The 112,582-nt window shown below is 58.4% G+C and carries 111 protein-coding genes (2 of these 111 cut by a window edge); 47 read left to right on the top strand and 64 right to left on the bottom strand.

From position 1 onward, the window contains the following. Both AC2TEL_RS09950 and AC2TEL_RS09945 read right to left on the bottom strand, forming a co-directional pair. Positions 1 to 2,074, bottom strand: the 5' portion of a protein-coding gene (locus AC2TEL_RS09950; protein WP_480903512.1) for a [protein-PII] uridylyltransferase family protein. The gene continues 716 nt to the left of window position 1, outside the view; only the first 2,074 of its 2,790 coding nucleotides appear in the window; its start codon is at positions 2,072 to 2,074; its stop codon lies beyond the left edge, outside the window. Next, on the bottom strand, positions 2,071 to 2,499 hold the full coding sequence (locus tag AC2TEL_RS09945; RefSeq protein WP_480843090.1) for a DUF4440 domain-containing protein: 429 nt from the start codon (positions 2,497 to 2,499) through the stop codon (positions 2,071 to 2,073). Before AC2TEL_RS09945 ends, AC2TEL_RS09950 begins: the two co-directional genes overlap by 4 nt. Positions 2,500 to 2,612: 113 nt before the next feature. Here AC2TEL_RS09945 and AC2TEL_RS09940 point away from each other — a divergent pair, with 113 nt between their 5' ends. From AC2TEL_RS09940 to AC2TEL_RS09920, 5 genes are all read left to right on the top strand, one after another. Then, the gene (locus tag AC2TEL_RS09940) at positions 2,613 to 3,035 is read left to right on the top strand and encodes a DUF2852 domain-containing protein (RefSeq protein WP_480843091.1); all 423 of its coding nucleotides are present in this window, start codon (positions 2,613 to 2,615) and stop codon (positions 3,033 to 3,035) included. A gap of 66 nt (positions 3,036 to 3,101) precedes the next feature. Further along, entirely contained in the window at positions 3,102 to 3,533 is a 432-nt protein-coding gene (locus tag AC2TEL_RS09935; RefSeq protein ID WP_480843092.1) for an RDD family protein, read from the top strand. Positions 3,534 to 3,609: 76 nt separating this feature from the next. Further along, positions 3,610 to 4,434, top strand: a complete 825-nt coding sequence (locus AC2TEL_RS09930) for an arginyltransferase (protein ID WP_480843093.1) — start codon at positions 3,610 to 3,612, stop codon at positions 4,432 to 4,434. A 5-nt stretch (positions 4,435 to 4,439) separates the two neighbouring features. After that, positions 4,440 to 4,829, top strand: coding sequence for a VOC family protein (locus AC2TEL_RS09925; RefSeq protein WP_480843094.1), 390 nt, complete (start codon positions 4,440 to 4,442; stop codon positions 4,827 to 4,829). 259 nt (positions 4,830 to 5,088) lie between these two features. Beyond that, entirely contained in the window at positions 5,089 to 6,441 is a 1,353-nt protein-coding gene (locus tag AC2TEL_RS09920) for a dicarboxylate/amino acid:cation symporter (RefSeq protein ID WP_480903509.1), read from the top strand. A gap of 54 nt (positions 6,442 to 6,495) precedes the next feature. On the opposite strand, the gene AC2TEL_RS09915 is transcribed toward AC2TEL_RS09920, so the two are convergent. The 3 genes from AC2TEL_RS09915 to AC2TEL_RS09905 form a co-directional block, all read right to left on the bottom strand. Continuing rightward, complete coding sequence (locus AC2TEL_RS09915; protein ID WP_480903507.1) at positions 6,496 to 8,850, bottom strand: TRAP transporter large permease; 2,355 nt, start codon at positions 8,848 to 8,850, stop codon at positions 6,496 to 6,498. A gap of 17 nt (positions 8,851 to 8,867) precedes the next feature. Next, positions 8,868 to 9,794 (bottom strand): TRAP transporter small permease subunit, encoded by a 927-nt coding sequence (locus tag AC2TEL_RS09910; protein WP_480843097.1) that lies wholly within the window; start codon positions 9,792 to 9,794, stop codon positions 8,868 to 8,870. Positions 9,795 to 9,913: 119 nt separating this feature from the next. Beyond that, the gene (locus tag AC2TEL_RS09905) at positions 9,914 to 10,996 is read right to left on the bottom strand and encodes a TRAP transporter substrate-binding protein (RefSeq protein WP_480843098.1); all 1,083 of its coding nucleotides are present in this window, start codon (positions 10,994 to 10,996) and stop codon (positions 9,914 to 9,916) included. Between the two features lie 247 nt (positions 10,997 to 11,243). Between AC2TEL_RS09905 and AC2TEL_RS09900 the strand changes: the two genes are divergently transcribed. Both AC2TEL_RS09900 and AC2TEL_RS09895 read left to right on the top strand, forming a co-directional pair. Then, positions 11,244 to 12,677, top strand: coding sequence for a cache domain-containing protein (locus tag AC2TEL_RS09900; RefSeq protein WP_480843099.1), 1,434 nt, complete (start codon positions 11,244 to 11,246; stop codon positions 12,675 to 12,677). Beyond that, on the top strand, positions 12,677 to 13,321 hold the full coding sequence (locus AC2TEL_RS09895) for a response regulator transcription factor (protein WP_480843100.1): 645 nt from the start codon (positions 12,677 to 12,679) through the stop codon (positions 13,319 to 13,321). Before AC2TEL_RS09900 ends, AC2TEL_RS09895 begins: the two co-directional genes overlap by 1 nt. 73 nt (positions 13,322 to 13,394) lie before the next feature. Here AC2TEL_RS09895 and AC2TEL_RS09890 read toward each other — a convergent pair whose 3' ends face one another. Beyond that, on the bottom strand, positions 13,395 to 13,784 hold the full coding sequence (locus tag AC2TEL_RS09890) for a bleomycin resistance protein (RefSeq protein WP_480843101.1): 390 nt from the start codon (positions 13,782 to 13,784) through the stop codon (positions 13,395 to 13,397). A 50-nt stretch (positions 13,785 to 13,834) separates the two neighbouring features. Then, positions 13,835 to 14,680, bottom strand: coding sequence for a HalD/BesD family halogenase (locus AC2TEL_RS09885; RefSeq protein WP_480903504.1), 846 nt, complete (start codon positions 14,678 to 14,680; stop codon positions 13,835 to 13,837). A gap of 422 nt (positions 14,681 to 15,102) precedes the next feature. Here AC2TEL_RS09885 and AC2TEL_RS09880 point away from each other — a divergent pair, with 422 nt between their 5' ends. From AC2TEL_RS09880 to AC2TEL_RS09865, 4 genes are all read left to right on the top strand, one after another. After that, the gene (locus tag AC2TEL_RS09880) at positions 15,103 to 16,854 is read left to right on the top strand and encodes an acetolactate synthase 3 large subunit (protein WP_480843103.1); all 1,752 of its coding nucleotides are present in this window, start codon (positions 15,103 to 15,105) and stop codon (positions 16,852 to 16,854) included. A gap of 71 nt (positions 16,855 to 16,925) precedes the next feature. Then, positions 16,926 to 18,194 carry a glycosyltransferase family 87 protein gene (locus AC2TEL_RS09875; protein ID WP_480903501.1) on the top strand — a complete coding sequence of 423 codons (1,269 nt, stop codon included), beginning with the start codon at positions 16,926 to 16,928 and terminating at the stop codon, positions 18,192 to 18,194. Next, positions 18,191 to 18,751, top strand: a complete 561-nt coding sequence (gene ilvN, locus AC2TEL_RS09870; RefSeq protein ID WP_480843105.1) for an acetolactate synthase small subunit — start codon at positions 18,191 to 18,193, stop codon at positions 18,749 to 18,751. The genes AC2TEL_RS09875 and ilvN overlap by 4 nt, the downstream gene beginning before the upstream one ends. Positions 18,752 to 19,056: 305 nt before the next feature. Then, on the top strand, positions 19,057 to 19,770 hold the full coding sequence (locus AC2TEL_RS09865) for a helix-turn-helix domain-containing protein (protein ID WP_480903498.1): 714 nt from the start codon (positions 19,057 to 19,059) through the stop codon (positions 19,768 to 19,770). Positions 19,771 to 19,786: 16 nt separating this feature from the next. On the opposite strand, the gene AC2TEL_RS09860 is transcribed toward AC2TEL_RS09865, so the two are convergent. From AC2TEL_RS09860 to prfB, 3 genes are all read right to left on the bottom strand, one after another. Beyond that, the gene (locus AC2TEL_RS09860; protein ID WP_480843107.1) at positions 19,787 to 20,569 is read right to left on the bottom strand and encodes a DUF2189 domain-containing protein; all 783 of its coding nucleotides are present in this window, start codon (positions 20,567 to 20,569) and stop codon (positions 19,787 to 19,789) included. Positions 20,570 to 20,597: 28 nt separating this feature from the next. Further along, positions 20,598 to 21,995 carry an amidase gene (locus AC2TEL_RS09855; protein ID WP_480903494.1) on the bottom strand — a complete coding sequence of 466 codons (1,398 nt, stop codon included), beginning with the start codon at positions 21,993 to 21,995 and terminating at the stop codon, positions 20,598 to 20,600. A gap of 189 nt (positions 21,996 to 22,184) precedes the next feature. Then, positions 22,185 to 23,312: a peptide chain release factor 2 gene (prfB, locus tag AC2TEL_RS09850; RefSeq protein ID WP_480903491.1), complete on the bottom strand. Its 1,128-nt coding sequence runs from the start codon at positions 23,310 to 23,312 to the stop codon at positions 22,185 to 22,187. A gap of 77 nt (positions 23,313 to 23,389) precedes the next feature. Between prfB and AC2TEL_RS09845 the strand changes: the two genes are divergently transcribed. Continuing rightward, positions 23,390 to 24,223 (top strand): aminoglycoside phosphotransferase family protein, encoded by an 834-nt coding sequence (locus AC2TEL_RS09845; RefSeq protein ID WP_480903488.1) that lies wholly within the window; start codon positions 23,390 to 23,392, stop codon positions 24,221 to 24,223. Here AC2TEL_RS09845 and AC2TEL_RS09840 read toward each other — a convergent pair. From AC2TEL_RS09840 to AC2TEL_RS09830, 3 genes are all read right to left on the bottom strand, one after another. Next, entirely contained in the window at positions 24,217 to 26,706 is a 2,490-nt protein-coding gene (locus AC2TEL_RS09840) for a penicillin-binding protein 1A (protein WP_480903485.1), read from the bottom strand. The genes AC2TEL_RS09845 and AC2TEL_RS09840 overlap by 7 nt on opposite strands. Before the next feature lie 95 nt (positions 26,707 to 26,801). After that, positions 26,802 to 28,022 (bottom strand): N-acetylmuramoyl-L-alanine amidase, encoded by a 1,221-nt coding sequence (locus AC2TEL_RS09835; RefSeq protein ID WP_480903482.1) that lies wholly within the window; start codon positions 28,020 to 28,022, stop codon positions 26,802 to 26,804. Between the two features lie 66 nt (positions 28,023 to 28,088). Beyond that, positions 28,089 to 29,252 (bottom strand): pyridoxal phosphate-dependent aminotransferase, encoded by a 1,164-nt coding sequence (locus AC2TEL_RS09830; RefSeq protein ID WP_480903479.1) that lies wholly within the window; start codon positions 29,250 to 29,252, stop codon positions 28,089 to 28,091. Between AC2TEL_RS09830 and AC2TEL_RS09825 the strand changes: the two genes are divergently transcribed. Beyond that, entirely contained in the window at positions 29,251 to 30,630 is a 1,380-nt protein-coding gene (locus tag AC2TEL_RS09825) for a M48 family metalloprotease (RefSeq protein WP_480843113.1), read from the top strand. The two genes, AC2TEL_RS09830 and AC2TEL_RS09825, sit on opposite strands and share 2 nt — an antisense overlap. Beyond that, positions 30,627 to 31,385: a DsbA family protein gene (locus AC2TEL_RS09820; protein WP_480862053.1), complete on the top strand. Its 759-nt coding sequence runs from the start codon at positions 30,627 to 30,629 to the stop codon at positions 31,383 to 31,385. The genes AC2TEL_RS09825 and AC2TEL_RS09820 overlap by 4 nt, the downstream gene beginning before the upstream one ends. 146 nt (positions 31,386 to 31,531) lie before the next feature. Here the strand turns inward: AC2TEL_RS09820 and AC2TEL_RS09815 are convergent, their stop codons facing one another. The 4 genes from AC2TEL_RS09815 to hemA all read right to left on the bottom strand — a co-directional run bounded on the left by AC2TEL_RS09815 (position 31,532) and on the right by hemA (position 36,295). Beyond that, positions 31,532 to 32,350: a DUF2189 domain-containing protein gene (locus AC2TEL_RS09815; protein ID WP_480903476.1), complete on the bottom strand. Its 819-nt coding sequence runs from the start codon at positions 32,348 to 32,350 to the stop codon at positions 31,532 to 31,534. Between the two features lie 184 nt (positions 32,351 to 32,534). Further along, positions 32,535 to 33,656: a flavodoxin-dependent (E)-4-hydroxy-3-methylbut-2-enyl-diphosphate synthase gene (gene ispG / locus AC2TEL_RS09810; protein ID WP_480843116.1), complete on the bottom strand. Its 1,122-nt coding sequence runs from the start codon at positions 33,654 to 33,656 to the stop codon at positions 32,535 to 32,537. A gap of 71 nt (positions 33,657 to 33,727) precedes the next feature. After that, complete coding sequence (locus AC2TEL_RS09805; RefSeq protein WP_480903473.1) at positions 33,728 to 34,942, bottom strand: helix-turn-helix domain-containing protein; 1,215 nt, start codon at positions 34,940 to 34,942, stop codon at positions 33,728 to 33,730. Between the two features lie 129 nt (positions 34,943 to 35,071). Then, positions 35,072 to 36,295, bottom strand: coding sequence for a 5-aminolevulinate synthase (hemA, locus tag AC2TEL_RS09800; RefSeq protein WP_480903470.1), 1,224 nt, complete (start codon positions 36,293 to 36,295; stop codon positions 35,072 to 35,074). Between the two features lie 317 nt (positions 36,296 to 36,612). On the opposite strand from hemA, the gene AC2TEL_RS09795 reads away from it, so the two are divergent. Next, the gene (locus AC2TEL_RS09795) at positions 36,613 to 37,998 is read left to right on the top strand and encodes a M20/M25/M40 family metallo-hydrolase (protein ID WP_480903467.1); all 1,386 of its coding nucleotides are present in this window, start codon (positions 36,613 to 36,615) and stop codon (positions 37,996 to 37,998) included. 134 nt (positions 37,999 to 38,132) lie between these two features. On the opposite strand, the gene lpdA is transcribed toward AC2TEL_RS09795, so the two are convergent. Beyond that, positions 38,133 to 39,527, bottom strand: a complete 1,395-nt coding sequence (lpdA, locus tag AC2TEL_RS09790) for a dihydrolipoyl dehydrogenase (protein ID WP_480843120.1) — start codon at positions 39,525 to 39,527, stop codon at positions 38,133 to 38,135. A gap of 215 nt (positions 39,528 to 39,742) precedes the next feature. On the opposite strand from lpdA, the gene AC2TEL_RS09785 reads away from it, so the two are divergent. Beyond that, positions 39,743 to 40,177, top strand: coding sequence for a hypothetical protein (locus tag AC2TEL_RS09785; protein ID WP_480903464.1), 435 nt, complete (start codon positions 39,743 to 39,745; stop codon positions 40,175 to 40,177). Here the strand turns inward: AC2TEL_RS09785 and AC2TEL_RS09780 are convergent. The 4 genes from AC2TEL_RS09780 to AC2TEL_RS09765 form a co-directional block, all read right to left on the bottom strand. After that, the gene (locus AC2TEL_RS09780; RefSeq protein ID WP_480843122.1) at positions 40,174 to 40,752 is read right to left on the bottom strand and encodes a DUF924 family protein; all 579 of its coding nucleotides are present in this window, start codon (positions 40,750 to 40,752) and stop codon (positions 40,174 to 40,176) included. The two genes, AC2TEL_RS09785 and AC2TEL_RS09780, sit on opposite strands and share 4 nt — an antisense overlap. A gap of 107 nt (positions 40,753 to 40,859) precedes the next feature. Further along, complete coding sequence (locus AC2TEL_RS09775; protein ID WP_480843123.1) at positions 40,860 to 42,134, bottom strand: MFS transporter; 1,275 nt, start codon at positions 42,132 to 42,134, stop codon at positions 40,860 to 40,862. A 105-nt stretch (positions 42,135 to 42,239) separates the two neighbouring features. Beyond that, the gene (gene queA, locus AC2TEL_RS09770; protein WP_480903606.1) at positions 42,240 to 43,286 is read right to left on the bottom strand and encodes a tRNA preQ1(34) S-adenosylmethionine ribosyltransferase-isomerase QueA; all 1,047 of its coding nucleotides are present in this window, start codon (positions 43,284 to 43,286) and stop codon (positions 42,240 to 42,242) included. Between the two features lie 44 nt (positions 43,287 to 43,330). Then, a complete protein-coding gene (locus AC2TEL_RS09765) occupies positions 43,331 to 46,696 on the bottom strand; it encodes a YhdP family protein (RefSeq protein WP_480903461.1) in 3,366 nt (1,121 codons plus the stop codon). Positions 46,697 to 46,763: 67 nt separating this feature from the next. On the opposite strand from AC2TEL_RS09765, the gene AC2TEL_RS09760 reads away from it, so the two are divergent. The 6 genes from AC2TEL_RS09760 to aqpZ all read left to right on the top strand — a co-directional run bounded on the left by AC2TEL_RS09760 (position 46,764) and on the right by aqpZ (position 51,938). Continuing rightward, positions 46,764 to 47,225, top strand: coding sequence for a peroxiredoxin (locus tag AC2TEL_RS09760; RefSeq protein ID WP_480903457.1), 462 nt, complete (start codon positions 46,764 to 46,766; stop codon positions 47,223 to 47,225). Between the two features lie 88 nt (positions 47,226 to 47,313). After that, entirely contained in the window at positions 47,314 to 48,132 is an 819-nt protein-coding gene (locus tag AC2TEL_RS09755; protein WP_480843126.1) for a ferritin-like domain-containing protein, read from the top strand. Between the two features lie 177 nt (positions 48,133 to 48,309). Then, positions 48,310 to 49,635, top strand: a complete 1,326-nt coding sequence (locus AC2TEL_RS09750; RefSeq protein WP_480843127.1) for a DUF5930 domain-containing protein — start codon at positions 48,310 to 48,312, stop codon at positions 49,633 to 49,635. Then, positions 49,625 to 50,122: a bactofilin family protein gene (locus tag AC2TEL_RS09745; protein ID WP_480843128.1), complete on the top strand. Its 498-nt coding sequence runs from the start codon at positions 49,625 to 49,627 to the stop codon at positions 50,120 to 50,122. The genes AC2TEL_RS09750 and AC2TEL_RS09745 overlap by 11 nt, the downstream gene beginning before the upstream one ends. A 287-nt stretch (positions 50,123 to 50,409) precedes the next feature. Further along, positions 50,410 to 51,024 carry a dimethylsulfonioproprionate lyase family protein gene (locus AC2TEL_RS09740; RefSeq protein WP_480843129.1) on the top strand — a complete coding sequence of 205 codons (615 nt, stop codon included), beginning with the start codon at positions 50,410 to 50,412 and terminating at the stop codon, positions 51,022 to 51,024. Positions 51,025 to 51,248: 224 nt separating this feature from the next. Beyond that, on the top strand, positions 51,249 to 51,938 hold the full coding sequence (gene aqpZ, locus AC2TEL_RS09735) for an aquaporin Z (RefSeq protein WP_480903453.1): 690 nt from the start codon (positions 51,249 to 51,251) through the stop codon (positions 51,936 to 51,938). 20 nt (positions 51,939 to 51,958) lie between these two features. On the opposite strand, the gene AC2TEL_RS09730 is transcribed toward aqpZ, so the two are convergent. From AC2TEL_RS09730 to AC2TEL_RS09720, 3 genes are all read right to left on the bottom strand, one after another. Then, entirely contained in the window at positions 51,959 to 52,951 is a 993-nt protein-coding gene (locus AC2TEL_RS09730) for a DUF3179 domain-containing protein (RefSeq protein WP_480903451.1), read from the bottom strand. A 120-nt stretch (positions 52,952 to 53,071) separates the two neighbouring features. Continuing rightward, positions 53,072 to 53,620, bottom strand: a complete 549-nt coding sequence (locus AC2TEL_RS09725; RefSeq protein ID WP_480903448.1) for a peptidylprolyl isomerase — start codon at positions 53,618 to 53,620, stop codon at positions 53,072 to 53,074. Then, positions 53,613 to 54,119: a peptidylprolyl isomerase gene (locus tag AC2TEL_RS09720; protein WP_480903446.1), complete on the bottom strand. Its 507-nt coding sequence runs from the start codon at positions 54,117 to 54,119 to the stop codon at positions 53,613 to 53,615. The genes AC2TEL_RS09725 and AC2TEL_RS09720 overlap by 8 nt, the downstream gene beginning before the upstream one ends. A 133-nt stretch (positions 54,120 to 54,252) precedes the next feature. Between AC2TEL_RS09720 and AC2TEL_RS09715 the strand changes: the two genes are divergently transcribed. From AC2TEL_RS09715 to AC2TEL_RS09695, 5 genes are all read left to right on the top strand, one after another. Continuing rightward, a complete protein-coding gene (locus tag AC2TEL_RS09715) occupies positions 54,253 to 55,443 on the top strand; it encodes a phosphoglycerate kinase (protein ID WP_480903443.1) in 1,191 nt (396 codons plus the stop codon). A gap of 166 nt (positions 55,444 to 55,609) precedes the next feature. Continuing rightward, positions 55,610 to 55,909 (top strand): FtsB family cell division protein, encoded by a 300-nt coding sequence (locus tag AC2TEL_RS09710; RefSeq protein WP_480903440.1) that lies wholly within the window; start codon positions 55,610 to 55,612, stop codon positions 55,907 to 55,909. Positions 55,910 to 56,114: 205 nt separating this feature from the next. Beyond that, positions 56,115 to 57,104, top strand: coding sequence for a pyruvate dehydrogenase (acetyl-transferring) E1 component subunit alpha (pdhA, locus tag AC2TEL_RS09705; protein ID WP_480843136.1), 990 nt, complete (start codon positions 56,115 to 56,117; stop codon positions 57,102 to 57,104). A 15-nt stretch (positions 57,105 to 57,119) separates the two neighbouring features. Beyond that, positions 57,120 to 58,490 carry a pyruvate dehydrogenase complex E1 component subunit beta gene (locus tag AC2TEL_RS09700; RefSeq protein ID WP_480903438.1) on the top strand — a complete coding sequence of 457 codons (1,371 nt, stop codon included), beginning with the start codon at positions 57,120 to 57,122 and terminating at the stop codon, positions 58,488 to 58,490. A gap of 14 nt (positions 58,491 to 58,504) precedes the next feature. Further along, the gene (locus tag AC2TEL_RS09695; RefSeq protein WP_480903436.1) at positions 58,505 to 59,803 is read left to right on the top strand and encodes a pyruvate dehydrogenase complex dihydrolipoamide acetyltransferase; all 1,299 of its coding nucleotides are present in this window, start codon (positions 58,505 to 58,507) and stop codon (positions 59,801 to 59,803) included. Positions 59,804 to 60,216: 413 nt separating this feature from the next. On the opposite strand, the gene cysE is transcribed toward AC2TEL_RS09695, so the two are convergent. Then, positions 60,217 to 61,026, bottom strand: coding sequence for a serine O-acetyltransferase (gene cysE, locus AC2TEL_RS09690; RefSeq protein WP_480903433.1), 810 nt, complete (start codon positions 61,024 to 61,026; stop codon positions 60,217 to 60,219). 86 nt (positions 61,027 to 61,112) lie between these two features. Between cysE and AC2TEL_RS09685 the strand changes: the two genes are divergently transcribed. Further along, positions 61,113 to 61,451, top strand: coding sequence for a TraR/DksA family transcriptional regulator (locus AC2TEL_RS09685; RefSeq protein WP_480843141.1), 339 nt, complete (start codon positions 61,113 to 61,115; stop codon positions 61,449 to 61,451). Here AC2TEL_RS09685 and AC2TEL_RS09680 read toward each other — a convergent pair. The 18 genes from AC2TEL_RS09680 to AC2TEL_RS09595 all read right to left on the bottom strand — a co-directional run bounded on the left by AC2TEL_RS09680 (position 61,432) and on the right by AC2TEL_RS09595 (position 77,599). Continuing rightward, on the bottom strand, positions 61,432 to 61,728 hold the full coding sequence (locus AC2TEL_RS09680; protein ID WP_480843142.1) for a DUF7742 family protein: 297 nt from the start codon (positions 61,726 to 61,728) through the stop codon (positions 61,432 to 61,434). The genes AC2TEL_RS09685 and AC2TEL_RS09680 overlap by 20 nt on opposite strands. Before the next feature lie 8 nt (positions 61,729 to 61,736). Continuing rightward, positions 61,737 to 65,705 carry a baseplate multidomain protein megatron gene (locus AC2TEL_RS09675; RefSeq protein ID WP_480903430.1) on the bottom strand — a complete coding sequence of 1,323 codons (3,969 nt, stop codon included), beginning with the start codon at positions 65,703 to 65,705 and terminating at the stop codon, positions 61,737 to 61,739. Beyond that, positions 65,705 to 66,151: an NlpC/P60 family protein gene (locus AC2TEL_RS09670; RefSeq protein ID WP_480903428.1), complete on the bottom strand. Its 447-nt coding sequence runs from the start codon at positions 66,149 to 66,151 to the stop codon at positions 65,705 to 65,707. Before AC2TEL_RS09670 ends, AC2TEL_RS09675 begins: the two co-directional genes overlap by 1 nt. Next, entirely contained in the window at positions 66,148 to 67,035 is an 888-nt protein-coding gene (locus AC2TEL_RS09665) for a DUF2163 domain-containing protein (protein ID WP_480903427.1), read from the bottom strand. The genes AC2TEL_RS09670 and AC2TEL_RS09665 overlap by 4 nt, the downstream gene beginning before the upstream one ends. Then, on the bottom strand, positions 67,035 to 67,667 hold the full coding sequence (locus AC2TEL_RS09660) for a phage distal tail protein, Rcc01695 family (protein WP_480903426.1): 633 nt from the start codon (positions 67,665 to 67,667) through the stop codon (positions 67,035 to 67,037). Before AC2TEL_RS09660 ends, AC2TEL_RS09665 begins: the two co-directional genes overlap by 1 nt. A 12-nt stretch (positions 67,668 to 67,679) precedes the next feature. Further along, positions 67,680 to 68,342: a phage tail tape measure protein gene (locus AC2TEL_RS09655; protein ID WP_480903424.1), complete on the bottom strand. Its 663-nt coding sequence runs from the start codon at positions 68,340 to 68,342 to the stop codon at positions 67,680 to 67,682. Continuing rightward, complete coding sequence (locus AC2TEL_RS09650; RefSeq protein ID WP_480903422.1) at positions 68,329 to 68,538, bottom strand: rcc01693 family protein; 210 nt, start codon at positions 68,536 to 68,538, stop codon at positions 68,329 to 68,331. The genes AC2TEL_RS09655 and AC2TEL_RS09650 overlap by 14 nt, the downstream gene beginning before the upstream one ends. Further along, a complete protein-coding gene (locus AC2TEL_RS09645; RefSeq protein WP_480903420.1) occupies positions 68,535 to 68,855 on the bottom strand; it encodes a gene transfer agent family protein in 321 nt (106 codons plus the stop codon). The genes AC2TEL_RS09650 and AC2TEL_RS09645 overlap by 4 nt, the downstream gene beginning before the upstream one ends. A gap of 4 nt (positions 68,856 to 68,859) precedes the next feature. After that, entirely contained in the window at positions 68,860 to 69,273 is a 414-nt protein-coding gene (locus AC2TEL_RS09640; protein WP_480903419.1) for a phage major tail protein, TP901-1 family, read from the bottom strand. Positions 69,274 to 69,293: 20 nt separating this feature from the next. After that, positions 69,294 to 69,707, bottom strand: a complete 414-nt coding sequence (locus AC2TEL_RS09635) for a DUF3168 domain-containing protein (RefSeq protein WP_480903417.1) — start codon at positions 69,705 to 69,707, stop codon at positions 69,294 to 69,296. After that, on the bottom strand, positions 69,704 to 70,042 hold the full coding sequence (locus tag AC2TEL_RS09630; RefSeq protein ID WP_480903415.1) for a phage head closure protein: 339 nt from the start codon (positions 70,040 to 70,042) through the stop codon (positions 69,704 to 69,706). Before AC2TEL_RS09630 ends, AC2TEL_RS09635 begins: the two co-directional genes overlap by 4 nt. After that, positions 70,039 to 70,638 carry a head-tail connector protein gene (locus AC2TEL_RS09625; protein WP_480903413.1) on the bottom strand — a complete coding sequence of 200 codons (600 nt, stop codon included), beginning with the start codon at positions 70,636 to 70,638 and terminating at the stop codon, positions 70,039 to 70,041. The genes AC2TEL_RS09630 and AC2TEL_RS09625 overlap by 4 nt, the downstream gene beginning before the upstream one ends. Before the next feature lie 169 nt (positions 70,639 to 70,807). Then, the gene (locus tag AC2TEL_RS09620) at positions 70,808 to 71,986 is read right to left on the bottom strand and encodes a phage major capsid protein (protein ID WP_480903411.1); all 1,179 of its coding nucleotides are present in this window, start codon (positions 71,984 to 71,986) and stop codon (positions 70,808 to 70,810) included. Between the two features lie 34 nt (positions 71,987 to 72,020). Continuing rightward, entirely contained in the window at positions 72,021 to 72,566 is a 546-nt protein-coding gene (locus AC2TEL_RS09615) for an HK97 family phage prohead protease (RefSeq protein WP_480903410.1), read from the bottom strand. Positions 72,567 to 72,592: 26 nt separating this feature from the next. Further along, on the bottom strand, positions 72,593 to 72,811 hold the full coding sequence (locus AC2TEL_RS09610) for a GTA head formation protein, RCAP_rcc01685 family (RefSeq protein WP_480903408.1): 219 nt from the start codon (positions 72,809 to 72,811) through the stop codon (positions 72,593 to 72,595). Continuing rightward, positions 72,804 to 73,964, bottom strand: coding sequence for a phage portal protein (locus AC2TEL_RS09605; RefSeq protein ID WP_480903407.1), 1,161 nt, complete (start codon positions 73,962 to 73,964; stop codon positions 72,804 to 72,806). The genes AC2TEL_RS09610 and AC2TEL_RS09605 overlap by 8 nt, the downstream gene beginning before the upstream one ends. Positions 73,965 to 74,867: 903 nt before the next feature. Further along, the gene (locus AC2TEL_RS09600; RefSeq protein ID WP_480903406.1) at positions 74,868 to 76,238 is read right to left on the bottom strand and encodes a DNA-packaging protein; all 1,371 of its coding nucleotides are present in this window, start codon (positions 76,236 to 76,238) and stop codon (positions 74,868 to 74,870) included. Between the two features lie 473 nt (positions 76,239 to 76,711). After that, on the bottom strand, positions 76,712 to 77,599 hold the full coding sequence (locus AC2TEL_RS09595) for a DMT family transporter (protein ID WP_480903405.1): 888 nt from the start codon (positions 77,597 to 77,599) through the stop codon (positions 76,712 to 76,714). 332 nt (positions 77,600 to 77,931) lie between these two features. Here AC2TEL_RS09595 and AC2TEL_RS09590 point away from each other — a divergent pair, with 332 nt between their 5' ends. Next, positions 77,932 to 79,194, top strand: a complete 1,263-nt coding sequence (locus AC2TEL_RS09590) for a DEAD/DEAH box helicase (protein ID WP_480903404.1) — start codon at positions 77,932 to 77,934, stop codon at positions 79,192 to 79,194. 84 nt (positions 79,195 to 79,278) lie between these two features. Here AC2TEL_RS09590 and mltG read toward each other — a convergent pair whose 3' ends face one another. The 7 genes from mltG to fabD form a co-directional block, all read right to left on the bottom strand. Then, on the bottom strand, positions 79,279 to 80,436 hold the full coding sequence (gene mltG / locus AC2TEL_RS09585) for an endolytic transglycosylase MltG (RefSeq protein WP_480903403.1): 1,158 nt from the start codon (positions 80,434 to 80,436) through the stop codon (positions 79,279 to 79,281). After that, positions 80,437 to 81,702, bottom strand: coding sequence for a beta-ketoacyl-ACP synthase II (gene fabF, locus AC2TEL_RS09580; RefSeq protein ID WP_480903402.1), 1,266 nt, complete (start codon positions 81,700 to 81,702; stop codon positions 80,437 to 80,439). It abuts the gene before it with no gap. Positions 81,703 to 81,910: 208 nt separating this feature from the next. Beyond that, positions 81,911 to 82,654 carry a 1-(5-phosphoribosyl)-5-[(5-phosphoribosylamino)methylideneamino]imidazole-4-carboxamide isomerase gene (locus AC2TEL_RS09575; protein ID WP_480843147.1) on the bottom strand — a complete coding sequence of 248 codons (744 nt, stop codon included), beginning with the start codon at positions 82,652 to 82,654 and terminating at the stop codon, positions 81,911 to 81,913. Positions 82,655 to 82,777: 123 nt separating this feature from the next. After that, entirely contained in the window at positions 82,778 to 83,317 is a 540-nt protein-coding gene (locus tag AC2TEL_RS09570; RefSeq protein WP_480843148.1) for a GNAT family N-acetyltransferase, read from the bottom strand. Positions 83,318 to 83,454: 137 nt separating this feature from the next. Beyond that, entirely contained in the window at positions 83,455 to 83,688 is a 234-nt protein-coding gene (locus AC2TEL_RS09565) for an acyl carrier protein (protein WP_008756330.1), read from the bottom strand. A gap of 209 nt (positions 83,689 to 83,897) precedes the next feature. Then, positions 83,898 to 84,635 carry a 3-oxoacyl-[acyl-carrier-protein] reductase gene (gene fabG / locus AC2TEL_RS09560; RefSeq protein ID WP_480843149.1) on the bottom strand — a complete coding sequence of 246 codons (738 nt, stop codon included), beginning with the start codon at positions 84,633 to 84,635 and terminating at the stop codon, positions 83,898 to 83,900. Between the two features lie 43 nt (positions 84,636 to 84,678). Continuing rightward, complete coding sequence (fabD, locus tag AC2TEL_RS09555; RefSeq protein ID WP_480903401.1) at positions 84,679 to 85,617, bottom strand: ACP S-malonyltransferase; 939 nt, start codon at positions 85,615 to 85,617, stop codon at positions 84,679 to 84,681. Positions 85,618 to 85,792: 175 nt separating this feature from the next. On the opposite strand from fabD, the gene AC2TEL_RS09550 reads away from it, so the two are divergent. After that, on the top strand, positions 85,793 to 87,019 hold the full coding sequence (locus AC2TEL_RS09550; RefSeq protein WP_480903399.1) for a cytochrome b/b6 domain-containing protein: 1,227 nt from the start codon (positions 85,793 to 85,795) through the stop codon (positions 87,017 to 87,019). Positions 87,020 to 87,077: 58 nt separating this feature from the next. On the opposite strand, the gene AC2TEL_RS09545 is transcribed toward AC2TEL_RS09550, so the two are convergent. Together AC2TEL_RS09545 and AC2TEL_RS09540 are read right to left on the bottom strand one after the other, a co-directional pair. Next, positions 87,078 to 87,662 carry a YceI family protein gene (locus AC2TEL_RS09545; protein WP_480903397.1) on the bottom strand — a complete coding sequence of 195 codons (585 nt, stop codon included), beginning with the start codon at positions 87,660 to 87,662 and terminating at the stop codon, positions 87,078 to 87,080. Between the two features lie 126 nt (positions 87,663 to 87,788). After that, positions 87,789 to 88,307 (bottom strand): hypothetical protein, encoded by a 519-nt coding sequence (locus AC2TEL_RS09540; RefSeq protein WP_480843153.1) that lies wholly within the window; start codon positions 88,305 to 88,307, stop codon positions 87,789 to 87,791. A 269-nt stretch (positions 88,308 to 88,576) separates the two neighbouring features. Here AC2TEL_RS09540 and rpsF point away from each other — a divergent pair, with 269 nt between their 5' ends. The 6 genes from rpsF to AC2TEL_RS09510 all read left to right on the top strand — a co-directional run bounded on the left by rpsF (position 88,577) and on the right by AC2TEL_RS09510 (position 92,411). Further along, the gene (rpsF, locus tag AC2TEL_RS09535; protein WP_480843154.1) at positions 88,577 to 88,930 is read left to right on the top strand and encodes a 30S ribosomal protein S6; all 354 of its coding nucleotides are present in this window, start codon (positions 88,577 to 88,579) and stop codon (positions 88,928 to 88,930) included. Positions 88,931 to 88,957: 27 nt separating this feature from the next. Continuing rightward, complete coding sequence (gene rpsR, locus AC2TEL_RS09530; RefSeq protein WP_005608650.1) at positions 88,958 to 89,185, top strand: 30S ribosomal protein S18; 228 nt, start codon at positions 88,958 to 88,960, stop codon at positions 89,183 to 89,185. Between the two features lie 12 nt (positions 89,186 to 89,197). Then, a complete protein-coding gene (rplI, locus tag AC2TEL_RS09525) occupies positions 89,198 to 89,818 on the top strand; it encodes a 50S ribosomal protein L9 (RefSeq protein ID WP_480903395.1) in 621 nt (206 codons plus the stop codon). 153 nt (positions 89,819 to 89,971) lie between these two features. Then, positions 89,972 to 90,457 (top strand): transglycosylase SLT domain-containing protein, encoded by a 486-nt coding sequence (locus AC2TEL_RS09520; protein WP_480903393.1) that lies wholly within the window; start codon positions 89,972 to 89,974, stop codon positions 90,455 to 90,457. A gap of 278 nt (positions 90,458 to 90,735) precedes the next feature. Continuing rightward, positions 90,736 to 91,437: an autoinducer binding domain-containing protein gene (locus AC2TEL_RS09515; protein WP_480903391.1), complete on the top strand. Its 702-nt coding sequence runs from the start codon at positions 90,736 to 90,738 to the stop codon at positions 91,435 to 91,437. 119 nt (positions 91,438 to 91,556) lie between these two features. Next, positions 91,557 to 92,411 carry an acyl-homoserine-lactone synthase gene (locus AC2TEL_RS09510; protein WP_480903389.1) on the top strand — a complete coding sequence of 285 codons (855 nt, stop codon included), beginning with the start codon at positions 91,557 to 91,559 and terminating at the stop codon, positions 92,409 to 92,411. 100 nt (positions 92,412 to 92,511) lie between these two features. On the opposite strand, the gene tig is transcribed toward AC2TEL_RS09510, so the two are convergent. From tig to AC2TEL_RS09495, 3 genes are all read right to left on the bottom strand, one after another. Further along, a complete protein-coding gene (gene tig / locus AC2TEL_RS09505; RefSeq protein ID WP_480903603.1) occupies positions 92,512 to 93,843 on the bottom strand; it encodes a trigger factor in 1,332 nt (443 codons plus the stop codon). Positions 93,844 to 94,028: 185 nt separating this feature from the next. Next, positions 94,029 to 95,165 carry a porin gene (locus tag AC2TEL_RS09500; RefSeq protein ID WP_480903387.1) on the bottom strand — a complete coding sequence of 379 codons (1,137 nt, stop codon included), beginning with the start codon at positions 95,163 to 95,165 and terminating at the stop codon, positions 94,029 to 94,031. A 307-nt stretch (positions 95,166 to 95,472) separates the two neighbouring features. Then, a complete protein-coding gene (locus AC2TEL_RS09495) occupies positions 95,473 to 97,116 on the bottom strand; it encodes an NAD(P)H-hydrate dehydratase (protein ID WP_480903385.1) in 1,644 nt (547 codons plus the stop codon). A 169-nt stretch (positions 97,117 to 97,285) separates the two neighbouring features. On the opposite strand from AC2TEL_RS09495, the gene AC2TEL_RS09490 reads away from it, so the two are divergent. The 5 genes from AC2TEL_RS09490 (at position 97,286) to AC2TEL_RS09470 (ending at position 101,479) form a co-directional block, all read left to right on the top strand. Continuing rightward, positions 97,286 to 97,624 (top strand): P-II family nitrogen regulator, encoded by a 339-nt coding sequence (locus AC2TEL_RS09490; protein WP_480903383.1) that lies wholly within the window; start codon positions 97,286 to 97,288, stop codon positions 97,622 to 97,624. Between the two features lie 34 nt (positions 97,625 to 97,658). After that, entirely contained in the window at positions 97,659 to 99,065 is a 1,407-nt protein-coding gene (gene glnA, locus AC2TEL_RS09485; protein WP_480843162.1) for a type I glutamate--ammonia ligase, read from the top strand. 145 nt (positions 99,066 to 99,210) lie between these two features. Continuing rightward, a complete protein-coding gene (locus AC2TEL_RS09480) occupies positions 99,211 to 99,489 on the top strand; it encodes a hypothetical protein (protein WP_480843163.1) in 279 nt (92 codons plus the stop codon). Positions 99,490 to 99,579: 90 nt separating this feature from the next. Beyond that, positions 99,580 to 100,374, top strand: coding sequence for a lytic murein transglycosylase (locus AC2TEL_RS09475; protein WP_480843164.1), 795 nt, complete (start codon positions 99,580 to 99,582; stop codon positions 100,372 to 100,374). A 199-nt stretch (positions 100,375 to 100,573) separates the two neighbouring features. After that, the gene (locus AC2TEL_RS09470) at positions 100,574 to 101,479 is read left to right on the top strand and encodes a hypothetical protein (RefSeq protein ID WP_480843165.1); all 906 of its coding nucleotides are present in this window, start codon (positions 100,574 to 100,576) and stop codon (positions 101,477 to 101,479) included. A 35-nt stretch (positions 101,480 to 101,514) separates the two neighbouring features. On the opposite strand, the gene AC2TEL_RS09465 is transcribed toward AC2TEL_RS09470, so the two are convergent. Then, entirely contained in the window at positions 101,515 to 102,258 is a 744-nt protein-coding gene (locus AC2TEL_RS09465; RefSeq protein ID WP_480903381.1) for a heme-dependent oxidative N-demethylase family protein, read from the bottom strand. 124 nt (positions 102,259 to 102,382) lie between these two features. Between AC2TEL_RS09465 and dddP the strand changes: the two genes are divergently transcribed. Next, positions 102,383 to 103,726: a dimethylsulfonioproprionate lyase DddP gene (gene dddP, locus AC2TEL_RS09460; RefSeq protein WP_480843167.1), complete on the top strand. Its 1,344-nt coding sequence runs from the start codon at positions 102,383 to 102,385 to the stop codon at positions 103,724 to 103,726. A gap of 4 nt (positions 103,727 to 103,730) precedes the next feature. Here the strand turns inward: dddP and AC2TEL_RS09455 are convergent, their stop codons facing one another. Further along, a complete protein-coding gene (locus AC2TEL_RS09455; protein WP_480843168.1) occupies positions 103,731 to 103,925 on the bottom strand; it encodes a hypothetical protein in 195 nt (64 codons plus the stop codon). Between the two features lie 241 nt (positions 103,926 to 104,166). Between AC2TEL_RS09455 and AC2TEL_RS09450 the strand changes: the two genes are divergently transcribed. After that, positions 104,167 to 105,381, top strand: coding sequence for a bifunctional alpha/beta hydrolase/OsmC family protein (locus tag AC2TEL_RS09450; RefSeq protein ID WP_480843169.1), 1,215 nt, complete (start codon positions 104,167 to 104,169; stop codon positions 105,379 to 105,381). Between the two features lie 52 nt (positions 105,382 to 105,433). On the opposite strand, the gene AC2TEL_RS09445 is transcribed toward AC2TEL_RS09450, so the two are convergent. The 5 genes from AC2TEL_RS09445 to AC2TEL_RS09425 all read right to left on the bottom strand — a co-directional run bounded on the left by AC2TEL_RS09445 (position 105,434) and on the right by AC2TEL_RS09425 (position 107,884). Then, on the bottom strand, positions 105,434 to 105,757 hold the full coding sequence (locus tag AC2TEL_RS09445; RefSeq protein ID WP_480903379.1) for a hypothetical protein: 324 nt from the start codon (positions 105,755 to 105,757) through the stop codon (positions 105,434 to 105,436). Between the two features lie 10 nt (positions 105,758 to 105,767). Then, positions 105,768 to 106,328 (bottom strand): hypothetical protein, encoded by a 561-nt coding sequence (locus AC2TEL_RS09440; protein ID WP_480903377.1) that lies wholly within the window; start codon positions 106,326 to 106,328, stop codon positions 105,768 to 105,770. Between the two features lie 140 nt (positions 106,329 to 106,468). Next, positions 106,469 to 107,056 (bottom strand): biotin transporter BioY, encoded by a 588-nt coding sequence (locus tag AC2TEL_RS09435; RefSeq protein ID WP_480843172.1) that lies wholly within the window; start codon positions 107,054 to 107,056, stop codon positions 106,469 to 106,471. A 76-nt stretch (positions 107,057 to 107,132) separates the two neighbouring features. Then, positions 107,133 to 107,555 (bottom strand): DUF6314 family protein, encoded by a 423-nt coding sequence (locus AC2TEL_RS09430; protein ID WP_480903376.1) that lies wholly within the window; start codon positions 107,553 to 107,555, stop codon positions 107,133 to 107,135. Then, a complete protein-coding gene (locus AC2TEL_RS09425; RefSeq protein ID WP_480903374.1) occupies positions 107,552 to 107,884 on the bottom strand; it encodes a hypothetical protein in 333 nt (110 codons plus the stop codon). Before AC2TEL_RS09425 ends, AC2TEL_RS09430 begins: the two co-directional genes overlap by 4 nt. An 88-nt stretch (positions 107,885 to 107,972) precedes the next feature. Between AC2TEL_RS09425 and purB the strand changes: the two genes are divergently transcribed. The 4 genes from purB to AC2TEL_RS09405 all read left to right on the top strand — a co-directional run bounded on the left by purB (position 107,973) and on the right by AC2TEL_RS09405 (position 112,410). Beyond that, the gene (purB, locus tag AC2TEL_RS09420; RefSeq protein ID WP_480903373.1) at positions 107,973 to 109,277 is read left to right on the top strand and encodes an adenylosuccinate lyase; all 1,305 of its coding nucleotides are present in this window, start codon (positions 107,973 to 107,975) and stop codon (positions 109,275 to 109,277) included. A 376-nt stretch (positions 109,278 to 109,653) separates the two neighbouring features. After that, complete coding sequence (locus AC2TEL_RS09415) at positions 109,654 to 110,196, top strand: tetratricopeptide repeat protein (RefSeq protein ID WP_480903371.1); 543 nt, start codon at positions 109,654 to 109,656, stop codon at positions 110,194 to 110,196. Between the two features lie 68 nt (positions 110,197 to 110,264). Further along, entirely contained in the window at positions 110,265 to 111,353 is a 1,089-nt protein-coding gene (locus tag AC2TEL_RS09410) for a flagellar motor switch protein FliG (RefSeq protein WP_480903369.1), read from the top strand. Between the two features lie 133 nt (positions 111,354 to 111,486). Further along, on the top strand, positions 111,487 to 112,410 hold the full coding sequence (locus AC2TEL_RS09405; protein WP_480903367.1) for a lysophospholipid acyltransferase family protein: 924 nt from the start codon (positions 111,487 to 111,489) through the stop codon (positions 112,408 to 112,410). On the opposite strand, the gene AC2TEL_RS09400 is transcribed toward AC2TEL_RS09405, so the two are convergent. Further along, positions 112,411 to 112,582, bottom strand: the 3' end of a protein-coding gene (locus tag AC2TEL_RS09400) for a DUF1223 domain-containing protein (RefSeq protein WP_480903365.1). 527 nt of this gene lie beyond the right edge of the window; 172 of the gene's 699 nt are visible here — the last part of the coding sequence; its start codon lies off the right edge, out of view — the gene reads right to left on this strand; its stop codon occupies positions 112,411 to 112,413.

Genomic DNA, 112,582 nt, shown 5'->3' with positions numbered 1-112,582 from the left:
AATAGGTTCGCGTGGCCAAGGGGCGCGGGCCATCCGACATATCCTGGTCCATCGGGTCATAGATCACGATCATATCCAGATCGGATTGCGAATTGATCCGACCTGCCCCCAGCGAACCCATGCCCAGAACAGCAGCGCCACGCCCCGGCGCCGGGCCATGTTTGCCGGCAAACTGCTCGGTCACGCAGGGCAGAATCGCAGCGATCACTGCACTGGCGAGTTCGGCATATTGACGCCCCGCTTGCGCGCCGTCGATCAGGCCGCGCAAGTGGTGAACGCCGACGCGGAAATGCCATTCCTTGCACCAGCGCCGGGCCACATCCAATTGCGATTCATAGTCGGTTTCCGCGCTCAGAGCCTGACATAAATCGGCCTGCAATGAATCGCGCCCGGGCCAGTCGACAAAGAAACTGCCACCAATCACAGCGTCGAAAACCGAGGCGTTGCGCGACAGATGCGTGGCCAGAGCGTGCGATGTACCAACGATGTCTATCAGCAGATCAATCAGCTGCCGGTTGGCCTCGAACAGGGAAAACAGCTGTACTCCGGCGGGGAGACCAGCAAGAAACCCGTCAAGCGCCTGCAGCGCTTCATCCGGTTGCGCCGTTTTGGCAAGCCGCGACAAGATTTCGGGTTTGAGGCGTTCAAAGATCCTTGCCCCGCGCTGCGAACGGAGCGCCGGATATGTGGGCCAGCGTGCCAGCACATTCTGATCGAAAGAAACCTCCTGCTCCGGGGCAGGCGCGGCAGAGGGACCGGGCGCAAAAAAGCCTTCGGTCAGATCATGCACTTCGGTCAGACGGCGGGTCAGATTGCTGGTCAGGTCGGCATTGCTGATCCCCATCAGGCACGCCACCCGTTCGATCCCGTCCTCTGATTGCGGGATTTTGTGTGTCTGCGCATCGTGGACCATCTGAATGCGATGCTCGACTTCCCGGTGCGCCCGGTAGTGGTCTGTCAGCTTGTCCGCAACGTCTTGTGGGACCCAGTCTTTCGCGGCCAGCGCGGCCAGACCCGCCACGGTTCCGCGCACGCGCAGATCGGTGTCACGCCCCCCGGCGATCAATTGTCGGGTCTGGGTAAAGAACTCGATTTCACGGATACCGCCCTGCCCCAGTTTCATATCGTGGCCGGGAATTGACAAAGTACCGCCCGTACCTTTGTTCTCACGAATACGGAGTCGCATGTCATGAGCGTCCTGAATCGCGGCAAAATCCAGATGTCGCCGCCAGACAAAGGGGCGCAGAGCGTCCAAGAACCGTTGCCCTGCGGCAATGTCCCCTGCGCAGGGTCGCGCCTTGATATAGGCAGCCCTTTCCCACGTGCGACCAAGGCTTTCGTAGTAGCGCTCAGCCGCCTCTGCCGCCATGCAAACCGGGGTCACAGCGGGGTCAGGGCGCAAGCGCAGATCGGTCCGAAAGACATAGCCATCGGCCGTCTTGTCGCTGAGCGTCGCACAGAAATTCCGCGTAGCCCGGACCATGCCTTGCCTTGCGTCATAAAAGTCTTCCGGATCGAACCGCGTCTCGTCAAATAGAACGATCAGATCGATATCCGAGCTGTAATTCAGCTCATGCGCGCCCATCTTGCCCATTGCCAGAATGATCAACCCGGCGGCGGTCTCCACATCATCCTCGGTCATTCCCGGCAACTTGCCGCGCCGGATCAGCGCAGCGACTTCGGCTTTGGCCGCGACATCTGCCGCCAATGCACCGAAATCGGTCAGCGCCGCAGTTACCTTTTCCAACGGCCAAGCGCCCGCCAGATCCGCCAAAGCGGTCAACAAGGCCAGCCGCCGTTTGGCCTGCCGCAAGCCTGGCTTCAATTGATCCGGCGGCAAGGCCCTCGCGGCCTGCATCACATCCACCAAAGCCTGATCCGGTTGATGCAGCGCCTCGGGCAACCAATCCCGCTCGCGGTCAATCAAACCATTGAGATACGGGCTGGACCCGGCAGTTCCGACAATCAGCTCGGCGTGGTCTGGCGCGAGATCGGGGATCAACGTGCGCGTCTCTTCCCCAAGCGACGGATCAAAGGCACGCGGACAGCGGTGAATGGCTAGGGGTCCGCTCATTTCGACTCCAGCGGCGTGTCCTGACTGAAACTGTTGACCCAGACATCGTGACGCCGTTCCCAAAGGGACGAAATCAGCATCGCGTCCCACTCGGTCGCGCCGGGGCGGAGGTAATCCGCGCGATAAGACAGTAGAACGACATCGGACGTCAGAGCCCGCAACTTGACCTCGCTGAGATCGAATTTCGCCATAGTCGGCGCGTCCGCGAATTGGCCCACATGGTCATCGCGATTGGCAAATCCGGTTGGATAGACACCCAGAAAATCCGCGCTGAGCAGCGCCCGGTCCGCCTGGGCGTTGCCATCTACCAAGGCAGCCCAGACCTGCTTTTCCAGAACCAGGATTTCATCAAGTGTCGGAGACGTCGTGTTTTCGGTATTTTGCATAAGCGGAACCTGCGCGCGATCCCGCATGGCGTCAACCATTCAAGTGTGACAGCAGGAAATGTAAATCTTTTTCACATTACCCCTTGCAACGGCACTCCACTCGCCCCATCTTGTCAATGTGAAAACAATTTACATCAACCCGGAGACCCCAAATGACCGCATTGTCCGACACCGCCGTCCCTGCAAATCCGGGATGGCTGCATCGTGCCGAAGCCTGGCTTGACAGCAAAGGCAAAGGTGCCTGGATCGCCGCCATGGTCCTTGGCTTTATCTTCTTCTGGCCCATCGGCCTTGCCTTTCTGGCCTATATGATCTGGAGCAAGCGTATGTTCAGCAAATCCTGCAGCCGCCGCAAATCCTGGCAAAGCCATATGAGCGCCATGAAACCGTCGGGCAACACCGCCTTCGACGCCTACAAGGCCGATACTCTGGCACGGCTTGAACGCGAACAGCAAGAGTTCGAAGCCTTCCTGCACCGCTTGCGCGAGGCCAAGGACAAGGCCGAGTTCGACCAGTTCATGGAAGAACGCGCCCGCGAGAACCACGACGACGCCGAAGACGGCGAGCGCGCCTGATACCGGCTTGCCCTGTCCCGCATTTCGGGACAGGGTGACCCCAGTTATTTATCCGGAAAACCAGAAATGACTCACCTGCCCGACCCCGACAGTCAGCCAGAATTCTACCAATCCGTGCCGACAAAACGGTTTGTCGCGTGGCTTTTCGACATCGCTTTCATTTCGCTGCTGTGTACAGTGGCGATCCTGTTCACCGCATTTCTAGGCCTGTTCTTTCTGGCGCTGATCTACGCGGTCATCAGCTTTGTCTACCGTGTCGTTACCATCTCAAATGCGTCGGCAACGCTGGGCATGCGCTTCATGGGCATCGAGCTGCGCGACGCCTTTGGTGAGCGATTGGATACGGGCAAGGCCGTCGCCCACACCGCCGGCTACTTCGTCAGCATGGCGTTTCCGGTCATCCAGATCATTTCGGTCATCATGATGTTGACAAGCGCACGCTGTCAGGGATTGACTGACGCCTTCCTTGGAACGGTAATGCTGAACCAGCGCGCCTGATCATTCGGGTGCGTGAATCACTTGGCGGGTCCCGGAACCGTTGTTATCATCCTGTTGCAGGAAACACGGGACCTACATGCGACATACGCTGCCAATAGCGCCACAATTCTATGTGACGGCACCCCAGCCCTGCCCTTACCTCGAGGGCAGGATGGAGCGAAAGCTGTTCACGGCGCTTCAGGGTGACGGCGCTGATCAGCTTAATAATTCCCTTTCGCAACAAGGGTTTCGCCGATCCCAGAACGTGCTGTACCGGCCGTCGTGCAGCGAATGCTCCGCCTGCCTGTCCGCGCGTCTAGACGTTTCGAAATTCCGACCGAACAAAAGCCAGAAGCGGGCAGCAAAACGCAACTCCTATCTGGAACGGCGCGCGACCTCGCCCTGGGCCACGGACGAACAGTTCGACCTGTTCCGCCGCTACCTGGATGAGCGTCACGCCGATGGCGGCATGGCCGATATGGATGTGTTCGAATTTGCGGCCATGATCGAAGAAACGCCGATCCGCAGTCGGGTCGTCGAATATGCCGATCCGGACACCGGAAACCTGATCGCCGTCAGCCTCACCGACGTGCTGGATGACGGTCTCAGCATGGTCTATTCGTTCTACGATCCCGCGTTGCAACAAAACTCGCTGGGCACCTATATGATACTCGATCATATCGACATCGCGCGTGAGGCCGGCCTGCCCTATATCTATCTGGGCTATTGGGTGCCCGGAAGCCCCAAGATGGGCTACAAAGCCAAGTTCGCTGGCCTCGAAGTCTATATGAATAACGAGTGGCGTCCGGTCAGCAATCCTGACGAGTTGGCCGATATCACCCATCACCCGTTGTCCACCCAGCCCATTGCGGAACAGGTCGCCGGCATTCAGCTACCTGACAGACGACCGACCAAAGGATAAGCGACATGCGTCAAAGCCTGCACGCGGTCACCCTTGTGGTGCCCGATTATGACGCTGCGATTGCGTTCTATACTCAGACCCTCAGTTTTTCACTGACGCAGGACGTCGACCTTGGCGATGGCAAACGCTGGGTGCGCGTCACACCGCCGGGGTCGGACGGCGCGTCCCTGCTGCTGGCCAAAGCCGAAGGTGCAGGTCAGAAAGCCGCAATCGGCAACCAAGCCGGCGGGCGCGTCGGATTATTCTTACAGACCGACGACTTTCATCGAGACCACGCTGCGATGTTGGGCGCCGGGGTCGTTTTTGAAGAAGAACCCCGTTTCGAACCCTATGGAATCGTCGCGGTGTGGCAGGATCCCTTCGGAAATCGCTGGGATCTCATCCAGTTCAGGTAGTCATTTAAGCGTTTGAAAAAGTTTCACTTATCTGGTTTTGCGGATAATTCCAGTCACCCCTGATCGCTCATGCGACAATTTTAATCACTGCGATTAAAATTTCAGCAGTTGAATATTGAAGCAGCGTCACCAGATACCTCCGAACGCTTTAACGCGCGAAATTTCAAGAAACCACTGCCGCGCCCGGACAGGCAGGCTCTGACTTTTGTTTGCAGCAAAGACCTCCCGCTTTGCTGACTTGGTTCTGATGGAGGAGAAAATGGTTAACGCCACACGACGGCTATTATCGGCCAATTTGACGACTCAGATACTCATCGCTCTGGCCTTCGGCATGGTTGTAGGTCTGGGATTGAATGTGATCAACATGCCCGGACTGCAACAGACCCTTGCCAACGGGTTGTTCGCAATGATCGGGCAGATGTTTCTGAACGCATTGCAGATGCTTGTTGTACCCTTGGTTGTGTTTTCGCTGTTATGTGGCGTTGTCGGAATCGGTGATGTCCGTGTGCTGGGCCGCATTGGGGGTCTCACCTTTCTGATCTACGTCGCAACAACGGCACTGGCGGTCACGACCGCGCTGATCTTCGCGGGCCTCATCGGGCCTGGTAGCGGCCTGGGCAGTTTGCAGCTGATTGGGCAGTCCCCTGACGTCTCTGCCCAGCAGAATGTCTGGGACATTCTGGCCAATATCGTACCCAAGAACCCGATCAACGCGCTGGCCAATGGTGAGATGTTGCAGATCATCTTCTACACGATGATCGTTGGGGTTGCGGTTTTGATGATGGGGACCCGCGCCAAGAGTTTTGTCGAAGGTTGCGAGTTCATGAACGAGCTTGCGATGAAAATCGTAAGCATCGTCATGGCTTTCGCCCCAATCGGCGTCTTCAGCCTGATCGCGCGGACGTTTGCTCTTGAAGGGTTCAGCCTGTTCGCGCCGGTCATCGGATATTTGACCACGATCAGCCTGACACTGGTGTTCCACCTGTGCGTAACCCTGATGGCCTTGCTGTATTTCACCACGGGGTTAAGCCCGCGTGTGTTCCTGCGCAAAATCCGTTCGGCCCAGGTTTTTGCGTTTTCGACGTCCAGCTCGAACGCAACGATTCCGGCCAGCATGCAATGCGTTACGCAACGGATCGGCGTCGACAGCTCGGTCGCCTCGTTCGGTATCCCGTTGGGCGCTACGATCAATATGGACGGTACCGCGATCATGCATGGCGTGGCGACGGTGTTCCTGGCCAATGCCTATGGCATCGATCTGGGCCTGGGCGGCTATCTGACCGTCATTTCGATCTCGGTCCTGGCATCGATTGGCACGGCCGGAGTTCCGGGCGTCGGCATCGTGATGCTGGCGATGGTTCTGAATCAGTTGGGTATGCCGCTTGAGGGGATCGGGATCATTCTGGCCGTCGACCGGGTCGTCGACATGATGCGGACCGTCGTGAACGTGACCGGTGACGCTGTCGTGACCACCATCGTTGGACAAAAGGTTGGCAAGCTGAACCGGGCGACTTTTGACAATCCCCACGCTGGGACGATCGATGTCCACCCGCTGGAAATCGACCCGGAAGCCGAGCGTGAGTTTGCAAGGCTGACGCATCCGCAAAGCTGACACAGATACGGAGGCCCGATTGGGCCTCCGCTTCTGTCGAATAACCAGATCGGCCTAGTTCGGGATCAGGTCCGGAACAATGGTCACGATGGTCGGGAAGAACCACAGGATCGCGATGCCGACCACCTGAATGATCACGAACGGAATGATCCCCCGGTAGATATGGCCCGTCGTCACTTCTTTCGGGGCGACGCCTCTGAGATAGAACAGTGCGAATCCGAATGGTGGTGTCAGGAACGAAGTCTGTAGGTTCACCGCCACCATGATCGTGACCCATTTCGGGTCGAACGACCCGCCGTAAATCACCGGACCCACGATCGGGATCACAATGTAGATGATCTCGAGAAAATCCAGCACGAAGCCCAGGATGAACAACACCAGCATCACGATCAGGAAGACCGTGAATTCGTTGTCAAAGCTCTTGAGGAACTGCTGGATATAGTGCTCACCACCGAATGAGATCACCACAAGGTTCAGCAGCTGTGACCCGATCAGGATCGTGAACACCATCGAGGTCACCTTGGCCGTTTCTCGCACGACCGGGGTCAGAACCCCGCTGGAGAACAGGACCCAGCAACCGAATAACAGCCCGAACAACGCATAGAGATAGGCCGAATACGCGATGCCAAACGCGACCCAGGTCTCAAAGCTCACGCCACCCTGGTTGATGCGCAGGTCAAAGTTCACACCCATCAGCAATGCAATGATGACGGCGAAGGTCGCCCAGATGATCACCTTGCCGGATCGTTCCTGATCCTGCAGCTTTCGATAAGCCGCCAACATGATGGCGCCACCTGCCCCCAACGCCGCCGCCGGTGTCGGATTGGTTACCCCGCCAAGGATCGAGCCCAGCACCGCGATGATCAGCACCAGCGGCGGAAAGACGACGCGGATCAGATCATTCGTGGCACAGCGGGCCGCGGCCTCTTTGCAGCCGTAAATTGCCAATGCAAACGGCAAGGCCAGCAACACGAAGGTCAGCCCGGAGGACGTCGTCGGCGCGATCAGAAGCACGTCCACCAGCAGCATCAGCAACAGGCCGATTGCACCCAGGATCAACGGCTGCGTCGGGCGCGAAGGCGCGATGCCCCGACCCAGCGTCAATGTCAGACCCAGCAGCACGACGATGATGGCCACGCCAGTTCCAATTGGCGCCGCTGCCGCGATCTTTGCATCACGGGCCGCTGCCAGTTCCTCTTCACTCAGGCGTTGCGCCTGCGTTGTACCGCCTGCTGCATCGATGGCCTCCTGCTCGGCGACGGCCTGGTCCCATGCGGGTTGACCGTGCAATTCGATCATCGAGGCCTGACACTCGGCCGACACGTTGGTGCGCAGCGATGCACTCTGAGAAGCGTCGGAAAATGTCGAGACCGATATGTTCTGGCTGCCGACAACACCCACGTTGCCCAGCAGAACGACACCAACGATCAATGCGACGGGCACACCCAGCAACCAAGTCAGGCCTTCACCGCGCGTTACGGGTTCACCGCTGCCGCCGGACAGTTCGACCGCCGGGGCCTTTTCCGGGTTCAACAGGGCGTAGCCAAAGGCATAGAGCGCATAGAGCAAGGCCAGCATGATCCCCGGCAGCAAGGCCGCCTGGAACAACGTGCCAACCGAAACCACTGCGGGTTCACCCAGATAGGTCAACGCATCGGTACACCCCGCCTCAACTGCGCGGGTTTCCTGAGCGGTCGAATAGAGATCACCGGCCAGCGTCCCCAGCAGAACGATCACGATAGACGGTGGAATGATCTGCCCCAACGTCCCCGAGGCCGCGATTACGCCAGTCGCCAGCTCAGGCGAATAGTTGTTTCGCAGCATTGTCGGCAAAGCCAGCAGTCCCATCGTCACAACGGTTGCACCAACGATCCCGGTCGAGGCAGCAAGGAACGCGCCGACAACCACGATGGACACCGCCAGACCGCCCGGCAGCGGGCCAAAGACACGCGCCATGGTGGTCAGCAGATCGTTCGCGATTTTCGACCGTTCCAGCGTGATACCCATCAGAACGAACATCAGCACCGCCAGCAGGGTCTCGATGGACTGACCGGCCAGAACACGCTCGTTCATGCGGTTCACGATGAACGATACGTTGCGATCCAGCGCGGTTTCCCAGCCCGAGACAAAGACAGGCTCGCCTATCCTTGGCAGATCAGGGTATCGGAATACGGATATCACGTCGGGTTTGACCCCGGAATTCACCAAATCCCGATAGGCTTGCGATCCGGTGTCGATCGCCTGGTGGATCAACAGCCCGGCACTGTCCAACGCCGCGATGATCCCGAAAGAGATGATCCCGGCTCCGCCGATGGCGAAGGCCACCGGAAAACCGGACAGGATGCCTCCGAAAAGGCAGAAGAATACGATAATGAGGCCTATCTCGACGCCATCAAGTCCGAATAGCATTGTCTTGGTCTCCGTCCTTAATGTGCGCCTTCGTAGGCTTCTTCACCCTCGCCAAGGCTGTCCTTGTCGAGGTATTTTCCAGTGCTTTCCGGGCCTTCCACGTATTCCAGATACGAACGGTACAGGAACGCAATTGCATGCAGGAAGACCATCGCAGCAAAGGCGACGAGCAGAATCTTGAACAGGAAATAGCCGTTGAAGCCGTTGGGGCTGAACCCGATGGTCTCGACGTTCCAGCGCAGCGCGCGGGATTTCATGACCAAACGGTCCAGCGTATCACTGGCCGAGGGTTTGGGCACGATCAGATGCCGCCACATGAAATACCAGCCATACATCCAGGTCAGCACGGCCATGGGCATCATGAACAATACTGCGCCCAGCATGTCCACGACACGTTTGGCCCGGTGGCTGATGCCGGCATAGATTAGGTCAACACGCACGTGGCCGCCCTGCACGAACGTGTAGGTACAGCACAGGCAGACAACCATGGCGTTGTAGAGTTTCAGCTCCTCGGCATACCAGCTGATGTCCATTTGCAGGGGAATGCCGAAACCAAAGGACATGTCCGGTCGGGCAAACACGCGTTGCATGAAAACGATCACGATCTGCTGGATCACCATCAGCAATCCAGCCCAGGCAAAGAAGCGCCCGGTGGTGTTGGCGAACCCTTCGAGGCCACGCACCATGCCCCACATGAAGTTCCGGTAGTAAAGACCAATCGCGGTCAGAACCAGAAACAGTGTGAAAATCACAAAGAAGAACTCGACCGATCCGCCATAGTAGACAAAGCGCATGATAGCTTCTTTGTCCGACCAGTTCAGCCAGAGCTGCGGATGCGTGATAGCGTATCCGAAATTATAGAAAGCTTCGGCGATGTTCTGAACGAACCAAACCAGTCCGTTCCACAGGGCGCCGAAGAAGGAGATACCGTTATCGTCCTGCATGTTGTCCCCGGTTCTTCAGTTGCAATGCTGATTATAGCGGGTTTGTCCAAACCGCGCATTTGCAACAGGAAAGGTTCCCCCGCGCCTGCGGGGAAACCAAATGACTAAATACTTCGTTGTTAGCCGCGAACGCGGTCGCGCTGTGCAGTGTAGGCGCCCGACGACAAGTTTAGCCAGGCCGAGGATGCCGCCATCGACGACATGGCGCTGTCATGAATCTTCTTGAACAGCTCGTCGCCCATGTTCTCGTCCAGAACCTCCTGGCTGGCCTTACCGAACGCATCCCAAACACTGTCAGGGAACTCCAGAACTTTCACGCCACCGGCCTGAAGACGCTGCAGGGCTGCACCGTTGTTGGCCAGGAACTGCGCCAGGTTCCACTGGTGCGCTTCGGCTGCTGCAATCTCGATGATCTTCTGCTGCGCCGGGGTCAGTTCTTCGAACACGTCGCGGTTGGTCGCCAGCGACAGACCCGCGCCCGGCTCATGGAAGCCCGCGGTGTAGTAAGTCTTGGTGATCTCCTGGAAACCGGCCTTTTCATCGGCCCACGGCCCGATCCACTCGGTTCCGTCGATCGCGCCGGACGACAGCGCCTGATAGACTTCCGAACCCGGAATGTTCTGCACGGACGCACCCAGTTTACCCAGAGCTTTGCCACCCAGACCCGGCATACGGAATTTCAGGCCATTGAAGTCTTCGGGGCTGTTGATCTCTTTCGAGTACCAGCCGCCCGCCTGCGCGCCGGTGTTGCCTGCGATGAAGGACTTCAGACCAAAGATCTGACCAAGCTCGTCATGCAGTTCCATGCCGCCATCGTGGTAGTACCAGTTGACCAGCTCCTGCGCGGTCATGCCGAACGGAACAGCAGTAAAGAACGCATAGCCCGGATGCTGCCCGACAAAATAGTAGTCAGCCGCGTGATACATGTCGGCCTGACCCGAGGACACGGCATCAAACACTTCAAACGCGCCCACCAGTTCGCCAGCGGCCTTGATATCAACGGTCAGACTGCCATCCGACATGGCGTTGATGCTGTCGGCACAACGCTGCGCGCTGTCAAAAACGCCAGCCAGACCGCGGCCCCACGAGGTTACCATGGTCAGCGTACGATTGCCCTGCGCATACGCGGGTGCCGCCAATGTGGCAGCAGCGGCAGCCGAACCACCAATCGCAGAAGTTTTCAGAAATGAACGACGATCCATGTGAGTGTTCCTCCCCTCCATATTCAAAGCCCGGATCTGTCCGGGCCAGTCGTTACCAATGAGCGTCAGCGTAATGACACTCAAGTGAATGTGAATACCTAGTACTACGTAGTCGGGCCGGATTTTTTCGGAATTTGGACAAATGATATGACCGATTTGGCGCCTTGTTTCACGGATTCATCGTCTGCATCTGCATACGCGCCCAATCTTTTTGCAATTTCTCGCCGTCTTGCGTATCGATTCGACCATGGGAGGACTTCGAAACCTGGTCTCGCTGACCTATGCACAAAAACTGTCGTTGGTGGCGGCTATCCCGTTGCTCGCGGCAGTGGCCGCAATCGCCGTTGTTGTTGCTTATGAATCCCGCGCCACGGCGGAACGCGAAATTCAGGCCCTGGAACGGCGCCTGATCGAGGCCAAAAAGGATGAACTGCGAAACTATGTAACGCAGGCTCGCAATGGGTTTGCTTATATTTACGGTCGCGCATCGCCAGACGATGCCGAAGCCAAGAAGCTGGTTACGCAGATCCTGTCAGCGATGATCTACGGCAAAGACGGGTTCTTCTTCGTCTACGATTATGACGGCACCAATCTCGTCAGCCCACGCCAGACCGAATTCATCAATCGAAACTGGGTTGATCTGACCGACAGTGACGGCACGCCTATTGTTGATGAGTTCATAAGCCTCGCCCGACAGGGAGCGGGGTGGCACAGTTTCATGTGGCAAAAGCCCTCGACCGGGGAAGAGGCTCAGATGATCGCCTATGTGGTGGGGTTGCAGGATTGGCGCTGGGTCGTCGGGACAGGCGTGTTCATCGACGACATCGTTGCCACTGTCGCCAACGCGCGCGCCGAGGTCGAGGCACGCGTGCAGCGCACCTTTCTATATATCGGCGGTATTGTTCTGGCCGCCGTGCTGATCGTGTTCACCTCGGGCATGCTGCTCAACTTCCGCGAACGCAGGCTGGCTGATGCCAAACTGAAAGAGCTGACCCAACGGGTTTTTGACGCGCAGGAAGAGGAACGCGGTCGCGTGGCGCGCGAACTGCATGACGGCATCAGTCAGATCCTCGTCGGTGTTCGCTACGCGCTGGACAATGCCCGCCGTCGGTTGTCCCGTGGCGATGATACGGGGGCACAGGCGCCGCTGGAAAAAGGCATCGACAATCTGGGCACGGCCATCACCGAGGTTCGCCGCATCAGCCGCGACCTGCGTCCGGGTGTTCTTGACGACCTTGGGCTCGGCCCGGCGCTCAAGGCGCTCACCGACGATTTCCGTGAACGCACCGGTATCGAGACCGAGTTTTCCACCGTCGTGTTCCGCAACCGGCTGGATCAGGACAGCAAAATCGCCCTGTACCGCATTGCACAAGAAGCTTTGACAAACATTGAACGCCATTCCGGCGCCACTCACGTTACAATTGATCTGCGCGGTCACAAGAAAGGCGCGACCATGCGGATCACGGACAATGGCCGCGGCCTGCGCAGTGAACCGGGCCGGATCAGCACCGGTATCGGTCTGCGTAACATGCAGGAACGCATCGAACAGCTTGACGGATCGCTGCGCATCCTGTCATCACGCGGCGCGCGCAGCGGCACCGTGATCGAGGTCAGCCTGCCGCTCAGTCGGATGCTGTCGCCGCAAGATGATGCAATACCCAAGCGAAAGGCCGGTGCCTGATGCCCGATACGATCCGAGTCCTCATCGTCGATGACCATCCGATGGTCGCCGAAGGCATTCAGTCCCTGCTGGAAATCTATGATGAAATCGAAGTCGTCGGCACCTTGTCCAGCGGGCAGGAAGCCGTCGACCAGGCCGTGCGTCTGCAACCTGACGTAATCCTGATGGATCTGAACATGCCCGGCCTGGGTGGTCTCAGTGCCACCGAGATCATTCTGGAACGCCTGCCTGCGACCCGAATTCTGATCCTGTCGATGCATGACAGCCCGGAATACATCTCAACCGCGCTCAGCCATGGCGCCAAGGGCTATGTGCTCAAGGACGTGCCCACGGATGAAATCAAGCAGGCCATCGATGCCGTAATGCGCGGTGAGCAGTATCTGTGCACCGGCGCCAGCGGCTCGCTGGAACCCAAACAGGACGACACGCGCGAGGCACTCACGGGGCGCGAACAGACAATTCTGCTGGAACTGGCGCAGGGCAAATCCAACAAAGAGGTTGCCAGCGCTCTGGATATCTCGGTTCGTACGGTCGAAACCCACCGCAAGAATATCAAACGAAAACTGGGCATATCCTCGACCGCCGGCCTGACTCGCTATGCGTTAGAGCACGGCGTTCTGCAGGGCACCGGCCACAGTTTCTGACCGCAGCGCGCAGCGCTGCCTGGCCCAACCGGAGGAGATGCGCCGCAAGGCGCGTCGACACCGGGCGGGAGCCCTACCCTTCTGCGCGTGGCCTGATGTCTTCACCAAAAAAGACCAGTGTGCCGTCTTCGTCGATCACGTGGAACTCGCGTTGCAAATAGGGCTGATCAAATGGCGGTCGCACCCGCCCTGCTGGCAAGTCTCTCAAGCCTGGCTCCAGATCGGCATAAAGGGCATCAATTCCACCGACATCGATATAATAGGACTGATCGTCGCCCAACGGCCGTCCGTCATCGCGTGGCGGGCACTCCAACAACCGAATGGCAACAGTGCCCCACGACAAATACGCGTAGTTCTCCTGTTGAAATCCGCAGGTGAACCCCAATCGATTGCAGTAGAAATCAATCTGGTTCTGCAACGAGGAACACAACACAAAGGGCGTCAGTTGCAAGATACGAGACATAAGCGGCATCCTCCGGTCGGCTGCGGCCTTAGTCTACAGGTTCAACCGGATCAATCCAGCAATCGATCCTTCCGCCGCCCTTCCCGATCATAGTGATGTGGCAAAACCCGGCCGTACAGTTGTTTGGTCCGCTCGACCCCACCGCACATTCCCTCGGTTTCGACGAACGAAAATATTCCGACATAACGCTTGCGGTCGCCGGACACCGGCGCCACACGGTGCAGCGAATACCGCCCCTTGAATATCTGCAGGTCACCCGGCTGTAGTTCCAGCCGGCGTACGTTTGCCATCCCTCCGTCAAGGATCGCGGTGACCGCACTAAAGTTCTCGTCCTCGGCGCTGCGCAGGTTGGGCGCATATTCAAACTCTCCGCCCGCCTCTCCGTTCTGAATGGCCAGCGTTACAGTGTAGTTGTTTGTGTCGAAATGCCAGGGAAAACCCTGCCCTGCTTCAACCACATTGATGATCACGTCCGCCAACGGGTCGTCATAGCGAAAGAACCGGTCCTCGGGTTCGTTCAGCGCCGCGCGGATAAAGGGCAGGAAACCCGGATGCTCGTATATCCGCCGTAATGGCCCCGCCTTGTCAAAATTGTCCGCCGGTACAAACGCGTTGGAACGGTCGTAGAAACGCCGGATCGGGTGGCCAATTCCAAAGCGCGGATCGTCCTTGGTGAAATATGCGTTTGTCCGGTTGAACGAGCGATGTGCATTGGGGGCGACGGCATCAGCCTCGCGCAGCAATTGCTCAAGCCCTTGTTCGTGCACAAAACCGGGCAAGACCGCGCAACCATCCTGATCCAGCTCGCGCCGCAGATCCCGGATCAATTGCTCGTACACCCACGAGTCCGGGCGATCGATCGGGTACTTTCCCAGATCTACCAGATCCTGCAACATGGTCTGCCTCCCTGTTCTGCACCTACAGGTTCAGCCTGCCCGAGTCACAAGCGCCTCTCTGGCCCGTTTCGGACATCGTCTTGACGCATTCAGACCAGTCGGAAGCCAGCCTGAACCCGGTGAATTGGCCGCCAATTCGCGGATGTTTTCTTCGTGCGTCATTTTGCGCAATAAAATGTCGCAAAATTCGTCGTTCACATCATGAAATTGAGTCAATTGCCTGTTGACGCCCCTTCCCCCCGCTCATAATGTCGCCCCCAGCAAAAAGGAGCCTCTGGCGATGAGAACGCTAGTCGTAATCGTAGGAACCACGCGCATGGGCCGGTAACGGTAAGCCATAATCGAACCCATGCGCCTCCGAAAACCTCGGGGGCTTTTTTTATGCTAAATGCAAGACACATGTCGCGAACGGAGCAAAGCAGATGACACGTGAGATGACCGGCGCAAAGATGGTGGTTCAGGCCCTCAAGGATCAGGGCGTGGACACGGTATTCGGGTACCCCGGTGGCGCCGTCCTACCGATCTATGATGAGATCTTTCTGCAAAACGACATCCGTCACATTCTGGTGCGGCATGAACAGGGCGCGGTTCATGCGGCCGAAGGTTATGCCCGCTCGACCGGCAAACCCGGCGTGGCGCTGGTAACATCCGGCCCCGGCGCGACCAACGCGGTGACCGGCCTGACCGACGCATTGATGGACTCGATCCCGATTGTCGTTCTGACCGGTCAGGTCCCGACCTTCATGATCGGCTCGGATGCCTTTCAGGAGGCCGACACCGTTGGCATCACTCGCCCCTGCACCAAGCACAACTGGCTGGTGAAGGACACGGATTCACTTTCCGAGACGATGCATGAGGCTTTCCACGTTGCCACGTCAGGCCGCCCAGGCCCTGTACTGGTCGACGTTCCGAAGGACGTTCAGTTCGCTACTGGCGAATACAGCCCACCCAAGCCGTCGACCTCGCATTACCAGCCAGTGTTGAAAGGCGATCTGGAAGAGATCACCGAGCTGGTTGCGGCGATTGAAACGGCAAAGAAACCTGTATTCTACACCGGCGGCGGCGTGATCAACTCGGGCCCTGCCGCCAGTCAGTTGCTGCGCGAACTGGTGGACGCTACCGGCTTCCCGGTCACCTCAACCCTGATGGGGCTGGGCGCATATCCCGCCTCGGGCGACAACTGGCTGGGAATGCTGGGCATGCACGGTCTCTACGAGGCCAATATGGCGATGCATGACTGCGACCTGATGATCAATGTCGGCGCGCGGTTCGACGACCGGATCACCGGCCGCATCGACGCGTTCTCGCCGAACTCGAAAAAGGCGCATATCGACATCGACCCGTCCTCGATCAACAAGGTGATCCGCGTCGATATCCCGATTGTCGGCGATGTGGCGCATGTCCTGGAAGACGTTCTGAAAGTCTGGAAAGCGCGCGGGCGCAAGACGGATGCGGCGGCTGTCAAACAGTGGCAGGCCCAGATCGCGGACTGGCGCAAGGTGAACTGCCTTGCCTTCACGAACAGCGAAAAGTCGATCAAGCCGCAACACGCGCTGCAGCGGCTGGAAGAACTGACCAAGAAGCACGACCGCTACATCACAACCGAGGTCGGCCAGCACCAGATGTGGGCCGCGCAGTTCCTCGGCTTCGAGGACCCCAACCGCTGGATGACCTCCGGTGGATTGGGCACGATGGGCTATGGCTTCCCGGCCTCGATCGGCGTGCAGATGGCCCACCCCGACGCGCTGGTAATCAATGTAGCCGGCGAAGCCTCTTGGCTGATGAACATGCAGGAAATGGGCACCGCCGTTCAGTACCGCCTGCCTGTGAAACAGTTTATCCTGAACAATGAACGCCTGGGCATGGTACGCCAGTGGCAGGAGTTGCTGCATGGTGAGCGCTATTCGCATTCCTGGTCCGAGGCCCTGCCCGATTTCGTCAAACTCGCCGAGGCGTTCGGAGCCAAAGGCATCATGATCAGCGATCCTGCTGATCTGGATGATGCGATCATGGAGATGATCAACTACGACGGTCCCGTGATCTTCGACTGTCTGGTGGAAAAGCACGAAAACTGCTTCCCTATGATCCCGTCCGGCAAAGCCCACAACGAGATGCTGCTGGGTGAGGCTGAAACCCAAGGCGTTATTCAAGCCGGGGGCGCAGTTCTGGTCTGACACCGCAAACCTCGCCGGACGTCAAAAACACGGTTGACGGGCCAAACTCGTTGCGCAGAAAGGATGGCTTGATGCCACTCGATTCATCGCCCCAGACAGACGCGAAGACCGTCGCAGACACACGTCTGCGCATCTTCGATACAAAGCGCGGTTGGCAGTTGGGGACGCTGGTTCCGGCCCTGGTGCTGGCAATTTGCGCTGTTTGGGTTGCGCAGAGTTGGCAGAACATCGCCACCAATGGCATCCAGGCAATTGCGATCGATTTCACTGTGTTCTGGTCAGCCGCCAAGCTGGCCTATGCCGGTCACCCGCTGGCGGCTTTTGATCCCGAACAACTGATCCTGGTTCATGGGGTTCGCGGCGACACTTGGATGCCGTGGTTGTATCCACCCGGTTTTCTCGTCGCCATCCTGCCGCTGGGCGCGTTCTCATTTCCCGTGGCATGGCTGATCTTCCTTGGACTGTCCGTTCTGGCGATGCTTGCTGCGGTCCGTCCCTTTGCAGGCGGCGTCACACCGGTTTGGATCGGGTTCACATTTGCGCCGGCGATGTTGCCGGCGCTTGTAATCGGTCAGAACAGTATCCTGTGGATTGCCGGATTGCTGGCGGCGCTGGCATCGTTGCGCAGCGGTCGGCCGATAATGGCAGGTGTTCTGATCGGCTTTCTGACGCTCAAGCCGCAACTCGGGTTATTGATACCCGTCGCCCTGTTAGCCTGTTTTGTATGGCGCACAATTGCCGCTGCAATCGTGACCACCGTGTTGCTGGCTGCGGTTTCGACCTTCATCATGGGGGTTGAATACTGGACTGCAATGAATGAACTGACGCAGCATCACTTTGGGCTTGTGCGTGAGGCCGCCGCCGCAAATCACCTTATGATCAGCCTGTATTCCGTACTCGCAGGGTTGGGCGTTCCCGAACCCACGGCACTTGCCATACAATGGATCACGACCGGTCTGGCCGCGATCACTGTGGCGGTAGCGTGGTACAGCCCCAAGATCGATTTCGATCTTCGCGCGGCGACGCTGCTTTTGGCGATCATGGTAGCCAGCCCGTACTTCTGGCACTACGAAAGCGCCATTCTGGCCCCGGCTGCCCTCTTCCTGCTCCGGGCCGGCATTCTGACCGCCAACCGCTTTGGTTACGTGCTTGGCGTGCTGATGTGGTTGGGGGCCGCTCCGGCGATACTGGTCATCCTCATGACCGATATCACCGCTCTTTCAGTGCGCTTTACATTTGCGCCCATCGTACTGGCCGCATGCCTGACCTGTCTTTTCGCCGTCATTCATCGGCTGCGAAACCCCGATTTGCCTGAATTCAACAATGAGGTCCTCAGATGACACCGCTGAACATCAAAAAAGGCTCCACCCGCCACTCGGCCTATAACTTGCGGCCCTCATTCTCGGACGTGCAAGAAAGCCATACAATCGCAGTTCTGGTCGAAAACGAACCCGGAGTTCTGGCTCGTGTAATCGGCTTGTTTTCGGGCCGTGGCTACAATATCGAAAGCCTGACCGTGGCCGAGGTCGATCATACAGGACATCTCAGCCGGATCACCATTGTCACGACAGGAACGCCTCAGGTGATTGAGCAGATCAAGGCACAGGTGGGCCGCATTGTTTCCGTACGCGACGTGCATGATCTGACGGTTGAAGGCTCCGCAGTCGAACGCGAGCTTGCGATCATCAAGGTGGTTGGCGAAGGCGAGAAACGTGTCGAGGCGCTGCGTCTGGCGGATATATTCCGCGCCAACGTGGTCGACAGCACGCTGAACTCATTCATCTTTGAAATCACCGGCGCCCCGGACAAGATCGACGCCTTTGCTGATCTGATGCGCCCATTGGGCTTGGTAGAGATTGCCCGAACAGGCGTGGCCGCCCTGCTGCGCGGCGACTGAAACTGAAGACTGCCCCGCTTGTCCGGAAAGGATCTAGCGGGGCAATTTCAAAAAGCGCGCGACTGTCATTGTCCGCGAATTCAAAACAATCCTCGGCAGCTTTAAGGCATTGAGGGGCGCGCATGAAAAAGATCATGCAAAACAGGATAAAGCCTATTGCCTTTGCAATATGACGCGCTAGCCTGATTGACGCAACGTAACGCACAGGCAGTTCGTTGGGGTAATCTGTACGATTTTTGACTGTCGCTCGGTCCTAGGGCCAACGCGGTCGTGTTTTCCTGAATAACAAGAAATCTGGGACAGGCATGACCGAAACTATTCGCAAACCTGAAGAATTGCGCAACATGTTTGGCGCAAATCTCAGACAACTCGCCTCAACCTTCCCGACAATCTCGGCACTGTGCCGAGAACTTGGCATCAATCGAACCCAGTTCAACCGCTATTTATCGGGTGAAAGCTTTCCACGTCCAGATGTACTGGATCGTATCTGTCGCTTCTTCGAGGTCGACGCCCGGATACTTCTCGAACCGCTGGACGAGATTCAGGCTTTCCAAAAGCATCCTGCGGCCAATGCGCTGGACGGTTTTTTGACAAGCCATCCGGACGCGGCCTTGGTTCAAGGTTTCTACCACGCAACCGAGTCGATTCCCGACGACCCATCCGTAACCAGCCATCGTCTTCTGCTCATTCGCAGAATTGGCCACAGCACGATTCTACGCGCCTATGAACCACGGCGTTTGTTACCCCAGTCATCCGCCAGGAACCGGGAAATCCAAGGCATAGTTTCCTGCAACGGGGACCAGATCTTTGCCCTGATGTCACGTCGGGGCGCAGCGGACAGCCGGATGATGGTTCTGTCAGCACGCCCCGATAGGCCAGAATGGACAGGCTACGTGGTCAGCCCCTATGGCGCCTTGTCCGAGCGTCCTGCGTTTAATCGGCTTGTCCTGCGACATCTGAACGATGACATGCAGGCGGCCATGCGACTTGCGCGCGCGGCGCCGCACGCCCCGGGTTAAACCTGCCGGTTGGCGGTCAGGCAGTACCCGGTTCTCCGCTTTCGGTTATTTGACGATAGAGATGCCAACTGGCGTGTCCCAGCAAAGGCAACACGATCAGCAATCCCAAAAACCATGGGATCATGGCCAGAAACGTGGCCACTGCAATGAATGCTCCCCACATCAGCATTACCGGCATGTTTGCGCGGACATAGGCAAAGCTGGAGATCATTGCCGTTACGAAATCCAGCTCTCGATCCAGCAACATGGGGATCGACAGGACGGAAATCATGTAAAGGATAAGGGCAAAGACCGCCCCGACGGCGGTGCCAACGGCCAGCATTGTCAACCCTTGTGCGGTGAAGAACACTTCCAACGAAGAGGTAACATTCGTCATCGTCGACAGGCCCATGAACAGAGCGAAAATCATGTGCCCCAGAAAGAACCAGAACAAGAACATGACCACGATGATTGCACAAATCGAAGGCAGCTGCCTGCGGCCCTGGTGTATGACAACACCGAAAATTGCTCCGAAATCCAGCGGCTCGCCTTGTTCGAGACGATGCGAAACCTCATACAGCCCCACGGCGGCAAATGGCCCGATCAGCGGAAACCCGATTGCTGCCAGCACCAGCCAGTATGAGGTTCCGGTTTTCAGAGTGATCCAGGCCATCATCCACCCTGCCAGAACGTAGAACCCAGCGAACAGCAAGCCAAAAAACGGTGCGCGGCGGAAATCACTCCAGGCGCGGCGCAGCGCCTCTTTCAGCATTCCTGTATCAACAGGCCTTAGTGTCGGTACGCCAAAGGGTTTTTCCATTCTCAGTCTCTCCTCCCCATCGACTGTTTCAATCAGCCGGTCTTTTCTGCGGCCATCCGGTCGCCGCATGGTACGTCTCACCGATCGACAACAGATCCGCGTCGGACCCGCGCGGACCAAAGATCTGTAGCCCCATCGGCAGGCCGCCGGATCCAAAACCCGCCGGCATCGACAGGCTTGGCAGACCCAGCAGGCTGACGGGTGTCACAACCTGCATCCATCGGTGATAGGTGTCCATTGCAGTGCCCGCGATGTCGGTCGGGTACTCCCTCTCGATCTCAAAGGGCCAAACCTGCGCGGTCGGCAGGATCAGCACATCATGCGTCTGAAACAACGCATCCGTGCGCCGGAACCATTCGGTCCGTGTGACACTGGCGTGATGAATCTCCATCGCGCTCAATGCAAGTCCCCGATCAAGCTCCCATTGCGCAGTGTCCTTCATTGACGCTTTTCGGTCGGCCAAAGGTTGCAGTCCTGCCGCAACGCTCCATGATCGCAAGGTGATCCAGCTGTTCCAAATCCTCTCGGCATCAAACGGGGGCGGCAACAATTCGACATCAGCGCCAAGATCCGAAAGTACATCCAACGCCTGCTGACACAGTTCGAGGATACCGGCCTCGAATGGAAACGCCCCGCCCCAATCCCCAAGCCAGCCAATTCGCAACCCTTTAAGATCTGTGGCTTGGACCGGTGATACAGGTTGGTACGGCAATGAATGCGGCTGGCGTCGGTCTGGGCCGGACATCACGTCCAGCAGAACACCGATATCGGCAGGGCTGCGCGCCATGGGGCCCAGCGTGGACAACTGATGCAAATAGCCGTCCCCCACGGGTTCCGAGGGCACTTTCCCCCAAGTGGGTCGGAACCCGTAAACATTGTTCCAGGCCGCCGGATTGCGCAGGCTGCCCATCATGTCCGATCCGTCGGCCAAAGCCAGCATGCCCGTGGCAAGAGCCACTGCTGATCCTCCCGAGGACCCACCGCAGGACAACGCAAGATCGTAAGGGTTGCGCGTCGCCCCGTAGACCGGATTGAACGTGTGCGAACCCAAACCAAATTCCGGGGTGTTGGTCTTACCGATCAGAATGGCACCCGCCGCGCGCAACCGCGCGGCCAGAAGATCGTCGACATGTGGTAAATGATCTCGAAACAAGGGCGAGCCCTGAGACGACACGATCCCGGCCACGTTGACCAGATCTTTCACCGCAATGGGCAATCCATGCAACGGGCCGCGGTTGGGGCCTGAATCCAGCTTTTCTGCCTCGGCCAGCAGATCGGCCTCATCGCGCAACGCGACGATGGCATTTACACGGCCATTCACTGCACCGATCCGGTCCAGAGTCGCACGCATCACTTCCGCCGACGAGACGCGTCTGGAAGACAGGTCATCCAGCAGTTGTTCAGCAGAAATCCGGGTCAGGTCCATCTGGCTCCCACTCGCACAAGCCCTTGCTTTTGCGGATCAGCCTAGCCAAGGCCCCGAACCATTTAAACCCATTGTTTGAATGTATCTTTTCTCGGTGCACCGCGACAAACGGGATCCGCTTCATCTGGCCCAAAATATCCCGGGGGAGTCTCCGCCTGCGGAGACGGGGGCAGAGCCCCCTTTCAGAGCTTACCCGTCGCCCTGTGCTTCTGACCGGCTTTTTCCTGCCACGTCCAGGGCCAGCGTTGCCGCCATGAACCCGTCCAGATCACCGTCGAGAACACCCTTGGTATCAGACGTTTCATAATTGGTTCGCAAGTCCTTGACCATCTGGTAAGGCTGCAAAACGTAAGACCGGATCTGGTTGCCCCAGCCTGCGTCCCCTTTGGCCTCGTGGGCCGCGTTTATATCGGCATTGCGGCGGTCCAGCTCCTGCTGGTACAGGCGCGATTTCAGCGCCTTCATCGCGATATCGCGGTTCTGGTGCTGCGATTTCTCGGACGAGGTTACAACGATCCCGGTTGGAATATGCGTGATCCGGACTGCTGAGTCAGTGGTGTTCACGTGCTGACCACCCGCGCCGGAAGACCGGTAGGTATCAATACGAATATCCGACGGGTTCACGTCGATTTCAATATTGTCATCCACCACCGGATAGACCCAGACCGAGCTGAACGACGTATGTCGCTTGGCCGCCGAGTCAAAGGGCGAGATCCGCACCAGACGGTGCACGCCGCTTTCCGATTTCAACCAGCCATAGGCGTTGTGACCGGAAATCTTGTAGGCGGCGGATTTTATCCCCGCCTCTTCACCTGCGGTCTCGGATTGCAGCTCGACCGTATAGCCCTTTTTTTCAGCCCAACGGACATACATCCGCGCCAGCATCGAGGCCCAGTCGCAGCTTTCCGTACCCCCGGCGCCCGAGTTGATTTCGAGGAACGTGTCATTGCCATCCGCCTCGCCATCCAACAGCGCCTCAAGCTCTTTCTTGGCGGCTTTGGACTGAAGCTTTTTGATCGCATTTTCGGCATCCTGAACGACCTCTTCGTCCTCCTCCATCTCGCCCAGCTCGATCAACTCGATGTTGTCGCTCAGATCGGTCTTGATCGACTCATAGGTCTCGATGGCATCCACCAGCATCTGACGCTCACGCATGAGTTTCTGGGCGTTTTCAGGATTGTCCCACAGGTTCGGGTCCTCGACGCGAGCGTTGAATTCCTCAAGCCGATGCGGTGCGGTTTCATAGTCCATGCGCTGCGCCAGCAGCTCCAGCGACTTTTCGATTTCCGCCACGATGTTCTGGGTTTCGGCGCGCATGGTCAGGTCCCAACTTGCTCAATCAGGCCTGCGTGATAGCAAGAGGTGCGAGGCACCACAAGACAGGCAGGACCTGAATGCAGACCATACCGGATCAGATTATGAAAAGGTGGTCTTTGACGCCCATCGTGCAAGTCGCCGATACCGGGCAGGCAAGGGTGTGGAAAGTTGCAATGGCTGACGGCGCATTCGCGGCCCTCAAGCTCTATCGCCGCTATGATCGCGGCAACGAAACACCGGGCACGCGCCTTTTGACCGCTTGGCGGGATCGCGGCGCCGTCAAGGTCATCGCCGTAGAGAGTAACGCCGTTCTCATGGAGTGGATCGACGGCCCTTCTCTCGGCGATGTCGCGCGAAACGGCGCGCCCGACCGAGCGGTTGAGTTGTTGGCCGAAACAGCGCGCAGGCTTCACAAAAACCCTCGGACCAATGTGACCGGGTTGAAGCCGTTAGACGAGGTTTTCACGCCGCTTTTCACGGCAGTATTTGCAGGCACCTGCCCCGCAATTCTGGCGCAGGATATGCACCAAGCCACTATTCTGGCGCAGAGGTTGCTTGCAAGTCAGAAAAGCCAGGCCGCGTTACACGGCGATCTTCATCCCGACAATGTCATGCTGACGGATGCCGGCCCGAAAATCATTGATGCAAAGGGATATTTCGGCGACCCGGCTTTCGAACTGGCTAACGCAATTCGTCACCCCAAAGGTATGCCGGATCTGGTTCGCCGACCGGAGCAGATCAAGCGGTGCTTGGTGCTGTACTCCAATGCACTGAACGTCCCCATCGAACGTCTTTCACAATGGGCCGCAGCAAAATGTGCTTTGTCGATCTCTTGGCGGTCATCCGGAGCGATCACGGAAGACAGCGAGGCAGACCTATTCCACCTGCTGCTACGTATCGCTGATCAGTAAAGCCCACCGCCCTGTAAATCGCCCTGGCTTGCGTTGGGACCAACAGTGACCGTGTCACCTGTGGATGTCGTGACCTGGTGGCCGGAATTGCTGACCTCTTCGAACAACGGCAAATCCGAACCCATCGCGAAACCACCGTCATAGACACGGTCTATGAAGCCGTCGACACCGTCCCTGAAATACTCCGCCACAACATACTCGCCAGTGGCGTCTTCAGGCAGGCGGGCGCCGCTAAAACGGTCGATCTTGATAAAATGACCGCCCGGCGGCACTTCGAAGGGGCCGCCGCCATATTTCTCGACGGCCTTTTCCATGAAGCTTTGGAAAACGGGGCCGCACATTGTGCCGCCATAGGCACCACGCCCCATCGGGCGCGGACGGTCATAGCCGATATAGCAGCCTGCCACGATGTTCGAAGTGAAGCCAATGAACCACGCATCTTTCGATTCGTTCGTCGTGCCGGTCTTTCCCGCAGTGGGCACCGGCAGGTTAACGACGCGAGATGCAGTGCCGCGATCCACAACCCCCTTCATCATCGATGTCAGCTGGTAGGCAGTGATCGCATCCATGACTTGATGGCGATCAGTAACGATCTGAGGGGACTCGTCCGGTTCGATCCAGGTGGAGTTGCAATCCAGACACTGGCGGTCGTCATGGCGATAGATTGTCTTGCCAAAGCGGTCCTGAATACGGTCGACCAGAGTGGGCTCAACCCGTTCTCCGCCATTCGCGAACATCGCATAGGCGGCGACCATTTTGTATAACGTCGTCTCCTCGGACCCCAGAGAGTTGGCCAGGAACGCGCCCATGTGATCATAGACACCAAAGCGCTCGGCATAACCTGCGACAACCGGCATGGTGACTTCCTGCGCCAGACGGATGGTCATCAGGTTCCGCGACTGTTCGATCCCGGTGCGCAACGGCGTGGGTCCGTAGAATTTGTTCGTCGAATTCTTGGGTCGCCAAAGTCCCTGTGGGGTATTTACCTCGATCGGGGCGTCGACGACGATGGTCGCGGGGCTGTAACCACTGTCCAGCGCCGCCGCATAGACGAAGGGCTTGAAGCTCGAGCCCGGCTGGCGCTGCGCTTGCGTAGCGCGGTTGAACACCGAGTCCTGATAGGAAAATCCACCTTGCATCGCCAGAACGCGACCTGAGTTCACGTCCATCGCAACGAACCCGCCCTGCACTTCGGGCACTTGACGCGCGGACCATTGCCCCTCTTCCGCGGCCATGACCAGAATGACGTCGCCGCGTTTGAAGTTGGCCGCAAAATCGCCCTGCATCCAATTGATGTCGGAGCGCGGGATGATGCCATCGGCGGGGCCGTCCTCGACCCCAACGGTCAGTTGCTGATCCGCAACGCTGAGGACCACCGCCGGGTACCATCGCGTCGGCAGCACAACATCACGCGGGATTTCCATTATGGCCAGAGCCTCACGCCACTGGGTTTCATCCGCGAGTTTTTCTTCCGGTATCACCTCACCTGTACCGCGCCACTTTCCGCGCGAACGGTCGTATTTCTGCAACGCCTCACGCAGCGCACGGGCCGCCTCGACCTGCATCTCTTCGTCCACCGAGGCGCGGACGGTGAAACCACCGGTAAAGAACTCACCCTCGCCAAAATCTTCGCTCAGCTGACGGCGAATTTCGTCGGTGAAGTAGTCGCGTGGCGGCAGCGCAGTGCGGAAACTTTCGAAATCTCCGTTCTGGACCGAACGCAGAGGCATTTCGACCTCGGTCTCATAGGTCGCCTGATCGATATAGCCGTTCTGCCGCATCTCGCGCAGCACGTAGTTGCGGCGGGCCAGCAGGCGCTCCTTTTGCCGGACAGGGTGGTAGTCCGACGGTGCTTTCGGCATCGCAGCCAGCATCGCGGCCTCATGCGGGGCAAGTTCCTGCAAGGTTTTGTTGAAGTACGTCTGCGCAGCCGCAGTCACCCCGTAGGAGTTCTGGCCCAGAAAGATCTCGTTCATATAGAGCTCGAGGATCTGCTCCTTGTCCAACGTATCCTCAAGCCGGGTAGCAAGGATGATCTCCTTGATCTTACGTTCGGCGCGGCGATCACCCGACAGCAGGAAGTTCTTCATCACTTGCTGTGTGATGGTGGACGCGCCGCGGACGTTTTCACCCTTGGATTTCACTGCCTCGACACCCGCCGCGATGATGCCGCGCGGGTCATAGCCTTGATGCGTATAGAAATTCTTGTCTTCAGCGGAAATGAAAGCCTGCTTCACCAGATCCGGGATTTCCTCGGACGGCGTGAATAGCCGACGTTCCTGTGCAAACTCGTCGATCAGTTGTCCTTCGCCCGAGTAAATACGGCTGATTGTCGGCGGCTTGTACTGCGCCAACGACTCGTGGCTGGGCAGATCGCGCCCGTACATCCAAAACACAGCACCCACAGTGAGGGCCGCCATGAAAATACCCAAGGTCACGAGGCTGAATATCGCCCCGAAAAACGAAAGAATGAACCGGATCACGTTACTGCCTTTTATTCGCGGTGCCGCCTATATAGGGGCGCACCTCCGCCGGGTCAAAACACCTCGGCCCATATTAGCCGTTTTGCGCCGCAGGGTCACTGACCAATCAAAGACTGGTTGATCAAATCATCCTGCCGCCACTGCTCAAGCCCCTCGAAAATCCCCTGCGCCATACCTTCGCGCCATTTGGGGTTTTGGATGTTCTCAAGGTCTCTCGGGCTGGAAAGAAACCCAAGCTCGACAAGAACCGAGGGGATATCCGCCGCCTTGAGCACGGAAAAGGAGGCCGTCCGAAGCGGGCGACGGTTCATCGGCCCACCCTGCTGCGCCATCCCTTTTGCCAGGGCCGCAGCCAACGCATCGGTGCGCGGTTTGGTTTCCTGACGGGCCAAATCCAGCAGGACATCCGCGACCTGATCATCCGAACCGCTCAGGTCGATACCGGCGATCAGATCGCCGCGATCGTGACGCTCGGACAGTTTCAAGCTGGCAACGTCCGAGGCTTCGTCCGATAAGGTGTAAACTGCGGCACCGTGGGCCCGTCCTTCTGACAGAGAATCCGCGTGAAGCGAAATGAAAACGTCGGCCCCTGCCCGGTGTGCCAGAGCGATGCGGCGTTCCAATGACACGAACCTATCATCCGTTCGCGTCAGCACGACTTCGTAACCGCCGGCACGCAGCAGCCTTTCGCGCAGTACCCGAGCGAAAGTCATCATCAGGGTTTTCTCGTTGGCCCCAGGCACTTCGGCCCCCGGATCGATACCGCCATGTCCGGGATCCAACATTACGCGCAACGGTCGCAACCCGTCCTGCCGCGGGGCCGAAGGAGTTACTGCTGGTTCAGGCAAATCCCAACCCGGTTGACGCGGGGCACCTGCGCTTTCGGCAAATGTGTCAAAGTCCGTGCCCTTCAGGGTCAGCGACAAACGCGCTGTGCCCGTAGCGGTTTCGATGCGCATATCTGCCGTCTCGACTGCCAACGGCGCACCCAGTTCCAATACCAACCGGGACCAACCGGGCACGTAAGATCCGAACTGGACCCCGCTGATACGGGTCGACTGCAAAAAGGTTTCGTGTTCCAGCCCGGTCCAGTCAACTTCCTGAAAATCCAGCACCATTCTGTATGGATCGCGCAGAGTGAAAACCCGGTAAGGCACTCCTTGGCTGAGGCCAAGATCAACCCGCACGCCCGAGCGACCGTCGTCCGTAATACGGCTCTGATCCGGAAGTATGCGCGCCAAAGCACTGAAATCGTGCGCGACGGCAGCACCGGAAAGCGCCCAGATCAGCGCGAGTGTGAAGAGAAGCCTGCTCATAGCCTCAAGTTTTCCCGAGATCGTTTGCGCCCGAGACTATAGCACGCAGCTAAGTTTGTGAACGCCTCAGACCTGTTCCTTGATTGCGCCCCGTTCGGCCATGAACAAGCGCAGCCTTTCCAACCCCTCTTCGATATCCGCTGTTGCGCGGGCATAAGAAAAGCGCAGGGTTGTGTGGCCGCGCTGGGGATCGAAATCCAAACCGGGTGTGACAGCGACGCCCGCGTTTTCGAGTATTTCAGAGGCAAAGGCACGGCTGTCATCCGTCAGGTCGGACACGTCGGCGTAAACATAGAACGCCCCATCCGGCGGCGCGATACTGGTAAACCCAGCCTTCGGCAGCCCTTGCAACATCAGAGAACGATTCTTGCGGTAGACATCCAGATTGGCCTGTAATTCGTCTTCGCAGTCCATCGCCGCCAAAGCTGCCACCTGACTGGCGTGAGGCGCACAGATGAACATGTTCTGGGCAATCCGTTCCACGACACGCACCTGATCTTCGGGCACAACCATCCAGCCAACACGCCAACCGGTCATCGAGAAGTATTTCGAGAACGAGTTGATCACGTAGCACTCGTCCGTCAGTTCAAGCGCCGTCACCGCCTTGGCCTCGTATTCAAGGCCATGGTAAATCTCGTCGCTGATAAATGACGCCCCCTGCCCGTGTGCGGCCTCGATAAGTGCCCCCATCGCCTTGTGATCCAACATTGTGCCGGTTGGATTGGCGGGCGAGGCAACCATGAGCCCCTGTAAATCAAGCCCCGCGAAATCCGCCGGAACCGGCTGCAGGCGGTTTTCAGGAGCCGTCGGCAGATCAACAGGTTCAAGCCCAAGCGCCCTGAGGATCTGTCGGTACGAAGGGTAGCCCGGTGCGCCGATACCAACACGATCACCACTGTCGAACAACGCCGTGAAGGTCAGCAAGAACCCGCCGGATGAGCCGGGCGTGATCACGACCCTCTCGGGGTTCAGATCGACGTCATACCACTCACCATAAAGCCGTGCGATTCGTTGCCGCAACGCGGGGAGACCCAGGGCAACAGTATAACCCAGCGGGCCTTGCTCCATCTCCTGTGCCAGGGCCTGGACTGCGCCCCTGGGCGCGCCGGTTCCGGGTTGGCCGACTTCCATATGGATGATGTGACGCCCGGCTTCTTCGGCTTTGCGCGCGGCCTCCATCACGTCCATCACGATGAAGGGATCGACGCCGGACCGGGTTGAGTTTCTCATGCCCATCTCCCATGTTGCTGGCATGGCTTTTGAACGCGTATCAAGGCTGGCGTCAATCCCAGCCCTAATGCTGGTTGCAGTGACGTGGCTCGGCAGCGCCGTGCAAGCCCAAGCGCAAAGCCTGATCCGGGACCCCGACATCGAACATGGGCTGCGAGAGCTGGCGTTTCCCGTACTGCGGGCGGCGGGGCTGAACACCAACCGGGTGCGCGTGCTTGTTGTCAATGACAGCACGTTTAATGCCTTCGTGATCGACTACAACACGATCTATTTGAACTACGGGCTGATCCTGACCGTCGACACACCTGAAATGTTGCAGGCTGTCATCGCCCACGAGGCGGCCCATATCGCCAATGGTCATCTGGCCCGGCGGGCGGAAAACCTGCGGGCCGCCCAACGCAACGCTCAGTTGGGCACAGCATTGGCCCTGATCGCCGCTGCTGCCGGCGGCGGTGAGGCTGCCGCCGGTATTGCCGCGGGCACGTCAGCCTCTGCCCTGCGCAGTTTTCTGGGTCATACGCGGGCCGAGGAAGCATCGGCTGACCGTAGCGCTGCCAGCTATTTGCGATGGGCGGGCATTTCGCCCCGGGGCATGGTCAATCTGCACCGAAAATTCGCCGGTCAGGAATTGCTGAGCGAGGCCAATCAAGACCCGTATATGCGCTCGCACCCGACCAGCCGGGAGCGCTTGCGCGCTGCCGAGGCATTTTTGGACGAATTCGGCGATCAGGCCAAACAGAATGCGCGCGCCGACTATTGGTTTGCGCGTGTCAAAGGCAAGCTGTCGGCGTTTTTGCGCGCGCCCGGATGGACATTGCGCCGCGCGGCCGAGGAAGATCACCGTGACATCCGACTGATGCGTGAGGCTTCGGCCCATCATCAGAACCGCGACCTGGCACGCTCGCGCGCCGCAATTGACGAAGCTCTGGCTATTCGGCCTGACGATCCGTTCTACTATGAACTGAAAGGTCAGATCCTGTTGGAGAACCGCCGTTTGAAAGAGGCAATTGTCGCGTATGGAAAGGCTGTCGAGATGGCGCCGAACGACGCGCTTATCCTGGCGGGGTATGGGCGCGCGCTGCTGGTCGACGGACAGACGAACAAAGCCCTGCAAGTGCTTGAAAAAGCGCGCGCAAGAGACTACCGGAATGCCCGACTGATGCGCGACCTGGGTTCTGCCTATGCGCAGGTGGGCAACAATGGGATGGCCTCGGCCGTCACCGCAGAAAGATATGCTTTGCAAGGCCGTCTGGCCGATGCAGGGATTCACGCAAGACGCGCCGTCGGGCAATTGCCCGAAGGCTCTCCGGGGTGGCAGAGGGCACAGGATGTGCTGATCGCCTCGGAGCGAGCAAAAAAGAAAAGGAAACGGAAATGATCCTCAGACACGCAGCCCCCGCCCTGTTGGGGCTTTCGCTGATCACCGGCCCCGCTCAGGCGCTGGACCTGAACGCAATGAGCGATGCCGAAAAGGCTGAATTCGGCGCTCAGGTGCGCGAGTACCTGCTGGAAAACCCCGAAGTGATCATCGAAGCGATCAACATATTGGAACAGCGCAATGCAGCAGCCGAGGCGCAAGCCGATCAGCAATTGGTCGCGGAGAACGCTGATGAACTCTTCAATGATGGCTATAGCTGGGTTGGCGGTAACCCCGATGGCGACATCACCTTGGTCGAGTTCATGGACTACCGTTGCGGCTATTGCCGTCGCGCAGTGCCAGAAGTGGCCAGCTTGCTGGCCGAAGACGGCAATATCCGTCTGGTGATCAAGGAGTTCCCGATTTTGGGCGACGCTTCGGTCCTGTCCTCGCGTTTTGCCATTGCGACCAAGCAGGTCGCCGGGGATGATGCCTACAAGCAGGTCCACGACGCGCTGCTGGAATTTACTGGCGAGCCGACGGACGTCACCTTGCGCCGCATCTCGGACGGGCTGGGGCTGGACAGTGACGCAATCCTTGCAGCCATGGACAGCGATGCGGTTACAGAAGAAATTGCCCAGACCCGTGCCCTGGCTCAGAGGATGCGGATCTCCGGTACGCCGTCCTTTGTTCTGGGCACTGAAATGCTGCGTGGCTTCCTGCCCGCCGACCAGATGCAACAGATTGCCGATGGCGTGCGGGCTGAACAGGGTTGATTGGCCATAGGGCGGTGTGACCGCCCTTCGCCTTCCATCCCTTAACTCGGTACAGGCGAGGATTGCTCCGCCACGGCCTGAAAATTGAACTTTACTTCCCTGCGGACGAAAAAAGCTCGCAGTTGATCCGCCGTTGGCGGGATTGATCACCCTTCCAAGGGTTGCACGGCACGCTGATAGAGGTGCCATGTGGTATGGCCGAGGATCGGCAGGGTGAAGATCAGCCCCAGAAATGCCGGCACCAGCGACAACAGCATAGTGACCGAGATGATCGCCGCCCAGCTGAGCATGACTACCGGGTTTTCCGTGACCACACGAATGGACGTAAGCATGGCGGAAACGAAGTTGGTTTCCCGGTCAAGCAGCATGGGCATGGCAACGACCGTCACAGAGAACAACACAGCCGACAAAAATGCGCCTACGCAGGTGCCAATGGCAAGGAAGGTCCAGCCCTGCGGTGTGAAGAAGACTGTGTGCAAAAATCCGTCAAAATCCGAGAAGGATGCATTCTGAAGGATGATCGCCAGCCAAAGCCGAACCTGATATATCCACACCCAGAAAATGAACAGAGTGACAAAGGCCATCCAACCCAATTCGCGCTTGCGTTGATTTGCCATGACGGTGAGGATGTCAGACCAGCCGAAGCTTTCTCCCTTCTGCAAACGGCGGGACATTTCATAAAGCCCGGCAGCGGCGAATGGCGCGACCAAAGGAAAGCCTATGATGGCGGGAATGATCATCCAGATCTTGCCGAGCCAGGCCAGCGCCCAAACAAACAGGATTCCAAAGACTGCATAAAACAATCCGAAAAAGCCGCTCATGAAGGGGCGCGCCAGAAAGTCGGAAAACCCCGCCTTCAGCGACGAGGAGATATCACCTGCGGTTAACTTGTTGATCTTGGGCATGGCCGGCTGTTGCGGCGTCACATTGTTCGGTGGTGTGGGGCCTGCAGTCTTGGATGTCATGACACACTCCTACCAATGCACGGGTCCGTGCTGCTCTGTTTTCCAACAGACACAGCGCTGAAACGGACATCCCTCCTCCGCATTCAAGTTTGCATCAGGCGAGGCCTAAGAGCAAGGTGAGGCGCATTTCAGACACTACATGCGCAAGCGAGTTACCTGCAAATTGCCTAATCAGGCCGCGGGCTTATTCCGCCGCCTCTGCCGCAGCATCCAACTCCGCCGCCTTTTTCTCGACCTGTTCCACAATGTGGTCGATCATCTGGTCGTTCGACATCTTGTGGCTGGCCTTTCCGGCCAGGTAGACCATGCCGGCTCCGGCTCCGCCGCCGGTAAAGCCGACATCGGTCATCAGCGCCTCACCCGGTCCGTTGACCACGCACCCGATGATCGACAGGCTCATCGGCGTCTTGATGTGTTCAAGCCGGTGTTCCAGAGTCTCGACCGTCTTGATTACATCGAACCCCTGCCGCGCGCAGGACGGGCACGAAATGATGTTCACACCACGATGGCGCAGGCCCAGAGATTTCAGGATCTCGAACCCGACCTTCACCTCTTCCACCGGATCGGCCGACAGGCTGACGCGGATCGTGTCGCCGATGCCCATCCACAGCAGGTTTCCCAGACCGATGGCCGACTTGATGGTCCCTGATACCAGCCCACCCGCTTCGGTGATACCGAGATGGATCGGCGCATCCGTTGCTTCGGCAATGCCCTGATAAGCTGCCGCCGACAGGAAAACGTCGCTGGCTTTGACACTGATCTTGAAGTTGTGAAAGTCGTTGTCTTCAAGGATACGGATGTGTTCCAGCCCGCTTTCGACCATCGCTTCGGGACAGGGTTCGCCATATTTCTCAAGCAGATGCTTTTCCAGACTGCCTGCATTCACGCCGATCCGGATCGAGCAATTGTGGTCGCGGGCGGCCTGAATGACCTCTTTCACTCGGGTTTCATCACCGATATTGCCGGGATTGATCCGCAGACAAGCGGCCCCGGCCTCGGCGGCTTCGATCCCGCGGCGATAGTGGAAATGGATATCCGCCACGATGGGCACCGGGCTTTCGCGTACAATCTCTTTCAGAGCTTTGGCAGACGCCTCGTCCGGTACCGAAACCCGCACAATATCTGCACCTGCCTCAGCAGCCGCCTGAACCTGAGCCACAGTTGCGGCCACATCGGTGGTCAGGGTATTGGTCATGGTCTGAACCGCGATAGGCGCATCACCCCCGACGGGCACGTTCCCGACCATGATCTGGCGCGATTTACGGCGATAGATGTCGCGCCAGGGGCGCACGTGATTGAGGGACATGAGGATGGACCCGCGTCTACCAAGGTTGCGTCAGTAGATAGTTCGGCAGCCGGTTCACCGCAATGGCTAGATCACTCGGCGGGCTCTTCTGTCGCCTGTGTCTGCAACTCGGCCACCAATTGCTTGAGGGCACTGTTCTGCTCGGCTTCAAGATCGGCAACGGCATAGGCCTCGGACACGGCATCCTTGGACAGGACGACCCCTTTGGCCACGGTACCGGGTGCGCCGGCCGGGCCATAATGCTCGCCGTTCATCGAGAAATAGACAGATCCCGAGGCGCCCGCCCGTAGTTGCGGCGGTTCTTCCGTCAGGGGTACTTCGAAAACGCTGCCCTGCTCGACCGTACCCAGTGTGCCTTCGAAAATAACGCTGCCATCTGCTGCGGTAACGCGCATCCAGGCTGGGCTTACGGCTACGATTTTCAGGGTGGTGTCGATCTTTTCCACCACCTGCGGCAAAGCGGGGCGCTCAACCGTGTGAACCTCGGCCACTTCTACCTTGGGCGGTTCCGGAGGACGGAAGGTTCCGACGGTTCGGGGGTCCAGAGTAGAAATCGGTGCGTCGCGGGCCACGAGAACCGGCACGTCCAGCGCCTGTGGTCGGTAGAGACGATCCAGAGCCTCTGCGCTTGGGGTGTCCGCGCTGGCGCTCTCGATCTCTTCCGTCTGGGTGCGGGCTGCATCCAATGGGTCGAGATCCGTCAGAACAACCGGGGCCTGTTCGACCGGGCTGACCTGAACCTGCTGAATGCGGTTCAGGACGGACCAACCGCCATAGCCGATCCCGCCGATCACCGCCAGCAACACCAGCGACGACCCAATCGCACGCGGGTCAATCTGGCTGAGGAAGGATTCCTTTCCGGGGACGAAGGGGGTGTTCGGAGAAGTGAAGGGGTCGTGCCCCATGGAACCGCGTGCGGGCAGGCCTCCGGCGCTTTTGCGTACGACCGACGCCTGGGCCGACATGCCATGGGCAACTTCGAAACCGCTTTCTTCGCAGAAGGTCGCGAACGTCTCGTCCGGGTTCATCCCCAGGTAGCGGGCATAAGAACGCACATACCCGGCAATGAAGCCGGGTGTATCAAATGCGTCGGGATCGGCATTTTCGATGGCAGCGATGTAGTTGGCTTTGATCCTAAGTTCGCGCTGAACATCCAGCAGCGATTTCCCCATGGTTGCGCGCTCACCGCGCATTACATCGCCAAGCCGTACCTCGTAATCGTCAAAACCCTTGGGTCTGACGTCAGTGTCTTCTTCGGAATCGCGCTGTGATCTGCGCCCAATCATTCCTGCTGCCCCATTCTGCCTGCCGCGTCTTACACGCCATCGGCGAATCATACTCACAATGATTCGTCCGGTGCTTTTATTGACGTAAGCTTAACACGCGACAAGCGAGTTGCACACTTTGGCGTGAGGTTATCCGACAAGTTCGGCGCGATTTAGCGCACAATGTGACCAAAGTTCGTCCATCGCTTGCACCAGTCGGTTCATTTCGTCAGGCCCATGCACTGGCGACGGAGTGAACCTCAAACGCTCGGTTCCGCGTGGGACAGTCGGGAAATTGATCGGCTGAACATAGATGCCGTAGTCATCCAGCAGCATATCGCTCAGCTTCTTTGTATGTACCGGGTTGCCAACGATCACTGGTACAATGTGGCTGCCATGATCGATCAGTGGCAGGCCCATGCCTTTGAGACGCAGCTTGAGGATCCTGGCTTGGGTCTGGTGCTGTTCCCGCAGCTCAGGCGCAGTTTTCAGGTATGCCACAGAGGCCGCCGCCCCTGCTGCAACGGCTGGCGGCAGCGACGTGGTGAAGATGAAACCCGGCGCATAAGAGCGCACGGCGTCACACATTTTTGCACTGGCGGCGATATAGCCACCCATCACGCCGTAGGCCTTGGCAAGCGTACCGTTGATGATGTCGATGCGATGAGCCAGTCGGTCACGCTCTGTCACACCACCGCCGCGCGGGCCGTACATACCGACCGCATGAACCTCGTCGATATAAGTCAGTGCGCCGAATTCGTCGGCAAGATCACAGATTTCTTCGATCGGGCCAAAGTCGCCATCCATCGAATAGATCGACTCGAACGCGATCAGCTTGGGCGCGGCCGGATCGTCGGCCTCCAGCAGCTCTCGCAGGTGCTCAACGTCATTGTGACGGAAAATGCGCTTCGCGCCACCGTTGCGGCGCACGCCTTCGATCATCGAGGCATGGTTCAGCGCGTCGGAATAAATGATCAGACCGGGGAACAGTTTCGGCAGTGTACTCAGCGTCGCGTCATTGGCGATATAGGCGCTGGTGAACAGCAGCGCCGCTTCTTTGCCGTGCAGGTCGGCCAATTCAGCCTCAAGCCGTTTGTGATAGACGGTGGTGCCCGAGATATTGCGCGTACCCCCCGAGCCCGCACCCGCAGCATCCACGGCTTCGTGCATGGCATTCAGAACAACAGGGTTCTGCCCCATACCCAAATAGTCGTTGCCACACCACACGGTGATGTTCTGCTGTGACCCGTCCGGGCAAGTGCGCACAGCATGCGGGAAATGGCCGTTGCGACGTTCGATATCGATAAAGGTCCGGTAACGTCCTTCTTCATGCAGCCTGGCAATCGCTGTATCGAGCTGAGCAGTGTAGTCCAACGGACCCTCCTTGATTGCCCGACCTCTGTTCGCGGCAGCCGGGCGCCTTTTTCGTCGCATCTCGCGGGTTCGCACCCGCAGGCGACCTTGCGTTCCTCTGGGTCTGCTTTCTATGTCCCTGAAAAGCGCGCATCATTGATTTGCATCAAATATCTCTTTGCTTGCACCCAGACAAGTGAAGTTACGGCACTCAGACGTGGGGAAACGACGCAGCCCCGGCCCGCGAATTGCACATGGGCTTTGGCATGATCGGGCTGGACGGCATCGCAGACCCTGATAGGTTCGCCCCAGATTACCACACTTTCAGGAGTCTTCCCATGTCGCTAGACGCTGTACTGAGTAAGATCGACAGCGATCTTACCACTTCCATCGACCGCCTGATGGAGTTTCTGCGCATTCCCTCGATCTCCACCGATCCTGCTTTCAACGAAAAGGTCGATGAAGCTGCCGACTGGCTGGTGGCCGACCTGCAAAGCATTGGCATAACAGCCGAAAAGCGCGTCACGCCCGGTCATCCCATGGTCGTGGGCCATGTCGGAGAGGACGGTGACGGGCCCCATCTGCTGTTTTACGGCCACTATGACGTTCAACCCGTCGACCCGCTGGAACTGTGGAACCGCGATCCGTTCGATCCGGCGCTGGAAGACACCCCAAACGGACAGGTCATCCGCGGGCGCGGATCGTCAGACGACAAGGGCCAACTGATGACCTTTGTCGAAGCCTGCCGCGCCTGGAAAGCCGTTCACGGAAAATTGCCCTGTCGCATCACCTTTTTCTTTGAAGGAGAAGAGGAATCGGGCTCGCCTTCGTTGGTGCCGTTTCTGAAAGAAAACGCTGAGGAATTGAAAGCGGATCTGGCTCTGGTCTGCGACACTTCCATGGTGTCACGCGGCGTGCCGTCGATTGCCGCGCAATTGCGCGGAATGCTCAAAGACGAATTCACCATCCAGGGCCCGCGCATTGATCTGCATTCCGGCCACTATGGCGGCCCCGGCCTGAACCCGCTGCGGGAATTGTCGCGCATCGTTGCTTCGTTCTACGATGAGGAAACCGGACGAGTCGCCGTCGAAGGCTTTTACGAGGGCGTGCATGAAGTTCCGGCCGAGCAGTTGAAGCAATGGGAAAACTGCGGCTTCGACGAGGCGGATTACCTGAACTCTGTCGGTTACACCCAACCCCATGGCGAAAAAGGCTATTCCACTTTGGAACAGCAATGGGCGCGCCCCACCCTCGAGGTAAACGGGCTTTGGGGCGGATATAACGGTGCGGGGTCGAAAACGGTGATCCCGTCGCTGGCGCACTGCAAGATCACTTGCCGACTGGTCGGCGACATGGACCCGGACAAGCTGCGCGACAAGATCCGCAAACATGTCGAAAACCGCCTGTCGTCTGACGCCACAGTCGAGTGGGACAACGATCTCGAAGGATCCCCGGCCTCGGTCATGAACCTGAACCGACCCGAATTCGAAGCCGCCCGTGGTGCCTTGTCCGACGAGTGGGACCGCGAAGCCGTTTTTACCGGCATGGGCGGCTCCATTCCGGTGGTCGGCTACTTCGACACTGTGCTGGGTCTGGATTCCATGCTGGTCGGCTACGCCAATGACGACGACGCCATCCACTCACCAAACGAAAAATACGACGTCAAAAGCTTCCACAAGGGCATTCGCTCCTGGGCGCGCATACTGGACGCTTTGAACACGTAGAACCCTTCAACACGGCTCCACCCTTCGCTCCGTGGTGTTTTCGGCCAGACAAAGTGCGGATCCCCTGCTTCATCTGGCCAAAAATATCCCGGGGAGACGCGGCTTGCCGCGGCGGGGGCAGAGCCCCCCTGTCTTTACATGTGGATCACGCGCCCATAGGCATCAAGCACGGCTTCGTGCATCATTTCCGACAGCGTCGGGTGCGGGAAGACCGTGTTCATCAGGTCTTCTTCAGTTGTCTCAAGCTGACGCCCGACAATGTAACCCTGAATTAGCTCAGTCACTTCCGCGCCGATCATGTGGGCGCCAAGCAACTCGCCCGTCTTGGCATCAAAGACCGTCTTGATCAGACCTTCGGGCTCACCCAGGGCGATAGCCTTGCCATTGCCGATGAACGGGAATCGGCCAACCTTGATATCGTATCCCAGTTCCTTTGCCTTGGCTTCAGTGTAACCCACAGACGCAACTTGTGGCTGGCAATAGGTGCAGCCCGCGATGCTTTCGGGTTTGACCGGGTGCGCATGTTTGCCCGCGATCAACTCTGCAACCATGACGCCTTCGTGGCTGGCCTTATGCGCCAGCCAGGGTGCACCGGCGATATCGCCGATGGCATAGAGCCCGTCGACTCCGGTGCGACAGAACTCATCGGTCACAACATGGGTCCGGTCGATCTTGACGCCCAGAGCTTCCAGCCCCAGGTTTTCGACGTTTCCAACGATACCGACCGCGGAAATCACGGTGTCAAAATCGTGTTTCTCAACCTTGCCCTTGACCTCGATATGCGCTGTCACCTTTCCTTTGGCGCGGTCCAGTTGCTTGACCATCGCTTTTTCCATGATGGTCATGCCTTGCTTGGTGAACGCCTTTTTGGCGAACGCGCTGATTTCCGCGTCTTCGACGGGTAGAACGCGATCCAGAACCTCGACAACTGTCGTGTCCGCTCCCAGCGTATTGTAGAAGCTGGCGAATTCGATCCCGATCGCGCCGGACCCGATGACCAGCAGCTTTTTCGGCATCCGAGGTGGCAGCAAGGCGTGCTTGTAGGTCCAGACCAGGTCGCCGTCGGCCTCAAGTCCCGGCAGCTCACGCGCCCGGGCTCCGGTGGCCAGAACGATGTTCTTGGCGGTCAATTCGTCGGTGCCCTTTTCGGTTTTGACGCTGACCTTACCCTTGGCCGGGATCGTCGCTTCGCCCATGACCACGGTCACCTTGTTCTTTTTCAAGAGATGCCCGATGCCGCCCGACAACTGCGCCGCAACCCCGCGCGAGCGTTTGACCACCGCGTCCAGATCATATCCGACCTTGTCCGCTTTCAGGCCGAAATCCTTGGCGCGTTCCATCAGATGAAACACCTCTGATGAGCGCAGCAACGCCTTGGTCGGGATACAACCCCAGTTCAGGCAGATACCGCCGAGATGTTCACGCTCGACCACGGCCGTTTTCAGGCCCAATTGGGCCGCGCGGATAGCAGCAACATAGCCGCCGGGGCCTGCCCCGATTACGATCAGATCAAAGGATTGTGCAGCCATGTGTACCTCTCGGCGCAGATCGGTTTTAAAACTAGTTTACCGTTAAACTAATTTTTATTTCACATCAACATTCATACCCGCGACATAAGTGACGCGGGGGCAATTGACCTTGTTTGAGCTGGTTTCAGCCTATACCCGCCCTGCGTCAAAGGCTAGAACAGAGGCAACTTGACCCATTCGGTATTTCCAAGTCATTGATAAATGAGAGGCAAATCATGGCCAAGACGCTCAAGGATCTTCTGCTCGCCCTGATAAACGCAACCCTGATCCTGTTGGCGCTGTGCCTGTTTCTGGGGTGGAAGCTGGCCCAATCCGTGGAAAACATACAGGCGGGGTTCGCGGAAAACCTGCAGGCGATCGGCCCGCTTCGAAATCAGGTGCAAGGCATTCGCGGTGAGCTGGAAGGCATTCGCAGCGACCTTGCCGCCATTCGCCAAAAAGACGGTGCACTCGATCTGAGATCCCGGGCAAAGTTGGAAGAAACGACGAAGGCTCTGAAAGAACTGGAAACAAAGCTGGCGACAGCCCAGTCTCAGATTGCCACTCTCGTTGAAAATCCGGAAGACCTGATCAACTACGCCATCACCACCTCGGCCGAGGTGATGACAGACAAGGTATTGGTCATTCGCGGTTGCGAACCGTCGAGTTAACTTGCCGCCTGAAGCGCCCGCACTGTCGACCCGTAGCCACCACTGCTGACATATGCAGCCTCGTGCTCGGTCGTCGGACGCTCCAGCGCTTCGTTGCGATACGGGAACCGTCCGAACTGTCGGATGATTTCGCGATGCGCCCGGGCATGCAGCAGATTGGCTGCCCCGTCCTTCGGCATCCGTTCACACATCAACCGCACGCACCGTTCCTGATCACACAGATTTTCCGAGTGCATCATCGGCAGGTAAAAGAACTGCCGTGCCGGCTCGTCGATCCTAAGGTCCCAACTCTTGTCGACCGCGCATTTCGCCGCCGCCAGAGCCGCCTTGTCCGACGCAAACGCCTGCTTGCTACCTCGGAACATGTTTCGCGGAAACTGATCCATGAGGATGATATATGCCAGCGACCCGCTGGGATATGTCAGCCAAAGCGAAAACCGCCCTTGACACGCTGCCTGCCATGTTTCGAGGAAGCGTTCGCGGATTTGCGCGTCCAACGCTTCATCCTGCAAGTACCACCCCTCGGGACCAACCTCATCTAACCAAAAACTCAATACTTCTTCAGGACCAACCATGCCCTTGACTCCGTAATTGCCCTCCCCAGGGACGTAACGTCAGTAAAGTCGGTTTTACAGAAGTGTTACAGTAAAATATTGCAACACACGCGAAATAAATCCGGCGCTTAGGCGGATTCCTGCGTTGTTTCAGCTTCATCCTGCGCAGCTTCGATCACGACCTCCTGCGCGACCTCAAGCGCAACCGGAGACGATGTGGGGTAAATAGGCGCAATTGAAGCAGTTTCGTCAACAACAACATAGGCCCGCTGGGTCATTCGATAGGCAGCATAGGCGGCTATTGCAAACATCAGCGTGGCAATGAACAGGAAGAACCCCTGTGGCCCAAATACCGCACCGCCCATCAGCCAACCGGTGATTAACGGCCCCGCGATAGCGCCAAAACCGTTGATGAACACCAGTCCGCCCGACGCTGCAGCCATGTCCTCGTATTCAAGGTAATCATTTGTATAGGCAATCAGCAGCGAATACAGCGGGTTGGACATTCCACCGATAAAGAATGCCACGACCAAAAGAACTGGAAGTGTCACCCCGAAGACCATGCCGGTCAGCGCGCTCATGCCGCCGAGCGCAGCGGCTGACAGGATCAGGATGCGACGGTCCATACGGTCGGAAAACCAACCCAGCGGGTATTGCAGCACAAGGGCGCCGATATAAAAGGCCGCGACAAAGGTTGAAATTTCTGCAACCGACAAGCCGGCCTGCGCGCCATAGACAGCAGCCATCCCGAATTGCGCGGAAAACACACCGCCCAGAAGGAACATCCCGACGCAGCCAAGCGGCGAGGCATTCATCAACTGCCGGAGTGTCATCGGTTTCGTCGTGTCAAAAGCCGGCGTCGGAGAAATCGACAGCAGGATCGGCGCGAACGAAATCGAAACCAGGATCGAAGCGATCACGAAAGTCTCATAGCCCGCCGGATCACCCACCAACATCAGCGCCTGCGCGCTGACGACACCGGTCATCTGCACAATCATGTACAGCGACAGCGCTTGTCCGCGGTTCTCATTGCTGGCCGCGTTGTTCAACCAGCTTTCTGCCGTCACATACACGCCTGAAAAGCAGAACCCGATCACGACGCGCCCCAATGACCACGCGATCGGATTGGTCAGCATCGGGTACATGATCATCACGGCGGAAATAAACGACGCCAGCGCGGCAAACACGCGAACATGCCCCACGCGCCGGATCATTTCGGGCGCAAGGCGCGACCCGCCCAGAAACCCGACAAAATATGCGGACATGACGAACGACATCTGAAGGGTCGAAAACCCCTCGATCTCGCCGCGCACGCCCAACAAGGTGCCCTGAAGACCGTTGCCGACCATCAGCAATCCCATACCAAGAAGAAGCGCCCATGCGCTGGAAAGAACCTGAAGCATGCTGCCACCTGGAATTGCCGACGTGCTATACGTCTTGGGATCAAAAAACCTTTTGATCGCGCTTGTCTACGACATTGAAGGGACGCGATCCGGAAAACACGGCTTTTAAGGGATTAAAAGCGACGCATCCCCATACGAAAAGAACCTGTATTTCTGCGCCACAGCGTGATCGTAAACAGCCTTGACCCGGTCATGCCCCACCAGCGCCGAGACCAACATCAAAAGCGTGGATTTCGGCAGGTGGAAGTTCGTCATCAGGGCATCGGTGATGCGGAATTTGAAACCCGGGTAGATGAAGATGTCCGTGTCACCTTCCCAAGGCGCGATCTCGCCGCTTTGCGCAGCACTTTCGATCAGGCGCAACGCCGTGGTGCCGACGGGAATGACCCGATGACCCGCTGCCTTGGTTGCTTTGATTTCGGAGGTTGCCTGTTCACTGACACGGCCCCATTCCGCATGCATTTTGTGCGTCGTCACGTCCTCGACCTTGACCGGCAAAAACGTCCCGGCGCCGACATGCAGCGTGACGTATGTAAACTCGATCCCCCGATCCGCCAACGCCTGCATCAGCGGTTCATCGAAATGCAATGAAGCTGTCGGTGCAGCCACTGCGCCTGAATTCCGGGCCCAAATGGTTTGGTAGTCCGTCTTGTCACGATGGTCCGCAGGCCGTTTTGCCGCGATGTATGGCGGCAGAGGCATAGCACCGGCTTGTTCCAGCGCGCGGTCGAAATCTTCACCTGTCACGTTGAACCGAAGGTAGGCTTGCCCATCCGCGATCCGCTGGAGCCGGGCGCTGAGTTCGTCCGAGAACACAATCTCTTCGTCAATTTTGACTTTCTTCAGGGGCTTGATCAAGGCGGCCCAGGTGCCGTCCGCCTGAGGGTCCAACAGAGTGGCCTCGATCGCGGCGGAGACCGGCCCTTGGGCACTGTTCCGATAACGGCGGCCATTGAGGCGCGCAGGGATCACACGGGTGTCGTTCAACACCAGCCGGTCCCCCGGTTGCAGCCATTGCGGCAGGTCGAACACGTGCTGGTCACTGATCTCGTCCCCCTGTGCAACCAACAGGCGCGCGGAGGAACGCGGCGTCGCGGGCCGCGTGGCAATCAGGTCTTCAGGCAGATGGAAATCAAAATCACTCAGCTTCATGCGCGCGCCATACATGGACAGGACAGATTCGGCCACAGGTCAGATTACCGGTCTTCTCCGCGCGTATGCTGGGCTGGATTAGGTCTGTCGGGGGTCGCATTGGGCCCGTCCGAAACGGTCGGCGCAGGGGCTCGCATCAGGTTCCGCAAAAACAATGGGGCCAGTCCGGAGAGCGGATTTACGGAAACCTGCGGATTGGTCAGTGGACCGGTCAGAGTATAGTTGAACGCAAAGATCCCCTCACCCTTGCGGCTCAGAACGCTGCCGACGGCGTTCAGCAGGTAGATAGGAGAGATCGCACCACGCAGATTCAGCGTTCCGGCCACTGTATTGACCGTGCCGTCAAAAGACAGGCCCATCGACGGTCCGACCGCACTGCCGCTCAGCACTTTGACTTCGGTCGGGGTTACACGCATCTTGCTGTCGATGGCCGAGAAAAAGATGCCCTGGCCTGCCATTTCATCCAACAGCCCGACCAGACTGATCGCGTTCAGAAGCGCGGCCATGGCCGGAGCATCCTTGATCCGTGTATTCCGGATTTTGAGATCCACATCGTAATCTCCCGGTGCGGTCGCCGGCTCCAACTGCAGATCCAGCGTGCCTTTGCGGGCCTGTGTTATCAAACCTGCTGACCGCAGAACTGCACCGGCATCGGCAGACGTCAACCGGACTGCACTACGCCCGCCGCGCGGAGAAACCTGTCCTTGAATTGGAGCCCCCCCGTTTACCTGCGCCCTGAAAGCGCCGGTCAATCCGCCTGTTGTCTGGAAAGAACCGTTCAAGCCGGTCAGCGCCACGGTTTCGGTGACCTGCAACCGGTCCAGATTGACATCCAGCTTCGGCCCCGGCCCACCACCACCGGCGCCGCTGCCAAAAGTTGCCCTGGCCAAGTTCAGCACCCCGCCCAAAACCCGAATATCGGGAAGGCCGGCGCCGCGGCCGATAAGCTCGGCGGGTACGGCCAGCCAGTTCCCGATCTCGAACGAACTGAAGTTTACACGGTCAAAGGATCCGTCCTTGAACGAGATCGACGCGGTGGTGCGCAGCCCGGCAGCTTCGATGCGCAATTGGTCGACACTCAACTGCTCACCCAAGGTTGCGACGGCGGTCATCGTTCCGGCAGTACTAGTCGCCTTGCGCCACCCCAACTCCGGAATTGCCAGCCCTACCCCAACGAGATCGGACTGCGCTTCGAGACTGGGTGGATCGCCCGCTCCGATACCGACCGTGAAATCCGCAAGCCCCTGCCCGGTCAGCATTCCAGGGGGCAGCCCGGCATTGATCTGATCCATCAGACGCGGAGAAAGCTCGATCTGTCCGGCGACCTGACTGCGCTGAGGCGTATCCCCCCCGATAGGTTGCGACCATTTTGCCTGAACCGGCACATCGCCGAACAGACCATTGCCGTCGATCGAGACCTGAGACTGATCTCCGGTCAGACGTAAACGGTCCGCGCTGACTTCAAATCCAGGCACCAGCTTTTCGCTGTCGATGTTGGACAGGTTTCCGGCAAAGTGAAACCGGGTGTCTTCCAGCTTGAGCCCCTTAATCATGGGCAAAGACAAGGTTCCGGTCAGTTGAACCTGACCATCCGCCAGATCCACGGGCAAATTGGCCTTGGTCAACAGTTGCAACGGCGGTCGGTCCAAAAGCGACAGGGCGGCCGTAACGCTGCCCTTGGCCTGAATCCTTGCAATCCCCGGGGTCGATTTCTTGATGCTGGTATCCGGAATAATATAAGACGTGCCGGCGGCATCCACGGCTCCGCCCTGGTCGGCGACGACGATCCCCTTTTGCGCTGTGACAGTGAAGCGACGGTTAAGCAAGCTCGCCTGCCCCTGCGCCTGTTCGACCGGCGGCAAGGTCTTTGCAAATCGGACCTTGGTTTCGGCAAATTCAAAGTCCGCATAAATATCCGGCTTGGTGTCAGGTTTTAGACGCAGGGCGAAATCCAGATCAGACATCTCGCCGTGGAAAATGTTCTCGGTCACCCATTTGCGGGGCTTGGGGGCCAGCAACTCCGGCCAGTATTTCAGCACCTGCTGCGACGGCATTTGATCGATTTGCGCGTCGATCTTGGCAGCCCAGCCCTCGGGCAATCCAGCAAGTTCGCCGCTTAGTCTCAGACGGTGTTCACCGTCTTCAACCGTTACCTGACCCAACCGCACCCGGAACGGCGCCAGCTTTAATTGCAGATCCACGTCGGCCCGCGTCAGATTCAGCGCTTCGGGAAACAAGTCCGCCGGATTGATCTCGATCGCACTCAGCCGAAACTGCCCGGACATGCTGTCGAGCCGGCCGTCCTGCACACCCTGCAAAAAGGTCTTACCCTCTCCATGGACCGTCCCCCAGGCTGAAACGACCGAAACTTCGTTGAAGTCCAGAACCTGCTGAACCGGGTCATATGTGAAATAGGTACGGGCCGACTCGAACCTGACGGGGCGTGTTTCCGGGTTTGGTTGCACGGCGCCCTCACCAAGATTCAACGTGGCAAAGACGGGTCCCAACGCGCCTTCCGCGTCGACGCTGCCGCGCAGCGCCCCTGAAATTGGCGTCCTGAGCACCTGCATCCACGCCAAAGCCGGACTGTGGCCCGCAACGTCTTCTGCAGGCAGGTCGGTGATCGTGACCCCGAACTCTGCGGCCGCGCTGTCAAGGGAGCTGGTGTAGTTTGCCTCGATCCCGCTGACATAATCCCGGCCAGCCAGGACCGAAAATCCAGTGGCCAGACGCACCTGCTGCGCAGTTCGGGTGGCGAGGATGTGCCCACCGTCCAATATCCAGGACCGTCCCTGTCGCAGATCCTGATAGTCCAGCGTTATCGCGTTCAGTTCAACCGAAGTCAGCGCCGACAAGGCCGGCGATTTGAAGATATCGTCCGAGGTTTCGATCAATTGGGCAAGGTTTGGCGCCTGGCCGACCGGTGCGCTACCGGACCCAACCGTCAGAGACAGCGCGCCGTCCAATCCGCGCGTCAGTGCAATCTGCGCGCCTTGCAGGATGATGCGTTTGGGCCGGACATGTCCCCGTAGCAGTGGCCGCATTGCGAGGCTGGCGCGCAGGTCGGACACCTCTGCAATCTGCTGACCCGCCGCGTCGCTGATGCGCACATCCGTCAACCGCAGTCGTGGCCGCCATCCTTCGTGAATGATGAAACTGACATCGCCAAATCGGATCTGAACGCCGCCCAGAGCCTGATCCAGTCGCGCCTCGACCCGGTCGCGCAACCAAACCGGCGCGTGCATCCGCTGGCCGATCACCATGAACGCCGACACGACCGCCAGAAACACCAGCACAAGTACGCCACGCAAGGTCCACAAAACGGCGCTCCGGCGGCGTGAACGGCGGTGCGGCTTTTTGCCGGTTTCTGTGCCTTGTTGTTGTTCTGGCTGCACCAATTTGCGTTCCACGTCTTTCAACCCGACGGCGGCGCCCTATGATACCGGGCAACCGTTAATTATTCAGCCGGAGATCCCTATGCCCGACGTATCCGACATCGCACCCGATTTCACCCTGCCGCGCGACGGTGGGGGTCAAGTAACCCTGTCAGAGCAGCGCGGCAACGCGGTTGTTCTGTTCTTCTACCCTCGCGATGATACGCCGGGCTGCACCAAGGAATCCATTGGTTTCTCGGAACAACTTCAGACCTTTGCCGCTGCGGGCGCTCACGTTTTCGGGATTTCGCGCGACAGCGTGGCCAAGCATGACAAATTCGTCGCCAAGCACGGGCTGACGACACCGCTGCTGTCGGACGAAGGCCAGACCGTGTGCGAGGATTACGGCGTCTGGGTCGAAAAGAACATGTATGGACGCAAATCCATGGGGATCGAGCGATCCACCTTCCTGATCGACGCCGAAGGGCGCATTGCCCGTATCTGGCGCAAGGTCAAAATGCCCGGTCACGTGGAAGAAGTGCTCGAGGCCGTGCGCGCACTGTGACGCCCCCTCGACCCCCGGGGCCATCCGGTCTATGTCGCGCTGAGATTTCGAACGGCGGAGCACACCCTTGCCCAAGACACTGACCCAGATGGCAACTGAGGTTTTGACAACCGCTGACGGGCGGGCCAAGACCGCGCTGTCACAGCAATACGCCGCCGATTGGTTCGCCGCGCGCAAGGGCGAGCGGTCACAGATCGAAATTGGCACCGCAACGCCGCCGCCTTCTCCTGCTCGCCCGGACCAACCCGAACTGCTGTCGCCGCGCGACGTGCCAAAGCGGCGACCGGGCACCGAAGCAGGACGGGTCGCTTTGCTGCACGCCGTGGCTCATATCGAGCTGAACGCGGTCGATCTGCACTGGGACATCATCGCACGCTTTGGCCACGTGCCGATGCCGATCGGGTTCTACGACGACTGGGTCAAATGCGCCGAAGAGGAATCGCGCCATTTCGAGATGGTCTGCGATTGTCTGGAACAGATGGGTAGCTTTTATGGCGCCCTGCCCGCCCATGCCGGGATGTGGCGCGCCGCCGAAGACACGGCGGAAGACCTGATGGGGCGCCTTGCCGTCGTTCCCATGGTACTGGAAGCCCGCGGTCTGGACGTCACGCCCGGCATGATCGACATCTTTCGCAAGGCCAAGGCAGATCAGGCTGTCGCTGCGCTTGAGGTCATTTATGCCGAAGAAGTCGGGCATGTGGCTTATGGCTCCAAGTGGTTCCATTTCCTGTGTGGGCGCGAGAATGCGGACCCCAAGGATGTGTTCCACACGCTCGTACGTCGTTACTTCCACGGAGCACTCAAACCGCCCTTCAACGAGGAAAAACGCGCCGAAGCCGGATTGCCGCCGGATTTCTATTGGCCTCTGGCCGAAGACTTGCCCGCCCCGGGTTCGACCCCTGATTGAATTTCAGACGCAGGTTTCGGCAATTTCCCGCCGATTCCAAGCGGGAAAACTGCGGTTATGCGGTCCGACTGGTCAACAAACTTGCCCCATTGACCCCACCCCTTTATGCAATCGCGTCAAGGAGCGGCCACTCACTCACGACCGGCTCCGCGATATGGGGACAACGAGGTACGACGCGTGCGAACACGTCTGGCAATCAAACTACACTCACTGCTCGAACGGCACTTTCCAGAACGCCGTGTATTTCTGAAATCCGACAATGATACTCGGTTCATCCGACTGAGCTCCGAAACTCAGGTTGCTGCTGTTGCCGGAGTCGCCGTAGTGGTCGGCTGGACGGCCGTCGCGACAGCGATCCTGCTGATGGACAGCATCGGGTCAGGGAATTTTCGGGAACAGGCGAGGCGCGATCAGGCCACCTATCAGGAACGCCTGAATATCCTGTCGGCCGAACGCGACGCCCGCGCGGCCGAAGCCCTGGCCGCGCATGATCGGTTTAACGCGGCCCTCGAACAGATTTCGGTCATGCAGTCCGAGCTGCTGGAATCGGAAAACCGTCGTCGCGAGCTGGAGACCGGGATCGAAGTTATCCAGACCACTCTGCGCGCAACCATGAAGCAGCGCGAAGAGGCCCGCGAAGAACTGGCGGTGCTGAAGCAGGTAACCGGCGGAGAAGCCTCTTACATGGCGGCCTCAGTCAACCCCGAGCAGATGGCGTTCATGACCGACGCTTTGGCGCGTACGGCGCTCGAACGTGACCAGATCGCCGCTAACGCACAGGGTGCGCTGGATCAACGCGACGAGCTGGAGCTGGAAATCCGGCTGATGCAGGAGCGGAACGAAGAAATCTTCCGCCAGATCGAAGAAGCCATGGTGATCTCGGTCGAGCCGCTGGATAAAATGTTCCGCAGCGCGGGCATGCCCACAGATCGCATCATCGAAGAGGTCCGGCGCGGATATAGCGGTATGGGCGGTCCGCTGACCCCTTTATCCTTCAGCACGCGCGGTGAGGAACTGACCCCCGACGAGATCCGCGCCAATACACTGCTGCAACAAATGGACCAGCTGAACCTCTACCGCATCGCTGCGGAAAAGGCCCCCTTCGCCAGCCCGGTGCGTGCAGCGGTTCGGTTCACCAGCGGATATGGTACCCGCCGCGACCCCAAGACCGGCGGGCGCCGCATGCATAACGGTGCTGATTTCGCTGGTGCGCAGGGTACGGATATCTTTGCCACCGCCGACGGAGTCGTCTCGCACGCGGGCTGGCAATCCGGATTTGGGCGGCTGGTGAAAATCAAACACGCCTTCGGAATTGAGACACTTTACGCTCATAACACCAAGATCCGCGTCAAGGTTGGCCAAAGGGTCTCGCGCGGGGATCATATTGCTGATATGGGTAGCACCGGACGGTCTACCGGCACCCATTTACACTATGAAGTGCGCGTGAACGGAAAACCTGTTAACCCAATGACTTACATCAAGGCTGCGAGAAATGTTTTCTAAGAGCAAAATCAACGAACCCGGCCCCAAAGAGACTGAGGCAGCGAAACCGGCCGCTCCGGCAACACCGGCACCTGCAGCGGCTGAGCCCAAAGCGAGCACCGCGCCGAAAGCAAAACCGCCTGCGTCGGTTCTGTCTTCCGACCTGCACATCACGGGCAACCTCAAGACGTCGGGTGACATTCAGGTTGAAGGTACTGTCGAAGGCGACATCCGCGCCCACCTTCTGACCATCGGCGAAACCGCGACGATCAAGGGCGAAGTCACTGCCGACGACGTGGTCATCAACGGCCGCATCGTGGGTCGAGTGCGCGGTCTCAAGGTCCGCCTGACCTCGACCGCGCGCGTTGAGGGCGACATCATCCACAAGACTATCGCCATCGAAAGCGGCGCCCATTTCGAAGGCTCGGTCCAGCGTCAGGACGATCCGCTGAACCCCGGCCGTAGCGGTAAGGCCGGCGCCAACCCGGCGGCGGAAGCCAAGCAGTAACTTAGCTGCAACTTCAAAAGATGCGAACGCCGCAGGTTTTTCTGCGGCGTTTTTCTTTGAGATAACATACGGACCTGCTGCTTCGCCAAGGATGCGGTTCAAACAGGAAGCAGGTTCCGGTTCGCACCGGACTGACATTCCTGCACCTCCGGGATTGCGCCAAATATTGGCGACAGGAACCAGATTTTCCTTTCGAAGGTTCGAAATCGACCTGTCGGCGTCGTTTTATCCGCAGAATCCTAGGGCACGTACCGTCAGATGGGGCGATCTCAGGAGTGCGCGAGCCCATGGTCTGCAATGAAAAGTTCGAAGAACTGCTGCAAGCAATATCGGATGTATACCAGGCAGAGTCCGATCCGATGGGACCGCATTCGGCACGTGCACTTGTGAACACACCTCCGGTACGCGCATTTGACGCGGTTCAACCGTGCCTTTTGGATGCGGGTATCCGAACAGTTCTGGCCAACAGCCAACACCCGGTTGCAGCGGCAGCTTTGAATGCGCACACGCTGTTGCCCTGGGGCTCAAACCCTGTCGAAGACAACACCGAAGCCGGAATTGCCGCCATGATCAGCGTTGCGTCGCTGATGGCCCCCGAAGGACCGATTCCCGCACCGGATGTCCGTCTTGGATTGGTCTATATGCGTCCGAACAGCTATTACCCTCTCCACCTGCATGACGCCGATGAAACCTATGTCATCGTCGCAGGCCGGGCATTGTGGACAGCCGGCGACGACATACAGATGCGCGGTTCTGGCGACATGATCCACCATCCCAGCCTGATGCCTCACGCCTTTCGCACCGGCCCCGAGGGTTTTGTGGCCCTTTGGCGCTGGAGCGGTGACATCAACACGCATTCCTACACTTTCGTGGAAGCGCCCGAGGCGGACCTGCTCGCCTGATCACCAATTCATGCGCCGATTGTCCAGCCGGTGCCCGAATGGATGAGCCGGTTTTCAATCCGAACCGTTGCCGAGCTTGTCGACACAGACCAAAAGCCGCGTAATACCTCTGCGATCAGGCCCTTCGTTTGGCTGGTCGAGGCAAAACTTGCCCACCTTTCACAATTTCACAAAACATGCTTTTTGAATTAACCTTAAAGTCGTTGTTTTCTGGAGGACTTTTCATGGCATCAAAACTCATGGCTGAATTCTTTGGCACCTTCTGGCTGGTTCTGGGTGGCTGCGGCAGCGCGGTACTGGCGGCGGGTGTCGCCGACGTGGGCATCGGCTGGCTGGGCGTATCGTTCGCCTTTGGTCTGACGGTTCTGACCATGGCCTTTGCGGTCGGTCATATCTCAGGCGGGCATTTCAACCCAGCGGTCAGCCTGGGGCTGATGATAGGCGGGCGCTTTCCAGCCAAGGACTTGCTGCCCTATTGGGTCGCGCAGGTACTTGGCGCGATTGCGGCGGCACTGGTGCTTTATCTCATTGTCAGCGGAGCACCCGGCTTCGACGGGGTCGGTAGCTTTGCCTCAAACGGGTACGGAGATGCTTCGCCCGAAGGGTATTCGCTGACATCGGCGCTGGTTATCGAAATTGTCCTGACAGCGTTCTTCATCCTGATCATTTTGGGAGCAACCTCCGATTGGGCCCCTGCGGGCTTTGCCCCCATTGCCATCGGCCTTGCGCTGACGCTGATCCACCTGATCTCGATCCCGGTGACGAACACTTCCGTGAACCCGGCTCGATCGACCGGAGTCGCCCTGTTCGCGGACGACCCTGCATTGGCGCAACTCTGGTTGTTCTGGGTTGCACCACTGATCGGAGGGGCCGTTGGAGCGATCATATGGAAGGTGATGTCGCCAGACGACTGACATTTTCTCGATGGTGGTCGCTATTGGCGACCACCAAGCATCCATTTGCCATTCGGCCAGAAAGCATGAAAGGCAAAGGCAAACATTACATCGTGCACCACATCCCTTCCCTGTCCGTCACGGACACGTATTGACCCGATATCCCGACCCTTCGATATGCGCCCTGCATCCAGTGCCGAGGCCTGACCGGGAACCCAATGAATGATCACGCCACCTTCGCGCACCACATTTTCGCGGCTGAGCCGCGTCAGTGGCCACGCCCGATCACCGACACGGACAACACGTTCGAGCGGGGGAATACCGTGGGGTGGAAGCTCACCGCTATACAGAAACGGCCGGCGCGACGTATCGTAGCCCCGGTATGGGTTACGCCCGTAATCCCGGTTGAACGCGGGTTCCGTCATCACCAGACCATCGGGATTGCGGGCTGTGTATTCTGCCCAGCTTTCCATCCAAGCCGGCAGCGCCCTGAGCTGGCGGCCCGTCATGCGCCCGACAATTGCCTCGCCGGTCGCCTGTTGCCACCAGCTTTGTGTTTCGCGGTCATACATGACCATATCCGAATTTCGCAACTTGCCGGTTACTCCGAAAGTCAGAATGCCCTGCGGCGTTCGACGGTCGAAGACGAGGCCCGAGTTGCACAAGGGGCAATAGGTGACGGCGACCGGAACTCTTCCGATGCGGTCATTCACGATTTCGTGCCAAATCAGATACCGGATCGGATAGGCGCGCGGCGTCTGGCGCGGCAGTTCAACCGTGATGACGGGCTCGGAAGGGGCAATTGCAGAAACCCCCGAGGCACGGGCAAATTCTGGCTTGCTCAGGGCCGGTATTCCGTCCTTGGGAGGGCCGCCGGACTGAATCTCGGCCCAGCTCCTGATATTGGTCAGGTTAAAGTCGGTGTCCGGCCATTCGCCGCGCCACGACTCAGGTTCGGCCTGTGCAGCCGTGTTGAGAAAAACCAGCAAGACAGCAATGATTATGCGCACCGGACCATTCCGCCCTTCAGGCATCAGTTTGCCCCCGGTGCGAAGCTCTGACCAGCCCGGTACACGCGGATGTGACGCAAGCGGAGCAAGACACGTCCCGCGGAAGAAAAATGCCCGGCGTCGTTTCAGGCGCCGGGCATAGCGTCATTCTGTGACGGTGACCTTTTTCATCGCATCCGGCTGTCCGATCACCGCGCCGTTGGGGCCGTCCCCCCGCTTGATGGCGTCCACCACGTCCATGCCGTCAGTGACCTGACCAACGACCGTGTACTGACCGTTCAGGAAAGGGCCCGGCTCGAACATGATGAAGAACTGCGAATTGGCGCTGTCGGGATCCTGCGCCCGCGCCATGCCGACAACACCGCGATCGAAATTGTAGTCCGAAAACTCGGCCGGCAAGTCGGGACGATCCGATCCGCCAGTACCGGCCCGGCGCATGTCGCCACCCAGGCGACCATGTTGGACATCGCCGGTCTGGGCCATAAATCCTTCGATCACGCGGTGGAAAACGACCCCGTCATACTGACCCGCCGCAGCAATCGCCGTAATCTGTTCCACATGCTTGGGTGCAAGGTCTTCGAACAGATCGACCGTAACGGTGCCGTTTGCCCCCTCGCCTTCGATCTCGATCTGCAATCCGGTTGCCAGCGCCGGACCGGCCAACAGAGCAAACGCGGAGGCCAGCTTAAACATCTGCAGCCACCTTGACGCTGATCATGCGGTCGGGGCTTGCAGGCGGCTCACCACGAACGATGGCGTCCACATGCTCCATCCCGTCGATGACGCGACCGTACACCGTGTACTGGCCGTTCAGGAAGTGGTTGTCCTTGAAGTTGATGAAGAACTGCGAGTTTGCCGAATCCGGGTTCTGCGAACGCGCAGCGCCCAGTGTGCCGCGGTCATGGGGCAGCTTCGAAAATTCTGCCGGTACGTTCGGCAGCGAAGACCCACCGGTGCCCGCCATACGCAGGTTGAACCCGTCTTCCATGTCACCGTGCTGAACATCACCCGTCTGCGCCATGAACCCGTCAATCACACGGTGAAAGGCCACGTTGTCATATTCACCACCGCGCGCCAGTTCTTTCATCCGGGCGCTGTGCTGCGGGGCCACGTCCGGCAACAGCTCGACGACGACATTGCCGTCTTTCAGCTCGATGATGATTGTGTTTTCGGGATCCTTGATCTCGGCCATGAGGCCCTCCTGTCGTTTGTCTTGCGCAAATACCTATTCCCCACGCGCATGAATGCCAAGTGACGCATTGACCTGAGGGCAAAATGCAGGAAAAGAACCGCCTAAATCTGTTACTATTCACGAGGATCGCACGATGGGCTGGAAAACGCTGGACGATATGGACCTGAACGGCAAACGCGTGCTGGTGCGCGTCGATATCAATGTGCCCGTTGTGGACGGTGTCGTGACCGACGCCACCCGGATTCAGCGGATCGTGCCGACAGTGCGCGACATTCTGGGCGCCGGGGGCAAGCCGATCCTGTTGGCCCATTTTGGCCGCCCCGGCGGAGAGCGGCGCGAGAACCTCTCGCTGAAACAACTGATCCCGACCCTTGAGGACGCGTTCGGTGCCACGGTTCTTTTTGCCGCCGATTGCGTTGGCACCGAGGCTGAACTGGCGGCTGAACAGCTACAGCCGGGTCAGGTCCTGCTTCTGGAGAACACCCGATTTCATGCAGCCGAAACCAAGAACGACGCCGACCTCGCGGCCGGTATGGCAAAGCTGGGTGATGTCTATTGCAACGACGCTTTCTCGGCCGCGCACAGGGCCCACAGCTCGACCGAGGCCATCGCGCGCCTGCTGCCTGCTTGCGCAGGCCGGCTTATGCAGGCTGAACTGGAGGCGCTGGAAGGCGCTCTGGGCGCACCGAAACGCCCGGTTACGGCGGTCGTTGGTGGGGCGAAGGTTTCCACCAAGCTGGAACTGTTGGGCAACCTGATTGACAAGGTGGATTACCTTGTCATCGGCGGCGGCATGGCGAACACTTTTCTTGTCGCCAAAGGTCTGAATGTCGGGAAGTCGCTGGCTGAAACCGCGATGAAGGACACTGCGGCCGAGATTCTGGCCAAGGCTGAAAACTCGGGCTGTACAATCGTTCTGCCCGATGATGTTGTCGTTGCCGAGAAGTTCGAAGCCAACGCACCGCATCAGGTCCTACCAGCTGACCAATGCACAGAGGACGGCATGATCCTGGACGCGGGTCCGGACAGCGTTGCAGCCATCACCGACATCTTCGCCAAAAGCCAGACGCTTATCTGGAATGGTCCGCTGGGTGCGTTCGAAATCGAACCCTTCGACGCCGCAACCAACGCAGCCGCGCTGAAAGCTGCCGCCCTTACGCGATCCGGTCAACTGATTTCGGTCGCGGGTGGTGGTGATACCGTTGCTGCGCTGAACGCGTCAGGCGCAGCCAAGGATTTCTCTTATATCTCTACAGCCGGCGGCGCGTTTCTGGAATGGATGGAAGGCAAAACACTGCCCGGCGTTGCCGCACTGGAGCGGTAAGGAACACAAAAAAGCGTTCTGCCCGGGCGCTTTTTTTCTGAACCGAAACAGAGAACGATTTTTTTGCCTCACGGGGGATTCACAACGCGAATCACCTGTGACATAGTGATTTCAGATGCCCGGTAAGGGCACGTTTTCGAGGCAGTTTCATTCGGTGGTTAACGCAGTGACCCGTTCTCATCGTCCCGGCCTGGGTGCCGTTGTTTTCTTTTCGATCGCGTTCATGCTTGGCGTCTATTTTACCTTCGCCGCCGTGCAAGGCGATTATGGCTTGTTTCGCCGGGTTGAGATTGCAGCCGAACGGGACGCCCTTTCGCGCAACCTGACCGAGCTGAAGGGTGAAATCGACCAAATGGAAAACCTGACCCGCCGCCTGTCTGACACTTACCTGGATCTCGATCTTCTGGATCAACAGGCGCGTTCGGTTCTGGGTATGATCCGGGCAGACGAAATCGTCATTCGCTGAATTCCACGCAATGCGTTTGAGACTATCGATGATCAAACGGCCCGACCTGCCCAATTCTCTTCGAGCTCCAAATATCTGCAACGATAAACAGCAAATTTCGGCCCGACCCGACGCCACGTCACATTTACTCTCGCCAGATCGGCCCAAATGCTTTATGAGATAGTTTAACGCTAAACTATCTTGCCGAAAGGGGGAGATCGCCACTATGGCTGCGCGAAAAACCACAAAGAAACCAAATGTTTCTGCGGAAGAACTTACCACCTATTACCGTGAGATGCTGCTGATCCGCCGATTCGAGGAAAAGGCCGGTCAACTCTACGGAATGGGACTGATTGGCGGTTTTTGCCACCTTTACATCGGTCAGGAGGCAGTTGTGGTCGGTCTCGAGGCCGCGGCCGAAGAAGGTGACAAGCGTATCACCTCGTACCGCGATCACGGGCACATGCTGGCCTGCGGCATGGACCCTGGCGGTGTGATGGCCGAACTGACCGGGCGCATCGGGGGCCTGTCCAAGGGTAAGGGCGGCTCGATGCATATGTTCTCGAAAGAAAAGCACTTCTATGGCGGCCACGGCATTGTCGGCGCGCAGGTACCGCTGGGGGCAGGTCTGGCCTTTGCCGATAAGTACAAGGAAAACGGGCGCGTGACCTTTACCTATTTCGGTGATGGAGCAGCGAACCAGGGACAGGTCTACGAGACTTTCAATATGGCGGCCCTTTGGGAACTGCCTGTGGTATTTGTCATCGAGAACAACCAATACGCCATGGGTACTGCGCAAGCGCGCTCGACTTCGACCAAGGACATCTATCACCGGGGCGAGGCCTTTGGCATCCCGGGTGAGATCGTTAACGGCATGGATGTGCTGGCCGTAAAAGCCGCCGGTGAAAAGGCCGTTGCGCACTGTCGTGCGGGCAAAGGCCCCTACATCCTGGAGATCAAGACCTACCGCTATCGCGGCCACTCGATGTCCGACCCGGCAAAATACCGCACCCGTGAGGAGGTTCAGAAGGTCCGTGAACAAAGCGACCCGATCGAACATGTGCGCGAGCTGCTGCTGACCGGCAAACACGCGACAGAAGATGACCTGAAGGCGATCGACAAGGAGATCAAAGAGGTCGTCAACCAGGCCGCCGAATTCTCGAAAGAAAGCCCCGAGCCGTCGCTGGACGAGCTCTGGACCGACATTTACGCCTGAGAGGACGAATAAGACATGGCAACCGAAATTCTCATGCCCGCCCTTTCGCCCACGATGGAAGAGGGCACATTGGCCAAATGGCTGGTCAAGGAAGGCGACACCGTATCGTCCGGCGACATCATGGCCGAGATCGAAACCGACAAGGCCACGATGGAGTTCGAGGCCGTCGATGAAGGCATCGTCGGCAAGATACTGATCAACGAAGGCACCGAAGGGGTTAAGGTCAACACCCCCATCGCGATCCTGGTCGAAGAAGGCGAAGACGCCTCTGCCCTGCCCGCGACTGCGCCTGCAATCGCAGCGGTGGCCGAGGCCGCCCCCGCGGCGGTTGAGGTTGCCGCTCCTGCCTCAGCACCAGCGGCACCGGTCGTAGACCTCTCGCCCGATTGGCCGACCGATGCCGAGATGGCACAGCAAACTGTTCGCGAAGCTTTGCGCGACGCAATGGCCGAAGAGATGCGCGGTGACGAAGACGTCTACCTGATGGGTGAAGAAGTCGCTGAATACCAGGGGGCGTACAAAGTCTCGCAAGGTCTTCTGGACGAATTCGGCCCCAAACGCGTGATCGACACCCCGATCACCGAACATGGCTTTACCGGTATCGCAGTCGGCTCTGCCTTTGGCGGGCTGAAACCGATTGTCGAGTTCATGACCTTCAACTTCGCGATGCAGGCGATTGACCAGATCATCAACTCTGCCGCCAAGACACTCTATATGTCCGGCGGTCAGATGGGTTGCCCCGTCGTGTTCCGCGGCCCCAACGGCGCGGCGGCCCGTGTGGCAGCACAACACTCGCAGGACTACGCCGCATGGTACATGCAGGTTCCCGGACTGAAAGTCGTGATGCCCTATTCGGCAGCCGACGCCAAAGGCCTGTTGAAATCGGCCATTCGTGACCCAAACCCGGTGGTCTTCCTGGAAAACGAAATCCTTTACGGCCGTTCCTTCGACGTGCCGCAAGTGGATGACTTGGCGATCCCGCTCGGCAAGGCTCGCATATGGCGCGAAGGCTCAGACGTTACCATCGTCAGCTTCGGCATCAGCATGCAGTTCGCTCTGGAAGCCGCCGACAAACTGGCCGAGGAAGGCATCAATGCCGAAGTCATTGACCTGCGCACGATCCGCCCGATGGATACCGGTGCGATCATCAATTCGGTGATGAAGACCAACCGTCTGGTGACCGTGGAAGAAGGTTGGCCGCAAGGCTCGGTCGGCAGCTACATCTCCTCCGTGGTGATGCAAGAGGCGTTCGACTATCTCGACGCACCGGTCATCAACTGCACCGGCAAGGATGTTCCGATGCCCTACGCCGCGAACCTCGAAAAGCTGGCCCTGATCACCACCGATGAGGTGATCGCCGCCGTCAAACAAGTGACCTACCGGTAAGGAGCGACAGACAGATGCCCACCGAAATTCTGATGCCCGCCCTTTCACCGACGATGGAGGAGGGCACGCTTGCCAAATGGCTGGTCAAAGAGGGCGACACCGTCTCCTCCGGCGACCTGCTGGCCGAGATCGAAACCGACAAGGCCACGATGGAGTTTGAGGCCGTTGACGAAGGAACAATCGGCAAAATCCTGATCCCCGAGGGCACCGAGGGCGTGAAGGTCAACACCGCAATCGCGGTTCTGCTGGAAGAAGGCGAAAACGCCGATGATATCGCCGCAACGCCCGCCAAAGCACCAGAGGCGGCTCCTGCCGCCGCGGGCAACGAGGCCGCCGCCCCTGCGGCGTCCGAGGCGTCTGCCCCTGCCCCGGCTGCTCCGGTCAAGGCGGATGGTGGTCGCATCTTTGCCTCCCCCTTGGCCCGTCGGATTGCAGCGCAGAAAGGACTCGACCTGGCGCAGATCACCGGCTCCGGTCCTCATGGTCGTATCGTCAAAGCCGACGTCGAAGGCGCAACTGCGTCCGCTGCGGCTGCTGCCCCTGCACCCGCCGCAGCAGCTCCGGCTGCCGCCACTCCGGCTGGCCCCTCGGCAGACGCGGTGGCTCGAATGTACGAAGGCCGCGAGTACGAGGAAATCAAATTGGACGGTATGCGCAAGACCATCGCCGCACGCCTGTCCGAGGCCAAACAGACCATCCCGCATTTCTACCTTCGCCGCGACATCAAGCTGGACGCACTGTTGAAATTCCGCAGCCAGTTGAACAAGCAGTTGGAAGCGCGCGGCGTGAAGCTCAGCGTCAATGATTTCATCATCAAGGCCGTGGCCAACGCGCTGCAACAGGTCCCCGAATGCAATGCCGTCTGGGCGGGCGATCGGGTTCTGCAACTGAAACCCTCGGACGTGGCCGTTGCGGTTGCCATCGAAGGCGGTCTGTTCACACCCGTGCTGCAGGATGCCGACACCAAGTCACTCTCTGCGCTGTCGACCGAGATGAAGGACCTTGCAGGTCGTGCACGCGAACGCAAGCTTGCCCCGCATGAATATCAGGGGGGTACCTTCGCGGTTTCGAATCTCGGCATGTTCGGCATCGACAATTTCGACGCCATCGTGAACCCGCCACATGCGGGCATTCTGGCGGTTGGCACAGGTCTGAAAAAACCCGTTGTGGGTGATGACGGTGAACTGACAGTGGCAACCGTGATGTCGGTCACCATGTCGGTTGATCACCGTGTCATCGACGGCGCCCTGGGTGCGCAGTTGCTTCAGGCGATTGTCGACAACCTCGAAAACCCGATGGTCATGCTGGCCTAGGCACTTTCTTTGAAAGGGGCGCGCCGGGCTGTTTCCCGGCGTCCCCGCCTGCTCAATTCAATGACGTGAGCAAACGTGACCCGAAACAAGCTTGCTTGTGACCGAACGCGCGCCAACTTCGAAACACCTCCATTTCGTATGTGACAGGTGTTTCATGATCTTCGCCAAATCAGCCACTGCTCTTGTTCTGCTTTCCCTGCTGACACTATCGATACCAACAAAGTCCGGTGCAAAGCCCAACAGTTACCCGGGTGAAAACTCCAGCTTCAAATCGACCGACCCTGCCGAGATCGCCAAACAAAAAGCAGAGCGGGAACGGCGAATGGAATTGCGCAAACAGAGGCGTGAGAAGCGGCGGCAAAAGCGGTTGAACCGAAGAAACAACCGCTCGGGCCAGTGATCGGGGTGGTCAGTTACTGATCCTTGCCCAACATGTGATCCATGGAGATCGCCGGCTGGTCGCACCCGGCTTCACCTACGATCTTGGCCGGTATACCAGCCACGGTTTTGCAGGCGGGTACTTCTTGCAGCACAACCGATCCAGCGGCGATTCGGCTGCAATGGCCGACCTCGATGTTGCCCAGAACCTTGGCCCCGGCCCCGATCAGAACGCCATTGCCGATTTTGGGGTGGCGATCTTCTTCTTCCTTGCCGGTGCCGCCCAGCGTAACCGAATGCAGCATCGAAACATTATCCCCAACCACGGCGGTTTCACCGATCACGATGGAGTGTGCGTGGTCGATCATGATGCCCTTGCCGATCTTTGCGGCCGGGTGAATATCGATCCCGAATATCTCGGACGAGCGCATCTGGAAGAAATATGCCAGGTCATGCCGACCTTTGCTCCACAACCAATGTGCCACCCGGTAGGCCTGCATGGCCTGATAGCCTTTGAAATATAGCACCGGTTGCAGTAGCCGATGGCAGGCCGGATCACGTTCGTAGACCGCCATCAGATCGGCGCGCGCGGCCTCGATCAGGTCGGAATCGTCGGCATAGGCCTCGTCCACGATTTCACGCAAAACCATCATCGACATCTCGTTCGAGCACAGTTTTGCCGAAATCCTGTAAGACAGGGCACGTTCAAGGCTGCGATGATGCAGGATACAGGCGTGCACCAGCCCACCCATCAGCGGCTCTTTCTCCACGGCTGCCTGGGCCTCAGAGGTGATGCGATCCCAAACCGGATCGACGGGTGTCACGTGGCTGCGCTTTTCGAACATAGCTTTTGATCCTTTCCTGCGCCTAGAATAGCCATCTAGGCCCAAAAAGGCCAAACGCAAACCCTTGATGAGCATTGCAACAAAAAATGAACGAGACCAATCTGCAATATTTCACGCGCCGCATTCGTGATCGCCTGACCGAACTGGATGCGCAGTCTGCCTCGGGGCAGGACGCGCAATCGGTTGTAGAGCTGGACCAACAGGCAATCGGTCGCCTTAGCCGCATGGATGCACTGCAAAACCAGGCCATGGCCAAGGCGCAGCAGGCTCGGCGCGATCTGGAAGTCCTGCGTTTGCAAACCGCGCTCGCCCGCATCGAAGAAGGGGAATTCGGTTATTGCGAGGATTGCGGAGAGGAGATCCCGCATGGTCGACTGGAATTGGACCTCGCGGCCAGCAAATGCGTCAGCTGCGCTTCGGGTTAGTCAGAAACAGGATCAGGTGGCGCAGAACCGTTTCGAAACACTGACAATACTGCAAATCATCGAACCCCGGTTCATCAACCAGTTTCCGTCCCAGCGCAGCTGCCATCAATGAACCGTTCCCATAAATCGGGTGCAGTCGACCGGTTTTCGAGACATGATCATCAGCCAGTTCCGCTTCGGCGATCATTCGGGCGCAAAGCCGGTCGCGGTCCATGTGCGGCGCGGCCAACAAGGCGCGCGCCGCGGTGCTGACATCACCGTGCAAGACAGGGCGCATCCGCGTTCTCAGCCTACCGAAATTCTGGCAAACGGACCCGGTCCATAAGCCGCCGAGACCTGCGCCACGGCAATCTCATACGGCCCGTTCAGGCCGTCCGTGGCCTTCATTGCAGTCGAGTAGTGCCAGTTGGCCGATCCCGTCACGTCTTCACGCAGCATGGTACCCGACACGAAGATGCGGATCAGGTAAGACTCGCTTTCTTCGCCCAGGGGAATTTCGAGGCCGCACCAGTCATCACCGTCGATCCGTGTCCGCCGTATCCACGCAAACTCATCGCCGGTCGATGACTGTTTCGCTTGTAGATGCACCGGGGCGTAAGGGCGCAGCCCGTTGCCGTCAAAAGCCTCAACCAGATGCGTGTAAGACGGGTCATCATAACCTCGGGTGGCTGGGCCGATGCGATAGTGTTTTGCGATGCGCCGCTCGGTCCGCAACAGGCCCGTTTGGTAAACACGTCCGTCCAGCAGCACGAAATATGAACCTTCCGGCCAGACATCGGGCATCATCGCGTCCGTTCCAAGCTGCCCGCGCAACCGGGAGCCCAGCGTGTAAACGCCCGGCTCGTGCAGCGCCGCATCGGCGAACTGGAACACTTCCCAATTACCTGGTGTTCCGTCCCCAATCGCGGCCAGGTTGGCACCGTTCAACAGGGCCGAGCGTGGGTGCGATTCAAGAACACCGTCGATCAGTTTCACGCGCAACGGCGCCCCCTCGTCCCAGATCCCTGGGCTGGCTCGCCGCAATAGTGTCTCGGTAAACCCGACGACCGCCTGCCCCGGAATCACATCGCCCAAAGCATAGTTTTCATCCTGCGCGGCTGAGTAGACGGCAGCGCTACCGGGCCAAGGATTGGCCGAAACCGCAAGATACGGCGCGTGCGGAACCTCCGATCCGGTGATAAGCGGCAGGTCCAGAAACACGGGCAGCACGGGAACAGGTGCCGTGAACGGTTTTGCCGTGACGGCATCATCCGCCGGGTCTGAGGGTGCATAGACCGCAGGCTCGACTCTCACCGCATCCGCGAGCTGCATCTGGGCCTGTTCCAATCGGTCGATCCTGTAAAGCCCGCCCGGCCCTCTTTCTGATTCAGTAAACCGGACCACATCACCGGCGCCCAGATGCATCTGTGACGGAGGTAGCGCAAAACGTGCGGTCTCACGCGAAATCCGTGCCTCGCTGAGCCATCGCTCGACGGTCTGGCGACCTTCGGCACGCGTCAGTGACAATGGCATTTCGTTGACGGCCACGGCGTGTGTCCTGACATCGGGCAACACAGCTTCCTCGGCGACTACGTCGTGATCGGCATCCGATTGCACGAACCGCAATCGGACCCGACCCGTCATCTCAGCCTCTGCTTCACGCCGATACTCAACGCTGCCTTCAATATCTGAACTAATGGCTATGTATTCCGGATCCAGGTCCACGACCCCGCTTCCGTCCCGCATCCGAAAGGCAAGCACGCCATCCCGTTCAATCGCATCAAACCCATAACGAAGCATCAACGGTTGCAATGCCTGACGAGCATCCATGACATCCTGCATCGCGTAACCACGCACGACCCCGTGAAGGGCCGAGACATCAATATCCGTCACACCCGCGCCGTGACAGATCTCGGTCACAACCGAGGCCAAGGTACGCGATCCGGATCGACCGTTCAGCCAGTGTCCGCGCGCGTAGTTTTCACCGTCGCTCCATTGGGATCGCAAGTTCGGAAAGGTCGGAAATGGGCGCGCGTCCCAGGCCCACACATAGGCATTCGACAAATCAATCATCGGCCCATTGTAGACATCCGAAACCGGGTTGATCAGCGGATCAGCCCAATAACCCAGAAGCGCCTTCAGGTATTGCACTTGAATGTAGTCGTCCCGCATACCGTTGGAATATTTCGGTAAACTCGACTCCGAAGATTTCGGGTCGACAAATTTGTTGGGCTGGTTCGTTCCCTTGTCGACAGCAGCGCACCCTAATTCCGTGAACCAGATCGGCTTTGCACCCGGCGCCCAATCGGTCGGCATGATCTGCCGAACTCCCCCAATCCGCTCGTAGTGCGCATTTGCCCACCAATTGCGGATATCCTTGTAGCGCCAGACCCAAGGTTCGCCATGTGTACCATCCTCGATCGGCGTTCTGACCTGTGCCTCGGCCTCTTCGGGCGAAGCGTAATACCAGTCAAACCCTTCACCGCCCTCGATATTGCTTCGCAGGTAGTCCAGATCATAAATCGAGGTGGACCCACCTTTGGCGTCCAGATGATCCGCTCCGTCTCGCCAGTCAGACAGGGGCATGTAATTGTCGATGCCGACAAAGTCGATATTGCCGTCCGCCCACAGCGGATCGAGATGGAAATACCGGTCGCCGCTGCCGTCATTGGGCTGATAACCGAAATACTCGGTCCAGTCCGCCGCATAACCGATCTTTGTGTTTGACCCGAGAATTTGACGCACGTCCGCCGCAAGGTTCTTCAACTGAGTTACTGCTGGAAACCCGCTTGCGCCTCGGATCTGAGTCAGTCCGCGCATTTCGGAACTAATACAAAAGGAATCCACTCCCCCAGCCGCCTTGCACAAGGCCGCATAGTGCAGAATGAACCGGCGCAGGCCCCAATCCTGTGGACCGGAGTAACTGACTGTTCCGTTTGCCGAGGAAAAGTTGGACGCCTGAGCATCTCCAAAAAAGGCCGCCACCTGCGCCTCGGCTGCAGTGGTTTGATCTACGGTACCCGGCTGCCCTGGCGCTTTGTCCAGTGTGATGCGCCCCCGCCAAGGCAGATGAGGCTGATCCATGGCATCAGACCAAGGGTCACCTAGTCCGTTGCCCTGCATCTGATCCATCAGAATGAACGGATAGAACATGACACGCTTGCCGTTGGCCTTCAGATGCTTGATTGCCTGAACCACCGCGGCGTCCGCTGGCGTGCCACCGTAAATTGGGCGGTCGTCCACGCGTTTGACAGCCTGCGCCGCCGCGCGAGAAACCCCCGCCACGGACCATGGCATGTTCTGTCCGTCTTCGCCTTGGCGTTCGACCTTGGGCCGGATCTGACAGTGACCACACCGCAGATCGTTCCCAAACCACGAAACGATTAGTGACGTGGCCTCACAAGCCGGCAGTTCGCGGTTCAATGCGCGGGTCGAAGCCACCAGATCCGGTTGCCCCGAAGGCGAGTGAACGTTCGCCGCCCAGCTTTGCCCGACTCCCTTGGTATAATTTACCTGAGTGTTGGCCAAAGCGTATTCACCCGTCCCGGGCATCAACGCCACACCTTTCACGATACGAGACAGCGCACTGTCGTAATCCGGCATATCCTTTTGTTCCTGCCGAACGACCTCGAAGGAAAACTGTGGCACGCGGTTTCCATAAGCGCCCAGCGCCAGGTCCTCAATCACAACATAAGCCGTTCCACGATAGGCCGGTACGGTTCCGGTACCCTCGACTGCCTCGATCAGCGGGTCCGGCAATTGATCGTCGCTGCCCCGATAAACCCGCATATTCAGGTCAGACCGCGCCAACTCCTCTCCGTCCGCCCAAATTCGGGACACATCCGAGATTTCACCAGCGCCCAATGCGATGGCCAGCGAGACCGAATAGCTGTAGCTATGAGTGGTCGTCTTCACTTCTGCCGGTTTGGGCGAACCCTTACCGCCACCAGTTGATTGTGTCGAAGTCGACGTCGTACGCGTTTCCAGGAAATCCGAGGCCCAAATCACCTGCCCGCCAACGCGCATTCGCCCGAAGACGGTCGCAACTGGTGCTCCCTCACCCGTTTCAGTCAGGCGGAACCGGTCAAGACGTCCAGTTTCGACAACCTCGCTGCCACCACCCATAACGGATTGGCTCATCAATCTCTGGTCGATAACGCGACCCAGAGTGGCCCCAACGGCGCGCCCGATGATCGCAGTCGACAAGCCTGCCACGGTTCCACCGATTGACCCGCCAATTGCGGCACCGGCGGCTGAAAGAAGAATAGTAGCCATCAGAGGTCCTCCAACGGGAATTCAAAACAGGCGACAATTCGGCGACGCCAAGGGTCGCTCAGTGTGTTTTCAACAACGCCGTGCCCCGAATAGGCATGAATAAAGCGCGGCAATGGATTGATTTCACAGAGGATACCCAGATGCTTGGCGACACTGCCGTCCCGCATTCGAAACAACAGAACGTCCCCGGCATGGGCATCCGCCAAGGGCTTTTCGGCCAGGTGCCGACGCGCGGCCTCCCACATCCGTTCTTCGCCCTGAGGTTCGGACCAGTCCATGCTGTAGACCGGCACTGCCTCAGGTTCATCGCCAAAAGCTTCGCGCCACACGCCGCGCAACAGTCCCAGACAGTCCGCGCCGGCGCCACGCGTCGATGCCTGATGCACATAAGGCGTCCCCAACCAGGTGCGTGCTTCATCGACGATACGTTGCCTGCATGTGCTCATCGCCTGCTACCTCCTCGATTGGGATTGTCCTTTTTCGGCACCGCCATCACCCAATCCTCGCCGGGAAGATCAGGGAAACCTTGAAAGTTGAGAATGTTGTTGAACTTGAAACGGCAGGTGTTCATGCGCTTGTCACACCCGGCTGTCAGGCGCACCCGGTCTCCGACGCCCAGCCCGCCTCCGATGCCGGACCAAAGGGTCAGGCTGCGGCCAGAGTTGTTGGTCCCGTCTCGCTTGATTGTCGCCCAAAGACCAGATGCGGTGCCTGACAGAACATCCAACCGGCCGCCCTCGAACCACCGGTCTTCGAAAGAAGCCCCGCCAATCAATAGCAAGCCGCCGGACTCCGACACGGCCGCAATGTCCGTTTCGAACCAATACCCCGGAGCATCCGTATCGAACCGGCACGATTTGTCGCCAAGAACAGCGGTGCAGGGCTTCTGATAGATCCGCCCCAAAGGACGGTTCAACACGTCAGTCAACCCGCGCAACTCTGCGTGAAATGCCCCACCGCCACGACGCAACTCACCAATCGAGCCCCGAAACTGCAACAAGCGCTGTTCCGGCTCGGCCCAGTTTACCAGCCAGGCCCGCACCTCGGCCCCGTCAAATCGCCCTGCTTCGATGTCTTCCTCACGCACGGACGCATCGGACAGTGCACCCATGGCCTCGGAGTTGTCGACGGAAAGCCCGGTCGCCTGCTCGATGGCCGAGGCCGTCAGGCCAGTGCTGGCCTTGAAAGTGACCCCTTCGAAAGACAACTCCATGTCGTGGTCGGTAAACCCAAACATCTGCCCGTCTGTGCGCGTGATCGCCCAGCAGCGGCAGGTCGTGGTCAGACCGATTTTCAGATGGGCGTGTAAGCCTTGTTTGTCCCTGCTCATCAGATCCGCACCTCGACCACCGGCACATTGGGCACGTCGCCGGCCTGAAAACTGGCGACGCTGGTCTGAATCTTGTCGGTATCGAACCGCACCGGTACGTCGAATTCGAACCCGGCGGTGATCTCGACCTGCTCGGCAGGCGGCGTGGCAAAAGTCACCAGGCCCGTGGTCAGCTCGACCTCGAAATCCACCCCTTCGCGCATCTCGTCCTGATCCAGGCCCAGCATAACGCTCCCCAGCACCGGCTTTACGATTGGCCGCACGTAGCTGAACCCGCCTGAGCTGTAAGTCTTGATCAGTTGAAACTCGGTCCGCGCACCGTCGCCTTGGGCAATCACCTGATCGCCCCTGTCCACATCCGCCGTGGCCAGGCCAGACTTGAAGTCCGACCAGTCCTTCCAGCGGAACCCGAACATCTGCCCCTGACGGGCCTCAAAAAACGAAATCAGGGTTTCGACATCATCCAGAGACCGCATCCCCAACCCGGCATCGTAACGCCTTCGCGAATGCGCCCAGGGCGTGTTCCGCTCCTCGAACCCATTGGCCAGCGTCACGATATCCGTACGTCGCTCGGGGCCACCGACCGAACCAAAACTCAGGCTTGCGGGAAATCTCACCTCGTGGAAATTCATGACCTTCTTCCCCTATCTGTTGCGATTGCCACGGCTCAGCGCGCGGCTCATCTGGGCGGCGATCTGACCTTGAGAACGACGAAAGCCCTGCACATCGGGTGTTGTGATGTTCATCACCACATTCACCGCGCGTCCTCCGCCCGAAGTCCGCACCCCAAGCTTCCCGTCCGCGCCACGGGCCAGAGGCATGATTGCCTCGGGGCCCGCTTCCCCCATCAACCCGGTGCCACCGCGCATCGGGAACACCGTCGGTCCACTGACGACGCCGCCATTTGCAAAGGGCATAACCCGGCCCTGACTGAAACTGCCGCCATCCGCGAAGGGCAGAATACCCTGCACCAGCCCCCCCACCGTATTGGCCAGCATGCCGCCAAAATGATCCGTCACCGGCTTGATCGCTGCGGCATAGGCTGTCCGGATCAGAGAATTTTTGAGCACATCCAGCGCGCTCGACAGGTTCATCCCGTCCAGCACAACACCGTCGAACGCCTTGCGCAGACCGCTGGACATGCCGCGTTCCAGCGTTGCCGCATCCTTGCCCGTCTCTTCAAAGGCGGCGCTGATCCGTTTCATTTGGCCGTCGAACGCCGCTGCCATACTTGCAGCATCACCCAGCGCATCGCCCAGCGCCTCGCCCCGCTCCTGAAGGTCGTCAAAACCGTCACGATCCGTCATCACTCACTCCTCGTGTCTTGTCCGGATAGGCTGCCAGCAATGCATCCAGCCCGGCCCGGTTCATCGCGGAATTCCCCGCGCCCTGACCCAGCATCAGACGCAGCTCGGCCGGAGTCAGACGCCAGAATTGTTCCGGGGTCAGGCGCAGAACCAGAAACCCCGCCCGCATCAACTCGGGCCAGTCGAACCCGCTCATTCCCTATCCGGCACCATGAAGGCCCGCGCCAACAGCTCGGCGGCGGCTTTGGCTCCTGCCATGGGGCCGCCCTCGATCTCGGCATGATGCAGGTTGTCTCGAGTGACATCTGCCCCGCCGCCGCGCAGCCCGGCCAGGATCAACGCCAGTACATCCCTGCTGGAATAGGCACTGCTTTCGAACCGCTGCACCAACTCCACCATAGACCCGGCACCCAATTCCTGTTCCAGTTCCGCCAAGGCGCCCAATGTCAGCTTGAGCACCCGCCGTTCCCCATCGATGGTCAAAGCCACCTCTCCCGTCCATGGATTGGCCATCGAATTACAGCGCCGTGAAGGTCAGAGCACCGGCGCTGGCAAGGCTCATCTCATATGTCGCTTCACCGTTGTGAGAACCGGCATATTCAATACCGGTGACTTGAAACGGCCCTTGGACGATGCCGAAATCGGGAATGATCACCTGGAAACCCGGCGTTTCGCCGTCAAAGAACAGTTGCCGTGCGCGCTCGTCCGTACCGGCATCCTTGAACACGCCCGATCCCGAGATCGAGGCTGATTTCACCCCCGCCCCCGATAGCAGTTCGCGCCATCCGCCCTGGCTTTCCAGCGTCGTCACATCCACGCTTTCGGCGTTGAAACTAATCCGCGTGGCGCGCAGCCCCGCAATTGTCTGGAACTGGCCCGTGCCATCCATGTCCACCTTGACCAACAGGTCTTTTCCGTTCTGGGCAGCCATATGCTCTCTCCAATGATTGCTTAATCGTCTTCCACGCAGGCGCGGAATCTCAGGTCGATCTGGCGGATCGTGCCGCCAGTTCCCGTGCGCCGGGCCGAGGCGCGCTCGAACCACAGCCCCACCAGACGGCCCCTATCCAACGTCAGCGCCGCGTTCTCCAGCGCATCACACACCGCTCCGGCCAGCGTCTTGGCGGCGCCAAAACCCGCCGCCTCGGACACCACCGAAATGGTGAAGCGATGGATCGCGCCCGCGCCCGACCGATCCGAGGCGTCTCGCACCTCTTCGGGGCCCAGCGTCACATAAGTCTGTGGCACAGTCCCCGTGGGCACAGCGTCATAGACAGCGCCGCCGGACTGGGCGCTAACATCTGAATCTGCTACAAGCTGTTGAAACACTGCCGCTTGCAGGGCAGCCGATACGCCATAACTCATGCCGCCACCTCTTCATCTGCGAAACAGGTCAGGTATTGGCCGCGTGGATCGCGCTCCGCTACCGCGCGAATGACAAAGCGGCGGTTGCCTTCACGAAACCGCTGGTCAGGTGCTGGCCGCATCGAGGACCCCTCGGGCGCGCCGTGCACCACGATGCGATACCCGACCCGCGACACCGAAACCCCCGCGATCTGCCGTTCGGCCCCGCTACGTGCGGTGACTTCGGCCCATAACGAACCTTTCGCCGCCCAGGATTCGGTATAGCCACCCGCGCCGTCTGCCACCCGCACCGGGGCCTCAAGCACCAGTTTTCGATTCAAATGAGGCGACTTCATTGCGCCACCCCGGCACCAAAGCGTACGACGCGATAGCGCTGGATCAGGCTGGTTACGCCGAAGGGCATGCACCCAGCGCCCAAAGCAGTTTCGTCGCGGTATTCGTAGTAATGCGCAGCCAGTAACAGAACTGCTTGCCCCAGATCAGCAGGCAGCCCGCCCCAATCGGCCGACATGCCTGCGGTAAAAGTGATCTTCACCGAAGCACCCGTCGCAATTTTCGGCAGCGTCGAGCCCACAGGGCGCAGCCTAGGGCGCTGACTGTCCTGTTCCAGCCGGTAATCACTCGACGCAATTGGGTTTTGCGCACCCGCGGCACTGGTGACTGTCACCGCATCAACTGTCGTAACCGGAGCAACCGGCAGCACTTCACCCGCATCCTCACGCCATCCGCTCAGGTTCCAGGAAAATTCACGTTCAATCAGCACCTTGCTGGTGCGCGCCTCAATTGCCGCAATCGCCGCGCGCAGAAAGCCTTTCAGCACTTCGTCCTGCACGCTGGCTTCGGCGAACCCCGTGCCCAACCGCAGATGCGCCTTGAACTGATCCACCGGCAGCGCCGCATCCGCGATGGCGGTTTCTTCGATCAACATCATCCATTCACTCCGCAATCTCGGACCCCTCCGGGGCCACTTCAGGAAAATGACGGGCACGCGCCGCCCCACATTGCTCGGACGGAGGGGAGCAGCTAGACAACGCAGGGGATCTCACCCCGGCCCGCACCCGCCGCCCGAGGAGCCAGTGGCCCCTCGGATCCGTCACCGCTTAAGCGGCGCCGAATTTCACCAGCTTGATCGCAGCAAAGTCGCTCACGTCACCGCCGACACGTTTGGTTGCGTAGAACAGGACATGCGGTTTGGCGCTGAACGGGTCGCGCAGTACGCGCAGGTCGGGGCGCTCGGCGATGGTGTAACCCGCCTGGAAATCACCAAAGGCAATCGAGAAGCTGTCGGTACCGGCATCCGGCATGTCCTCGGCGATCAACACCGGATAGCCCATCAAACGCGCAGGCTCACCTGCCGCCAGACCGTCGGACCAAAGGAAGCGGCCATCGCTGTCCTTCAGCTTGCGGATCAGGCCGGCGGTTTTTGAGTTCATCACGAATGTGCCGTTCACGCGATACTGCGCGCCCAGCGCATAGACCACATCGACAATTGCATCCGCGTCGATGCCGCCCGCCGTACCGGTCGGAACATAACCGATGTTGCCCCAGGTCCAGACGTCATTGTCGACCTTGGCGTGGTTCAGAATGCCCTTGGGTTTGTCCGCTCCATCACCGTTGATGAAGGCCGCTGCTTCGGCGCGGGCGAACTTGTCGGCGATACGACCGGCAAGCCAGCCTTCGACGTCAAAGGCGCTGTCATCCAGCAGGCGCTGCGACGCCTTGGGCAGCGCGCTCAATTCGTGCAGCGCAATCGAAATCCGGTCAATCGACGGTGTCGCTGTCTCAATTGCCGCCGAAGTTTCGTCCGCCCAGCCTGCGCCCACATCGGTGTGGTCGATCAGAACGTCGAACGAGTTCGCCTCGACATTCACAACAGACGCGATCGAACGGATCGAGGCTGTGGATTTCAACACTGACTTGATCATGTCGGCGGTCTGCGGGTCGACCAAATAACCACCATCGCTGTTGACAGCGCTCGACAGCGATTTGGCTTCCATTTCAAGGCCGCGCAGGCCGTCATCGTCGCCGGAACGCACATAGGCGTCAAAGGCCTTCTGGTGCGGTGCACCGTCTTCGATTGAGGCCGCAAGATGCGGGCGAGCCGCGATGGTAGATTTTCGATCCAGCATGGTCAGTCGCTCTTCTGTCTGTTGCAGTTTGGTTTTAACTTCAGCCTTCAGGCCCTTGAATTCATTCACGAAGCCAGCCATCGCCTGCTTCACCTCCTGAACCAGGGGCGCACCCTCTCCGGTCAAGGCCGGGGTCTCGGTCTTGCTCATCAGCATGTCCTGTTCTGAGTGGGTTTGAGGCGCGCTAGGTCCGCGCCAGCTCCTGCCGGGCGTCATTGAACACCGCGGCAACACTGCGCCAGGTGTTCTCAACGTCAGGCTCGATGCCTTTCGCCGCCACCCGCGCACTGGGCAGCATCGGGAAGGTCACCAAAGACACCTCCCACAGCTCCAGTTCGGTCAGGACCCGCTGGCCCTTGTCATTCTTCACAGCCCGTTTGGTGCGATAGCCAATCGACAGGCCATCCATCGCGCCCGCCCGGATCAGCTCCGCTGCTTCACGGCCCTTCTGTGTGCTCTCCAGCAGACGCCCCTTGACCCACAAGCCCCGGTCGTCCTCGCGCACCTCATCCCACACACCGATGGGCTGTGCCGGATCATGCTGCCACAGCATCTTAACCCGTTGCCCGGCGGCCCTAAGCCCCTCAAGCGAGGCCCGATACGCCCCGCGTTGCACCACATCACTGCCTTGATCGACCTGCCCAAACAGGCTGGCATAGCCCTCGATCACCGCATCCTCAGACACCGACAAACCATCGCCAAACCGTGCGAATTTATGTTCCAAATCCATGAACTTCTCCATGTAACCAACTGAATTCATGGCGCTACCACCAACAGAGACTGAAACGCCTGCGCCAATATCACTGCAACCACGCCATAGACCGTCAACCACAACCGTTTCTCCAGCCGCTCCATCATCTCTTCGATCTGATCCAGCCGCCGACACAAATGCGCATGCTGGATCTCGGCCACCCGCTCATGCGCCGCCAAACGCAGACCCGGCGCGCATTCGAACGGAGGATACCCGTCACCCATCCGCACGCTCCGGCAGCCCCAGCAACGCGCGCTTTTCAGCATCCGTCAGGAAATCGGCGCCGTTGACCCGCGCCCATTGCGCGTCGCGTTCCGCCGACAAGGCAGGAACCTGATCCAGATCGGGTTTCAGAACCAATTCCTCACCGGTAAAGCCCGCCAGCCAGTCCGACACCGCCGCCGCCACCCGCGTCACCAGGGGCAGCACGGTCAGGCGATAGAACGCCCGGTTGGCCTCCTGATAGTTCGAATAGGTCGCGTCGCCCTGAATCCCCAGCAACATCGGCGGGACCCCAAAGGCCAGCGCGATCTCGCGGGCGGCGGCTTCCTTGGTCTTCTGAAACTCCATGTCAGAGGGCGAGAAACCCATCGGCTTCCAATCCAGCCCCCCTTCCAGAACCATCGGACGACCCGCATTGCGCGCCCCGCGATAGTTCTGCTCGATTTCATCCGACAATCGCCGGAATTGATCCTCGGCCATCACCCCATGGCCATCACCCTTCCACACCAGCGCCCCCGAAGGCCGCGCCGCATTGTCGAGCAGCGATTTGGACCACCGCGACGCACTATTATGCACATCAATCGCCATAGCCGCCGCCTGCATCGGCGAGAACCCGTAGTGATCATCCTGAGGGTGGAACGACTTGATATGGCAAATATTTTCCGCCGAAAACCGGTGCTTCTTGCCACCGACCGCATAGTCATACGCCTTGGGCCACCCATCCGCACCCGGCACCACGCTCATCCGGTCCGAGCGCAAGACGTGCAACTCAACCGGCAGGCTCTGGTCGGCTTGAACCGCCTCAACATAGGCATTGCCCGACAGCAGCAATTGCCCGAACAGAGCTTCCATCAACTCCGCCCGCCCCTGCGCCGCATTCGGACGACGCATCAGCGACAGGATCGGATGAGTATCATACCGCTGCGCCTGATCCTGCAACACCAAAGGCAACGCCGCCGCCGCCTCGGCAATCAGCTTGACTGAGCGAAACCCCACCGGGTTCCCCGTAAACCCCGTCCGCGTCAGCGACACCGCGTCCCGAGGGCTCCACGCCACGCGCCCACCCGTCTGCCACGCCACCACAGGCCCCGCCGCGCTCGCCTTCGCCTCGGGCGCTTCCCCAGCCGATCCACGACGCAAGAAATCGAATACCATCTGTGCTCCTTTCTGCCGCCGCTCTGCCCGGCTTGTTGAAAGGAGTTATGACGGAGAGAAGTTTAGGGCTTGGGAATGGGGCGTACGGGGGTTGGGCAACACAATCGCCGCGGTTGTTTGCTGAGGGTTTGCAAGATATCAGCCTAACAAAGCACGGGTCTTTCTTCGCAAGAACCGCTTCAATTTCCTAAATTAACTTCTACCAAGGATTGATTACTCGGAAGTCACCACATAGCGTTTTTCTTCAGATAGAAGCTAAGGACATACAATGAGAAAATTCTGGTTATCATTATTTATGGTGGCACTATTTGGGCCTCTGCAAGCTTTAGCACAAACTCACCCTGGCTACGACTATAGAGGCCTCAAGAAAGGCACAGTCTTTGTTTTTCAACGATCTTCAGGAGAAGAATTTGAGCTTCGTTTTGTTAGGAAACGCCAAAATCTCTATGTATTTGAGGCCCACAGCATAAACGGAAAAAACAGGATTTATGACCGTACAATAATTCGAAACGTCGATGGGCAAACTGTACGAATGGAAAGATCCGACGGGGCCATTATCAAGTACGAACCTCACAATTGCTTTCTTGTCGATGGGCAATGCACATATGTCGTTTACGACCAGAACGGAAACCCTGGGCAGTATCGATCAAACGGAAAGTTCACAAATCGAGGATACACGCAAACTACCGAATATCTAAACGGCTCCAAGTTCGAGCCGTTCATGAAGTTGCACGTAAAATTTGACAAAAACGGGCGAGAGGCCACACGTCAGATACAGCAAGGCGGAAAGAAATCTCGGATCGACCTAAAGAAAGTTATTATTCCGAACTAGTTTTTCAGTTTTCCGGCTTCTTAAGCAGAATATACAGCGCTTGACCAAAGGGGTCTCGTTAAGAGAACCCCTCACACCATCCTTACCCTCGGCCGCCGATACGCCCCCGCAGGCCCCACGACCAACTCATGCAGCGCCCAAACTAACGCATCCACCCGGTCCGGCGAGCCCTGCCCCTCGAACCCGCGCGCGGTCATCTGGCACATCTGCTCCTCCAGCGCTTCCAGCCCGGCCACATGGCTCACCCGCCCCTGCTCGTACAAAGCCGCCACCGGCTCAGCCCGCGCGACCTTGCCGCGTGAGGCCCGTACCGCGCGATAAGGAACCAGAGGGTCCACCTGCCGCACGACCTCTTCCACCAGTTGCCCGCCCTGATTGACCTCGGCCACCAGCCGTTCGGCCCCAAACTCATCCATCGCGTCAATCGCCGCCTGCGCCCAGCCCGCCGGGCCAACGCCCTGCACCGTCCGGTCGGCCAGCACATAGGCACGCCACTCCTCGGGTGGCCCCTGCACCTGCGCCCCCACAACCACGATCCCGCAGGCATCCGCATCCGCCCCCGCCGTCACCGCCGGGTCCAGCGCCACCACGATCCGATCCAACTCCGGCACCTGCGCACAGCGCGCCGCCTCCAGCATCAACCCGGTCCACAGTGCCCCCTCAGCATCCGACAGCAGCACCCCGTCCAGCTCCTGCCGTCCCAGCCGCGTGCCTGCATAGCGCGCGCGCACCTCTTTCAAGAACGACCCCGCCAAATTTGCCCGGTTCGCCTCGGTCGGCGCATGCGTCTGCACCGTGGACGGAGACGCCAGCAACGCCCTCAGAACCTTCACATTGCGCGGCGTGGTCGTCACGCAGACTCGAGGGCGTTCCCCCAACCGCAGCGCAAACTGCAACATATCCCAGGTCTCGCCGGCCTTCTTCCACTTGGCCAGCTCATCCACCCATCCTGCATCGAATTGCGGGCCCCGCAGCCCTTCGGGATCATGCGCCGAGAACGCCTGCGCCTCGGCCCCGTTGGGCCAAACCAGCTTGCGCTCGGAAGCTTTCCAGACCGGCCGACGATCCGGTGGTGAACACTGTAATATCCCGCTATCGCCAAAGACCATCACATCGCGCACCTGATCGTAGGTTTCGCCCACCAACGCCACACGACGCGCCTCACCTTGATCCAGCGGCTTGGCCCCCTCAACCATCGATCGCACCCATTCAGACCCGGCCCGCGTCTTACCCGCGCCGCGGCCGCCCATGATCACCCATGACCGCCAGTCGCCCTCGGGCGGCAGCTGATGCGGCAATGCCCAGAACTCGAACAGGAAAGGGAGGGCACACAGCCCTCCCTCCCCGATCTCACTCAGAAATCTCTCCCGCACCGCAGCATCGGCGGAGGCGAGCCAGCCTGCACCCGATCTCAAATCGAGCGCGCTCAAGGTCGAGCGCATACCCCCCCTGGGCAATTCCGGCCTGTCTGTGATGTTGTTCGACAAAGCTTGTCTCCACTTTCTGACAACTTCGGATCAGCCCCTCTAACTGCCCGAGTTGCTTGGCTGAACCAGCAAGATCTGCATCCTCCCCGGTTCCGATTTGCCTGCGCAGTTCTTCCGCTGCCTGGCGCAAACCGCGAATGGATGCCTCTAGCGACTGCAAAAGTTCTGCCGTCTGGGAAATCCGCTCTTCCGGGGTAATCAAAGTCATGTTTGCCTGTGACCTCATGCGTGAGTTTTCTCCGCACGAGAGAACCGAAAAACGGCCACCGGGTCGCCCCGTGGCCGTCGCCCACTTCTTCTAGCATGTCACAACCTATACGCGATTAAGCGCGCAAAGTCAATAAGTTGCGCAACACGCGCGCAACACGCAGCGCACGGTGGGTTCAGATTTCAACAGCACTCGCGCCGCAAAAATTCTCAGGGTCAATTCAGCCCCTCGCTATTTCCAGCAAGTCCGCACTGACGATAAGAGTGGCGCCGATCAGCTCTCGCAATCCGAACGGTTCGCCGGAAAAAATCGCAGCAGAAACCAATCCGACAACGACTTCGCTCATTAACAAAAGCCCCACTCGTGCGGGTGTCAGCTTGGTCGCTGGCCAGATCGTCAGAAATATCATTGGAAGGGTGTAAAAGGCTGAAAGAAGTGCAATCGGCACAACAGCCACAATTGCTGCGCCTTCAGGGCTTTGAGAAGCGACACCGGTACTGAAGGGAATGCTGAACAAAGACAAAACCAATGCACCGGCGACAAAGGCGAAAACCTGTCCCGAAACCGATACTCCCGCAGTGCGATAAAGGCCAAGTGTTCCCAGTGCCCACGTCATTCCGGAAATCAACGCCAACCAATCGCCGGTGTTTCTTGGCCATGGAATGGCCTGCTCTCCGCCAAGCACGATAAACATCCCACCCAGACCACACAGCAACCCCAAGAATCGAGTTGGGCTCAATCGCTCGCCCAGAAACAGAAAACCAAGGATCGTTCCCCAAACCGGTGTCAGATAAAACAAAAGGATCGAACGGACGACATCTGTGAACACCAGACTGATCGTGAACAGGCTGAAGGCGGCACCAGTAAACATGCCGCTGAGGATCAACCCTCGCCAGTCCTCTATGAGCGTTAGCCGCTCGCGCCACACTAATGGGAACAAAACGACGAGCGCCGAAGCGTACATTACGATACCAGGCCAGGGGCCTTGCAACCCCTGATCCACGAAATAGCGCACCGGAATCCAGTACAGCCCCCACATCATCCCACCGATTACAAGGGCAATGCTGGCCGTTTTAAGATTGGAACCTTGTATAGCTCTGAATGTCATCACCTATCCCGGCATTTCCGCCCACAGGTATCCGGGATAGGTTATGCCTTAGCAAGCTCCAAGAGTGATCGAAGCTTGACAATCCTTCCCACACAGCGCATGAGCGCCCAAACACAGCGCTGACGCGTGAGCATTGGCGGGCCAATCGGCCCCTACAGCGCCCAACACTCTCCAGTTCCCCTTCACGCAGGGTTCTTGACGCGATGGCCGGATGGCGCAGGAACCGCCTGCACGTCCCGAGGCCTCGCACAACCCCTGCCCGGTCGCGCAGTGCGCGGCCAGATCAACGCGTCCGCGCGCTTTGCCGCCCGCGGATTACAAAGGATAGCTACTTGTACGACTTCGACATGCTCGGCCTTGCGCCAGCCCTGAACGACGCGCTGAAACGCGCGAATTTTTCTCAACCGACCCCAATTCAGAACCAGGCAATACCGCTGGCCCTGAATGGCCATGACATCCTGGGTCTCGCCCAGACCGGTACTGGCAAAACACTCGCCTTCGGCTTGCCTCTGATCGACCACTTGCTGGCGCAACCCGGCAAACCGGATCCCAAGACGGCGAAGGCACTGATCCTTGCCCCGACCCGTGAACTGGTCAACCAGATCGCCGACAGCCTGCGCAATCTGACACAGAAAACCAAACTGCGCGTCGCCACCGTGGTCGGCGGACAGTCGATCAACAAACAGATCATGTTTCTCGCCCGCGGCACCGACATTCTGGTCGCCACCCCGGGCCGCCTTATCGACCTGATGGAGCGTGGAGCCGTTGACCTTGGTTCTGTTCGCCATCTGGTTCTGGATGAAGCAGACCAGATGCTCGATCTGGGCTTCATCCACGCCCTTCGCAGAATTGCACCCGCGCTGGGCACGCCCCGTCAAACCATGCTGTTCTCGGCCACCATGCCCAAGCAGATGGAGGAACTGAGCCGCGCCTACCTGACCAATCCGCAGCGTGTGCAGGTTTCGCCTCCGGGCAAGGCTGCTGATAAGATCACCCAGTCTCTGCACTTCGTCAGTAAACCCGACAAACCTGCAAAACTGCGGGAAATCCTGTCGCAAGATACAGGCGCCCTTACTCTGGTCTTCGCACGAACCAAACACGGCGCAGAAAAGCTGATGAAAGGGCTGGTTGCCGATGGCTTCAACGCTGCGTCAATCCACGGCAACAAAAGCCAGGGACAGCGTGACCGCGCAATCAAAGCTTTCCGCGCAGGTGAAATCAACATCCTCGTCGCCACAGACGTGGCTGCCCGTGGTATCGACATCCCCGGCGTCGCCTATGTGTTCAACTACGATCTGCCAGAGGTGCCTGACAACTATGTCCACCGCATCGGCCGCACGGCGCGCGCCGGACGCGAGGGTCAGGCCATCGCGTTCTGTGCCCCCGATGAGCTCGATCAACTGCGCCAGATCCAAAAACTGATGAAGATCGAAATCCCGGTTGCCAGTGGCACCATGCCCGAGTTTGCGGAACCCAAAAAACCGGCGCGTCAGCAGCGCAATCGCCGTCGAGGTTTCAAGCCCAAGCCCAACTCTGGCGCACAACAGCCCGCACCGAACAAGCGCCGCCGTCCGCGTCGCCGGTCGGCTGCCTAAAACAAAATCTCATCGGCAAGGCATCTGCCCGCCGATCAGATTAGTTTCTACCGTTTTCAGGAAGCGGACCCACCCGGGTCCGCATCAATTACCCGAATTTCGCTGGGCTTCGATTTCCCGCCATTTCGCAACATTGCGGTTGTGCTCTTGCAGCGTTTCCGCAAAGGCGTGACCGCCTGTACCATCGGCGACAAAAAACACAAAATTGGTGTCGTCCGGGGCCACCGCCGCCTCCAGGCTGGCCAGCCCGGGATTGGCGATCGGTGTTGGCGGCAAACCATCGATCAGGTACGTGTTCCAAGGTGTTGCACGCCGAAGCTCACTTCTTCGCAAACCACGCCCCAAAGTCCCTTGCCCTTTGGTTACACCATAAATAACCGTTGGGTCCGTCTGCAGCTTCATTCCCTGGTTCAAACGGTTCACAAATACGCTGGCCACCTGTCTGCGCTCTTCCGGAACGCCCGTTTCCTTTTCGATGATCGAAGCAAGGATCAGCATCTCTTCCGGGCTTTCAAGCGGCAGCCCTTCTTGGCGCGCTTCCCATACTGCGTTGATCCTCAGCTGCTGCTTTTCCGCCATATCCTGTAGAACGGCGTTGCGATCCTCTCCAGGCGTGACTTCGTAGCTATCCGGTGCCAACATCCCTTCCGGCGGGATTTCCGCCACTTCGCCGGCCAATACGTCCACCGATTTCAGCGCTTCAACAACCTGCCAGCTGGTGACACCTTCTGCGAGCGAAACACGATACCGGGTATCTGCTTCATCGCGTTTCTTAGCGTAGATTTCCGGGGCTTCCTCTTCCCCTACTTCGAATGCGGCGATTTCGACGAAGTTCAAGGTGGCAGGGTCCAACTCGCGCACACGCGTTTGCATACGGTTGATACCGATGCGGTACTCGATTTCTGTACCGCAGGTGCTTGCACCGCTGCGTGTGATCTCGTCAACGATCTGCTCCATCGACGCGCCCTCGCGCACCAGAAAGCTGCCGGCTTTCAGCTGCTGGGCCTTGTCTGAGTAATCCGCTGCCATCCGGAAAATCATTGCGTTGCTGATGGCGCCCTGATCCTCAAGATCGCGGCTGACCCGCGTCATGTTGGATCCGCTTTTGACCTGCAGACATATAGCGGTTTCCAGCGGGCCCTCAGCCTTGTATTGCGATTGCCCCCACAGGATCAGACCGCCCATCAGAAACAGGCCGACCACCAGGATGGTCAGCGCGTTCGATGCTAAGGCCCGCCACATTTAACCGACCTTTCCGAAGATCACACTTGCATTGGTGCCGCCAAACCCGAACGAGTTCGACAGCGCCACGCTGATTTCCCTTTCGCGCTTGGCGTTCGGCGCGAGGTCCAATGGCGTTTCCACTGCTGGATTGTCCAGGTTGATCGTCGGCGGCGCGACCTGGTCGCGGATGGCGAGGATCGAGAAAATCGCCTCGATCGCGCCCGCAGCACCAAGAAGGTGACCGGTTGCGGATTTGGTCGAACTCATCGTTGCGTTTGCGGCGTGCTCACCCAGCAGGCGCTCCACTGCACCCAACTCGATTGTATCCGCCATGGTCGATGTGCCATGCGCGTTGATGTAATCCAGATCCTTCGGCTCAAGTCCGGCACTGCGCAGCGCCGCTTTCATCGATCGTTCAGCCCCGTCGCCGTCCTCGCTGGGTGCGGTGATGTGATAGGCATCACCCGACATGCCATAACCCAGAACCTCAGCGTAGATCTTCGCTCCTCGTGCCTTTGCGTGTTCGTAGTCTTCAAGCACCACGATCCCGGCGCCCTCGCCCATTACAAATCCGTCCCGATCAATATCATAGGGTCGGCTGGCGGCCTTTGGATTGTCCGCATATTTGGTCGACAATGCCTTGCACGCGTTAAAACCGGCAATTCCAATTTCGCAAATGCAACCTTCGCCACCACCGGCAATCATGACATCGGCATCGCCCGAACGAATGATGCGGCTGGCATCTCCGATGGCGTGAGCACCTGTCGAGCAAGCCGTGACCACCGAGTGGTTCGGCCCCTTGAACCCAAACCGGATCGACACCTGACCCGATGCCAGGTTGATCAGCGCGCCCGGAATAAAGAACGGGGACACCCGGCGCGGACCCTTGTCGCGGATCAGGTTCGCGGTTTCGGCAATCGACCCAAGCCCGCCGATCCCGGAGCCGATCAAGACACCTGTGCGCAGACGATCCTCTTCGTCTTCGGGCAACCAACCGGCGTCCTTGCAGGCCATCTCGGCCGCAGCAATCGAATAGAGAATGAAATCCTCGATCTTGCGCTGTTCTTTCGGCGGCATCCAGTCGTCCGGGTTGAACGTCCCGTTTGTGCCATCCCCTCGGGGTACTTCGCAGGCATAGGTCGTGGTGACCCCGCTTGCCTCGGCATCAAACAGGGTGATCGGGCCCGCGCCGGATTCTCCGTCCAGCAGCCGTGACCAGGTTTCCTCGACCCCACTGGCCAAAGGAGTGACCAATCCCAGACCGGTAACAACGACTCTGCGCATGAAATGCCTCTTGCCTGCTTCCTGTTATGAGAACCGCTCATACCCCGGCCCGGGGTCCGGGGGCAAGAGCTTCGGCATAATCCATACCGGCATCATGTCGCTCAATCCACCAAAAGCGGTCCTGATTAATCGGGAAAGATCACAACAAACAAAGACCCACCCCACGTCACAATCGGACGTGAGGCAGGCTGGGTTGCTTGTGATGAAATTACTGGAACTGGGCTACCGGCTCGTGCGCAGTTTTTGCGACCGCCAATGCTTCTTCCACCGTCAGTGTCTTGCGGAACAAAGCTCGACCAACAATCGCGCCCGAGATGTTGTGGATATACGCCAAACGAGAAATATCGTCGGCCGTGCGCACCACACCGCTGGCGATGACAGGGGTACGGGACTTTTCCGCCAATCCCGAAATCAGCCCCAGCTGCGCCTCGACATCTTCCATGTCGCTGTCAATGTCCGTGACCACGATTGCCGAGAATGGCGCATCGGCGAAAGCTTCGATGAAAGCATCCGGGGTAAACGCGCTTTGGCTGCGCCACCCTTCGGTCATCACATAGCCTTGCCAAACGTCAACGGCCAGAACGATCTGATCGGGATAGAGCTTTGCCAATTCCTTGACCAGATGGGGATCAAACGCCGCCAGCGTTCCAACGACGACACGCCCTGCGCCCTTGTCGATCCAGTGTTCGATCCGCTCGCGAGTGCGCATTCCACCAGCCAACTGAACGGGCATCTCAGCCGAACGAATTATCTCTTCGATCAGTTCAACATTGGTGTCCCGCCCTTCGATCGCATCGAAATCGGTCAGGTGCATCCATTCGGCCCCTGCCGCAGACCAGCTGCGCGCAGTCTCGACCGGGTCCACGTGCCAGATCATCGGCTCGTCCAGACGGCCTTTCTCGAGGGTCACGCAGCGACCGTTCTGCAACTCCATCGTGGGGTAAATCATCATGACCCAAATCCTCCGCTGAATCATTCTGCAACTTCACGATACCATACACGCAGAGTCCGGCGTCAAATCTCATAAGATCGGCAAAGTCGAGTCATTTTGCGGCATTGCGGCAGAGGACGTGTTTCACGCCAAAGCAGGAGGGCCGTTCCGCCGAAACAGATGCACCGGAGTATTCCTATACTCGGCTTCGCGCAGCAGCTCATACCCAAGTTTCAATGCAAGGTTCTGAGATACCGTGTTTTCCGCATTGACCATCGCCACCAGAGGTCCCGGAATGACCCTATCGAACCACTCATGGGCTGCCTTCGCGGCTTCATAGCCGTATCCCTGCCCCTGGCCTTCCGGCGCCAAGACCCAACCGGCCTCCGGGAACGAGTCGAAATCCGATCCCAAACAACGATTTCCATAAAAAAAACCGGCCTGACCTATCAATGTGCGATTCGACTGAAGCACAACGCCCCACTGACCAAATCCAGTCATCTGCCAGTGCCCGGCATTGCGCAGAAAGGAATCCCACGCCTCGCCCCTTGTTCGGGGCGTGCCGCCAACATGGCGCACAACCTCGGGGTTGCTCCAGATTTCAGCGAACCGCCCGAAATCCTCGGGCCGCATCGCGCACAGCGTCAGGCGCGCCGTGTTTATCATCGGGGTGGATCTTATCATGCCCTTGCCCGCTCGAAATATGCCTCACGGGTCAGACTGCGAACCACCTGTTCCGCACGCAAGAATAAATTCTGTCAGGCCATAAAAAACGGCGCCTCCGTTGCCCGGAAGCGCCGATTTTTTCAACTCCGAAGCTCTTAGGAAGCTTCGCTGATGAATTTGACCGCGTCGCCGAAGGTCTGGATGGTTTCGGCTGCGTCATCTGGGATCTCGATGCCGAACTCTTCTTCGAAGGCCATGACCAGCTCAACAGTGTCCAGGCTGTCGGCACCCAGATCGTCGATGAAGGACGCGTTTTCCGCAACCTTGTCTTCTTCCACACCCAGGTGCTCAACAACGATCTTTTTTACGCGATCTGCGACGTCGCTCATATCTATTCCTCATTCCATTTCAGGGCGATCCGCCCGGTTCTGCCCTTGCCCGATCGGGTTGGCCTTTATGTGCCCGTTCCGGGCGTTTGGGTCCCGGATGCCCGGGAAATCAGAGAACCGGCCTATTCGACCGGTTCCTACGCATGTGCGCCGCCTATAGCACAGACAACGCCCAAGGCAAACGCTTTCGCGCCAACCCCGAATTGCGATTACAACATGGCCATACCGCCATTCACATGCAAGGTGCTTCCGGTAACATAGCCTGCCTCGGGGCTGGCCAGATACAGAACAGCCGCCGCGATTTCACCCGGTTCGCCCATGCGACCCGCGGGAACCTGCCTGAGCAATCCGGCCTTCTGATCATCGGTCAGTTTTTCGGTCATCGCTGTCGTGATAAAGCCCGGGGCCACCGCGTTCACGGTTATTCCACGCGTCGCCACCTCATGCGCCAATGCCTTGGAAAACCCGACCATACCCGCCTTTGAGGCGGCATAGTTCGCCTGACCGGGGTTGCCGATCGCACCAACCACGGACGAGATGTTCACAATCCGGCCCCAGCGTGCCTTCATCATGCCGCGGATGACGCCTTTGCACAGCTTCATGGTCGCCGTCATGTTCACATCAATCACGCTCTGCCACTCTTCATCCGACATCCGCATGAACAGGTTGTCCCGCGTGATGCCCGCATTGTTGACCAGGATATCGACCGATCCCATTGCCTCGGCAGCCTGTTTCGGCAGCGCCTCGACAGCGTCCGGGTCGCTCAGGTTGCAAGGCAGGACGTGCGCACGCTCGCCCAACTCATCTGCAAGCGCCTGCAGCGGTTCGACCCGCGTGCCGGACAATCCAACGGTTGCGCCCGCACCGTGCAGAGCACGGGCAATATCGCCCCCTATACCGCCCGACGCGCCAGTGATCAGCGCGTTCTTACCTGTCAAATCAAACATTCGGTTTCCCTCTTGTCTCGTCGTTGTTGACGCAGTCTTTAGGTTACTCTTCGACCTGAACGGCCTTTTGAACATCTTCCGGAGATCCAACCGCTTTGCCCGCAATGGCGCGGTCGATCTTTCGGATCATACCGGACAGCGCCTTGCCGGCACCGATCTCCCAAGTCTCGGTCACGCCCTGCACCGCCATATACTGAACGCTTTCACGCCACCGAACCGAACCGGTGACCTGTTCGACGAGGAGTGTGCGGATCAAGTCCGGATCGGTGACCGCTTCGGCCCGAACATTGGCAATCAGAGGAACCGCCGGCGCTTTGATCTGAACATCGGCTAAAGCCTCGGCCATGGCATCGGCGGCCGGTTGCATCAGCGCGCAGTGGAAAGGAGCGCTGACCGGCAGCATCACTGCCCGCTTCGCGCCCTTCTCTTTGGCGATTTCGGCTGCACGCTCAACGGCAGCCTTCGCGCCTGACACCACAACCTGTGTCGGATCGTTGTCGTTGGCCGCCTGGCACACTTCACCCTGCGCGGCCTCCTCGGCCACCGCGCGCACAGCGTCCAGATCCAACCCAAGAATGGCGGCCATCGCGCCCTCGCCCACCGGCACGGCACTTTGCATGGCCAGCCCGCGGGTCCGCAACAAACGGGCCGTATCGCCAACCGATAACGAGCCCGCAGCAGCAAGCGCCGAGTATTCTCCCAAAGAATGCCCCGCCACAAAGACCGCATCGGTGATCGCAACACCTTCTGCCTCAAGCGCGCGCATGGCCGCCATCGAGGTTGCCATCAGCGCAGGTTGCGCGTTTTCGGTCAGGGTCAGATCTGCAATATCACCATCCCAGATCAATGTGCTCAGCTTTTCACTCAGGGCTTCGTCGACCTCATCGAAAACGGCCTGGGCGGCCGGGTATGCCTCGGCCAGAGCTTTGCCCATTCCTATGGTCTGGGCGCCTTGCCCGGGAAAAACGAACGCGCGTGTCATTGTTGCCTCTTGGATGTCGTCAGGTTGCGGCGGGGTGTAAACTGACTGACCGTCTGGCACAAGCGTTGCCTGCTTTCTGCATTCGGGCACCATTGCTGTGCGTTCTCTCATACTTGTGTCAATTCCCGCCAGCTTTACGTTGAGCGCAACCACCGAATCCCGGAGCGTTCAATCCATGGCATCGACCAATTCCTTTTCCAGTTACGGTAGCGTAACTAAGACCTTTCACTGGCTGACGGCCTTGTTGATCTTCACCGCGCTTCCGCTGGGTTTTGTCGCCGAAAACCTGGCACATGCGGTATTTGACCCGGCAGTTCCGACAACCGAGGACGACATCACCCGGGCGGCACGCGTGTTCTCGGTACATAAAACCGTCGGTGTTTCGGTTTTCTTTGTCGCGTTGGCCCGAATCCTCTGGGCAGCAACGCAAACAAAACCCGGTCTTCTGAATGCCGAGAACAAGCCTGAGGCCTTCGCCGCCGAAACCGTGCACTGGGTGCTTTATGCCTCGCTCGTTCTGGTGCCGCTGACGGGATGGATTCACCACGCCTCGGCCGAGGGGTTTGCGCCCATCCTTTGGCCATTCGGACAAAACCTGCCCTTCATTCCCAAGTCGGCGGCCCTGTCAGAGTTTGTTGCCGACCTGCACTGGCTGTTCATCTGGCTGCTGCTTGGCGCACTGGCCCTGCACATTCTCGGTGCGTTGAAGCATCATGTCGTCGACAAGGACAGCACTCTCAGTCGGATGCTGCCGGGCCGCGCCGACGCACCTGAACCGCCTCAGCAGGAACACTCCGCCCTTCCCGTTATGGCTGCATTGGTTGTCTGGATCGCGGTTCTGGTCGGCGGCTGGTTTGCGGGCGTTTTCACTCACCATTCTGATGCAGACACCGACACGGCCGAACTGACCGAGGTTCAGTCTGAGTGGCAGGTTCAGGACGGTACCCTGTCGATCACAATCACACAGCTTGGAAGCCCGGTGACCGGCACATTTGCCGACTGGACAGCAGCCATCGCTTTTGAAGAACCCACTGAGCTAGGCCTCGCAGGCTCGGCCGACGTCACCATTGCGATTGGCTCTCTGAGCCTGGGCACGGTCTCGGATCAGGCCAAAGGCGCAGACTTCTTTGATGCCTCCAGCTTTCCGACCGCCACTTTCAAGGCAGACCTGTACAAAACGGATTCAGGATTCGAGGCCCGCGGGCCGCTGACCATCCGTGACCAAACGCTGGATATCATCTTGCCATTCACACTGGACATTCAGGGCGACACAGCTGGCGTGACCGGGGTCGTTGACCTTAACCGCCTCGATTTCAATGTCGGTGAATCTCAACCGACCGAAGAGTCGCTGGGTTTTGGGGTTGCCGTCTCAATCGAACTGACAGCAACCCGTGCAGAATAAAGAAAACCGCCGGAGCTGACGGCTCCGGCGGTTTCCATTTTGGGGGCTCGGCTCCAAGTTACTCGGCCTTCTGCGCCTCGATCGAAATTTTGACCTCAACCTCGTCACTGACAAATGGTGCGAATTGGCCAAGATCAAAATCGCTGCGTATCAGTGTGGTGGTGGCATCAAAACCGGCCCAGGGTTTGTTGGCCATCGGGTGATTACCCACCTGGTTCAGCTTGGCATCCAGAACGACCGACTTGGTCACACCGTTCATGGTCAGATCTCCGGTGATATTCGCTGTGTTTTCACCAGTGACCTCGATCCCGGTCGACGTGAAAGTGATAAGGTCGCCCTCGGCTGCACCAAAAAAGTCGTCGGTCATAAAGTGATCTTCGCGCGGCTTCCAACCGGTGATCATTTCGACAACGGGCAGGGAAACGCTCACGCTCGACTCGGCCGGATTTTTCTGGTCGAACATGATTTCGCCTTCAAAGCCCGAGAACATGCCGGTCGTGGTGGAATACCCAAGGTGGTTGTATGAGAATACGACCTGGCTGTGGCTGGGATCCAGAATGTACTTCTCGGCATTTTTGTCATCGACAGCAAACGCCGAAGTCGCCGATACGGCCAGAGCAGCAGCAAGAAGGGTGGATTTCATAACAATCTCCGCAATTTTGTGAATGCAAACCGAACGGGTTGCTCGCCAAAGTAAATGTGCCGCCCAAGGGCGGCACACAAGGTCAATTGATTCACAATTTCTGTTCCTTTTTGAACAGATCGGATTTTACGCGAAAATCGGAACGTTTTGGCTCAACTGCCCTTTCAGCGCCCGGCTGACATCCGCCGATTCCAGCGGCAGCTTCATCAGCAGGCTACCGTCCACGTCGAACAGTTCCACCTGACCTTCGTCAAACCTCGCACCTCCCAGCGAGTCATAGCTGCGGCGTAGCACGGTTTGGGGGCGTCCGTTTTCATTCTTCTGCAAAATGCGCACTTCGCGACGGATCGGATCGAAATAGGCATCCGGGCGGGCGTCCAGAATTTCGATGGTCAACAGGCTGACACCTGCGATCAGGAACATAAGTGATGCAGCCAGTTTGATCGGCCAAACGTCGGTTCCCATAACCGATCCGGGCATCAACCACATTGAAAAGGCCGATACGATCATAAAGGCGCCAATGACACGGAAAAGGATCATCCGTGCTTTCCAGTTCGGCGCAAATGTGATCAGAACGGGTACGGATTTGTCAAAAGCGGCGCCGGTCGCGGCTTGCTTGATGGTATTCGTATTCGTCACGGCCATTTGTCTCGCCCTGTCTTTAGTTCCGGTGGTCCGGGTGCTCCCGGCTTAATGAACAACCTCGGGTCGAAAAGCGTCAGGAATTGGGCGGTGCAATGGAAATAGGGCGACTTCACAATGGCATATGTGGCAGGGCTTGCCCCTCGCGCGGAAACGTGTATATGGGGCCATCCTTCGCAATACACATGAATCGCGCAGCCTCTCGTGGCAGGGTCGCGAAGGATCGGACAGCCCGGCCTTTGAAATGCGCCTTGATATAAACAGGAGTGAACATGCCACTGTATGAGCATGTAATGATCGCGCGTCAGGACCTGTCCAACGCGCAGGCCGAAAGCCTGATCGAACACTTTGGCACCGTGCTGTCCGACAATGGCGGCAACCTCGTCGACAGCGAGTACTGGGGTGTCAAGACGATGGCCTACAAGATCAACAAGAACCGCAAAGGTCACTACGCGTTTCTGAAAACCGACGCCCCTTCGGGTGCGGTTCAGGAGATGGAGCGCCTGATGCGTCTGCACGAAGATGTCATGCGCGTTCTGACCATCAAGGTCGACGGTCACGAAGACGGCCCGTCGGTTCAGATGCAGAAACGTGACGACCGTGGCGACCGCCGCGAGCGTCGTTGATCAACGCCTGAGATAAGGACATAAACCATGGCCGCAAAACCATTTTTCCGCCGCCGCAAGGTCTGCCCGTTCTCGGGTGAGAACGCGCCGAAAATCGACTACAAGGACACCCGTCTGCTGCAGCGCTACATCTCTGAGCGCGGCAAGATTGTTCCTTCTCGCATCACCGCCGTTTCGGCGAAAAAGCAGCGTGAACTGGCCCGTGCTATCAAGCGCGCGCGTTTCCTCGCCCTGCTGCCCTACGCCGTGAAGTAAGGAGAGACTGACATGCAAGTTATCCTTCTGGAACGTGTTGCTAAACTGGGTCAGATGGGCGACGTCGTTGACGTCAAGCCCGGCTTTGCCCGCAACTTCCTGCTGCCCCAAGGCAAAGCGCTGAGCGCGTCCGAGGCCAACATTGCCTCGTTCGAAGCCCAGAAAGCGCAGCTTGAGGCCCGCAACCTGGAAACCAAGAAAGAAGCTGAAGCACTGGCTGAAAAGCTGGACGGCCAGCAGTTCATCGTGATTCGCTCGGCGTCCGATGCTGGTGCTCTGTACGGCTCGGTCACTCCGCGTGACGCTGCAGACGCCGCGACCGAGGCCGGCTTCACCGTCGACAAGAAGCAGATCGCTCTGGTCGCGCCGATCAAGGAGCTGGGCCTGCATTCGGTAGCAGTTAACCTGCACCCCGAAGTCGAAGTTGAAATCAAGATGAACGTCGCCCGTTCGGAAGAAGAAGCCGAACTGCAGGCATCTGGTAAATCGATTCAGGAACTGGCTGCTGAAGAAGAAGCCGCCGCTGAATTCGAGATCTCCGAACTGTTCGACGACATCGGTTCGGCCGCTTCGGAAGACGAAGAGCTGGTAACCGAAGAAGCTCCGGCCGAAGAAGACGAAGCAAAATCCTGATCGGGCTGCCATCGAGAAAATTTGGGGCCGCGCTGTTTCAGCGCGGCCTTATTTTTTGCACGTTTTGCGCGCAGGTTTCTGCCTGATCAACGCCTTTAGCTTGCGGCCCGGTCCTGCCCGCCTAATATCGCCGCAATGTCCGGGAGAGTTTTAATGACAAATACCTTTCGCCGCAGTCTGCTAACCATTCTGTTGCTGGCACCTCTTGCCGCCTGCGGCGGACCCAACACGGCAGACCGCGCTGATACATTTAATCCTCCGCTTTATCCAAACGAAACACCCGAATTGCGGGCCTCGATCAACAAATGGGCGGATGAATACGACATTCCACGCGAGTTGGTCCACAAGCTTGCAATCCGGGAAAGTACGCACCGACCCTGGGCTGTAAACCGCCCCTATTATGGGTTGCTGCAAATCCTCCCGGCAACCGCTCGTTCCATGGGATACAAGGGCAATGCCCAAGGGCTGCTGGACGCCGACACTAACCTGGAATTCGCCGGAAAGTACCTGCGCGGCGCCTGGCTGCTGTCCGACGGCGACCAACAGCGCGCCATTTTCCTGTATGCCAAGGGCTATTATCCCGAGGCCAAGAAACGCGGAATGCTGGTAGAAACCGGTCTGGTCCCAGCTGCCGAATAAGCTTGAAAAACGCGCAAAACCAACCAAAAATGCACGCATATCAAGGTTGATCAATACCGGTTTTCCGTACCTCCAGCCGGGTATCCACTGAACGCCGCACCAAAAACTTAATAAAAACGTGCAATTAGAGAGCATGTTTCTCTAAAAGGCAGACATTTACCACATCTTCTTGTCATATACCTGAAAATATGGTGTTTTAAACAGCGCTAGGAGGGTGGGAGAATTTTGCCTGGCGTAATTGGGGTCGCCCGTACCGTCGGGTTTAGGTAGTTAACCTTATGGAAATTGTAGATCTCAGCACCCTTCCCCAAGAGGATACTCATTACGATGAGTTCCTTAAGCAGGTCTGCGACAAATACGAGATGGATCATGCCGCATATGCGGGCATGAACCCGGCTGCCGGCACCATACATGGGCATGTGACCTATGGGGACGACTGGAAAGTCCATTACCAGGAACAGGGCCTGCACCTGATCGATCCGACATTGCACATGAGCCAGCGCAGCATTGCTCCGGTGGACTGGAGCCGGCTGGAACGTAGCAAGAATTTTCAACGGGTATTCCGGGACGCTCATGACTTCGGGATTCCGGATCAGGGCATTACCATTCCGGTTCGCGGCCCCTATGGCGATATCGGATTGCTGAGCGCAACACGCGATTGCAGCCGCGAAGAATGGAAAAAACTCGTCCCCAACGTTATCAGCGATCTGCAGTCGCTGGCTGTGCATATTCATGACAACGTCATGACATCCGACGCCCTCAGCCGGATGCTGTACCACCCCACTCTGTCAAGCAGAGAGCTGGAGATACTTCAGTGGGCCGCAGCCGGAAAATCGCAGCAGGATATCGGAGACATTTTGTCCATTTCGCACCGCACGGTTGAGGTGCATTTGCGGTCCGCGCGCGAGAAACTGAACGCGCTGACAACGCCACAGGCGGTCGGACGGGCAATTGGAATCGGGTTAATTTACCCTGGCTAAAGCCAAATTCGCAAATTTTTGGGCTTGAAATGGCCGAGATTACGGGAAACCCCCAATAGATTCGCTGTGGGAAACCGGTAACGTTACTGTCACCGACATACCACTCGAAGGGGGATGATATGATCTTAGTAGTTGACGGGCTGAACAGACATCTGTTCAGCGAGGTTCTCGACGACATGTTCGAACTGAGGGCCAGGGTTTTCGGGGGACGTCTCGGTTGGGACGTTAACATCGAAGATGGCAAGGAAATCGATCAGTTCGATCACCTGGATCCTGCATATGTGATCGGCCTCGACGACGGGGGGAATGTCGTCGCTGCCGTGCGTGCACTCCAGACCACAGGTCCGCACATGCTGTCAGATGTATTCTCGGCTATTCTGTGCGGCGAGGCACCGATCCGCAGCGCCACGATGTGGGAATCCACACGGTTCTGCGTCGACACGCAGCGTCTGACACGCGGTAAAGAAAAGAACTCGGTGTCCTATGCCACCTGCGAACTGATGATCGGCTCGCTTGAATACGCTCGCAGCGCGGGTATTCAGGATATTATTACCGTGATTGATCCGGTTATGGATCGCGTTCTCAAACGGTCGAACTGCGCGCCTTACGACTATGTCGGAAAGACTGTGCCAATGGGCAAGGTCCCGGCGCTGGCAGCGTTGCTGGATTGCACGGAAGAGCGCATCTCGAACATTCGCGAGTTTGCCGGCATCCACGAGGATGTGTTCATCGATGAAGAAAACGCGCTGGCAATGTTCGAAGCCAAGAAGGCCGCGGAAAAAAGCCCGGCCAATCGCGACCATAAGCCACTGACCGAACTTGAGAAATACTTCGTGGAGCAGATGAGCGCTGCCCAGACCGAAGCCGAAAAGGAGGCGGTTCTCAAGTTGATCGAGGAACTTACGGACAGATTCACGCCAGAGCAAAGGTCCGCTCTGCTCGGAACCCCCCGTGCTTTTGCTAATGAGGCCTGACCCCCTCACCTCATGAGTTCAAAAGCCACCCATGCGGAGCCGTCCAAGGTCAGACGGCTCCGCTTTTATTTTGCCCCTTTGGGAGAAAGGGAAAAGTGGGTTATTCCACTTCCAGCGCTTCAACGGCCTTTTGCAGATCGTCTTTGCTGACTTCTTTGTCAGTCACCTGCGCCAGTTCGAAGACATAATCGACAACCTTGTCTTCGAAGATCGGTGCGCGCAATTGCTGCTGCATCTGAGCGTTCTGCTGCACGAATTCGAAGAACTGACGCTCCTGGCCCGGGTACTGACGCGCCTGATTCATGATCGCCTGAGTCATTTCGGAATCGGTGACTTCAACCTCGGCCTTCTGGCCCAGCTCGGCCAGCAGCAGGCCCAGACGCACACGACGCTCGGCCAGTTTGGTGTGCTCTTCGGTCGGCTCGATCGGGTCGTGATCGTGGCCTTCAACCTCGGGGTTTTCTTCATGCCACAGCTGATGCGCGATTTGCTTTGCCTCAGCGTCGACCAGCGATGGCGGCAGGTCGAAGGACACTTTCTCGTCCAGCGCATCCAGCAAGGCACGCTTCATGACAGCACGTGCGGCGCCGGCATATTCAGCTTCCAGACGCTCTGAGATCTGACTTTTCAGAGCGGCCAGGTCCTCTGCGCCGAATTTCGTGGCCAGTTCGTCATCGATTTCGGCCGCAACCGGTTCCTTCACCTCCTTGATGGTGCAGGTGAACACAGCGTCTTTGCCGGCCAGGTGCTCGGCACCGTATTCGGCAGGGAAAGTAACCTTGACGTCTTTCACTTCTTCAGCTTTGACGCCGACCAGCTGCTCTTCGAAGCCGGGGATGAAGCTGTTCGACCCCAGAACCAGCGGATAATCTTCGGCCGATCCGCCCTCGAACTCTTCGCCGTCGACCGAACCTACAAAGTCGAACACGATCTGGTCGCCATCCTTGGCTTTCGAGCCCTTGCGGCGCGCTTTGAAGTTCTGTGCGGTTTCCGCCAGATTGTTCAGCGCCTCTTCAACGGCAGCGTCATCGGCTTTGACAACCAGCTTCTCCAGCTCGAGCGATTTCAGGTCAACTTCAGGGATTTCAGGCAGCGCTTCATAGGACATCGCGACCTCGACATCGTCGCCTTCTTTCCAGTCCTCGTTGGTCATCTTGACCTCGGGCTGCAGCGCGGGGCGTTCGCCGCTGTCCTCGAAGTGCTGGTTCATCGCGCCGTCGATGGATTCCTGCATCGCTTCGCCCAGCAGGCGCTGGCCAAACTGCTTCTTCAGCAGTGCCATCGGCACCTTGCCCTTGCGGAAACCCTTCATTTCGATTTCAGGCTGCGCCTCAGTCAGTTTCTCGTTGACCTTGTCGTCCAGCTCGGCTGCGGTCACAACAATGTTGTAGCCGCGTTTCAGACCTTCGTTCAGCGTCTCGGTTACCTGCATTATGGTAGTCCCCATAGGATTCGGGGCGCGCAAAAAGGGCGCGCCGGGCAAATTTGACGCCTTCTATTTGCCCAGCCGCCCGCGTGCAAGAGGCAAAGGTCTAATGAGCCTTCATTTGCCGTCTTATCGGACAAAAAAACGCCCCGGATGAAACCGGGGCGCGTCCAGTTGACAGGGAAACAACGTCAGAACTTCCAGAGTGCCCCCAGCACCCAGGCCTCGTTTTTGTCGAACGAGGACGTGCTGTCTTCAAAGTCATGCACGCGGTACTTGAGATAGGCTTCGGTATTGATGCTCTTGATTTCCTGAATGACGGCAATACCCCATGCGCTGGTCGAGGAACCGGTGCTGTTGAAATCCGCACCATCATAGTAGTCGATACCGAAGCCGGTTTTACCCCAAGCTATCAGGTTGTCTTCCTCGTAGCCTATCTTGCCGTAGAAATAATTCGGATCGCTTGCTCCGGCCCGCTCATCATCGCGGTTACCTGCAGCGACCGTGAAACTCAGGCCACTTTTCAATAGAACCGAAGCCGACCCGATCACATCCTTTCGGTTGCCCGAGTTGTCGGCACGGTCGCGCACCGCATAGGCCAGGCCACCCTTGACCAAGGCTCCGCTTGCAAGCGTTCTGTCATAGTACAGCGCCGCGTCATAGTAGTCATCGTCGTCGCTTGAGGACAGAATGTTCTGGCCGTACGCAATTGCTGCCCTGAAGCCGCCACCGAATTCAGGCGTGTCATACCGAACCCGCCCCCTGCGAGAGCCATCGAAATCGTCGCTGCTGTCGCCAACTGTAATGTTGCTCAGCATGCCGTTCACATTTCGATAGAAAAAGCCCGAGTTTTCATCATTGGTAAACGCATAGAGCGCCGTACCAACATAAGAGGCATCAACTTCAGCCGCACCGTCCGAGGCCATACTGCCCTGCCCGGCTGAAACTTTACCCCAGTCCTCGTTTCCAAGTGCAAAATCCACGTGGCGGATATCTTCGCGCGTCCAGCCACTGAAATTCGTGCCGAGCTGGCTCCATTCACTGGAATTTGGCAGACCCAACCCGGTTTCGAAACGAAATGTAAATTCGTTGCTGCCATATGGTTGCAACAGGCGCAGCCCGACCCGGCTGTTCGACAGATTATGATCCAGAACCCGTGTCTCGGTCTGCTGCCCGTCATCCACCGAGATCAGGGCCGGGTGCAACTGACCGTATAACAGCACATAGCCACCGCTGTTGTTGTCATACTTCAGCTCGGCGGCTGCGGGAATTGCCGTCGTCGCGGCCAGAATCGCCGCGATGGAAGTTCGCTTTAAACTCACTGTCATGTCGTCCACCATGAATGGTTCGGGTTGTTACATACTGCCAGATGATCACAAAAATTTGTGTTTCCAGAGATGGCCCATTCAAGTTCTGCCTTCATTGCTTTTCAGCCACAGCCCTCTCAAAAAACCGTGGCGATTATTTCTCATTATCAATGCTTTAAAGCTTAGGTACGATGAAACCGATGCCAAGCCCAAGGAAATTCTGACGCCGAGCTCTGCGTCTTGCAAACACCCGCCATGCATGTGCCGGGACACAGCGGCGAAAGCTTGCCACTTTTTGCAGCCTTCGGCCATTTATCGCCGATCATTACTAGATATCAAGTTCTCTGAATACGGCAGGAAGCTGCTCGGGCAGGTCTTCCGCAATCAGACCCGGGCCAAACGTTAGTGCGCATTCAACGTGCAGCCAGGCAGCCGTTTCAGCGGTTTGCATGGGTTCAAATCCCCGCGCCAGCAACCCGGTGATAAATCCGGCAAGAACGTCGCCGGAACCCGCTGTCGCAAGCCACGGTGCAGAACGCTCGTATTGGGCCGAATTGATCGCACACCGCCCGTCGGGCGCGGCTATCACCGTGTCGGGCCCCTTGAACAGAACCACACACCCAGCCCGTTCTGCCGCCTCGCGGGTTGCGTCCACCTTGGAATAGGCCGGGCCTTTTTCCGGAACTGCGGACAGTTTTCGGGCGATATCGGGAAAAAGCCGTGCAAACTCGCCGGCATGTGGCGTGAGGACACAGTCCTCATGCAGAAGGTCGAACAGAGCTTCAGGATCATCTTCAAAAGCAGACAAGGCGTCGGCATCGAGCACAGTGCCACGGCCAGCCGCAAGTGCCGCAGGAACCAAAGCCGACGCGCGCTCCATGCCGAGCCCCGGTCCCAGACACAGCGCATTCAACCGTTCATCCTGCAAAACGCCGGACAAGGCATCCGCATCCTCAATCCGGCGCAGCATGATCGCCGTAATCTGGCTCGCCACCTCCAACTGCGCCGAAGGAGGCACTCCAAGTGTTACCAGCCCCGCCCCCGTCCGCAGAGCCCCACGCGCCGCCAACCGCGCCGCACCTGTTGCACCCGGCCCACCCGAAAGCACCAATACGTGCCCGTGCGCGTATTTGTGACCTGTCCGGCCTTTCTCCAGCCAGCTGCGTAACGGTTGCCCCACCAAGGTCACGACATCACCATTGTCAACATCGGATTTCAGCCCGATATCTTTGACAACCAGCCTGCCGCAATACACGTGTGCCTCGTCAAGCGTGTGTCCGGTTTTCCTCGAATGGAACGTCACGGTGAGTGCCGATCTGGCACAGCGCCGCCCATGTTCCGGAAAAACGCCACCCAGAACCTTACCTGAATCCGAACACAGCCCCGACGGCATATCTATCGCAACTGTACGCGGCGGCACTATCTCCGTACCGGCCCCGCTGTCGCGCATATCCCATGCGGTTTCGGCATCATCATGCGCCCAGAGGACCTCACATAGTGCAGGATCATCCACCGGCCGTGTAAGACCCGTGCCGAACAGCGCATCAACCTGAAGGTCCGGATGCGGTATTCTGGCTTCAGCCAGATTGTTGACATCGACGACGCGGCCCCGCCACCGTTCGAAATTCGTCCTGGCATCCGGTGGTAATTTCGAAGGATCACCATGCAGAAGAACTTCTACATCCCATCCCATGTCATGCAGCAGTCGCGCAACGACAAAGCCGTCTCCACCGTTGTTGCCCGGCCCGCACAGCACGACACCCTGCAACGGCTGGTCTTCATCTTTTCCCAAATACTCCGGGGAGCGCGAGGGGCTGGCCCCTCGCCTTTTCAGCTCCGGCCACTCTTCGAAAATAGCCTCGACAACACCGCGACCGGCGCGTTCCATCAACTCCAGACCAGTCACCTCACCGGACTCAATCGCCGCCTGTTCTAACGCCCGCATCTGTGCCGCTGTCAGCAATTCCGTCATCTCAAACCCCTGCGCGATTCAATTTCGATTACTTTTTGTGCAACACGGCTAAAAAATAACCCACCACCTGATTTCAGTGCATCGGATTGCGGCCAATTCCGCAATCACATTGCCGCACGATCTTAGACGTGATCAGTGCGGTCGTGACAACCATGTGAGGTGAGCCGGGATGAAAAAGATCGAAGCGATCATCAAGCCGTTCAAACTGGACGAAGTGAAAGAGGCATTGCAGGACGTCGGCATCCAAGGCCTCAGCGTGATCGAGGTAAAAGGGTTCGGCCGTCAAAAGGGCCACACCGAACTGTATCGCGGTGCGGAATACGTTGTCGACTTTCTGCCCAAGGTAAAGGTCGAAGTCGTTCTGGACGACGATCAGGTCGATGCAGCAATCGACGCCATCGTCTCGGCCGCAAAAACTGACAAGATCGGCGACGGCAAGATCTTCGTCTCGCTCGTTGAACAAGCCATTCGCATCCGTACCGGTGAGACCGGTTCGGAAGCACTGTAACAAGACCAATCTTCAAATCAGAGGAAACAAGAGTATGAGCAAGGACGCAGTTCTTCAGCTGATCAAGGACGAAGGCGCCGAATACGTCGATGTTCGCTTTACCGACCCGCGCGGCAAGTTGCAGCACGTGACCCTGATGGCCGACCAGGTTGACGAGGACTTCCTGGAAGAAGGCTTTATGTTCGACGGTTCGTCCATTGCGGGCTGGAAGTCGATCGAAGCATCGGACATGAAGCTGATGGTCGACACCGACAGCGCCTATGTCGATCCGTTCTACGCCGAAAAAACCATCTGCGTACATTGCTCGGTTGTCGAGCCCGACACTGGCGAAGCTTATGAGCGTGATCCGCGCGGCACCGCTCAGAAAGCCGAAGCATACCTGAAGGCATCAGGCATTGGCGATGCAGCATTCTTCGGTCCCGAAGCTGAATTCTTCCTGTTCGACGACGTTCGTTTCTCGAACACTATCAACAAAGTATCGTACGAAGTTGATGCAACCGACGCATCGTGGAACACCGACACCGAGTACGAGATGGGCAACATGGGCCATCGTCCGGGCGTCAAGGGTGGTTACTTCCCGGTCAACCCGATTGACGAAGCACAGGACCTGCGTTCTGAAATGCTGTCGACCATGAAGCGTCTGGGCATGAAGGTCGACAAGCACCACCACGAGGTTGCGTCCTGCCAGCACGAACTGGGCCTGATCTTCGACAGCCTGACCAAGCAGGCCGACGAGCTGCAGAAATACAAGTACGTCATCCACAACGTTGCGCACGCCTACGGCAAATCGGCTACGTTCATGCCGAAACCGATTGCAGGTGACAACGGCACCGGCATGCACGTGAACATGTCGATCTGGAAAGACGGCAAACCGCTCTTCGCGGGCGACAAGTATGCTGACCTGTCGGACGAAGCCTTGTGGTTCATCGGCGGAGTTCTGAAGCACGCCAAAACCCTGAACGCCTTCACCAACCCGTCGACCAACAGCTACAAGCGTCTGATCCCGGGTTTTGAAGCCCCTGTTCTGCGCGCCTATTCGGCCCGAAACCGTTCGGGTTGTGTCCGTATTCCGTGGACCGAAAGCCCGAAAGCCAAGCGCGTCGAGGCTCGCTTCCCCGATCCGGCCGCAAACCCCTACCTGGCGTTTGCCGCGTTGTTGATGGCCGGTCTGGACGGCATCAAGAACAAGATCGATCCGGGCGAAGCCATGGACAAGAACCTGTACGATCTGCCTGCCGAAGAACTGGCTGATATCCCGACCGTTTGCGGCAGCCTGCGTGAGGCTCTGGAAGCTCTGGCATCGGATCACGACTTCCTGCTGCAGGGCGACGTGTTCACCAAGGACCAGATCGACGGCTACATCGCACTGAAGATGGAAGAGGTCGAAACCTACGAGCACACCCCGCACCCGGTTGAGTACGGCATGTACTACAGCTGCTAAGCACAAGGTTAGCGGAAAAACGGAAGGGCGCCATTTGGGCGCCCTTTTGTTATTCCAGGGCTGACACCGTCAAGCACCTTGACTGGCGCGCGAGAACGTAACAGCTTTTCCGCATTGAACAGTTTATTTGCCCGAGGAAAAAGCAATGCGTCTGATGCTGAAATTCACGATCCCGGTTGAAAAAGGCAATCAGGCTGAAAGGGACGGCACCTTGGGGCAGGCAATTGACGCACTGGTGAAAGAGGTCAATGCCGAAGCGGCCTATTTTGCGCTTGAGCACGGGAAACGCATGGGCATCGTGGTATTTGAAGAAAGCGATCAGGCCCGCATGCCAGTCATCAACGAGCCATTGTTCGCTGCTTTGAACGCATCAATCGAGATTCAACCCGTGTTGACTGCGGAAGACCTGCAGCGCGGATTATAGGCTGTCTTTGAATTGCCTGGGCCAGTGTTCTTTCATCACACCAAATGCACCAACCCGACGGGAGTTTTCTGCTTCCACAGGATAAAACGCATGTCGCGCCTCGCTTTGCTACTTGTTGCTGCTCTCACCCTGCCCATTGCGGCCTTGGCCGCACCATGCGGGAATACAGGCAACGGGTTTGAAGAGTGGAAGAAGGACTTCTCCAAACAGGCTCGCAAGGCCGGCGTCAAGAAAAAGGGTTTGCAAGCTCTGGCGCAAGCTCAGTACGCCACCCGCACGATCGCGGCGGATCGCAATCAGAAAAGTTTCAGATATTCGCTGGACAAGTTCATGCAGGTGCGCGGCGCCAACACGATCGTGGCCCAGGGGCGCAAGAGAAAGGCCGCCAATCCACAATTCTACGCCGCGCTGGAACGCCAGTACGGCGTTCCGGCCGGTGTTCTGATCGCCATTCACGGAATGGAAACAGGCTTTGGTAACTTCATGGGCGACAGCCAGATTGTTTCAGCAATCACGACATTGGCCTACGATTGTCGCCGATCCGAGTTCTTTATTCCCCATGCAATTGGGGCACTGAAACTGGTCGATGCAGGCAGCATCACAGTGGCAACAAAGGGGGCAAAACATGGCGAACTGGGCCACACTCAGTTCCTGCCCGGCAATGCGCTAAAGTATGGTGTGGACGCCACCGGTGACAGGCGCGTGGATTTCTACAATATGACCGACGCATTGGCCTCGACCGCGAATTTCCTGCGAAAGAAAGGGTGGAAACCGGGTCGGGGCTACCAACCCGGGCAACCGAATTTCGAGGTGATAAAACAGTGGAACGCCGCAACTGTTTATCAACAGTCCATTGCCATTATGGCACTACGAATCGACAACTAGACCGATCCGGTTTCGGTCACAGCCTGCCCCAGTTTTAGCCACATTGCTGCCACAGTAATCACAGGAAGCCTTAATTCCTTTGGTTTCCAAGGCGTAATCAATGTTGCCGAATTTTGATTTTTTTCCATTTTCGTCAAATTCTCCCCCTTATCGCTGGATAACATCTTGTTTCAGAAAGAACGCGACAAAGGAAAATGCTGTGACTGCAAAGCACAGATACCATGGTGGCCTTCAGTTCAGCGGCGACGCTGACAAAGCGCTGGAGCGGTTCAGCGATATCGTTGCAACCACGCTGGAAGACTACGGCCATCTGGTTGAACGCAAAGCGTTGCTCAGCGCAACCGAGGCCAGCATCGTCTCAAGCCAATATCTGGTGCGCCTTGCGCTCGAGACTCAGGGTTCTGACGAAACCGACCGTTACGAGCGGATGGACCGGGCTGCCGGCCTCAAGACCCTGACGCGTTCCGCCCCCTCGATTCCCCGCAATCGTCTTTCCCTTACGATATCTCCGGTGTCGGACCTGCTGGATGATACCGAGATATCCGAGATGATGCTGGTTGTGACGCTCTATCGGATGGTCGATATCTGCTCGACCCAGCGGATCGAATGGCTGTCGCCCAATACTGTTCTTACCGTCGAACAGTTTCTCGGCGCTTTCGATTCCTTCAGCCCCCGCAAGCCCCGAGACCGCAGGCAAATATTCAATTCGGTCAGCGGACAGTTTGCTGGCATCAAACTGCCGGAATCCGTTGCAGACGTCGTAGATCCGGTTAAGCCTAAACCGCGTCCGATCAAGCTGACGGACGATCAGCTGCTGAGTATCGCGTTTCGAACTGAACCCGAACCGCCACTGCGGTTGGAAGACCCTGTCTCTGCGCAGGACGACGTTGAGCGCCCCAGCGATATTTTGCGTTTGACCAGCTGGGGAATGACGGGTGCAGTGGCCAGCATTTCGGCCCCCATTGCGATCTCAATGGCGGCAGTGAACCTGATCCGCGGCGAGGATTTCCGTCTCAACACACAAGTTCTGGCGCTGACCACAGCCATCTTCGGCCTCAACACCAGCGGTGCGATTGCTGGCGTTGTAAACGCGATCAGCATGTAAAGAAATTACCAAGACCCTCCTAGGAGGCCCCGCCATCAGGCGGGGTTTTCCATTTTTACCAATTGTTCAGCGGGCAAAACATAGGTGTGGATCGAAAACACAACGGCCTGTGTCTGCGGCAACCGCAATAGAGTTTGCCGTTCGCTGCGCAGGTAACGGGCTGATCCCCGATCCCGGATTGTGCGCGGATCTTCGGCGCTGCGAGGCTGAAATAGCTCGGCGTCCTGATACCAAAGCGCGTTGAACCGCCACAACGGACGACCGGGCTGAATGCCATCGAACATTCGCTGAACCCGACGGGCGATATTGGCGTCATAGCTTTCGACGGGTTGGTGAATCCCAATCAAGGGCCGCATGAATTTCTCGGACAGACGCCAACTGGCGGGAAAGCACAGTATGGCTCCGGTCAGAACATGTTCATCGCCCTGCTTTTGCAGAATGCAGAAATCCTCTTGCACCAGATGGCACAGGGTCTCCAGCGGATTGTCCCGATCAATGAAAACGGCAACTCCGTCCGCGCGAGTGGCTCGGTCCGTGGCACCCGGATAGGCGTGCAGCAGAACGGTTTCCAGCAGCTCCTGAGCCGCTGGTTTTGCGGATCGGTCCAAGGCCAGAACTTCGTCGCGGCGCGTTTCCAGCAAGGATTCGCGGAGTTTCATCTGTGCCGCAAAAGCCTCGTCCCGGTGCAGCCAGGTTGCCATAGTTGCAGGCTGAATACCGGGCAACTTTTGTTCAACAAGCGGATCGTAAGGGATTTGGTTCTGTAGAATGGTCTTCATGAGACTGGTCTATCATTCAATCTGTTACCTGTCGGTCTAAAAGCGACTCCCGCCTCGTCGCAAAACACCGCGACGGCAATTCCGTGTTTCTTCACCCTCGGGCCAACAGGTAAGGAGGCGCGCCATGAACCGGCACTACAGGGATACCCGCAAGATTGACCCGACCCGGGGGTCTGTGCTTGGCGACGGTACACCGAACGATAACGACCGGATCGAGATCGGGCCGACTCAACTGGCCTTCTCGGAATGGGCTGCTGCGGGCCTGACATTACCGAACCTCGAAAACATGCGCGAGCATCGCTGGAAACGGTTGACCCAGGGGATTGTTGATCGGGGGTATGGCGGGCTGCTGATGTTCGACCCGCTGAACATCCGTTATGCCACCGACAGCACCAACATGCAGCTTTGGAATACACACAACCCCTTCCGGGCTGTGCTGCTGTGTGCCGACGGATACATGGTGATCTGGGATTACAAGAACTCGCCCTTCCTGTCCAAGTTCAACCCACTGGTGCGCGAACAACGCTCGGGCGCAGACCTGTTTTACTTCGACCGCGGGGACAAGGTGGATGTCGCAGCAGATGTCTTCTCGAACGAGGTGCGCGTCCTGATCGACGAGCACGGCGGCGGTAACAAGCGTCTGGGCGTGGACAAGATCATGCTGCATGGCCTGCGTGCGCTCGAGGCGCAGGGCTTCGAAATCATGGAAGGCGAAGAGCTGACCGAAAAGACCCGCGCCATCAAAGGCCCGGATGAAATTTTGGCCATGCGATGCGCAAGCCACGCTTGCGAAACGGCTGTGGCAGAGATGGAGAAGTTTGCCCGCACCAATGTAGGGAACGGCAAAACCTCCGAGGACGACATCTGGGCGGTTCTTCACGCCGAGAATATTCGCCGTGGTGGTGAATGGATCGAAACCCGTCTTCTGGCCTCGGGCCAGCGTACGAACCCATGGTTTCAGGAATGCGGCCCGCGGATCACGCAACAGAATGAGATCATTGCTTTTGATACCGACCTGATTGGCTCGTACGGCATCTGTATCGACATCTCTCGCACATGGTGGATCGGCGACCAAAAACCGCGCGAGGACATGATCTATGCCATGCAACACGCGCATGAGCATATCATGACAAATATGGAAATGCTGAAACCCGGTGTCATGATCCCGGAACTGACGGCCAATGCGCATAAGCTGGACGACAAGTTTCAGGCGCAGAAATACGGCTGTCTGATGCACGGTGTCGGCCTGTGCGATGAGTGGCCGTTGGTTGCCTATCCCGATAAGGCGGTCGAGGGTTCATTTAATTACCCGCTGGAACCCGGCATGGTCTTGTGTGTTGAGGCTTGCGTCGGCGAAGTTGGCGGAGATTTCTCGATCAAGCTGGAAGATCAGGTCCTCATTACCGAGGATGGTTATGAGAACCTGACCAAATATCCTTTTGATCCGCATTTGATGGGGCTGGCCTAGAGTATCAGTTCGACCAATTCGACCGCCGGACATTGCCGTGCCAGTCTTCTGGTGCCGTATCAATCACTTGCGGTGTAGTTGGATTGCTCGCAGGCCAGAGCTGACCAAGCGTGAACCCGATCACACCGGCCACGGCAATCATGACCAATAGATCCGGGCGGACAAGCCCGTTTTGCGGGGCTGAAGCAGTATTTGCCATTTAGGCCTCCTTGGCTGACAAATTCGGATGGCCTTAACATGAGTGCGTTCGCAGCTTAATAAAATCGAATATTTGACGACATTCAAATCACAAAACGTGAAGCTTTGAAAAACGCTTAAATACCGGACTTGATCGTTTGCTCGCACCATACTCACCTTCCTGTGACGCTTCTTACATAGGGGTTGAGACGTCCGCCTTATGTACACAGTATTGTCGTCAACCCGAGATGTAAGGAATTGCCATGCCCACCGAACGCACCACATTTGCCGGTCATGACGGCAACCAGCTTGCCGCGCGACTTGATCTTCCGGATGGGCCGGTTCTTGCTACAGCACTGTTTGCGCATTGTTTTACGTGCTCCAAGGACATTCCCGCTGCCCGCCGTATATCGGCGCGTCTGGCCGCAATGGGTATCGCGGTGCTGCGTTTCGATTTTACCGGGCTAGGCCATTCCGACGGCGAATTCGCCAATACGACCTTTACCTCGAATGTCGAAGACCTGATCGCCGCCGCACAGTATCTGGCAGGCCGGAACATGGCCCCGGACCTTCTGATCGGGCATTCGCTTGGCGGCGCGGCGGTGCTACGTGCACGCGCGGGCATCCCGTCGGTCAAGGCAGTCGTTACACTGGGTGCACCAGCCGACCCAAGCCACGTCTCTCATCATTTCGAAGCAGCCCTGCCCGAGATTGAGCAGGAGGGCAGTGCCGAGGTCATGCTGGGCGGTCGCCCGTTCCGCATCGGAAAGGCCTTTGTACATGACATTTCTGAAACCGCACTGACACAGGCCATCACCGAACTTAAGGCCGCGCTCCTGATCCTGCATGCGCCGCGGGATGAAACCGTCAGCATCGACAACGCCAGCACCATCTTTCTGGCAGCAAAGCATCCCAAGAGTTTTGTAACCCTCGACGATGCCGACCACCTGATTACGCGCCCTGCGGATGCTGAATACGCCGCCGAGGTGATCGCAGCCTGGGTGTCACGTTATGTCAAGCTGTCGCCCCCGGCCCCGCCTCCCGGCGCCCCCGAAGGCGTCGTTCGGGTGACCGAGGTCGACCCCGCCGGGTTCCTGCAGGACATTCAGTCCGGACCGCGCCACCACGCGGTAGCGGACGAACCCGCCTCGTATGGCGGAACCGACCGGGGCATGTCACCATATGGTTTTGTGGCCTCGGGTCTTGGGGCCTGTACGTCGATGACAATCCGAATGTATGCCCGACGCAAACGCTGGCCACTGACCGGGATCACCGTTGATGTGTGTCACGACAAGGTCCACGCACAGGATGCTGGCCTGAACGGAGACGGCAAAGTGGATCAATTCCGCCGCAAAATCCGCCTCGAAGGTCCTCTGGATCAGGACCAGAAAGCCAAGCTGTTGGAAATTGCGGACAAGTGCCCGGTGCACCGCACCCTTGAAGGCTCGGCACATATCACGACGGAACTACTTGCTTAGGAGCGCTTCCTTCAAAAGAAGCGGGCCGCATATGCGGCCCGTTTGATCGTTATCACCGACGCGGTGCCGGGCGATGTATCGGTGGCCTCGCAGCGGGTGGGCGCGCAACCGGAGGACGCGGTCGTGCCGGCGGCTTTGCGATCGGTGGCGTGGGACGCGCAGGTGGTCTGCCTTCGGGTGGCCGTGGGCGATCAGGCAGATTCACATCCACGTCTACGTCATGGTAATAATCGTTCCACAGCATCGAGTCGTAGAACGGGTCGTACCCATACCCCACGCCGACCCCCAGCGTGACTCCGTCGCAGGCCGATAGCGTGAAAGTCGAAACACCAAGCCCAAGTGCCAATGCAGCGCGTCTGAGGATTTTGCGTGTCATCTGAACCTCCTCACTGCGCGGACCGGATTGACGCGAACACATCATTCATCACATCGACATAGCCCGGATCCGCCCCGTCGCGCAGGATGGCGACGACAACAGCCACACGGTTGCGCGGCAGGTCGATTACCGTGGCGGTAAAGTTGATGCCGCGCCCGTCGCGGGTTCCGGTTCCTCGGATCACCCGCGCGGGCAGGCCGCCAATCCGGGTGTCACTGGTGCTTGTTACGGTTGGCTCTTTCACCAGAAACTTGTCGATATCTTCAAGATACTGCAGTCCGTCATTGATGGTCGCTACGCCAGCGGGCGAAACGAAGCCCATCCAGACATTGTCGTCTGTGATCGGCCGGACCCCCATAACCCGCGCCACGCCCCTGGAATCGCCCAGTTCGGTATCCTCGATTTCACGCGGCCCGCCGGTCCGCAACGCCCAGAAGTCGGGAACTTCAAAGCGAAACAGTGCCCGGCCCTGGTCCGTATATGTCACCGGTGTATCGGCCCAGGACGGAGCCACGCCACCCAGCCACAACGCGGCGCAGGTGACGAGTGCTGATCCAAATAAAATACGCATATCTCAATAACCTGATCGTTTCTCAGGCTTCAGATTGGCTTGCCTACATGCGTTTTGTCCAGCAATACGTTGGGCTGGCAAAAAAACAGCGCCCGAAACATGTCGGGCGCTGGTTCAAAAAATTCCATTAGGCAGCTCAATCAGGCGCGTGCGTTGCCCACCAGTTTCCACAGGCCCGGGATCAGCAGCGCAGCCAGAGCCAGCTTGATCGCGTCCCCCAGCAGAAATGGCGTCAGACCCCATTCCAGGATCGGCTTGTCCCAGCCATATAGCTGGCCCAGCCACAGCAGGCCCGGAACATAGATCAGGACATTGGCCAGAAGCAGAGCTAGCGCCAGTTTGCCAACCGACCGATCCCAGCCACGCGCCGCCAGCGCGCCCAGCAGAACCGTGGCCAGCAGGTAACCGACAAGATAACCGCCGGTGCCACCCATCATGTAGGTCAGACCAAATTTTTCGGCCGACGAGCCGGCGAAAACGTCAAAACCCAACGCGCCGATCAGCAGATAACCCAGCATGGTTGCAAGACCCAAGCGGGCGCCATAGGCGGTGCCGATTGTCAGAACGGCAAAGGTTCCCATGGTGATCGGAACCGGCCACATCGGCACTTTGATCTTGGCGGCGATGGCGAGGGCTACGATACCCAGAGCCACCAGAACCACCTGTTTGACACGCAGAGCTGTTCCTTCGCGCGGGCCAATTGCATTGGCCAAGACGTTTGCATTCATGGTGTTTTCTCCCTCAGAGAACCAGGACTCTGCGTAAGAAATGCCCTGTCACGGCTTCCACTGCAAGATGATTACGCTATCGCAGCATGTACCGAGTATCCATTTCATAGGACTTTCTGGGTCCCGACACTATCCAGCGGACTTCCCATCGCGGCCATTGGGAAAAGTCGTATCGCGCGTCGTAGCTGTCCGGGGGACAGTCGTGATGGTCTTCCGGGTGCGATAAACCCAATTGCAAGGTGTGAAAATAGCGGTCGTCGTCGAAATGGATCGCGATCGCGTCCCCGACCTCGCGCCACAGATACGTTCGCGTGCCTTTGACGGCGGGCTGGTTTGGGATGTGCAGAGTCATTTTTTCTTCGTAGACCAGCCCGGCATCCGCCGCGCGCAGCGTCGCTTGCCCCTCGGCGTGAATCACGTGCCCTGCCCTGGCGTCGCGAATTGTGCGCGTAAGGCGCCAGTCACCTGCAAAATCCGCCAATCCCTGTGGCAATGTCACTTGACGATGGTCCCGTCTGTCGTGCTGCCACTATCGTCAATGAACCGGATAGTGTTTCCGTTCTGTTGTATGTCGTAACAGGCCCACAGGTCCGCAGGCGGCCAAAGCGAGCAATACCGATCCTCGCGCACTGTCCAACGGCCCGCGCTAGGGCGCCCCGAAAAATACTGCGTCAGCATGGTGTCATCGAAGGTCTGCCAGATGCCTTCGCCGTAATCCAGTTTTTGCCCCGACAGCGCCGCCAGGATTTCTTCTCCGGTCAGCGTGCGAAACTCCTCGGCCGTCAAAATACCCGGCCAGATCGACATAATCAGGGCAAACCGTCTCATACCCGCACTCGCGCCTTGTTCCCTTGAGCGCGCGGGTTTAAACCCCGCGCCAACGCCTCATCCCAATCATAAAAAGGTGCTGCCGCCAATGATTCCCCGCTATTCCCGCCCTGAAATGGTCGCCATCTGGTCGCCCGAGACCAAGTTCCGCATCTGGTACGAGATCGAGGCGCACGCCTGCGATGCAATGGCCGATCTTGGCGTCATCCCGCGCGAAAACGCCGAGGCAGTGTGGAAAGCCAAAGATGTAGAATTCGACGTGGCGCGCATTGACGAGATCGAAGCGGTCACCAAGCACGATGTCATCGCATTCCTGACCCACCTGGCCGAACATGTCGGCAGCGACGAGGCGCGTTTCGTGCATCAGGGCATGACCAGCTCGGACGTTCTGGACACCTGTTTCAATGTGCAGTTGACCCGCGCCGCAGACATCTTGATCGCGGACCTTGAAGGTCTGTTGGCCGCCCTGAAGCGTCGCGCCTACGAGCATAAGGACACCGTCCGCATCGGCCGCAGCCACGGCATCCACGCCGAGCCGACCACCATGGGTCTGACCTTCGCCCGTTTTTACGCCGAGATGGATCGCAATCTGTCCCGTATGCGCGACGCGCGTGCCGAAATCGCCACCGGCGCGATCAGCGGCGCGGTCGGTACCTTCGCCAATATCGACCCCCGCGTTGAAGAACATGTCTGCGACCAGCTGGGTCTGGTGCCTGAGCCGATCAGCACTCAGGTCATCCCGCGCGACCGCCACGCCGCCTTCTTTGCCACTCTGGGCGTCATCGCCAGCAGCATCGAGAACATCGCCATCGAAATCCGCCACATGCAGCGCACCGAGGTTCTTGAGGCCGAAGAGTTCTTCTCGAAAGGCCAAAAGGGTTCCTCGGCGATGCCGCACAAGCGCAACCCTGTGCTAACCGAGAACCTGACCGGTCTGGCGCGTCTGGTCCGTATGGCCGTGGTGCCCGCGATGGAGAACGTGGCATTGTGGCACGAGCGCGACATCTCACACTCGTCGGTCGAGCGCAACATCGGCCCCGACGCCACCGTGACACTGGATTTCGCCCTGTCGCGACTGACCAGCGTGGTCGACAAGCTGGTCGTCTACCCCGAAAACATGCTGGCCAACATGAACAAGTTCCGCGGTCTGGTGATGAGTCAGCGCGTACTGCTGGCTCTGACCCAGGCCGGTGTCAGCCGCGAAGACGCTTACCGGCTGGTGCAGCGCAACGCGATGAAGGTCTGGGAAGAAGGCAAGGACTTCAAAACCGAACTACTGGGTGACCCCGACGTGACCGCCGCGCTGAGCACCGAAGAGATCGAGGAAAAGTTCGACCTCGGGTATCACACCAAACACGTCGACACGATTTTTGCACGCGTCTTCGGCGAATAGGCCGAGGATTTCATGATTGCCCCAGGGCCCGGCCGCAATTCGCCGACCGGGCCTTGTTCTTTGCCAGATCGGCAAAAATCGGATATGATCTGGGTGCATTTTCCGCGAAGGAGAAACACCATGATCCGAACTCTTCTCTGCTCATTGGCGTTGGTTTGTGTTGCCTCGGCCGGGCTTGCCTGCAGCGCACATACAAAGCAAACCCAATCCTGCGCAGAAGGCACATTCTGGGATACCGAATCCCAAACCTGCATGAAAATAGTCAATAGCTGACAATTTTCTTTCCTACTTGTGAATAAAAGCGACCGACGGGCTGTTAGCTTTCTTGAAGATCGCACTATTCTTCTGACAGCAGCCCCGAATACGGAGTAGGAAAATGCGCCTTGTATTAGTTTCAGCAATTGCCCTTCAAGCATTTGCCTTTGCACCTGTCGCTCATGCCGCAGGCGGCGGAGACAGCAGCCCACCAAAGCCCACCAATACCACCAAGAAATGCCTGTTTGGCCGCGTCTACGACGAGGCAAGGGGGCGGTGTGTCAAACCAAACAAGACAAACTTTTCCGAAGAGCAACTGTATGATGCCGTGCGCGAACTGGCTTATGACGGCCAGTATGAACACGCTCAGAGCATTTTGCGCATCATGGACCAGAACGACGACCGTGTTCTGACCTATTGGGGTTTCACCTACCGCAAACTGGGGGAGCTGGATCTGGCGAACGCATTCTATGAAAACGCCATTGCCACCAACCCGGACAATTTGTTGGCCCGCAGCTATATGGGTCAGGGCTTTGTTTCCGAAGGAAAAACCGATCTGGCGATTGCGCAGTGGCGTGAAATCAAGGCGCGTGGCGGTGAAGGGACATGGGCCGAAGCGTCGCTGCGCGATGCGATCCGGACGGGACTGACCTACAGCTACTGAGGTTCAAGGTTTCTTTACCCGATTCTCCGTAATCTGCCTGGTGACGCTCAAAATGACATGACAGGCAGATGCAGGATACGAAGGCATTGGTACAGGTGGCGCCGGGTGCTCAGAAACCGGTCGCTGAAACGGATGACGCGCCTCAGGTTGTTCCACGCTCTCTGAGCAACAGAGAGAAAGCAGCCGTCATTGTGCGGCTGCTTTTGAATGAAGGCGCGGACATACCGCTGGAAGAATTACCCGATCCGCTTCAGGAACAACTGACCCATCAATTGGGGCGAATGGGATTGGTGGACAGGGTCACGCTGGCAGCGGTGGCACGGGAATTCGCCGACGCGTTGGACAGTGTCGGGCTGTCTTTTCCCCACGGTCTTGCGGGCGCGCTGGATGCGGTGAACGGCAAGATCGCGCCGGCGACAGCGGCTCGGTTGCGCAAGGTGGCGGGTGTCCGGCAAATCGGCGACCCCTGGCAACGGTTGCGCGAGGTTCCGGTGGAAGATCTGGCCAAAATGGCGCAGGCCGAAAGCACTGAGGTCGCCGCTGTCATGCTGTCGAAGCTCGAAACCGCAATGGCCGCTCAGCTGCTGGGTCATTTGCCCGGCCCTACGGCGCGGCGGATCACCTATGCGGTGTCGAAAACCGCCAATGTCACACCAGAGGCCGTGGAACGGATCGGCTGGTCTCTGGCCGCCCAGCTGGATCAGCGCCCTAACCCGGCTTTCAAGGATGGTCCGGGCGCGCGCGTGGGGGCGATCCTGAACCAGTCGGCAGCGACCACAAGGGATGGATTGCTGACGGCTCTGGACGAAGAGGATGCGGATTTTGCCAGCACGGTACGAAGATCAATATTCATCTTCTCCCATATCCCGACCCGCATTCAGCCCCGCGATGTCCCGGCGATTTTGCGCAGTGTCGAGCAACCGGCATTGGTGACGGCACTGGCCGGAGCCAACACCGAAGGCGATCGGGCAGCCGCAGAATACTTGCTGTCAAACATGTCCTCTCGCATGGCCGATAACCTGCGCGAAGAGATGTCCGAGCGCGGCAAGGTCAAGCAGGCGGACGCCGAGGCGGCCATGTCAAGCATTGTCGCAACCATCCGAGGGCTGCTGGATGAAGGCGCGATCGCATTGATTGAAGAGGACGACGCAGATTGAGCGCGGCACGTTCGCTCTCTCTGGCTGCAATCTCGGCCACCCACGGGTGATGCACTCTTACGAACACTTGTGAACGATTGGCAGCGACTGTATGTCTGGTGCCGTATTTCACAACACCTGGTGAGTTCTCCCCATGCCTGCAGAAAAGTCGGAACTGAGCCGATTTGAGCTTGGAAAATACTTCATTGCCAATCTTTTCCTGAAAGGCGTGATCGGCGGGATGGGTCTGCTGCCATACGAACGTCGCATAGCGACCATGGGCGCCATCATGAGGACACTGGCGCCTGTTGTTGGTTTCAACAATCGTGTGCGGCGCAACCTGAAACTTACCTGCCCCGAATTGCCAGAAGAAGAAGTCAATCGCATCAGCAGCGCCGTCAGCGATAATGCAGGGCGGGCGATCATGGAGCATTTCTCGGCCGAAGGCTTTATCGAGCGGCAAAGCAAGGCCAAAATATCCGGCCCTGGTATCGAGGCGTTTGACAACGCGCTCGCCGAGGGCCGCCCTGTCATGTTTATCACCGCGCATTTCGGGCACTATCTTGCCGCGCGGGTCGCTCTGCAGGCCCGCAACGGTAAGCCAATCGGATGCCTGTATCGCCGTATGGCCAACCCCTATTTCAATGACATGTATGTTGAGGCCTTCTACAAAACCGGTTCTCCGATGTTCGAACAGGGTCGCCGGGGCATGGTCGAAATGGTCCGTTCACTGAAAAGCGGCGGTATTATCGCCATCGTCTCAGATCTGCATGCGCAAGGCGGAGAGGAACTGACCTTCTTCGGCAAACCGGCGGTGACGTCGGTTCTGAACGCGGAGTTGGCGATCAAATACAAGGCTGAACTAATCCCCTGCTATGCCGTCCGCCAGTCCAACGGCATCGATTTTGAGATCGTTTTACACGACCCCGTTCCGCACACTGATCCAAAAACCATGACGCAATTCACAAATGACGATCTGGAAGCCATGGTAAGAAAGCATATGGGTCAGTGGTTCTGGATTCACCGACGCTGGAAAGCATGGAGAGGTTTGGGCGTTCAGCCCGAGGATATGCCCTGACTATTTGACCCGGGCCGCTGCAACGATCGGACCATGTCTGTTCCGTTGGACCAGAACAACCGCCGGCAGATCATGCGCCAAAGTGGCCGTGAACTTCTGCGGCGAGGCCCCGTCCCATTGTCCGGCAATCTGCCAGCTTTCCACAACATTGGCGTAGTCCAACTCGTGCCCG

The organism is Ruegeria sp. HKCCD9138, assembly GCF_057220975.1.
This window is presented reverse-complemented; position numbering and strand designations above follow the sequence as displayed.

What these genes read in the sequence shown, in the direction of transcription:
- AC2TEL_RS09600 (WP_480903406.1), bottom strand. Translation starts at nt 76,238, where the DNA reads ATGCGCTCGACCTTGAGCGCGCTCGATTTGAGATCGGGTGCAGGCTGG.
- AC2TEL_RS09875 (WP_480903501.1), top strand. Translation starts at nt 16,926, where the DNA reads ATGCCACTCGATTCATCGCCCCAGACAGACGCGAAGACCGTCGCAGAC.
- AC2TEL_RS09545 (WP_480903397.1), bottom strand. Translation starts at nt 87,662, where the DNA reads ATGAAATCCACCCTTCTTGCTGCTGCTCTGGCCGTATCGGCGACTTCG.
- AC2TEL_RS09860 (WP_480843107.1), bottom strand. Translation starts at nt 20,569, where the DNA reads ATGGAAAAACCCTTTGGCGTACCGACACTAAGGCCTGTTGATACAGGA.
- AC2TEL_RS09675 (WP_480903430.1), bottom strand. Translation starts at nt 65,705, where the DNA reads ATGGCTACTATTCTTCTTTCAGCCGCCGGTGCCGCAATTGGCGGGTCA.
- AC2TEL_RS09720 (WP_480903446.1), bottom strand. Translation starts at nt 54,119, where the DNA reads ATGGCCGAGATCAAGGATCCCGAAAACACAATCATCATCGAGCTGAAA.
- AC2TEL_RS09695 (WP_480903436.1), top strand. Translation starts at nt 58,505, where the DNA reads ATGCCCACCGAAATTCTGATGCCCGCCCTTTCACCGACGATGGAGGAG.
- AC2TEL_RS09405 (WP_480903367.1), top strand. Translation starts at nt 111,487, where the DNA reads ATGCCTGCAGAAAAGTCGGAACTGAGCCGATTTGAGCTTGGAAAATAC.
- AC2TEL_RS09515 (WP_480903391.1), top strand. Translation starts at nt 90,736, where the DNA reads ATGGAAATTGTAGATCTCAGCACCCTTCCCCAAGAGGATACTCATTAC.
- AC2TEL_RS09725 (WP_480903448.1), bottom strand. Translation starts at nt 53,620, where the DNA reads ATGTTTAAGCTGGCCTCCGCGTTTGCTCTGTTGGCCGGTCCGGCGCTG.
- AC2TEL_RS09785 (WP_480903464.1), top strand. Translation starts at nt 39,743, where the DNA reads ATGGCCAAGACGCTCAAGGATCTTCTGCTCGCCCTGATAAACGCAACC.
- AC2TEL_RS09905 (WP_480843098.1), bottom strand. Translation starts at nt 10,996, where the DNA reads ATGGATCGTCGTTCATTTCTGAAAACTTCTGCGATTGGTGGTTCGGCT.
- AC2TEL_RS09820 (WP_480862053.1), top strand. Translation starts at nt 30,627, where the DNA reads ATGATCCTCAGACACGCAGCCCCCGCCCTGTTGGGGCTTTCGCTGATC.
- AC2TEL_RS09415 (WP_480903371.1), top strand. Translation starts at nt 109,654, where the DNA reads ATGCGCCTTGTATTAGTTTCAGCAATTGCCCTTCAAGCATTTGCCTTT.
- dddP (WP_480843167.1), top strand. Translation starts at nt 102,383, where the DNA reads ATGAACCGGCACTACAGGGATACCCGCAAGATTGACCCGACCCGGGGG.
- fabG (WP_480843149.1), bottom strand. Translation starts at nt 84,635, where the DNA reads ATGTTTGATTTGACAGGTAAGAACGCGCTGATCACTGGCGCGTCGGGC.
- AC2TEL_RS09795 (WP_480903467.1), top strand. Translation starts at nt 36,613, where the DNA reads ATGTCGCTAGACGCTGTACTGAGTAAGATCGACAGCGATCTTACCACT.
- AC2TEL_RS09920 (WP_480903509.1), top strand. Translation starts at nt 5,089, where the DNA reads ATGGTTAACGCCACACGACGGCTATTATCGGCCAATTTGACGACTCAG.
- AC2TEL_RS09745 (WP_480843128.1), top strand. Translation starts at nt 49,625, where the DNA reads ATGTTTTCTAAGAGCAAAATCAACGAACCCGGCCCCAAAGAGACTGAG.
- rpsF (WP_480843154.1), top strand. Translation starts at nt 88,577, where the DNA reads ATGCCACTGTATGAGCATGTAATGATCGCGCGTCAGGACCTGTCCAAC.
- AC2TEL_RS09575 (WP_480843147.1), bottom strand. Translation starts at nt 82,654, where the DNA reads ATGATGATTTACCCCACGATGGAGTTGCAGAACGGTCGCTGCGTGACC.
- AC2TEL_RS09910 (WP_480843097.1), bottom strand. Translation starts at nt 9,794, where the DNA reads ATGCAGGACGATAACGGTATCTCCTTCTTCGGCGCCCTGTGGAACGGA.
- AC2TEL_RS09665 (WP_480903427.1), bottom strand. Translation starts at nt 67,035, where the DNA reads ATGAGCAGGGACAAACAAGGCTTACACGCCCATCTGAAAATCGGTCTG.
- AC2TEL_RS09940 (WP_480843091.1), top strand. Translation starts at nt 2,613, where the DNA reads ATGACCGCATTGTCCGACACCGCCGTCCCTGCAAATCCGGGATGGCTG.
- AC2TEL_RS09835 (WP_480903482.1), bottom strand. Translation starts at nt 28,022, where the DNA reads ATGAGCAGGCTTCTCTTCACACTCGCGCTGATCTGGGCGCTTTCCGGT.
- AC2TEL_RS09500 (WP_480903387.1), bottom strand. Translation starts at nt 95,165, where the DNA reads ATGACAGTGAGTTTAAAGCGAACTTCCATCGCGGCGATTCTGGCCGCG.
- lpdA (WP_480843120.1), bottom strand. Translation starts at nt 39,527, where the DNA reads ATGGCTGCACAATCCTTTGATCTGATCGTAATCGGGGCAGGCCCCGGC.
- rpsR (WP_005608650.1), top strand. Translation starts at nt 88,958, where the DNA reads ATGGCCGCAAAACCATTTTTCCGCCGCCGCAAGGTCTGCCCGTTCTCG.
- AC2TEL_RS09685 (WP_480843141.1), top strand. Translation starts at nt 61,113, where the DNA reads ATGAACGAGACCAATCTGCAATATTTCACGCGCCGCATTCGTGATCGC.
- pdhA (WP_480843136.1), top strand. Translation starts at nt 56,115, where the DNA reads ATGGCTGCGCGAAAAACCACAAAGAAACCAAATGTTTCTGCGGAAGAA.
- queA (WP_480903606.1), bottom strand. Translation starts at nt 43,286, where the DNA reads ATGAAGCTGAGTGATTTTGATTTCCATCTGCCTGAAGACCTGATTGCC.
- AC2TEL_RS09660 (WP_480903426.1), bottom strand. Translation starts at nt 67,667, where the DNA reads ATGAATTTCCACGAGGTGAGATTTCCCGCAAGCCTGAGTTTTGGTTCG.
- AC2TEL_RS09845 (WP_480903488.1), top strand. Translation starts at nt 23,390, where the DNA reads ATGCAGACCATACCGGATCAGATTATGAAAAGGTGGTCTTTGACGCCC.
- AC2TEL_RS09760 (WP_480903457.1), top strand. Translation starts at nt 46,764, where the DNA reads ATGCCCGACGTATCCGACATCGCACCCGATTTCACCCTGCCGCGCGAC.
- AC2TEL_RS09445 (WP_480903379.1), bottom strand. Translation starts at nt 105,757, where the DNA reads ATGACACGCAAAATCCTCAGACGCGCTGCATTGGCACTTGGGCTTGGT.
- AC2TEL_RS09755 (WP_480843126.1), top strand. Translation starts at nt 47,314, where the DNA reads ATGGCAACTGAGGTTTTGACAACCGCTGACGGGCGGGCCAAGACCGCG.
- prfB (WP_480903491.1), bottom strand. Translation starts at nt 23,312, where the DNA reads ATGCGCGCCGAAACCCAGAACATCGTGGCGGAAATCGAAAAGTCGCTG.
- AC2TEL_RS09645 (WP_480903420.1), bottom strand. Translation starts at nt 68,855, where the DNA reads ATGGCCAATCCATGGACGGGAGAGGTGGCTTTGACCATCGATGGGGAA.
- fabF (WP_480903402.1), bottom strand. Translation starts at nt 81,702, where the DNA reads ATGCGCAGAGTCGTTGTTACCGGTCTGGGATTGGTCACTCCTTTGGCC.
- AC2TEL_RS09490 (WP_480903383.1), top strand. Translation starts at nt 97,286, where the DNA reads ATGAAAAAGATCGAAGCGATCATCAAGCCGTTCAAACTGGACGAAGTG.
- AC2TEL_RS09475 (WP_480843164.1), top strand. Translation starts at nt 99,580, where the DNA reads ATGTCGCGCCTCGCTTTGCTACTTGTTGCTGCTCTCACCCTGCCCATT.
- AC2TEL_RS09700 (WP_480903438.1), top strand. Translation starts at nt 57,120, where the DNA reads ATGGCAACCGAAATTCTCATGCCCGCCCTTTCGCCCACGATGGAAGAG.
- AC2TEL_RS09480 (WP_480843163.1), top strand. Translation starts at nt 99,211, where the DNA reads ATGCGTCTGATGCTGAAATTCACGATCCCGGTTGAAAAAGGCAATCAG.
- AC2TEL_RS09900 (WP_480843099.1), top strand. Translation starts at nt 11,244, where the DNA reads ATGGGAGGACTTCGAAACCTGGTCTCGCTGACCTATGCACAAAAACTG.
- AC2TEL_RS09815 (WP_480903476.1), bottom strand. Translation starts at nt 32,350, where the DNA reads ATGACATCCAAGACTGCAGGCCCCACACCACCGAACAATGTGACGCCG.
- cysE (WP_480903433.1), bottom strand. Translation starts at nt 61,026, where the DNA reads ATGTTCGAAAAGCGCAGCCACGTGACACCCGTCGATCCGGTTTGGGAT.
- AC2TEL_RS09880 (WP_480843103.1), top strand. Translation starts at nt 15,103, where the DNA reads ATGACACGTGAGATGACCGGCGCAAAGATGGTGGTTCAGGCCCTCAAG.
- AC2TEL_RS09895 (WP_480843100.1), top strand. Translation starts at nt 12,677, where the DNA reads ATGCCCGATACGATCCGAGTCCTCATCGTCGATGACCATCCGATGGTC.
- mltG (WP_480903403.1), bottom strand. Translation starts at nt 80,436, where the DNA reads ATGTGGCGGGCCTTAGCATCGAACGCGCTGACCATCCTGGTGGTCGGC.
- AC2TEL_RS09425 (WP_480903374.1), bottom strand. Translation starts at nt 107,884, where the DNA reads ATGAGACGGTTTGCCCTGATTATGTCGATCTGGCCGGGTATTTTGACG.
- ispG (WP_480843116.1), bottom strand. Translation starts at nt 33,656, where the DNA reads ATGTCCCTCAATCACGTGCGCCCCTGGCGCGACATCTATCGCCGTAAA.
- tig (WP_480903603.1), bottom strand. Translation starts at nt 93,843, where the DNA reads ATGCAGGTAACCGAGACGCTGAACGAAGGTCTGAAACGCGGCTACAAC.
- AC2TEL_RS09625 (WP_480903413.1), bottom strand. Translation starts at nt 70,638, where the DNA reads ATGATGTTGATCGAAGAAACCGCCATCGCGGATGCGGCGCTGCCGGTG.
- AC2TEL_RS09915 (WP_480903507.1), bottom strand. Translation starts at nt 8,850, where the DNA reads ATGCTATTCGGACTTGATGGCGTCGAGATAGGCCTCATTATCGTATTC.
- AC2TEL_RS09825 (WP_480843113.1), top strand. Translation starts at nt 29,251, where the DNA reads ATGCCCATCTCCCATGTTGCTGGCATGGCTTTTGAACGCGTATCAAGG.
- AC2TEL_RS09885 (WP_480903504.1), bottom strand. Translation starts at nt 14,680, where the DNA reads ATGTTGCAGGATCTGGTAGATCTGGGAAAGTACCCGATCGATCGCCCG.
- AC2TEL_RS09570 (WP_480843148.1), bottom strand. Translation starts at nt 83,317, where the DNA reads ATGATAAGATCCACCCCGATGATAAACACGGCGCGCCTGACGCTGTGC.
- rplI (WP_480903395.1), top strand. Translation starts at nt 89,198, where the DNA reads ATGCAAGTTATCCTTCTGGAACGTGTTGCTAAACTGGGTCAGATGGGC.
- purB (WP_480903373.1), top strand. Translation starts at nt 107,973, where the DNA reads ATGATTCCCCGCTATTCCCGCCCTGAAATGGTCGCCATCTGGTCGCCC.
- AC2TEL_RS09925 (WP_480843094.1), top strand. Translation starts at nt 4,440, where the DNA reads ATGCGTCAAAGCCTGCACGCGGTCACCCTTGTGGTGCCCGATTATGAC.
- AC2TEL_RS09740 (WP_480843129.1), top strand. Translation starts at nt 50,410, where the DNA reads ATGGTCTGCAATGAAAAGTTCGAAGAACTGCTGCAAGCAATATCGGAT.
- AC2TEL_RS09410 (WP_480903369.1), top strand. Translation starts at nt 110,265, where the DNA reads ATGCAGGATACGAAGGCATTGGTACAGGTGGCGCCGGGTGCTCAGAAA.
- AC2TEL_RS09435 (WP_480843172.1), bottom strand. Translation starts at nt 107,056, where the DNA reads ATGAATGCAAACGTCTTGGCCAATGCAATTGGCCCGCGCGAAGGAACA.
- AC2TEL_RS09595 (WP_480903405.1), bottom strand. Translation starts at nt 77,599, where the DNA reads ATGACATTCAGAGCTATACAAGGTTCCAATCTTAAAACGGCCAGCATT.
- AC2TEL_RS09640 (WP_480903419.1), bottom strand. Translation starts at nt 69,273, where the DNA reads ATGGCTGCCCAGAACGGAAAAGACCTGTTGGTCAAGGTGGACATGGAT.
- AC2TEL_RS09495 (WP_480903385.1), bottom strand. Translation starts at nt 97,116, where the DNA reads ATGACGGAATTGCTGACAGCGGCACAGATGCGGGCGTTAGAACAGGCG.
- AC2TEL_RS09620 (WP_480903411.1), bottom strand. Translation starts at nt 71,986, where the DNA reads ATGAGCAAGACCGAGACCCCGGCCTTGACCGGAGAGGGTGCGCCCCTG.
- AC2TEL_RS09650 (WP_480903422.1), bottom strand. Translation starts at nt 68,538, where the DNA reads ATGAGCGGGTTCGACTGGCCCGAGTTGATGCGGGCGGGGTTTCTGGTT.
- AC2TEL_RS09520 (WP_480903393.1), top strand. Translation starts at nt 89,972, where the DNA reads ATGACAAATACCTTTCGCCGCAGTCTGCTAACCATTCTGTTGCTGGCA.
- AC2TEL_RS09440 (WP_480903377.1), bottom strand. Translation starts at nt 106,328, where the DNA reads ATGCGTATTTTATTTGGATCAGCACTCGTCACCTGCGCCGCGTTGTGG.
- AC2TEL_RS09715 (WP_480903443.1), top strand. Translation starts at nt 54,253, where the DNA reads ATGGGCTGGAAAACGCTGGACGATATGGACCTGAACGGCAAACGCGTG.
- AC2TEL_RS09450 (WP_480843169.1), top strand. Translation starts at nt 104,167, where the DNA reads ATGCCCACCGAACGCACCACATTTGCCGGTCATGACGGCAACCAGCTT.
- AC2TEL_RS09805 (WP_480903473.1), bottom strand. Translation starts at nt 34,942, where the DNA reads ATGATTGGGCGCAGATCACAGCGCGATTCCGAAGAAGACACTGACGTC.
- AC2TEL_RS09635 (WP_480903417.1), bottom strand. Translation starts at nt 69,707, where the DNA reads ATGAGTTATGGCGTATCGGCTGCCCTGCAAGCGGCAGTGTTTCAACAG.
- AC2TEL_RS09565 (WP_008756330.1), bottom strand. Translation starts at nt 83,688, where the DNA reads ATGAGCGACGTCGCAGATCGCGTAAAAAAGATCGTTGTTGAGCACCTG.
- AC2TEL_RS09930 (WP_480843093.1), top strand. Translation starts at nt 3,610, where the DNA reads ATGCGACATACGCTGCCAATAGCGCCACAATTCTATGTGACGGCACCC.
- ilvN (WP_480843105.1), top strand. Translation starts at nt 18,191, where the DNA reads ATGACACCGCTGAACATCAAAAAAGGCTCCACCCGCCACTCGGCCTAT.
- AC2TEL_RS09855 (WP_480903494.1), bottom strand. Translation starts at nt 21,995, where the DNA reads ATGGACCTGACCCGGATTTCTGCTGAACAACTGCTGGATGACCTGTCT.
- AC2TEL_RS09540 (WP_480843153.1), bottom strand. Translation starts at nt 88,307, where the DNA reads ATGGCCGTGACGAATACGAATACCATCAAGCAAGCCGCGACCGGCGCC.
- AC2TEL_RS09775 (WP_480843123.1), bottom strand. Translation starts at nt 42,134, where the DNA reads ATGCTTCAGGTTCTTTCCAGCGCATGGGCGCTTCTTCTTGGTATGGGA.
- AC2TEL_RS09615 (WP_480903410.1), bottom strand. Translation starts at nt 72,566, where the DNA reads ATGGATTTGGAACATAAATTCGCACGGTTTGGCGATGGTTTGTCGGTG.
- AC2TEL_RS09630 (WP_480903415.1), bottom strand. Translation starts at nt 70,042, where the DNA reads ATGAAGTCGCCTCATTTGAATCGAAAACTGGTGCTTGAGGCCCCGGTG.
- AC2TEL_RS09455 (WP_480843168.1), bottom strand. Translation starts at nt 103,925, where the DNA reads ATGGCAAATACTGCTTCAGCCCCGCAAAACGGGCTTGTCCGCCCGGAT.
- AC2TEL_RS09610 (WP_480903408.1), bottom strand. Translation starts at nt 72,811, where the DNA reads ATGGGTGACGGGTATCCTCCGTTCGAATGCGCGCCGGGTCTGCGTTTG.
- AC2TEL_RS09890 (WP_480843101.1), bottom strand. Translation starts at nt 13,784, where the DNA reads ATGTCTCGTATCTTGCAACTGACGCCCTTTGTGTTGTGTTCCTCGTTG.
- AC2TEL_RS09465 (WP_480903381.1), bottom strand. Translation starts at nt 102,258, where the DNA reads ATGAAGACCATTCTACAGAACCAAATCCCTTACGATCCGCTTGTTGAA.
- aqpZ (WP_480903453.1), top strand. Translation starts at nt 51,249, where the DNA reads ATGGCATCAAAACTCATGGCTGAATTCTTTGGCACCTTCTGGCTGGTT.
- AC2TEL_RS09935 (WP_480843092.1), top strand. Translation starts at nt 3,102, where the DNA reads ATGACTCACCTGCCCGACCCCGACAGTCAGCCAGAATTCTACCAATCC.
- AC2TEL_RS09865 (WP_480903498.1), top strand. Translation starts at nt 19,057, where the DNA reads ATGACCGAAACTATTCGCAAACCTGAAGAATTGCGCAACATGTTTGGC.
- AC2TEL_RS09730 (WP_480903451.1), bottom strand. Translation starts at nt 52,951, where the DNA reads ATGCCTGAAGGGCGGAATGGTCCGGTGCGCATAATCATTGCTGTCTTG.
- AC2TEL_RS09670 (WP_480903428.1), bottom strand. Translation starts at nt 66,151, where the DNA reads ATGAGCACATGCAGGCAACGTATCGTCGATGAAGCACGCACCTGGTTG.
- AC2TEL_RS09510 (WP_480903389.1), top strand. Translation starts at nt 91,557, where the DNA reads ATGATCTTAGTAGTTGACGGGCTGAACAGACATCTGTTCAGCGAGGTT.
- AC2TEL_RS09780 (WP_480843122.1), bottom strand. Translation starts at nt 40,752, where the DNA reads ATGGTTGGTCCTGAAGAAGTATTGAGTTTTTGGTTAGATGAGGTTGGT.
- AC2TEL_RS09680 (WP_480843142.1), bottom strand. Translation starts at nt 61,728, where the DNA reads ATGCGCCCTGTCTTGCACGGTGATGTCAGCACCGCGGCGCGCGCCTTG.
- fabD (WP_480903401.1), bottom strand. Translation starts at nt 85,617, where the DNA reads ATGACACGCGCGTTCGTTTTTCCCGGGCAAGGCGCCCAGACCATAGGA.
- glnA (WP_480843162.1), top strand. Translation starts at nt 97,659, where the DNA reads ATGAGCAAGGACGCAGTTCTTCAGCTGATCAAGGACGAAGGCGCCGAA.
- AC2TEL_RS09945 (WP_480843090.1), bottom strand. Translation starts at nt 2,499, where the DNA reads ATGGTTGACGCCATGCGGGATCGCGCGCAGGTTCCGCTTATGCAAAAT.
- AC2TEL_RS09655 (WP_480903424.1), bottom strand. Translation starts at nt 68,342, where the DNA reads ATGACGGATCGTGACGGTTTTGACGACCTTCAGGAGCGGGGCGAGGCG.
- AC2TEL_RS09830 (WP_480903479.1), bottom strand. Translation starts at nt 29,252, where the DNA reads ATGAGAAACTCAACCCGGTCCGGCGTCGATCCCTTCATCGTGATGGAC.
- AC2TEL_RS09605 (WP_480903407.1), bottom strand. Translation starts at nt 73,964, where the DNA reads ATGGTATTCGATTTCTTGCGTCGTGGATCGGCTGGGGAAGCGCCCGAG.
- AC2TEL_RS09550 (WP_480903399.1), top strand. Translation starts at nt 85,793, where the DNA reads ATGGCATCGACCAATTCCTTTTCCAGTTACGGTAGCGTAACTAAGACC.